A 115,343-nucleotide genomic window follows, 5' to 3' on the forward strand; every position below is an offset into this window, starting at 1 on the left:
TCGGCCCTGCGCCGCACCGGCCACCTGCTGCGCACCGTGCCGCGCGACAAGCCGTCCCTGCGCGCCTTCGCCCGGGCGGTGGCCGGCCTGCCGTGGGTCCTCCGGCAGCGCGCCCCCGTGCCCCCGCGGATCGAGGACCGGCTCGTCGCCCTGGAGAAGGCGCGCCGCCACTCCACGGCCCGCCGCTACGTCGGCTGAGGGACGGGCCCCCGGATCGGCCGTTGTGGAGAGGTGAGCGGGAGAACGGCGTGGGAACTTGGATCACATGACTCCTTCGCAGAAGCCGGACCCCGGTTCCGACCCCCGTCACCCGGATCCGGACCCCGACCCGCGGAACTCCACAGGACTGGAACCCGGCGGGGGCGTGCCGCCGGGAGAGACCCCGCCCGCCGAGAGCAGCATGCCGGGGGCGGGGCCCGAGGAGACGTACAACCCCCCGAAGGGCTGGGGGAAGGGACCGCTGACCCTGATCATCGGCCTCGCGGTGCTGATCGCGGCGTTCTTCCTCGTCTACGCGATCGTGCTGTGGCTCTGACGCGACCATACTGCCGCTGCGACACAGGCGAACGCTCGCCGAGGCGCCCCGCGCTCACGCGGGGCGCCTCGGAGGCCCCTCACCCCACCGCCGCCCCCGCCGTCACCCGAATGTCCAGCGCGTCGTCCGCGACGTCCACCAGGACCCGGCTGCCCGCGGTGAGCTTGCCGTCCAGGAGCAGCCTGGAGAGTCGGTTGTCCACCTCGCGCTGGATCGTGCGGCGCAGCGGGCGCGCACCGTACTCCGGCTGGTGACCCCGCCGGGCGAGCCAGTCCACCGCCTCCGGGGTGAACTCGATGCCGACGTCCTGCGCGCGCAGCCTGCGCCGCGTCTCCTCGAGCAGCAGATCGGTGACCTGCCGCAGCTGCTCGCCCGTCAGCCGCCGGAAGATGACGATCTCGTCGATGCGGTTGAGGAACTCGGGCCTGAAGTGCTCGCGCAGCGGCCGCAGCACCTGCTCGCGCCGCGCCTCCTCGTCGGCCTCCGACCCGTCGGCCCGGAAACCGAGGGTCGCGCCGCGCCCCGTGAGCGCCTCGGAGCCGAGGTTGCTCGTCATCACGATGACGGTGTTGGTGAAGTTCACCGTCCGCCCCTGGGCGTCGGTCAGCCGTCCGTCGTCCAGGACCTGGAGCAGGGTGTTGAAGACGTCGGGATGGGCCTTCTCCACCTCGTCGAGCAGCAGCAGCGAGTACGGGTGACGGCGGACCGCCTCGGTGAGCTGGCCCGCCTCGTCGTGGCCCACGTAACCGGGCGGCGCCCCGACGAGCCTGCTGACGGTGTGCCGCTCCTGGAACTCGCTCATGTCCAGGCGGACCATCCGCTCCTCGCTGCCGAACAGCGCCTCCGCCAGCGCCCTGGCCAGCTCCGTCTTGCCCACACCGGTCGGGCCGAGGAAGAGGAAGCTCCCGATGGGCCGGTCGGGGCTCGACAGGCCGGAGCGCGAGCGGAGCACCGCCTCCGCCACGACGCTGACCGCCTCCTCCTGCCCGACGACCCGTTCGTGCAGGTGCTCCTCCAGGCCGAGCAGCCGGTCGCGCTCCTCCTGCGTCAGGGTGCTGACGGGGATGCCCGTCTGGCGGGACACCACCTCGGCGATGTCCTCGGAGGTCACCTCGATGATCTGCCCGTCACCCGGCTCGCGGTTCCGGCCCGTCCCGATCCTCCGGACCAGGTCGCTGATGCGGTCGCGGAGTTCGGTGGCCCGCTCGTACTGCTCCGCCGCCACCGCCTGGTCCTTGTCCCGGGTGAGCTGCTCCATCTCGCGCTCCAGCGCCCGCACGTCCGTGCCCTTCGTGCTGGCCCGCAGCCGGACCCGGGCCCCCGCCTGGTCCATCAGGTCGATCGCCTTGTCCGGCAGGAAACGCTCGGTCAGATAGCGGTCGGACAGCTCCACGGCGGCGAGCAGCGCCGCGTCGGAGTAGCGCACCTGATGGTGCGCCTCGTACCGGTCGCGCAGACCCCGCAGGATCTCCACCGCGTCCGCCGCCGTCGGCTCCGCCACCAGGATCGGCTGGAAGCGGCGGGCGAGCGCCGCGTCCTTCTCGATGTACCGCCGGTACTCCTCCAGGGTGGTCGCGCCGATGACGTGCAGTTCGCCCCGGGCCAGCGCGGGCTTGAGCATGTTGCCCGCGTCCATCGACCCGCCCTCGGAGCCGCCGCCGCCCGCCCCGACCACGGTGTGCAGCTCGTCGATGAAGACGATCAGCTCGTCGGAGTGGGCGCGCACCTCCTCGATGATGCCGTTGAGGCGCTCCTCGAAGTCACCGCGGTACCGGGTGCCCGCCACCACGCCCGACAGGTCCAGCGCGATGACCCGGCGGTCCGCGAGGGTGTCCGGCACGTCGCCGTCCGCGATCCGCTGGGCCAGGCCCTCCACGACGGCGGTCTTGCCGACGCCCGCGTCACCGATGAGCACCGGGTTGTTCTTGCCGCGCCGGGAGAGCACCTCGATGGTCTGCTCGATCTCCTCCTCACGGCCGATCACCGGATCCACGCCGCCCTGCGCGGCCCGCGCGGTCAGGTCCCGCCCGAACTGGTCGAGGGTCGGCGTCGCCCCGCCGCCGGCGCCGCTCTGCCGCTGCTCGGCGGGGCCCGGCCGGCCCTGCGGCGGCTGCGGCGTCGAACCGGGGTCGAAGCGGGCCGCGTTGAGGATGTGCCCCGCCGCCGAGTCGGGGTTGGCGGCCAGGGCCATGACGATGTGCTCCGGGCCGATGTACCCGGCGCCGACGGCCCGCGCCACCTCGTGCGCGTCGAGCAGCGCCCGCTTGACGGCCGGCGTGAGCGCGACCGCCTGGGTGGGCACGGCGCCCTCGGTCTCCGCCGAGTGCCGGTCGATCTCCTCGGCGATCTGCTCGGGGTCGGCCCCCGAACGCGCGACCAGACCGCGGGTCGGCTCGATGGTCAGCGCCGCCCGCAGCAGATGCTCCGTGTCGAGGTTGCTCTTGCCGTGCTCCGCCGCGTACGCGGCCGCGGCGGCCACCAGCTCCCGCGCCGGGCCGCTCATCAGCCTGCCGATGTCGATCTGCCGTCGCCCGCTGCCGAGGAATCGCGCGAAAAGCTCTCCGAAGGGGTCCTGCCCGAATCCCTCGGGCCCGATGAAACCGCTGCTCATAGCCGTCCGTTCCGGTGTCCCGGCCCGCCGGGACAGCCTCGTGCCTGATCGTGTCGTGCCCGCTCCGGGTGCCCAGTGGTCACCCCCGTCACTCCTCCCCGGCGACCGCCGCGACGTCGCGCCCCGCTCTCCGATCGTCACCCGTGGCGGCCCGGCGTGCCTGCGGCGCACTCCGCCGAACGGGCTGCTCGGAGGTCTGCCACCACACTTTGGGGGCACTCCTGGGACATGGGTGAGAAGCGACGACTGAGGACGAGCCACGTCGACAGACCCGGGATCACCCGCGTCCGTTCGGGACGCGGATTCCGCTATACGGATGCCTCGGGCCGTACCGTCACCGACCCCGCGGAGAAGGAGCGGCTGCGCCGGCTCGTCATCCCGCCGGCCTGGCGGGACGTCTGGATCTGCCCCTGGCCCAACGGCCACCTCCAGGCCGTCGGCACCGACGCCGCGGGCAGGCGCCAGTACCTGTACCACCCGGAGTTCCGCGAGCGGCAGGAGGCGGCGAAGCACGAACACGTCCTGGAGGTCGCCGCCGCGCTCCCCAAGGTGCGCGCGCACGTGGCGGAGGACCTGGAGGGCCGCGGCCTCACCCGCGAACGCGTCCTCGCCTGCGCCGCCCGCCTCCTCGACCTCGGCTTCTTCCGCATCGGCAACGAGTCCTACCGGCGGGACAACGGCACCTACGGCCTGACCACCCTCCTGAAGGAGCACGTCGCCTGCCGCAGCGGCGAGGTCTGCGTCACGTATCCGGCGAAGTACTCCAAGACGCAGACCCGCGCGCTCGTCGACCCGCCCGCCTGCAAGGTCCTGCGCGCCCTGCTGCGCCGGGACACCGCGGGCCCCCGGCTGTTCACCTACCGGCAGGGCAGTGCCTGGCACGAGCTGCGCGCCGCCGAACTCAACGACTACCTGCGGGACCGCGCGGGCACGGACATCACCGCGAAGGACTTCCGCGTCTGGCACGCCACCGTCCTCGCGGCGGTCGCCCTCGCGGTGTCGGCACCGGTCGCCGACGAGTCGAGGACCGCCCGCAAACGCGCCGTCACGCGGGCGGTCCGCGAGGTCAGCGAGTACCTCGGCAACACGCCCGCGGTCTGCCGGGCCTCGTACATCAACCCGCGCGTCGTCGAGCTCTTCGAAGAGGGCCGCACCATCGCCGACGCGCTGGACCGACTGGGTGACGGCGCCACGTTCGGCCGTCCGGCGACGCAGGGTGCCATCGAGGAGGCGGTACTGCGGCTGCTGACGTGAGATGGCGCCGTGACGCGGCGCCGCGAGGCGGCGCGAAGGAGAAGAGCAGTGACAAGGAGAGTGACCCCACGCATGAGCGGTTCGGACGACCTGCCGGTCCTGCACACGCTGAAGGACCTCGCCCGGCTGGTGGAACGCCACCGAGGCCTGTACGTGCGCTGGTCCCGCGGCCCCGCCAAGGACCTGGGCAGGGTGATGAGCCGGGACGACCTGACGGGCGTCAGGATGCCCGGCCTCTCCGCCAACCCGCTCGACATCGAGCCGTGGTGGGAGGACCGCCCCGTCGAGCTGTGGGTGGCCCGCCGGCTGCACGACTACTCGCACCTGCCGCGGGAGAAGGGCCCGGGCGTCCGCCCGTGGGTACTGCTCGGGCACGAGACCGCCCGCGGTCCCGACAACGAGCCGCTGGTCGACGACGTCGAGCCGATGGCCTGGATCGACGCGAAGATGATCGAGGAGGCCCGGGAGACGGTGGCCCGCGAGGCGGGGCCCTGGGGCCCTCTGCGCCGTACGAGCGAGGCGGACGGCTGACCCGTACGGCTCGGCGCGCACGACCGCGCCCCGTGGCAGGTGTGCCACGGGGCGCGATCGCTGTCACGACTCTCCCGTCAGGCTGTCATGACGTTTCCGTCAGTCATGACCTGAGCGGTTCATCGCCCTCCTGCCTTTCCCGCTGCTCCTTCCGTGCGCCGCATCGGACTTGTCTCCCGCCCGGGCGGCCGCGCTGGCGGCCAGGGCGAGGAGGGCGGCCACGGCACCGGTGATGACGTTGCTGACCACGGTCCTCGTGGTCGTGGCGTCACCCGCGATGACCCATGGCGCGACGATCGTCCAGATGCCCAGCGCGCACGCGGCCCACGCCATGCCGTGGGTGCGCTCGTAGGCCCGGCCGAAGCCGCCGCTCATCAGGAGCGCGTAAGCGATGCCGACGATCAGGTTGACGATCGACAGCCGCGTGAACTGGTTGAAACCCGCGATCCAGGGAGAGGCGGCCAGGTAGAGGCCGGTGAGGAAGGCCAGCGCGTCGATGGCCTGCACCTTGGGGGTGCTTGCCGCGCGCTCGGCACTCTCATGACGGGCGCGCATGTCGACGATGTCGGGGTGCGTGTCCATGGAGGACGGTGCCCCGGACATGGGGGCGTGCGCTCCGGACATCGAGGACGGGGCTCCGGACGGCATTCCGGACGGGGACCTGGGGGACGTTGTCACTGCGTCCACCTCCAACTAGGTGGTTCTTTGGTGCGGACGGGACCGCGTGTACCGAGCGGGGTCACGCGGCCGGACCAGGGCCGGGGCGCGTGCCTCAGCCCGAGGGTGCGGCACCGAGGGCGCGCACGGTTTCGGTGACGTCGCCGTACGTCTCGCCCTCGGGCAGCCGACGGACTGCCTCCAGGGCGTGATCCGGCGCGTGCTGGGCTTCCAGCGTGGCCAGCAGTGTCTGCCGGTCGGCCGGGAACGTGGTGCGCTCCAGGTGACGGCTGAGCTCCAGGCGCAGCGCGTCGGCCTCGGCGGCCGCGCGTGCCCGGTCACGGTCCTCACCCGGGGGCGGTACCGGGCCGCCGGAATCCACGACGACATCGTCGTCCGCCGGTGGCTCGGGGTCGTTCGCGTCCTCGACGTGGGTGTGCTGGCCGGAGCGCAGATAGCCCTCCAGTTCGTGTTTCAGTTCGTCGTCCTCGCGCGGACTCACCGGGTTGCTGCCTCGGTCCACGGCGATGCACCTCCCTCTTCGCGGGCTCCTGACTCTCAGGCCGCACTCGGCTCGTACGTCCAGCGCAGCAGGGCGCCGAGTCCTCCTGCCGGAATGTCGTCGTTCACCTCCTCGAACGGAATGATCAGGACGTCGGCGGATGTGGCCGCCGCCGAACGCAGCAGCGCGTCGTCGGCGCGTACGGAGACGGGGGAGCCGTCGCCGAGCGCCTCGGCGTCCGTCCGCCGCACCGCCACCTGGTCCGGGTCGGCGCCCGCCCACATCTCGCGGTGCAGATCGGGCCCGTCCGGGCGGACCAGGAGGGTGTCGATGCGGTGCTCGCGCGCGGCGTCGACCACGGCGGGGACGCCCTCCACGGCGTCGGTGGGCCGGTCGGTGCCGACGCGGCCCGCCCTGAAGCGGTCGAGCGCGTCGTCCACCCGCCGGTGCAGATGCTCCTGGCAGGCGTTCTCGATGGCTTCTTCCAGCGCCGCGGAGCCGGAACCGGCGGCGCGGCCACCGTGCTCCGTCTCGACCGTCACGGCGCGGACGGCCTCCGGCAGCTTGTCGCGCACGGCCGGCCGCTCGCGCGGGTCGCCGACCAGCACCACGAGGTCGGCGCCGGACTCCTCGTACGCCTCGGCCAGCGCCTCGGCGATCTCCGCGGCGTTGTGCTCCCAGGTGTTCTCCACCTTGAGCTGGAAGTGCCGTTCGGACCAGTCGGAGGTGGCGGTGCGGTGCACCGGCCACTGCTCTCCCTCCACGTGCCCGGAGTCCTGCGGCCCCGCCGCGGCCCGCAGCTCGAAGTCGGCGCCGGTGCGGTCGATGTAGGCGACGAGACTCACCGGGTCCTGGCCGCACAGCTCCAGCAGGGGCGTGAGCCGGGGCAGGGGAGCCCAGCAGGCGAACTCGCCCTGGGGGCGCCGGGACAGACGGTGGCTCAGCACGACTTCGCCGCCGGTGGCGAAGACGACGCGCCCCGACGGGTCCTCGGCGGGCGAGAGACCCGCGAGGTTGTCGCGGACCGCCGCGACGGTGGCCTCGTCCGCACCCTCCTGTTCCAGGGTCCGGCATATCTCCCGTACGGACAGCTCGCGGCGCTTGGCGCCCGCCTCGTCCGGCTGACCGGGGTCGTAGTACACCGTCGCCCAGGGCCCGGGCCGGTCCAGGAGTGGTTGCAGAAATGAAAGACGCATGGTGACTCGCTCCTCGCGGGCCGCGTTCGTGACCGGCCCGCGTTCGGTTCGTCGGTTCGTCGGTTCAGTCGTTGTGCTGGTTCCCCGAGCGTTCGCCCTTGGGGCCGCGGCCCCGCTCCGTACGCGGGCCACGGCTCTGCCACGACGGGTCGTCCTGCAGTGTCTCGTTGGCCGTGTCGTTGGCGTCCTGATCGGAGATTCCGGCGTCCTCCGCGTCCTTGCGCAGCCGCGCACGCCGGGTGTCGTACTTCTTGCCGCCGGGTTCAGGCATGGCGATCACCTCTCGGCTCTGCGGGTCCCCTGGCGCAAAAGTGTGCAAACTTCCCTCTTGCTACGGAGTCGGAGATCGGAGTCCGTATGGGGGGCAGGCGTGGTGGGCTCTCGGAAGAGAGACGGGCCCTGGAGGAGAGACGGGCCTCAAGGTGGGGCTTGTCGCCGCGGTCGGCGGCGGAACCGTGCGTTCTCAGCGCGTTCTCGGCGCGTTCTTACGCCACCAGAATACGCGCCGATCCCGCACGGCGCTTCAGGACCGATTCCGCCGCGGGATTCCCGGCGGGACCGGAGCGCCGTGCCGTGGCAGCATGGAACGACCGGACGAACCGCACCGCGCGAGGGGAGCGAAGACGATGTCGAACCCGCAGCAGCCCGAACAACGGCGCAGTGACAAGGGCGGAGCGACCCCCCAGGACAGCGCCGAACTCAAGGCGCGACAGCCGGGCGGATCCCGCCGGGCCGGCGCGCACGCCCACGGGACGGACAAGGGTGACAAGGGCGGCGGCCCCGGTGGCGGCACGCCGCCCGAGGAGCGCCCCGACCACCCGTAACGGCCGCCCGTAACGCTCTGTTCAGCAGCCCCGCGAGGCTCAGCTCAATCGCCTCGCGGGGCAACGCGCTTCAAAGACAGGCTCTCAGTCACTTCGCGGGGCCACGCGCGCCGTCACGGTCAGGATCCCGCCCTCGGGATCGCGGATGGTGATCGCGGGACCGTCCTGGCCGTCGACGCGCCGCACCACGGACCCGCCGTGGTCGAGCGCCGTCCGCACCGTGGCCTCGGGATCGGCCACCGTGAAGTGGACTTCCCAGCGGGGCAGGTCGGCCGGGTCGCGCGCCGCTTCGACGGCTCCTGAGCGGAGCCGGGCGAGCACCGTGCCCTCCTGGCTCAGGACGACCTCGTCGTTCTCGTAGTCCACGTCGCAGGAACCGGGCCGCCCGGAGGCCCAGTCGAGGACCTGGCCGTAGAAGATGGCCGCTTCGAACGCGTCCGGCGAGCGCAGCCGGAGCCAGACGGGCGCGTGCGCGCGCCAGGAGTGCCAGTCGGAGACGATCCGGCCCTCCCAGATGCCGAAGACGGCGCCGTCCCGGTCCGCCGCGAGCGCCCCGCGGCCCACCGGGAACCGGAGCGGTCCGACGGCGACGGTGGCGCAGCGCTCACGGATGCGCGCGGCCGTCTCGTCCGCGTCCTCGACCGCGAAGTAGGGCGTCCACGCGACGGGGACCCGCAGCGCCGAGGCGAGTGAGCCGATGCCGGCGACGGGCCTGCCCTCGTGGACGGCGACGCGGAAGTCCTCGCCGAGAGGGGCCGGACGGAACGTCCAGCCGAAGACCGCGCCGTAGAAGGACTCGGCGGCCGTCAGGTCATGTGTCAGCAGGGTCGCCCAGCAGGGCGCACCGACGACCTCGCGGCTCGTCGTGGCGTGTGCGGTGGAGGTGGTTGATCTGTGTGGGGTCATCGCACTCAACGTCCAGGTGGGAGGGGTGCGGCAGCGGGCCGGCCGGCCCGGCGAGCCGCTCTCGTACGTGCTGCTGTGCCGAGCCACTCAACCGGCGCATACGCCCCGATTCCCGGCGCTTGCCATGCTACTCGGCATGGCCGACGACGACCCAGGTGTGTCCGCCCCGCCCGGCGGGCGCGCGCCGCACGGTGCCGTGTGGGCGGGTGGCATCATGATGCCCAGGGGCAGTGTCTGCGGGAGGTGAGAGCGGTGGGCGACGTTCACCCTCGCGACGCCGATGACGCCGACGACGATGGAGAGCCGGGGGACCTCGCGCGCTTCGCGTCCGCTCTCCGTGCCACCTCGGAACAGCCCGACCCGCTCCGCCGCCCGGCCCTGCTGTCCGAACTCTGCGTCGAGCTCCTGGATCTGAGCGGCGCCTCCATCACCCTCAGCGACGGCTCGGGGAACATCCGGGCCACGTGGTGGTCGAGCGACCCGGTGGCGGGGCAGCTCGCCGAGACCCAGTACGACCTGGGTGACGGACCCTGCCATACGGCTCTCCTCCTCAACGCTCCGGTCCTGGCGGCGGACCTGACGCAGAGCACGGACGCCAGACGCTGGCCGGTCTTCGCGCAGCAGGCCATGGAACTGGGCGTGCGCGCCGTGTTCTCGCTGCCGTTGGGCAGCGAGGCCTCGGTGATCGGGACACTCGACCTCTACAGCAAACGCGCCGGCCTGCTCAGCCGGCGGAACCTGCGCTTCGGTCTGCTCGCCGCCGACGCCATCACGCTGGCCCTGCTCGAAGGCCATGCCCGGAACCAGGGGACGCAGCCCGACGCCACGGTCGGCAGCGGCCCCCACTCATGGCTGGAGAGCGCCGAGACCGACCACACCGAGGTGCACCAGGCCACCGGCATGATCATGTACATCCTCGACCTCGATGCCCAGCAGGCACTGTCCCGCCTCCGTGCCCACGCCTTCTCGCACGACCAGACTCTGAGCCAGGCGGCACGAGACGTGATCCATCGGCGGGTGGTGCTCGATGAATAGAGGAATCGGTGACACTCCGGGTGAGCAGCGTGAGCACAGAGACGGTGAGACAGCCATGACCAGCCATCAGCAGCACATCGCCGAGGCCCTCGTCAGTCTCACCGACACGCTCGCCGACGGGGTCGACCCCACCGTCCTGCTGGACCGCCTGGCGCACCACTGCGTCGCCCTCACCGGCGCCTCGGCCACCGGCATCCTCATGAGCGACATGCGGGGGAACCTGCGCACCATGGCCGTCTCGGACGGCCGCGCCGGGCTGCTGGAGCTCATCCAGCTCCAGAGCGGCCAGGGCCCGTGCGTGGACGCCTGGCGCGGCAGCCGGCACGTCACGGCTCCCCGGCTGGCCGACGAGGCCGAGCGCTGGCCCGCTTTCGTGCCGCTCGCCCTCGCGAGCGGCTTCCACGGCGCCTACGCCCTCCCCATCCGCGCCCACCCAGACCGTCGGCGCGCTCAACCTGCTCCTTCAGGAGCCGGTACGCGAGCTGGGCGCCGACGAGCTGGCGCTGGCGCAGGCGCTGGCGGACGTCACCGCCGTGTCCGTGGTGCGCTGGAGCGCCGAGCCCACCCGCCCGCAGGACATCCTCACCCACGTGCAGGCGGCCGTGTCCGTGAAGGCCGTCGTGGAAACGGCCAAGGGCCTCCTCGCCGCCTACAGCGGCCTGGACATCGCCGACGCGACGCAAGCCCTCCACCGCTACAGCGCCCGCAGCGGGAAACGCCCCAGCGACATCGCGCACGCGCTCATCCGCCGGGCGCTCACCCCCGAGACGGTCTACGGACCCCGCGTCCCGCGCTGACCGCTCGCGCCTCCCGCGCGGGCAGTCCCCCGCACCCTTGCGCCGGATGCTTCCGGTGTAGTCCGCTGGGCCGCATGGGGAAGAGAAGCATTGCCGCAATGACCGCCGCCCTTGTCGCGGGGTCCCTTCTGACGGGCGTACCGCACGCGGGTGCGCACGCCGCGACCGGGCTCGGCGTCGACCTCGACACCGTGACCATCCCGGAGTTACAGACGCGCATGGCGCGCGGCTCGCTGACCTCGTCGGCGCTGACCCGGGCCTATCTGCACCGGATCGAGAAGATCGATCCGAAGATCCACTCGGTGCTGCGCACCAGCCCCACGGCCCTGCGCCAGGCGGCCGCCAGCGACGCCAGGCACCGGCGCGGCGAGACCCGCGGGCCGCTGGACGGCATCCCCGTCCTGATCAAGGACAACGTGAACACCCGCGACATGCCGACGACGGCAGGATCGCTCGCGCTCGCCGGGAGCCCGCCCGGGACGGACGCGGCGCTGGTGACCCGGCTGCGCAGGGCGGGGGCGGTGATCCTCGGCAAGACCAACCTGTCCGAGTGGGCCAACTTCCGCGCCGCCAAGCCGACATCGGGCTGGTCGGCGGTGGGCGGGCAGACCAACAACCCCTACGTCCTCGACCGGAACCCGTGCGGTTCCTCGTCCGGCTCCGCCGCCGCGCTCGCCGCGTCGCTGTCACAGGTGGCGATCGGCACCGAGACGGACGGCTCCATCGTCTGCCCGGCCGGGATGAACGGCGTCGTCGGCCACAAGCCCAGCCTCGGCCTGGTCAGCCAGTCGGGCGTGGTGCCGATCTCCGCCGAGCAGGACACGGCGGGCCCCATGGCGCGCAACGTGATCGACACGGCGCTCACGCTCTCGGTACTGAGCGGCGGCGAGCGGAGCGCTCACCACGGCAAGCCGACCGGACTGCGCGGCAAGCGGATCGGCCTGTGGCGCCTGCCGTCGCTCGGCTCCGACGTGGACGCGGTGATGACCCGTACGGCGAACAAGCTGCGCAAGGCCGGAGCCGTGGTCGTGGAGGTGACGCCTCCCTACCAGGCGCGGCTCGCCGAGCTCGAATTCCCCGCGCTGCTCAGTGAGTTCCACCGGGACATCGACGCCTACCTCGGCACGCGCGAAGGCCCCCGGAACCTCGCCGAGCTGATCGAGTTCAACCGCTCCCACCCCGGGGAGCAGACCTGCTTCGCCGGCCAGGAACTCTTCGAACAGGCCCTCGCGGCGCCGCCCACCACCGACCCCGAGTACCGGGCGATGCGCGCCGAGTTGAAGGACCTCTCCCGGCGGTCCCTCGACGAGACGATGGCCACCCACCGCCTTGACGCCATCGCCGCACCCACGAACCCGCCCGCCTGGACGACGGACTGCGCGCGCGGCGACAACGACGTCATCCCGTCCTCCACCCCCGCGGCCGTCGCCGGATACCCGTCCCTCTCGGTGCCCGCGGGGTCGGTCGGTGAGCTGCCGGTGGGCGTGCTCCTGATGGCCGGCGATCACCAGGACACCGAGCTGCTGGCACTGGGCGCCGCGGTGGAGGACCGCCTGAACGCCTGGCGGGCGCCGCGCTACCTGCCGACGAGCGGGGCCGGCGCGACGCCCGGCGTACAGCCCCGTCGCTAGGTCCTGTCCGGCGTGTGGGCAGCACGGCCGCGCCGGCGTGCGCTTTGATCGGGGTGTCAGCCCCTGCCTGGTGTGGCAGCCCCTGCGCACACCGGACGGGCCCTGCTGACACCGGACGGTCCCGCGCACACCGGCCGGCCGTGCGGCGCCCGCGCGGAGAGGAACACCATGGACCGGCCGGTGCCAGGACCCGCCTCGGGAGAGCCCGAGCAGCCGGCGCTGTTCGCATGGCCGGACGACCCTCCGGCACAGGCGGCGCACGGGACGTTCCGGGACAGTCCGCAGGCGCGCCGGCTGCTCGACGTGCGCGAGGTCTACGCGGAGCCCGCAGCCCTCGATTCGCCGCGCGGCCGGCAGATCATGGCCCAGCTGCCGGGGGTGCGCGTGACCGAGGTGGACAGCCACTGGCGCATCCCCTCCCTGCACGGGAACGACGGCAACGTCACCCGGTGGGTGCGCGTCAAGACCGAGACGCTCGTCCTCGGGGTCAAGCGGCAGCTCGTGACCCGCCCCAACGGCAGATCCGCCGACTGGATCGCGCCGGGGCCCTCCAACGGCTGCGCGATGTCCTGCGCCTACTGCTACGTCCCCCGCCGCAAGGGTTACGCCAACCCCATCACCCTCTACACCAACATCGAGGCGATCGTGGCCCATGTCCGGCGCCACGTGCGGGCCCAGGGCCCCAAGACGACGCCCAATCAGTGCGACCCGCGGGCCTGGGTCTACGACATCGGCGAGAACGGCGACTGCTCCGTCGACGCCCTGGTGTGCGACAACACCGCCGATCTCGTCGCCGCGTTCCGGGGCATGCCGACGGCGAAGGCCTCCTTCGCGACCAAGTTCGTCAATCCCGACCTGCTCGCTCTCGACCCCCAGGGGCGGACCCGCGTGCGCTTCTCGGTCATGCCGGCCGACGACGCCCGGCTGCTGGACATCCGCACCAGCCCGGTCGCCGAGCGGATCGCCGCGGCGGCCGACTTCCTCGACGCCGGGTACGAGGTCCACTTCAACCTCTCGCCGGTCGTCCTGCGCCCGGGGTGGGAGCGGGACTGGGCCGATCTGCTCACCCACCTCGACGACGTACTGCCCGCCCGCGTGAAGGAGCAGGCGGCGGCCGAGGTCATCATGCTGACGCACAACCAGGCGCTCCACGAGGTCAACCTGGGGTGGCACCCCCGTGCCGAGGAGGTGCTGTGGCAGCCGGACATCCAGGAGACCAAGCGTTCACAGAACGGCGCTCTGAACGTGCGCTACTCCCTGGACGTCAAACAGCGCTCCCTGACGCGTCTGCGGGAGCTGCTGGCGACGCACGCCCCGTGGCTGCGCGTCCGGTACGCCTTCTGATCCGATCCGGTATGCCTTCTGCGACGACCCCGGCACCACCACGGAGAAGGGTGACGGAAAATGTGGTCGTCGCACAGACCAACCGACCAGAAGGGAAGTCATGAGTACCGAGACGCTGGAGTTCCAGGCCGAGGCGCGGCAGCTGCTGGAGCTGATGGTCCACTCGATCTACTCGAACAAGGACATCTTCCTTCGCGAACTCATCTCCAACGCCTCTGATGCCCTGGACAAGCGGCGCCTGGCCGGCCTGCAGGACGACAGCCTCAAGACGGACGACCCGCACATCGAGATCGAGGCCGACAACGAGGCCCGCACGCTGACCGTGCGGGACAACGGCATCGGCATGACGCGCGACGAGGTCGTGGGGCTGATCGGCACCATCGCCAAGTCCGGCACGGCCGAGACGCTGCGCCGGCTGAAGGAGAACAAAGAGAACAAGGGGGGTAAAGGGGCCCCGGAAACGGCCGAGCTGATCGGTCAGTTCGGCGTCGGCTTCTACTCCGTGTTCATGGTCGCCGACAAGGTCACCCTGGTCACCCGCAAGGCCGGTGAGCCGACCGGGGTGCGCTGGGAGTCGGACGGCGACGGCACGTACACGATCGAGACCGTCGAGGACGCTCCGGAGGGCACGTCGGTCCATGTGCACCTGCGGCCCGCCGATGAGGAGAACGCGCTCTACGACTACACCGATGAAGGCAAGATCCGGGAGATCGTCAAGCGGTACTCGGACTTCATCTCCTTCCCCGTACGGATGGGGGAGACCACCCTCAACTCGATGAAGGCGCTCTGGGCCCGCCCGCGCTCCGAGGTGAGCGAGGAGGAGTACCGGGAGTTCTACCGGCACATCAGCCACGACTGGACGGACCCGCTCGACATCATCCAGATGCGGGCCGAGGGCACCTTCGAGTACGAGGCCCTGCTGTTCCTGCCGTCGCGGGCCCCGCACGACCTCTACCAGCGCGACGCCCGCCACGGCCTCCAGCTGTACGTCAAGCGGGTGTTCATCCTGGACGACAGCCGTGAGCTGCTCCCCGATCACCTGCGCTTCGTCAAGGGCGTCGTGGACGCCGCCGACCTGTCGCTGAACATCTCCCGCGAGATCCTCCAGCAGGACCGGCACATCCAGCTCATCCGCCGCCGCCTGGCGAAGAAGATCCTGGCGTCCATCAAGGACCTGATGAGCAAGGACGCCGAGAAGTACCGCACGTTCTGGCGTGAGTTCGGGCCCGCCGTCAAGGAGGGTCTCCTCGACCGGGCGGAGGACCACAAGGCGATTCTCGACATCGCGTCCTTCGCCTCCACCGCCGGCGAGGAGCCCACCACACTGGCCGACTACATCGGCCGGATGCCGGAGGGCCAGGACAAGATCTACTTCATGACCGGCGACAACCGCGCGCAGATCGAGAACTCCCCGCACATGGAGGCCTTCCGGGCCAAGGGGTACGAGGTGCTGCTGCTCACCGACGCGGTGGACGAGATCTGGGTCGAGGCGGTCCGCGACCACGACGGCAAGGAGTTCCAGTCCATCGCCCGCGGCGCGGTGGACCTGCCCTCCGAGGAGGAGCCGTCGGCGGAGGAGGCCGGGGAGTACGCGGCGGTGCTGGCCTGGCTCAACGAGACGCTCGACGACGTCAAGGAGGTGCGCCTGACGACCCGGCTCACCAGCTCACCGGCGTGCCTGGTCAGCGACACGGACGGCCTCACGCCGGCGCTGGAGAAGATGTACAAGGCGATGGGCCAGGAGCTCCCGCCGGTCAAGCGCATCCTGGAGCTGAACCCGAAGCACCCGCTGGTCAGCGCGGTCAGGACGGCGCATGAGAAGCGGCCCGACGACCCGGAGCTGACCGGGACGGCCGAGCTGCTGTACGGCACGGCGCTGCTCGCCGAAGGCGGCGACCTGGCCGACCCGGCGCGCTTCGCGGCCCTGCTGGCCGACCGCCTCAGCAAGACGGTCTGAGCCCGGCGCCCGACGTCTTGTGACGACGGCTGCCGCGCGTACGGATGTACGCGCGGCAGTCGGGGCGGAGGATCAGTGCCAGGCCTGGCGCTCCTGGCTGCGAGGGTCGTCCACCTGGGTCCACTCGGCGTCGATGCGCATCGTGGCCCGGCGCTCGGCGTCGTACGGGTCCCAGCCGGGGTCGCCGGTCCTGGCGAATCTGACCCACACCTCGTGCATGCGGGCGGCGAGATCCGCGGGGGGCTTGTCGGGGCCGAGCAGGCCGGTGGGCCCGTGCAGCCCCGGAAGGTGGGCGACGTCGAAGACGAAGGGCAGCTCGACCGCGTGGGTGGCGCCGAGCTCCCCGCCCAGGGCGTGGGAGCGCCAGGCGAACTCGTAGGCGTAGGTGCCTGACCCGGGGTGGGCGGCGTGCGCGCCGGCCAGCGCCCAGCTGCCCGCGCCGAACAGTGCGTCGCCCATGATGGCGGAGCGCAGCTCACCGGAGGACGCCTCGGGCCGTGCCTTCCGGTACGTCTCGACGAGACGCGCCGGTTCCGGGTGTGAGCGCGCGGCCGCGTCGTCGACGTCACCGGTGGTCGAGGTGGCGTACTTGCCCACCGGAACCAGATAGAGGTTTCCTTCCTCGGCGTTGGTCCCGATGAGCAGGTCGACGTCCTTGCCGAGGCCGGCGGCGACGGCTTCGGCGGGCTGCGTGTCGAGTACCAGGCTGAGAGGGCTGAGTCCGAGCAGCGGGTCGTGGTGCGTATCGGTCCGCAGGTCGATGCCCGCGAGCCCGGAGGCGGCTTCGACCAGGCGGTCGTCGGAGATGGTTGCGAAGGCGTCGACGTGGGGCTCGACGCCCAGGATTTCCGCGGCCGCCCGGGTGACGCGGGCGCCTTGCTCGGTGGTGAACGCCCCCAGTCCGCTGCCGCTCTGGATGATCGCCCGGTGGAACAGCCCCGAGGCGTCGGGAGCGGCGAGGACACCGCCGACGACGGTGGCCCCGGCCGACTGGCCGAAGAGGGTGACGTTGTGCGGATCGCCGCCGAAGACGGCGATGTTCTCCTGGACCCAGTGCAGGGCGGCGATGACGTCGAGCAGGCCGCGGTTGGCGGGCGCGCCGGGCAGGTCGAGGAACCCGGCGATGCCGAGCCGGTGGTTGAGGGTGACGAGGACGATGCCGTCGCGGGCGAAGGCGGAGCCGTCGTACAGCGCGGACCGTGTCGATCCGGCGACGAATCCGCCGCCGTGGACGAACACCATGACGGGCAGGTCACCGCTGTGCGCGGAGGGTGTCCAGACGTTGACGGTGAGGTAGTCCTCGCCGCGGCTCCAGCCGGTGCCGAAGTAGGGCGACATGTCGACGTCGCCGAGTTCGCGCCGGGCCTGCGGCGCGTTGGGGCCGGGCACGGTGGCGTCCCGTACGCCGTCCCACGGCTCGTGCGGCCGGGGCGGCGCGAACCGGCCGGCGCCGTGGGGTGGTGCGGCGTAGGGGATGTTGAGGAAAGCGGCTGTGTCGCCCCGGCGCAAGCCGCGGAGGGCTCCCTGCGCCGTGGTGACGACGGGGGCGGATCGGTGGCTCATGTCTCGTGTCCTTCTGATCTGTCCGCTCTTTCCGCGGGGCTCAGACCTGCTGGGTGTACGGGGTGAAGGGCGCCCAGCCCTTGACGGCGAACTTGTCCCCTTCGCGCGCCACTTCAGCCGCGCCGTGGCCGCCCAGATGCGCGGGGATCACGAGTGCGTTGTTGTCCGCCGCCCAGCCGAGCACCTTGCGGCGGGTGGCGCGGGCGCCGGCGGGGTCCTCGCAGAAGCAGCTGTTGGAGTCGGGTTCGAGGATCTGCACGGGGCTGTGCAGCATGTCCCCGACGAACACCGCGCGATCCGTCCCGGAGGTGAGGGTCAGCACGGAGGAGCCGGGGGTGTGCCCGGGAGCCGCGTCGAGCCGGAGGCCGACGTCGATATGGTGGCTGTTCTCCCACAGCAGCGTCTGGCCCGCCCGGTGCACCGGGGCCACGCTGTCCTCGAAGACGTTCTGATTGCCGCGGCCGAGCAGCGGCTTGTGGTTGTTCTCGGGATTCCAGAAGTCGAAATCGTCCTTGGGCATCAGATAGGTGGCATTGGGGAAAGTGGGCACCCACTGCCGGTCGTTGAGATAGGTGTTCCAGCCGACGTGATCGATGTGGAGATGGGTGTTGATCACGATGTCCACGTCCTCGGGCGCGACGCCGGCGCGAGCGAGATTGGCCAGGAAGTCTGTTTCGAGGCGGTTCCAGACCGGCGCGTACGGGCGGTCCTTGTGGTTGCCCACGCCGGTGTCGACGAGGATGGTCCTGCCTCCGCTGCGCAACAGCCAGGTCTGGATCGCGGAGTTGACGATTCTTGTCTCCGGGTCGATGAAATGCGGTGCCAGCCAGGAGGTGTGGTCGTCCCACAATTCCTTCGGAATGTCGGGGAAGAAGGTGTCGGGCGTCATTTCGACGGAACCGAAGTACTCCCACACTCGGGTGATGGTGACGTTGCCGAGCGTTATTTGTTCCATGGGGTGTCCTCGGGCGTTCTCGGGGGACTCGGGAAAGTGGAGGTTTTCCGAGACCGTACGAGCGGCCACGACGCCCGCGGTATCCGTAACGTGACTGCACCTGGGCGCAGGGCCGGCGGGCCGGGCGGCTAGGGTGCGGTCATGGCACCGGAGCTGGACTTGGAATCGGCTCCGGATTCGGGGCAGCTGATCGTCGGCCGGGACGCGGAACTCGCACGCCTCTACCGTGCGGTGGACCCGGCGTCGGCCGACCCGGTGCTGATGCTGGTCGGCGCCATGGGCACGGGCAAGAGCACGCTGCTGGAGCGCGCGGTGTGCCGGGCCGAAGCGGGCGGTGCTCGCGTACTGCGGGCACAGGGCAGCGAGTCGGAGTCGAGCCTGGCGTTCTCCGCACTGCATCAGTTGCTGCGGCCGGTGCCGGCCGAGGTGGACGGACTGCCGGAGAGGCAGCGTGCCGCGATACGGGCCGCCTTCGGCGAGGGGCCGGCCACCTCGGAGCCCGATCTCATGCTCGTCGGGGTCGCCGTCCTGAACCTGCTGTCAGGCCTGGGGGACCGCGAGCCGGTGCTCGTGGTGCTGGACGACGCGCAGTGGTGCGATCGTGCCTCCCTGGACGCACTCTCCTTCGCCGCCAGACGGTTGGCGGGCGAACCGGTCACGATGCTGATCGGGGCCCGTAGCGGCGATCACCTCCCGGGATTCGACCGTCACGTGCCGACGCTGCCCCTCGGACCGCTCGACGACACCGCGGCCAACCGGCTGCTGGACCTGCGGCCGAAGAGTCCCACCGGCCACACCCGGTCGCGCATCCTCGACCAGGCGGGCGGCAACCCACTGGCCCTGGTGGAACTGGCCGGGGCAGCCGCAGCCCACGCCACGGCCGCGGGCCTGCCGTCCGCAGGCCCGCTTCCGCTCACCGATCACCTGGAGCGGATCTTCGCCGCCCGTCTGAACGGCCTCCCCGCCTCGGCCATGCGGGCCCTGCTGCTCCTGGCCGCCATGGACAGCGCGGACTCCACGATCGCGGTCTCCGCGGGACTGCCGCGCGCCGAGGACACCGTCTGGCTGCCGGCCCGGCAGGCAGGGCTGGTCGGGCGGACCGGTCAGGACATCCGGTTCAGCCACCCACTGGTCCGGTCCGCCGTGTACCACGCGGCGTCCGCGGTCGCCCGGCGCGAGGCCCACCTGGCCCTCGCCGAGCTGCTGCGGGGCGAACCGGACCGGCGTGCCTGGCACCTCGCCGCCGCCTGCCCCCACCCGGACGCGGCCGTGGCGGCGGAGCTGGAGCGGACCGCCGGCCGGGCCCGCCGCCGCGGCGGCCACGCGGCGGCGGCCCACGCCCTGCGGCGCGCCGCGGAACTCGCACCGCGGCGCGAGGACAGCGCCCGGCTGCTGGTCGAAGCCGCCGCGGCAGCCGCGTACACCGGGGACATCGCCTGGGTCGAAGAACTGGTGGCTGTGGCACGCACGCGGACGGACGACGCGGCCCTGCTGGCCTCCGCCACCGTGCAGGCCGGCCGGTTGGCGGTCCTGACCGTGCGCCACACCGTGGTCTTCTCCCGGCTGGCCGACGCGGCCGAGGAGCTGATGTCCTCCCGGCCGGCGGACGGTCTCGACCTCGTGGCCGGCGCCGCCGTGGTCCGTTTCTACTCCGGAGAGGACACTCAGCGCCGCCGCATCCAGGACCTCCTGCGGCGCCTTCCCGCGACCGCCTCACACACGGGCTTGCGTACCTGGGTGGAAGCGGTGTCGGACCCCTTCGCGAACCGGCCCCGACTCCTCGCCCTCCTCCCGCAGTTGACCGTCGAGGCGAAAGCCCGGCCGGAGCGGCTCACCGCCGTCGGGATCATGGCGTGGCTCCTGGACGAGACCCCGCAGGCCGTCCGTGTCTTCGACGAGGCCTTCGACCGCTGGGAAGCGCGGGGAACGCTGCCCGAGGGGCTGGGCGGCGCCGTCGCCTGGGCCTATGTGGAGCGAGGGCGGTGGGAGCAGGCCCGTGAGGCTTGCGCCCACATCACCGCGGTCGGCCGGGTGACCGGCCTCGACCACGCCGTGGCGTGCGCGGCCGCCGTGGACGCCACCCTGCTGGCCTTCCAGGGCGAGACATCCGCCGCCCGGACCCGGGCCGAAGACGCGCTCACTCTGATCGACCCGCTGGAAAGCCGCTCGGTCGCCGTCTACGCCCGTCGCGCACTCGGTGCCGCCGCGGCGGCGGAAGGTGCCTACGAGACCGCGTACGGCCAACTCCGCATGGTCTTCACGGCAGCTGGCGCACCCGCGCACTACCACGCCTCCTACCCGGCGCTCGCGGACCTGGCCGCCGCCGCTGTGCGCTGCGGCCGCCACGAGGAGGCCGCAGCGATCGTCGAGCACGCGGCGTCCGCGCTGGCCGACAACGCCTCACCTCGTCTTCGTGCGCTGATCAGCCGCGCCCGTGGCCTGCTGGCGGACCCCGAGGACGCCGAACCGCACTTCCGGGCGGCTCTGGCGGATCCGGTGCTGCGGTACTGGCCCTTCGAACACGCACAGACCCTGCTCGACCTCGCCGAGTGGCTGCGGCGCCGCCGACGCGTCGCCGAGGCACGCGGGCCCCTCACCGAGGCCCTGGAGATCTTCCGCCGCCTGAGCGCGCGCCCGTGGATCGAGCGCGCCCGGGCCGAATCACGCGCCGCCGGCCTCGACGTCACGGACACGGCCCCCGACGCGCTCGCCGAACTCTCCCCGCAACAGCGGCAGATCGTCCGGCTCGCCGCCCGTGGGATGACCAACCGCGAGATCGGCGAAAAGCTCTTTCTCTCCCCGCGCACGGTCAGCTCACACCTCTACCGCACCTTCCCCAAGCTGGGCATCACCGCCCGCTCCCAGCTGCGCGATCTCGTCGGACAAGAGGAACGACGCTCAAGACGAACACCTTAATGAAAGATGAAAGAAAAGACGTGTTCGGAACCTTGACCGGGGTTGGCGGGGCGGGCAGGGTGCCGGGAGAGCGCTCTCCCATTCCTTCTGTGTCGAGGAGCCTGCCATGCCTCAAGCCGCCACACTCTTACCGGAGTCCGTGCGCCGCAGACCCGGCCGCCGCGGCGTCGTCGGCGCGGTGGTCACCGCTCTGACAGCCGCCCTTCTCGCCTTCGCCCCCGCCGAAGAGGCGCACGCCGCGCCCGTGCTGCTGTCGCAGGGCAAGCCGGTCACTGCCTCGAGCGAGGAGAACCACGGCACGCCGGCGACCGCCGCGGTCGACGGCGACACCGGCACCCGGTGGTCGAGCGCCGCCTCCGACCCGCAGTGGATCCGCGTGGACCTCGGGAAGTCGGCCTCCCTGGCCAAGGTCGAGCTCCGATGGGAAGTCGCCCACGCCAAGTCCTACCGCATCGAGACATCTCAGAACGGTTCGGACTGGTCGACCGCCTACTCCACCACTGCGGGCAGTGGTGGCACGGAAACCGTCGAGGTCACCGGCGCCGCTCGCTATGTCCGCATGCTCGGTACGGCCCGCGCGACCCAATACGGCTACTCCCTCTGGGAGTTCAAGGTCTATGGCACCACCGGCGACGACCCCGGCCCGGAGATTCCGGGCGGCGGCGACCTCGGCCCGAACGTGCATGTCTTCGATCCGTCCACGCCGGGCATCCAGGCCAAGCTGGACCAGGTGTTCAAGGAGCAGGAGTCGGCGCAGTTCGGTTCGGGACGGCATGCGTTCCTGTTCAAGCCGGGCACTTACGACAAGCTCAACGCCCAGATCGGCTTCTACACCCAGATCCTCGGCCTGGGCATGCGCCCCGATGACACGACCATCAACGGTGACATCACCGTCGATGCCGGATGGTTCAACGGCAACGCCACCCAGAACTTCTGGCGCGGCGCGGAGAATCTCGCCGTGAACCCCGTCAACGGCACCAATCGGTGGGCTGTTTCGCAAGCCGCGTCGTTCCGCCGGATGCACGTCAAGGGCGGGCTCAACCTAGCGCCCAACGGATACGGCTGGGCCAGCGGCGGCTACATCGCCGACAGCAAGATCGACGGCCAGGTCGGCAACTACTCCCAGCAGCAGTGGTACACCCGCGACAGCTCCATCGGCGGTTGGTCCAACAGCGTCTGGAACCAGGTCTTCTCGGGCGTCGAGGGCGCTCCCGCCACCAGCTTCCCCGAGCCCCGTTACACCACGCTCGCCACGACGCCCGTCTCCCGTGAAAAGCCCTTTCTCTACCTGGACGGCAACGAGTACAAGGTCTTCGCCCCCGCCAAGCGCACCAACGCGCGCGGCACCACGTGGGGGAGTGGCACCCCGCAGGGCGAGTCGATCCCGCTGAACAAGTTCTACGTCGTCAAGCCCGGCGCCACCGCGGCCACGATCAACGCCGCCCTCGACCAGGGGCTGCACCTGCTGTTCACCCCGGGCGTCTACCACGTGGACCAGACCATCAACGTCAACCGGGCCGACACGATCGTGCTGGGCCTCGGCCTCGCCACGATCATCCCGGACAAGGGCGTGACCGCCATGAAGGTCGCCGACGTCGACGGCGTCAAGCTCGCCGGCTTCCTCATCGACGCGGGACCCGTCAACTCCCCGACACTGCTCGAGATCGGTCCGCAGGAAGCGTCCGCCGACCACGCGGCCAACCCCACCACCGTGCAGGACGTCTACATCCGCATCGGCGGCGCGGGCGCCGGCAAGGCGACCACCAGCATGGTGGTCAACAGCCACGACACGATCATCGACCACACCTGGGTCTGGCGGGCCGACCACGGTGAAGGCGTCGGCTGGGAGACCAACCGGGCCGACTACGGCGTCCGCGTCAACGGCGACGACGTCCTGGCCACCGGCCTGTTCGTGGAGCACTTCAACAAATACGACGTCGAGTGGTACGGCGAACGCGGCCGGACGATCTTCTACCAGAACGAGAAGGCGTACGACGCCCCCAACCAGGCAGCCATCCAGAACGGTTCGACCAAGGGGTACGCCGCCTACCGGGTCGACGACTCGGTGGACACCCATGAGGCATGGGGTCTGGGCAGCTACTGCAACTACAACGTCGACCCGAGCATCCGACAGGACCACGGCTTCAAGACACCCGTCAAACCCGGCGTGAAGTTCCACAGCCTCCTCGTGGTATCCCTCGGCGGCATGGGCCACTACAACCACGTCATCAACGACACCGGTGCGTCCACGGAACCCGGCGGCACCTCCACCGTGCCGTCCACCGTCAAGTCCTTTCCCTGATCCGGGCCGCCCTGTCCGTCACACCTCCCTCCGGGCCGGATGTCTTCCCCGCTCTCCCGGCCCGGAGGGGGCGCCAAGGCGCCCTTCCAGGTCTCCGTCCGTCGGCTCTCCCCCCATCCGTCAGGAGCAGATGTGTCCATGGCCCTCTTATCCCGCAGACCCGCCGGCCGCCGTGCCGTCCCGCTGCTCGCCCTCGGCGCGCTGATCGCCTCGTCGCTCGTCCTCATCACTCCGCCACCTGCCCAGGCGGCTGACACCCTGCTGTCCCAGGGCAAGCCCGCCACCGCCTCCTCGCAGGAAGGCGATGGATTCGCCCCCTCGGCGGCGGTCGACGGGAACCTGACCTCCACCCGCTGGGCCAGCCGGTGGAGCGATCCGCAGTGGTTCCAGGTCGACCTCGGGCAGCGGTCCGACCTCAGCCGCGCCGTACTTACCTGGGAGGGCGCGCACGGCAAGAGCTACCAGATCCAGGCGTCCGACAACGGAACGGACTGGCGGACCCTGAAGACCGTCACCGGCGGCGACGGCGGCACCGACGAGATCGCCGTCACCGGCTCCGGCCGCTACGTCCGCATGCTGGGCACCGAACGGTCCGGCGGCTACGGCTACTCCCTGTGGGAGTTCCAGGTGTACGGCGAGAAGGGCGGCGATCCGTCACCCGGCGGCGCGGTCGAGGTCGTCGGCTCACAGGGCGACTGGCAGCTGACCGCCGGTGGCCAGCCCTACACCGTCAAGGGCCTGACGTGGGGGCCGGCCATCGCGGACGCCCCCAAATACATGCCCGACGTGAAATCCATGGGCGTCAACACGATCCGCACCTGGGGCACCGATGGCGGCACCAAGCCGCTGCTCGACAGCGCCGCCGCACACGGCGTCCGCGTCGTCAACGGCTTCTGGCTGCGGCCCGGCGGCGGTCCCGGCTCCGGCGGCTGCGTCAACTACGCCACCGACACCACGTACAAGAACAACATGCTCACCGAGTTCGCCAAGTGGGTCCAGGAGTACAAGAACCACCCGGCGACCCTCATGTGGAACGTCGGCAACGAGTCGGTGCTCGGTCTGCAGAACTGCTACAGCGGGGCCGAGCTGGAGACACAACGCAACGCCTACACGAGTTTCGTCAACGACGTCGCCAAGAAGATCCACAGCATCGACCCCGACCATCCCGTCACCTCGACCGACGCCTGGACGGGCGCCTGGCCGTACTACAAGCGCAACGCCCCCGACCTCGACCTGTACTCGATGAACTCCTACGGCGACATCTGCGGCGTGCGGGAGGACTGGGAGGAGGGCGGCTACACCAAGCCGTACATCATCACCGAAGGCGGCCCCGCCGGTGAGTGGGAGGTGCCGGACGACGCCAACGGTGTGCCCGACGAGCCGACCGACGTGCAGAAGGCCGAGGGCTACACCAAGGCCTGGGACTGCGTCACCGGCCACCGAGGCGTCGCACTGGGCGCCACGCTCTTCCACTACGGCATCGAGCACGACTTCGGCGGCGTCTGGTTCAACCTCCTGCCCGACGGCCTGAAGCGCCTCTCCTACTACGCGGTCAAGCGCGCCTACACCGGATCGACCGCCGGGGACAACACCCCGCCGGTCATCACGAACATGGCCGCCACCCCTGCCGCTTCGGCCCCGGCGGGCGGCGAGTTCACCGTACGCGCGGACGTACGCGATCCCGACGATGACCCGATCACATACAAGATCTTCCTCAGCGGCAACCATGCCAACGGCGACAAGCGGCTCATCGAGGCCAAGTGGCGCTCCACCGGCAATGGAACGTTTGCCGTCACGGCGCCCGAGAAGCTCGGTGTGTGGAAGGTGTACCTCCAGGCAGAGGACGGCCGCGGCAACGCCGGCATCGAGACGAAGTCCGTCAAGGTCGTCGCGCCCCCGGTCAGCGGCACGAACGTCGCACTGAACAAGCCCACCACCGCCTCCTCCCACCAGCAGTCGTACGGCGACTGCCCGTGCGAGCCCGCCAAGGCCACGGACGGCAAGGCCGAGACCCGCTGGGCCAGCGACTGGAGTGATCCGCAGTGGATCCGTGTCGACCTCGGCGCCCGTACCGCGATCCGCAAGCTGCAGTTGGTATGGGACCCGGCGTACGCGAAGTCCTACGAGGCGCAGGTGTCCGACGACGGCACCACCTGGCGCACGGTGCACTCCACGGCGAGCGGCAACGGTGACATCGACACCATCGACGTCACCGAGACCGCGCGGTACGTCCGTCTCCACCTGACGGCCAGAGGGACGGGCTGGGGCTACTCGCTCCACGAATTCGGCGTCTACAGCTGACGCGGCAACGCCACTCCCGGCAAGGGACGTCAACGCGCGGCCCCCTGCCGGGTGACCACCCTGACTCCGATGGGCTTGGAGGCCCTCCATGAGACGGCGTTCGAAACGACTCCCCGCGCTGCTGGTCGGCAGCGCTCTGCTCGCGACGGTCCTCGGTCTCGGCACGGTCGCCACCGCGGCCGGCCCGGACGCCGCGGCCGGTGGCCACAGCGGGCACACCATGGCGGTGTCCACCCGGGCGTCCGGCGACGACCCGGACGGCGACGGATACATCCCGGCCGTTCCCCCGGTCACCGGCGTGACCCCTTCCGAGCGCACCCCGCCGCCGCGCTACCACAAGGAGTTCCAGGCCAACTGCGCCGTCACGCACACCGCGCCGGACGACCCGATCGTGTACCCGGGACAGCCCGGCAAGTCCCACGACCACACCTTCATGGGCAATACGACGACGCACGCCGACAGCACCACGGACAGCCTCTACGGCGGCAACACCACCTGCAAGGCACCGGCCGACGCCTCCGCGTACTGGATGCCGTCGCTGTACAAGGGCAACGAGAAGATCCTGCCGGTCGGACCGCAGGTCATCTACTACAAGTCGGGCATCACCGATTACACGAGTGTGCGGCCCTTCCCCAAGGGACTGCGTTACGTCGTCGGCGACCCGATGCAGAGCGCCCAGGATTTGGGGTGCCGGTAAGAATGCTGTCACCAGCCGCAAACGGTGATGATCTTCCGAGGGTGTCACCCGTGTGGGTGAGTCCGGGCCCGTACGGCTGCGGTGAGTGAAGCTCTGCGAGGACGATTTCGATCGTGGCCCGTACTCCGTTGGACCTGGATGAACTCGTCGAGCACTGGACGCTGCTGAAGGACGAGCAGGCGCTCGTGTCCGGCAAGCGTGGTGCGACGCGACTGGGCTTCGCTGTGCTGCTGAAGTTCTACACGCAGTACGGCCGGTTTCCCCGGAACAGGGCAGAGCTGCCCGGTGAGGCAGTGGAGTTCGTCGCCCGGCAGGTGCAGGTTCCTGCCTCGGAGCTGGGTTTCTACGACTGGACGGGCCGTACGGTCGAGTACCACCGTGCGCAGGTCCGGGAGCACCTCGGCTTCCGTGAATGCAGCGTCGCGGACGCGGAGAAGCTGACGGCGTATCTGGCCGAGCACATCGCACACAAGGAACGCAGGCCCGAGCAGGTCCGGGTGGAACTGCTGGCGCGCTGCCGCACCGAGAGTATCGAGCCGCCCACGTCGGGCCGGTGCGATCGGATCGTGGGGGCTGCCCTGCGGGCGGCCGAGGAGTCGCTGACGGCCCTGATCTCCTCCCGGCTGACCGTGGAGAGCATCGAGCGGATCGTGGCTCTGGTGGTCGGCGCCGACCAGGACGACGCCGGACCCGCGGGCGGCGGTACGGAGGGCGAGGACGCGCCGCCGGTACTGGCGAAGGTCAAGGAAGCGCCGGGCAACGTGAGCCTGGAAACGATGCTCACCGAGATCGACAAGCTCCTGGCGGTGCGGGCGATCGGCCTGCCACCAGAGCTGTTCAGCGACATCGCGCCGAAGGTCGTAGCCGCCTGGCGGGCGCGGGCCGCGGTGGAATCGCCTTCCCACCTGCGGACGCACCCGGTACCGCTGCGGGTGACCTTGCTGGCCGCCTTGCTGCACGAGCGGGAACGGGAGATCACCGACACGCTGGTGGAACTGCTGATCTCCACAGTGCACCGGATCGGGGCGCGGGCGGAGAAGAAGGTCACCGAGCAGCTCATCAACGCGTTCAAGAAGGTGTCGGGCAAGGAGAACATTCTCTTCAAGCTCGCCGAGGCGTCGCTCGGCACCCCGGAGGGGACGGTCCGCCAGGTCGTGTTCCCGGCGGTGTCCGGGGGCGAGGCGACACTGCGGGAGCTGGTGCACGAGTTCAAGACCCGCGGGCCGGTCTACCGGCGCACGGTGCAGACGACGCTGAAGGCGTCCTACACCAACCACTACCGGCGCGGGCTGATCAAGCTGCTGGACGTGCTGGAGTTCCGTTCCTCCAACCATGCCCACCGGCCGGTGATCGAGGCCCTGGCGCTGGTGACGCGGTACGCGAACGCGGGGAACACCACGTACTACCCGCTGGGCGAGACGGTGCCGGTCCACAAGGCGATGGGCGGGGACTGGGCGGAGGTCGTCCACCGCGCCGACAAGCGGGGCCGGCGCCGGGTGGTGCGCATGGTCTACGAGGTCGTGGCCTTTCAGGCCCTGCGCGATCAGCTCAAGTGCAAGGAGATCTGGGTGGTCGGCGCCGACAAGTGGCGCAACCCCGACGAGGACCTGCCGCAGGACTTCGAGGCGAAGCGGGCCGAGAACTACCGGGAGCTGCGCAAGCCGCTGGACGCCGCGGTGTTCGTCGACGAGCTGCGCGAGCAGATGACGGCCGAGCTGACCCTGCTCAACGACCAGATGCCGAAGCTGCCCTGGCTGGACATCGCCGAGCGGAAGTCCGGGGCGATCCGGCTGACGGCGGCCGAGGCCCAGCCCGAGCCGCGCAACCTGCGCAGGGTCAAGGCCGAAGTGCAGAGGCGTTGGGGCATCGTGCCGCTCGTCGACATGCTGAAGGAAGCGGTGCTGCGGACCGGCTGCCTGGACGCGGTCACCTCTGTCTCCGGCGGCGGCAGCCTCTCGGCGGAGGTGCTGGCCGAACGGCTGCTGCTGGTCATCTACGCGTACGGCACGAACACCGGGATCAAGGCCGTGTCGTCCGGCGGCCACGGCCACACCGAGGACGAACTGCGGTACGTGCGCCGCCGCTACCTCTCCGCGGAGTCGGCCCGCGCCATCGCCGTCCAGATCGCGAACGCCACCTTCGCCGCCCGCAGCGCCGAGCTGTGGGGCCAGGGCTCGACCGCGGTCGCCTCCGACTCCACCCACGTGCGCGCCTACGACCAGAACCTGTTCACCGAGTGGCACTCGCGCTACGGCGGCCGTGGGGTGCTCATCTACTGGCATGTGGAGAAGAAGTCGATGGCCATCCACTCCCAGCTGATCAACTGCACCGCGTCCGAGGTCGCCGCGATGATCGAGGGCGCGATGCGGCACGGCACCACCATGGACGTCGAGGCCAACTACACAGACAGTCATGGCCAGTCGGAAATCGGGTTCGGCGTGACGAGGCTGCTGAACTTCGACCTGCTGCCGCGTATCAAGCGGATCAACAAGGTGAAGCTGTACCGGCCGGTGGCCGGCGAACCGGACGCCTACCCGCAGCTGACCCCTGCGCTGACCCGGCCGATCCGCTGGGAACTCATCACCCAGCAGTACGACCAGATGATCAAGTACGCGACCGCGATCCGGACCCGTACCGCGTCCACGGAGGCGATCCTGCGCCGCTTCACCCGCAACGCCTCCCACCCCACCTACGCGGCGATGCTGGAGGTCGGCCGTGCCCAGAAGACCATCTTCGTGGCCCGCTACCTGCGGCTTCGGGACCTTCAGCGGGAGATCGAGGAGGGCCTGAACGTGATGGAGTCCTCCAACGGCGCGAACTCCGTGATCGCCTACGGCAAGGGCGGAGAGATCGCCTCGAACAGGCGCGACGAGCAGGAGATGTTCGTCCTGTCCCTGCGCATTCTGCAATCGGCCCTGGTCTACGTGAACACCCTGATGCTCCAGGCCATCCTCGGCGAACCGGAGTGGGCCGACCTCCTCACTCCCTTCGACCGGCGCGGCCTGACCCCGCTGTTCTGGTCTCACGTCCGGCCCTACGGTGAGGTGAACCTCGACATGGACAGCCGCCTCAGCCTCGCATCGGCGACCGTTCCCGGCCCTCGGGCCTCAGACAGCCACGCCGCGCGACTCACCGTGGAGAGCTCATGAACCTGCGCTGCTACAGGACCGGAGCCAGACCACGTCGGCATCTCGCGCGGTGGGGCACCGAAGCGTGGCTGCCGAAGAGGGAGGGCCCCGGTGGACCGCAATAGTTCCAACGAGCAACCGACCGGACTACGCCGAGGGCTCAACGGAATCGGCCGTATGTTGGTGGCAGCGGCCACAGCTGCCACCCCGTCTCGGGCCGAGCAGGCGAGGCGGGCTGCAGAGAGACAGCAGGAAGCGGAAGAGCGTGAGGCGCTGCGCGTTGCCCGCGCTGCTCAGAATCCGACTGCTCGTGCCGTCTACACACGTAACGCTCTCCTGCACTGGGTGCATCGGCAGTACCACCATGGTGACCGTACTCCAGTCTGTAATGCGTTCATGGGATCTCTCGATGCCTCGTTCGAAGGAATCCCGCTGGAGTTCGAGGACTTGCGCGAGGCAATGGAATACCTAGCCGAACGAAGTCTTATGGAAGTGATCCACAAGGTGAACTGGACGGATCCCGGACATCGGGAAATCTACACCGCGCACAAAATTTCTCTGACTCGTCTCGGACTCGACTGCGCAGAAAGCGGGATGACTGTGTCGGATTTTCTCTACCCCAGGCCCGAAAGCTTTCACTTCGGCGACAAGATCGTCCAGATCGGCGATCAAAATGTGGGCACGTCAACGGGTGACACTACAACACAACGGTCCAAGCCAGACCCCAGGGAACCCAAGTAGGGGGGATGTCAGAACACCGTAAACAATACATGGGGGGCTGGAACCAACTCACTGATGCAATTCGCGAAGGGTGTACTGGCGAATATTCCGGAGCCCGGCCTCGATGACACTGCCGAGGCCGAGCTTACTGAAGAAGCCACAGCGCTACGTGCCGAGGCGTCGACTCAGCAGCCGAACCCGACAGAATTACGCCGCGCGTACGATGCCGTTTTACGCAGGCTGGGTAGGGCTCCAGAGCCAGTGGTTACACGAGGCTGGCACGGCAGCCATCAACAGTGCACTCGGCGGATAGAAGGCCCCCGGAACTCGTCACTACAGTAAGCTATGAATTTGGCTCGTGGCTCCGGGTTCTTCTCCATGCTTTGACAGCAGCCTTGGCCGCGTCAATGGCCACGGCGGCCATCAAAGTCCCAGCCAAGGCGCCTGCTGCCAGCGCAAAGACCGTGGCAGTCTGTTGCACATCTTCGGCGTCGGGTTGGTCGTCCAGAGTTGGTCCAGGCGGCTCGGATTGATCCCGGTTGTCATCGTGATTCACGGAAACCTCCCAGATATATATTGGCGTCAGCATTGGAAAATGGCGGGCGGAGCAGGAAGTCCAGGAGGCGTAGGACTCCGGTGGTCACAGTGCGTTGCCCAGGCGTTCGATCAGTGCGTGGGCCGTCTCCTCGCCGCCGACTGCGGCACCGGCCGTAATGGTGGTGATGGCGATCGGCGCAAGGTACCCCTTGAGGGCCGCCACGGCACGTCGGAGGATGCCGGGGTCCGGCTCGTCTCGGGCTACCTCGGCGCGGATCGTTGTCGCGAGATCCGACGCGTCCTCGCGGACGTCGTCCGGTATACCCGCAGCGGATAGATAGCGCACCGCGTCGGCCACGGCTTCGGCGAGGGCCTCGAAGCCCGGAGCAATCTTATGGAGGGACTGGTTGATATCGCTGTAGGTCACCGCCCCCTGGACCTTGCCCACATTTCGATCACCGGTCTGGACGATCTTGTCGCCGAAGTGAAAGCTTTCGTTCATCGGGTCACCTTGCCCGTGTTGGTGTTTCCAAATTGCTTGATGCTGTCGCCGATATGAAAATTCTCGACCTGGAACTGAAATTCGACCTGCGGATTATCGATCGCTTCCATGATTGAGTGTGAGATCTGGGTTACCAGTTCCTTGTTGGGGCTGGCGAGAACAGCGTACGGTGATCCCGCGGTCTCGATGTTGAGCTGGTATAGGGTGTTTCGGGTGGCCGCCACGAACAAGCGGATGAGGCCGGAGATGAGGAGTGCGGCCAAGAACAGCAGAACCGCTGGCATGATGAGTCCGACCAGGGTGGTTTGGCCTTCGGTCTCATATAGGGCGAAGCCCATCAGTGCGACGTACACTACGAGAACCCAGCGCCCGACGAGTTTCAGAATCTTGGCGAAGCTTGGTTTCAGTGTCTTTGGCGTCACACGGGCGATGTTCTGGAGGGGATATGCCTCGGAATCGACCCAGAGGACCCGTCGACTGACACGGATAATGATCGTATTGCGCTTGTAGAACATCCTGCCCCCGCGCCTGGAATTCTCCGAGAATCGGCTCTCGAAGTGTATCCTCCTGCCGACTGCGAAGGGAGGCAGATTGGCGAACGTGCATCAGCGATCAGATCAGAGCAAGTGGTCGACTCTGCTCTCCGTCTGGTCGTGGTGATACTCCGCTGTCACACCACCGATCGCCAGTCACAAGATCTGAGGATGTCGAACACGGCCTGTCGCAGTAAATGCCGGATTTACTGCGGCAGGACCTCTACGGTGATCATCGCGACCTGCGGCGGGTCATTCCGGCCGCCGGGGTGAGGTGTACGCATTTACTGCGGCGGTGCCGGGAGAGTGGGGCGGGCGTGTCAGTCGAACCAGTGAACGAAATCAAGGGCGGGGGCGCGTCGCGATTGCCGCGCGCCCGCGTCGTGCCCATGTCCGCCCCTCCGGCCACGTACACCGCGGCGGTCGAGCGGTACCTCACCGGCGCGGGCATCGCGAAGTCCTCCGCACGGATCTACCGGATCTCGTTGATGACGTGGGGGTGGATGTTCACAGGCGAACGCGCGCCGACGGGTCCGGCCCGCCGCGGCGCGAAGCCGCCCTTGTTCCCCGTGGCCGCGATCGATGATCCGGTGCTGCCGGAGGTGCTGGCCGACCTGGCGGCGGCGCGGGCGGACGAGATGGACGCCGACACCGTCAACCGGGAGCTGTCCATCGCGCGCAAGGCGATCGGCTGGTGGCAGCGACAGGGCTGGATCGACTGCGATCCGACGATCGGCATCGAGCGGCGGCCGGCGCCGCCCGACCGCACCAAGGCCCTCGCGGAGAACCAGATCGCCGCCCTGTGGCGCCTGGACATCTCGCTGCGGGAGAAGACGTGCTGGAAAATGCTCTACGAATCGGCGGCGAGAGCCGATGAAGTGCTGTGCCTGAACGTGGAGGACCTGCACCCGGGCGACAAGCGCGGCCGAACCCTGGCCAAGGGCGGGGCGACCGAGTGGATTCACTGGCAGTCGGGCACCGCCCAACTGCTGCCCCGCCTCATCGCCGGCCGCGCCCGCGGCCCGCTGTTCCTCACCGGCCGCAAAGCACCGGCCGGAACTCCGACGCTGGACGTGTGCCCCGAGACCGGGCGGGCCCGGCTGTCGTATCGCCGTGCTGAGGAGATCTTCGAGGAGAACACCCGGCTGCTGGCCAACCCGCTCGCCTCGCCCGAGGACATCGAGGACCTGGACGGGTGGACGCTCCACCGGCTACGTCACAGTGCTCTGACACACGACGCCGAGGACGGCACCTCGACCCCGATGCTGCTGGCCCGCTCCCGCCACGCCTCCGTCCGCTCTCTGGAGCGGTACGCCCGCCCCGGCGTCGACTCGGTCGCCCGACACGTCGCCGAACGCGACCCCGCCGCACGTCGCCGCACGTGACCCTCACCGTTTGCGGCTGGTGACAGCATTCTTACCGGCACCCCGATTTCCGCGGCCACAAGGGTTTCGTCGAGGGCTGGGAATGCGGTGACAGCTTCTTCAACACCGACTTCCCGGCCAGTTGCCCCGGCCGGCCCGACGTTCAGCTCAACATCCGCTTCCAGGCGCCCAGTTGCTGGGACGGCAAGTACCTCGACACTCCCGACCACAAGAGCCACATGGCCTACCCGGTCGTCAGACCCGGCACCAACGACAACATGTGCCCGGCCTCCCATCCGGTCGCCCTGCCGATGATCGAGTTCAAGATGGCGTGGCCGGTCAACGGCGACATGAGGGACGTCCGGCTGGCCAGTGGCCGTGGCTACTCCTTCCACTACGACTTCTTCAACGCCTGGGAGGAACGCACTCTCAAAGCGCTGGTCGACCGTTGCATCGTGGGCGGCCTCCAGTGCGACACGCGAGGCTACGACCAGAACCACCCCCACCTCGCCCCGGTATTGAACGAGGATCACCGGCTGCCTACTGCGACAAGCGTTCCCGCAGGGTAGTCCGCCACGCCGGGTCCGGTTCCCGGGGTTCGGCCGCTTCGGGGCGGCCACCTCGGGCGAAGAAGTCGGCCAGCGGCAGGATCGCGGCCCCCACGGTGACCGCGTCGGGCCCGAGGGACCCGAGGCCGATGCGGACGTGGGCCGCGGGGTAGGTCAGGGCGTAGGAGGTGGCGTGGGCCGTCACCAGGTCGAGGAAGCGACGGCCCAGCTGCAGTCCGGCCCAGCCGCCGACCAGGATGCGCTCGGGCTGGAACAGGTTGATCAGGTCGGAGAAGCCCGCACCGAGGTATTCGGCCGTCTCCTCCAGGACGGCCAGTGCGGTGGCATCGGGTTCCGCGTCTGGTCCCGCGGGGGTCGTCTCCGGGTATGCGGCCGCGAGCATCGCGGTGAGGGCGGTCTCCTCGTCCGCACCCTCGGGCGGCTGCCCGCCCGCCTCCGCCCAGCGCTCCAGCAGCGCCTCCGCGCCCGCGTACGCCTCCAGGCAGCCCAGGGCGCCGCAGCGGCAGCGGCGCCCACGCACCCGCACGGTCAGGTGCCCCCACTCCACGGCCCGGCCCGGCCCCATGTCGTCCGCGACGACACAGGCGCCCACGCCGGAGCCGAAGAGCACCACCGCCGCGCTCTGAGCGCCCCGCCCGGCGCCGAACCACATCTCCGCCTGCCCGAGCGTCTTGGCGCCGTTGTCGATGCAGTACGGAACGGTGTCGGGCAGCAGACGCGACTCGCGCAGCAGTCGCTCGAGGGGGACGGCGTCCCATCCGATCGTCTGGCCGTGCACGACGGCTCCGTCCTCGACGGACCGCGCGACGATGCCCGGCACCCCGATCCCGACGCCGAGCATGCGGTCCGCCGCGATGCCCGCCTGTTCCAGCACCTCGGGGATGCCTGTGCGCAGATGTTCCACCACGACACCGACGTCGTATCGGTCGACGCGGCGCGGCCCGCCGGTGGCCAGTGGTTTCTCCACGCGGGCCAGTTCGGTGAGGGCGAGGTCGAAGAGCTCGATGCGTACCCGGGTCTCGCCGATGTCGACGCCGATCAAGTAACCGGCCTGCGCTCTGACGCGCAGCAGCGTCCGGGGCCGGCCGCCGGCCGAGTCGACGCTGCCGGCCTCCTCGACCAGACCTTCGGCGACCAGCTCGGCGACCACGTTGCTCACCGAGCCGGAACTCATGCCGGTGGCGGGGCCGAGCGAGAAGCGGCTCAAGGGCCCGTCGAAATACAACCGTTGCAATACCGCGGTGCGGTTCTCCCGCCGCAGGTCACGCACTGTGCGGCCGTTGCGCACTCTCACCCTGCCCCCCTTGCTCCGAAGTCCTGCTTGCAACCTACAGGTGACAGGGGCCTTGACGCGACCTTCGCTTGAGGTTTAACTCACAGCCTAAATTAAGTCGTGGGGGGCTTGAAGGGGGCGTATGCGGGGCGCTGCTCCGGGCCCGGGCTCCCGCAGGCGACAGCCATCTCCTCCCGGAAGGCCTCTGGAGTCATGCGCAGAATCAGAGCGGCGGCCGTCAGCGCCGTCACCCTCTCGTTCGTTTTCACCGCGGCGGCCTGCGGCGGGGGGACCTCGGGCACTGAAGGTTCCAACGAGAAGCCGAAGACGCTCACCTACTGGGCTTCCAACCAGGGTGCGAACATCCGGGTGGACAAGAAGGTCCTCCAGCCGGAACTCGACAAGTTCGAGGACCGCACCGGCATCAAGGTGAAGCTGGAGGTCGTGCCCTGGGCGGACCTCCTCAACCGCATCCTCACCGCGACGACCTCCGGCCAGGGACCCGACGTCCTCAACATCGGCAACACCTGGAGCGCTTCACTGCAGGCCGGCGGCGCACTGCTGCCCTGGGACGCCAAGAACTTCGAGGCGATCGGCGGCAAGGACCGCTTCGTCGAATCCGCCCTCGGCTCCACCGGTGCTCAGGACCAGGATCCGGCCGCCGTGCCCCTGTACTCCATGGCCTACGCGCTCTACTACAACAAGAAGCTGTTCGCGGAGGCCGGTGTGGACAAGCCGCCGGCGACCTGGGACGAGCTGGTCGAGACCGGCAAGAAGCTGTCCAAGGACGGCAAGTGGGCCCTGGGCGCCGAGGGCTCCAACCTGTCCAACAACATCCACCAGGTGTTCGTCCTCGCCAAGCAGCACGGCGCGGACTTCTTCACCCAGGACGGCAAACCCGACTTCACCTCCGACGGCGCCGTGGCCGCGGTGAAGCAGTACGTCGAGCTCATGGCCAAGGACAAGATCATCGCGCCGGGCAGTGCCGAGTACGCGCAGAACCAGTCCCTGAGCGACTTCGCCAAGGACAAGACGGCCATGGTGCTGTGGCAGACGGCGGCGGCCACCTTCAAGGAACACGGTATGAGCCAAGACGAGTGGGGCGTCGCGCCCGCCCCCGTGCGGTCCGGCAAGCCCGGCCCGGGCGAGGCCACCAACTCCATGGTCGCCGGCATCAACATGGCTGTCTTCAAGAACACCAAGAACATCGACGGCGCCAAGAAGTTCGTGAAGTTCATGACCAGCGACAAGGAGCAGATCATCCTGAACAAGGCTTATGGCTCCATCCCGCCGGTCAAGACCGCCCAGCAGGACCCGGCGTTCAGCGACCCGTCGCTCTCTGTGCTCAGGGACACGCTCGCCACCAGTGCTGCCGCGCTGCCGCAGGTACCGGAGGAGTCTCAGTTCGAGACCGTCGTCGGGACCGCCGTCAAGGAACTCTTCGCCGACGCCGCCGCCGGTCGCGCGGTGACCACCGAATCCGTGCGGGCCAAGCTCGAAAAGGCCCAGCGGCAGATGCCCGCGAAGTGAGTGCGGACACCGCCATGACCGCTACCGCTACCGCTGCCCAGGCGACAGATGAGGGGACGGCACGGAAGAACGACCCCGGGGCGGCTCCGCCCCGGCGCCGCTTCGAGCGGCTCCGCCGCATCGGACTGCCGTACCTGCTGCTGCTCCCCGCCCTCCTGCTCGAACTCCTTGTCCATCTGGTGCCGATGGTGATCGGCATCGTCGTCAGCCTCCGGGAACTCACCCAGTTCTACATCCGCGACTGGAGCACCGCCCCCTGGTCCGGTCTCGACAACTACTCGGTGGTGGTCGACTTCGACGCCCCCATCGGCGAGGCGCTGCTGAAGTCCTTCGTCACCACCTGTCTGTTCACCGTCCTGTCGGTCGGCCTGTGCTGGCTGCTCGGTGCCGCTGCCGCGATCTTCATGCAGGACACGTTCCGCGGCCGGGGGCTCCTGCGCACCCTCTTCCTGGTGCCGTACGCGCTGCCCGTCTACGCCGCCGTCATGACGTGGGCCTTCATGTTCCAGCGGGACAAGGGCCTGATCAACCATGTGCTGCACGACCAGCTGGGACTCACCGACAGCGCTCCGTTCTGGCTGATCGGCGACAACAGCTTCATCGCCCTGCTCGTCGTCTCGGTGTGGAAGGGCTGGCCCTTCGCGTTCCTGATCATGATGGCCGGGCTCCAGAACATCCCCAAGGAGCTCTACGAGGCCGCCGCCCTCGACGGCGCCGGCGTATGGCAGCAGATCCGCCGCATCACCCTGCCGTCGTTGCGCCCCGTCAACCAGGTCCTCGTCCTGGTGCTGTTCCTGTGGACGTTCAACGACTTCAACACCCCCTTCGTGCTGTTCGGCAAGGCGGCACCCGAGGCCGCGAACCTGATATCGATCCACATCTACCAGTCCTCGTTCCAGGCCTGGAACTTCGGTACGGGCTCCGCGATGTCGGTCCTGCTTCTGTTGTTCCTGCTTGTGGTGACGGGGGTCTACCTCTGGTTGACCTCCCGGGAGAAGAAGGCCGCCGATGTCTGAACGTGCCCTCCGGCCGTCCCGCTCACCGATGGCCGCCCCGCGGTCCTTCCTGTGGAGCCGCCGGATCTTCCTGACGCTCCTCACCGTCTTCGTCCTGCTGCCCGTGTACGTGATGGTGTCCAGCTCGCTGAAGCCACTGGAAGACGTGTCGGGCAAGTTCACGTGGATCCCCTCGGCCTTCACCGTTCGCCCGTACTTCGACATCTGGGAAACGGTCCCGCTGGCCGATTACTTCATGAACTCACTGATCGTGGCCGGTGCGGCGACCGTCTGCTCCGTCACCATCGCGGTGTTCGCGGCATACGCGGTCAGCCGCTACTCCTTCCGCGGCAAGCGCGTCTTCACGGTGACGGTCCTGTCGACGCAGATGTTCCCCGGCATCCTGTTCCTGCTGCCCCTGTTCCTCATCTACGTCAACATCGGCGACGCCACCGGCATCGCCCTGTTCGGCTCCCGCGGCGGCCTGATCCTCACCTACCTCACCTTCTCGCTGCCCTTCTCCATCTGGATGCTCATCGGGTACTTCGATTCCGTGCCCAGGGATCTGGACGAAGCGGCCAAAGTCGACGGCTGCGGTGCGCTCGGCGCCCTGTTCCGAGTCATCGTGCCCGCCGCGATCCCCGGCATCGTCGCCGTCACCGTCTACGCCTTCATGACCGCCTGGGGCGAGGTGCTCTTCGCCTCCGTCATGACCAACGACGCCACCCGCACCCTCGCCGTCGGCCTGCAGGGCTACTCCACCCAGAACGATGTGTACTGGAACCAGGTCATGGCCGCCTCTCTCGTCGTCAGCCTGCCCGTCGTCGCCGGCTTCCTGCTCCTCCAGCGTTACCTCGTCGCCGGTCTCACCGCGGGCGCCGTCAAATAACCGGCCTCCGGCGCCCCGCACTCCACTCCCGTCCGCCCATTCAGAGAGGTGTTCTGTGTCCGAATCGCTTGACCTCGCCGCCTTCCCCGCCGACTTCCTGTGGGGTACGGCCACGTCCGCCTATCAGATCGAGGGCGCCGTAACCGAGGACGGCCGGGCCCCGTCGATCTGGGACACCTTCTCCCACACCCCGGGCAAGATCGACAACGGTGATCACGGCGACGTGGCCTGCGACCATTACCACCGATGGCCCGAGGACATCGACCTGATGAAGCGGCTCGGCACCAACGCCTACCGCATGTCGATCGCATGGCCCCGCGTCCTGCCCGGCGGTGACGGACAGGTCAACGCGGCCGGCCTCGGCTTCTACGACCGAATGGTCGATGCCCTGCTGGAGGCGGGGATCGAGCCCAACGTGACTCTGTATCACTGGGACCTGCCCCAGGCGCTGCAGGACCGCGGCGGCTGGACCGAGCGTGACACCGCGGAGCACCTCGCCGCCTATGCCTCCCTGGTCGCTGCCCGGCTCGGTGACAGGGTGTCCCAGTGGGCGACCTTGAACGAACCCCTGTGCTCGGCCTGGATCGGCCACCTCGAAGGGCGTATGGCGCCAGGCCTGACCGACCTGACCGCCGCCGTGAAGGCTTCGTACCATCTGCTGCTCGGCCACGGCCTGGCCACCCAGGCGATCCGCGCGGCAGCGCCCGGCGCTCAGACAGGCCTGGTGACGAACCACTCCACCGTCGCAGCCGCCTCGACCCGCCCGGAGGACATCGCGGCGGCCACCCGTATGGACGGCCACATCAACCGTTGGTGGCTCGACCCGGTCTACGGCCGGGGCTTCCCGGCCGACATGCTCGACGTGTACGGCGTGGAACTCCCGGAACGCCCCGGTGACCTGAACACCATCGCCGCCCCCCTCGACTGGCACGGCGTCAACTACTACTTCCCGGCAACCGTCACCGAGGACCCCGGGGGACCTGTCCCGTATGCCCGTGAGATCCGGCTGCCGGACGTACCCCGAACCGGCCTCGACTGGCAGATCGACGCGGACGGCCTGGAGGCCCTGCTGCTGCGCCTGACCGACGACTACGGAGTTCGCAAGCTGTACGTGACGGAGAACGGCTCCGCATTCCCCGACACGGTCGCCCCCGACGGCACGGTGCACGATCCCGACCGGACCCGCTACCTGGAGCAGCACGTGAACGCATGCACCCGCGCGGCCCGCAAGGGCGCACCCCTCGCGGGCTACTACGTCTGGTCCCTGCTCGACAACTTCGAATGGGCCTACGGCTACGACCAGCGCTTCGGCCTCATCCACGTCGATTACGAAACCCAGGCCCGCACCGTCAAGTCCAGCGGACTGCGCTACGCGGAGATGATCCGCGCTCACCGGGACTCCCGCCTCTGACCTCGGCGCCCCGACGCATGGGCGTTTCAGCGCGCTCGGTGCTTCCCGGGGTGATCGTGTTGCCCTGGCCGCTGAAGACGGTCCGGCCGTGAAGCCGCGCTTCAGACCGCCCTCGACAGCCACTGCGGGACGTGACTTACCTGACGGAACTGTGGGGGCATTGCATGCTTCGTCCAGAGCCTTGACAGGCGTATGACGTAGGCGTATGACTAAAAAAGTGACGTTTCGTCACTATCCGTGCGCGGTCGCCCCAAGGAGGGCACCATGTCACTGGCTACTCCCTACCCCGCTCAACTCCACCTTCAGGGCACACTGAAGATCGCCCGCTGGCGACCGTTCATACAGTGGCTCCTCGCTGTTCCGCACCTGCTGATCGCCTACGCGCTCAGCATGCTGCGTGCGGTGCTGACCTTCATCGCCTTCTTCACCGTGCTGTTCACCCGGCGCATCCCGCGCCCGCTCTTCGACGCGATCGCCATGTCCTTCCGCTACGAGTGGCGCGTCGCCAGCTACGTGCTGTTCCTGCACGAGGACTACCCGCCGTTCGACTTCCAGACGACCGCCGACGATGACAGGGCCGATCCCCACACGATCGTCACCTTCGCCTATCCCGAGCAGATGTCACGGTGGCGCCCCCTGGTCAAATGGCTTCTCGCCGTCCCGCACTACCTGGTGCTGGCTGTCCTGGGCGTCGCGGCGACGGTCGTCGTGATCATGGGGTTCTTCGCCGTGCTGTTCACCGGTACGTATCCGCAGAGGCTCCGAGACATCCTCGTGGGCGTCTACCGATACAACCTGCGAGTGCAGAGTTACGTCGGCCTGCTCACCGACACGTACCCGCCCTTCAGCCTGCAGGGCTGACTGAGGTCCCGTGTCCGCAAGACCTCGCCCGGCTGCGACGGGATGATTCCCCGCCGTACGCCGCGGCCTGAAGGAGTACGCCGATCACTGGGCCGGCCGTCGACGGAAGGCAGTGCCTGGCCCACCCTCCGGCAGGACGAGAGGGGCCGCTGCGTGGCGTGGTGCCGGATCGTGTCGGTGCCAGGGATGCGAAGTGCTGGGGTGCAACTGGCACGGGCTTCGACTGTGTCCCTGCAGACAAGAGCGCCACCGGAGGAGCAGCCGACAGAACGTGACGGCACCTCAGGCGGTGTACTGGCACCCGGTTCGGGGAGGGCGTATGGAACGCAGGGGATACATCCGGATGGCAGGAGCAGCGGTGACGCTGGCCGCAGGAGGTGTCTTGGCCATGGCCCCCGGGGCGGCCGCAGCCTCGCCCACGCCCGCGGCCGCGTACAACAAGGCTTGCGGCACCGGCTACAAGGTCGTCAACCAGGTCAACATCGGGAAGGCGGGGACGACCTACCTGACCTATAACTCGGCGACAGGAAAGAACTGTGCCGTGACGGTCCGCGGCACCCCGGGCCCCGCTGTCCACATGTACGTCTGGGTCCAGCGCGACGACACCAGAGAATACGCCGACGACGACGGCTACTACCGGTCGTACGCGGGGCCCGTCTACCTCACCGCCAAGGGCTACTGCGTCTCCTGGGGCGGGGTGATCGCCGGCGAGTCGGCCGGCAGGAGCGGCACCAACTGCGGTCGGGTCACCGGGTGACATGCGCCGCACTGCGGCCACGGCGCGACCCTGGAGGAGCTGATTTCGGTGCGGTTCTCCTCGGGATGCGGCTGCGGTCGACGGGCAAGATGGCTCCAGGGTGACGGTGATCACGGGGCGCCGTTGGGAGGGCGCTGCGTAGGCTTGCGCAGTCGTCGCGGCGTGGTCAGCGTGAGTCCTGAAAACGTGGGGAACACTGCCCGGACATGCGACTCGTTGTAAGGTAGGGAAACAGCACTTGACCTGCAAAAACGCAGGCAGGGAGCCTATGTCCAGGAGTGCCTCGATGCTTCGTACCATGTTCAAGTCCAAGATCCATCGCGCCACGGTTACCCAGGCCGACCTGCACTACGTGGGGTCCGTGACCATCGACGCGGATCTGCTCGACGCCGCTGACCTGCTGCCCGGTGAGCTCGTGCACATCGTCGATGTCACCAACGGTGCCCGGCTGGAGACGTACACGATCGAGGGTGAGCGGGGCAGCGGGGTCATCGGGATCAATGGCGCGGCCGCCCATCTGGTGCACCCCGGTGACAAGGTGATCATCATCAGCTACGCCCAGGTCGAGGACGCCGAGGCGAGGGCGCTGAAGCCGCGCGTCGTGCACGTCGACGAGGGCAACCGTGTCGTGGCTCTCGGCGATGACGCGGCGGAGCCCGTGCCGGGCGGATCGGACATGGTGCGCAATCCGTTGAGCCGTTCCGTTTCCGCGTGACCCGGCTCATGACACTGGGGCTCCTGCACACGTCGCCCGTTCACGTGCCCGTGTTCGACCGGTTGCGGGAGGCCGAGCATCCGGGGCTCCGGCTGCGCCATCACGTGGCGGAGGAACTTCTGGCGCGGGCGCGTCGGGCAGGGCCGGACGCGGTCGCTGCCGGTGTGCGGGACGCCCTCGTGCGGGCTGCGGAGGGCGGGGGCGCGGAGGGCGGAGTCGCGGCCGTGCTGTGCACCTGCTCCACCATCGGTGGTGTCGCCGAGGCCGTGGGTGCCGAGGCAGGGGTCCCTGTCGTCCGCGTCGACCGGCCCATGGCGGCCGCTGCCGTCGCCGCCGGGTCCCGGATCGTCGTGCTCGCCACGGTCGCGTCCACGGTGGGGCCGACCTCGGCGCTGGTCGAGGAGGAGGCCCGACGGGTCGGGCGTGACGTCTCGGTGCGGGCCGAGGTGGTCGACGGCGCGTGGGCGCGGTTCGAGGCGGGAGACTCCGAGGGGTACGCCGAGGGCGTGGCCCGTGCGGTGCGCGGGGTGCGGGACGCCGATGCGATCGTGCTGGCGCAGGCCTCCATGGCGGCGGCGGAGCGGCTCGTGCCGGAGGTGCGGGCGCGGGTGCCGGTGTTGTCCAGCCCTCGGCTAGGGCTCGCGGCGGCGGTTGCGCTGGCCGCGAGGCAGCGGGTGGTGGGGTAGCGGGTCCGGGGCTGGGTCCGCGGGTCGGTGAGGTTGCCGACCCGGGTGGCGGTCGGCCGCGGGCAGGGTGCCGGGAACCGTGGAAGGCTTGGCTCCGGGGGCGTCGGGTACGCGGGGAGGAGCCGCTGGCGTACCACTGGCTGGAGGAGAGCAATGACTCAACCGTTCCCCGATCCCGCACCGAAGCCGGGGCCGGTCAGGCCCTTCCCGGACCCTGACCCGGTGCCGCCGACGGAGCCGGGACGGCCCTTCCCGAACCCGGACCCCGTACCGAACCCCGAGCCCCGGCCCAGCCCGGAACCGCCGCCGTCCCCGATCCCTCAGCCGCCGGGCCCCGACCCGGCGCCGGAGCCCCAGCCGGGGCCGATGCGCTGAGCGAAGAGGGCGGAAGAGGGCGGGCGCGGGTCGAGAGGCCCGCGCCCGCCCCGCGCTCACAGCCCCTGGCCGGGAATACTCCCTGTCGCCCACCACCACCGCTGGCATAGCGTGAACCCTCCCAGGTCATGACCTCAGGAGGAGTTGCCCGTGCCTCAGTTCGATCTGCCGCTCGATGAACTGCGCCGCTACCGGCCCGACTTGCCCGAGCCCGACGACTTCGACGCCTTCTGGGAGAAGACGTTGGTGGAGGCGCGGGAGCACGAGCTGGATGTGCGGTTCGAGGGGGTGGAGCTGCCGTTGACCGGTGTGCGGGTCTTCGACGTCACCTACGCCGGATTCGGGGGGCATCCCGTCAAGGGGTGGCTGGTGCTGCCCGCCGGTGCCGAGGACAGCGGGCCGCTGCCCGTCGTCGTGGAGTACATCGGGTACGGCGGCGGCCGCGGGCTGCCCCACATGCACCTGCTGTGGGCCGCCGCCGGCTTCGCGCACTTCGTGATGGACACCCGCGGGCAGGGCAGCGCCGGATGGGCGCAGGGCGACACCCCGGACCCGGTGGGGAGCGGGCCCGCGCACCCCGGATTCATGACGCGCGGCATCGAGGACCCGCACGACTACTACTACCGGCGCCTGTACGTCGACGCCGTGCGCGCCGTCGAGGCCGCCCGGTCCCACCCGCTCGTGGACGCCTCCCGCGTCGCCGTGCTCGGCGTCAGCCAGGGCGGCGGCCTCGCCCTGGCCGTCGGCGGACTCGTGCCGGACCTTTCCGCCGTCATGTCCGACGTGCCCTTCCTCTGCGACTTCCCGCGCGCGACGACCCTCACGGACCGGCTCCCTTACAGCGAGATCGCGTCCTACCTGAAGGCGCGCCGGGACGGCCGGGAACGTGTCTTCCAGACCCTGTCGTACTTCGACGGCGTGCACTTCGCCGCCCGGGGCCGGGCGCCCGCCCTCTTCTCCGCCGCCCTGGAGGACCAGACCTGCCCGCCGTCGACGGTGTTTGCCGCCTTCAACGCGTACGCGGGGAGCGGGCGTTCGATGGAGGTGTACGCCTTCAACGATCACGAGGGCGGTGGGCCCTACCAGCAGAGTGTGCAACTCCGGTGGGTGCAGGAGTACTTGAGGGGCTGAGGAGTACCACCGTCCGTTCAACTTCCCCTCGGTCACGCGCCCTTGTCACGGATTGGTCAACCGGCTAACTTGCGGGCTTGTCGTGTGTCCGCTGTGTGCAATCCGTGATGACGTGTGTCCGAGGGGGCTCCCAATGGCCGTACGGGGCCGGCACCGCCGGTATCAGCCGAACCGCATCAACCGCGCGTCGCTGACCGTCACGGCGGGCGGCGCGGGCATGGCGCTCCCGCTGACCGTCACGGGCACCGCGGGCGCCGCCGACGTCGACACCTGGAACAAGGTGGCGGCCTGCGAGTCCAGCAACAACTGGAGCATCAACACCGGCAACGGCTACTACGGCGGCCTCCAGTTCAAGCAGTCCACGTGGGAGGCGTACGGCGGCACGGCCTACGCCTCGCGCGCCGACCGGGCCACCAAGGCGCAGCAGATAGCCGTCGCCGAGAAGGTCCTCGACGCGCAGGGGCCCGGCGCCTGGCCTGTCTGCTCGGCGAAGGCCGGCCTCACCCGGGGCGGCGGCACGCCCGACGTCACCCCCGCCAAGGCACCGGGCAAGAGCGCGGGCAAACCCGACCGGCCCGGGCGCGACGTCAGGGACGTCAAGCCCGAGGTGACCCCGCAGTCCACCGCCGGCAGCGCCGAGATGTACACCGTCGTCCACGGCGACACCCTCTCCGGCATCGCCGACGAGCGCCGGGTACGGGGCGGCTGGCAGCGGCTGTACGACGCCAACCGGCGCGTCATCGGCGCCGACCCCGACCTGATCACGCCGGGACAGCGGCTCTCCGTCCACGGGCAGGGCGGCGGCACCAAGGAGCGCGCCCGGCCGAAGGTGCCGGACAGGAAGGCTGCCGAAAAAGCCGCTGCCGAAAAAGCCGCTGCCGAAAAGGCCGCCGCCGAAAAGGCCGCCGCCGAGAAGAAGCGCGAGAAGCAGCGCACCCCGCAGGCCCCCGCGCCGCGGCCGGAGAAGGCCGCCTCCGGCGCCGTCGCACCCGTCGCCGCCTCGCCCAGCACGCCGTACCGGGCGGCGGGCAGCTCCTGGTCGAAGGGGTACCACACGGGTGTCGACTTCGCTGTGCCCACCGGCACCTCCGTGAAGGCCGTCGCCGCAGGCCGGGTCGTCTCCGCGGGCTGGGGCGGCAGCTACGGCTACCAGGTGGTCATCCGCCACACCGACGGCAAGTACAGCCAGTACGGGCACCTGTCGGCGCTCTCCGTGAAGGCGGGGCAGCAGGTCGGCGCGGGGCAGCGCATCGCCCGGTCCGGGTCCACCGGGAACAGCACGGGCCCGCATCTGCACTTCGAGGTGCGGACGGGGCCCGGCTTCGGTTCCGACGTCGATCCGCTCGCCTACCTGCGGGCACGCGGCGTACGGATCTGAGAAGAGTCCCGACGGGAAATCTGAGAAGGGCTGTCGGGTAAGGGAAAGGTCTCAGGACACCATGCGCTCGCGGCGTCCCGGCTGTCGCGGGCGCGTCCTTCGGTGGGCCACCGCCGGCTGCTGCGAGGGCACCGCGGGCAGCGCGTCAGCGGGACGCGAGGCAGGCGCAGCGGCAGGGGCAGAGGCGGGGTCAGGACCGTCCCCGGGGACAGTGTCGGCACCGGACTCCGGCTGGGTCCCCGCAGGGCCGCCCCGCGCCACCGGACGGCCCTCCGCCACGGTCACGGTCGACGTCGACGTCTCCCGCGCGATCCGCTCGGTCGTCAGCAGGATCAGACCGCACGCGGCCACGACACCGCTGCCGAGCGCCAGGACCGTGCCCGTGGTGCCGTGGCGGAAGGATTCGCCGAAGAGGGTCAGGCCGACCGCCGCCGCGACCACCGGGTTCACGACGGTCACCGTCGACAGCGGAGCCGCGAGCCCCGCGCCCCGGTACGCGGCCTGCGAGAGCAGCAGACCGGCCGCCGCGAGCACCGCGATCGCCCCGAGGGTCGGGAGCTGATCCACGAGCCCCACATTGTGGTCCCAGTCCACCGCGACCGTCTTCGTGAAGACCGAGGCGATGCCGAACGCCGCGCCGGCCGCGCAGGCGAGGAGCACGCTGCGCACCACCGGGTGCCGGTGCGCCGCGTGCGCCGCCAGGGTCAGCGCGAGCACGCCGCCGCCCGTGACCAGCGCGAGCATCACGCGCTCCGCGTCGGCCAGCGTCTGCGAGTCGGACGACGAGGTGAGCGACAGGAGCCCGGCGAGGCCCACCGTCGCCATGACCGCGCCACGCCAGGCGGTGGCCCCGGCCCGGCGGCGTACGAACACGGCCGCCATCGGCAGGGCGAACACGATGGTCAGCGCGCCCAGGGGCTGGACCAGGCTGAGCGGTCCGTAGGCGAGCGCCACCACGTGCAGCAGCGCGCCCAGACCGTTCAGGGCGATCGCGGCCCACCAGGCGCCGCGGCGCAGCGGCGCGTACCGCTGCGTCGGCGTCGTCGCCGCCACGCGCTCCTGCAGGATCGCCCCGCCGGCGTACGCCACGGCTGAGACGAGGGACAGCAGTACGGCAAGCGCCAGAGCACTCATGAGGTGCTCCGCGGGGTGCGGTGCGTCCGGTGATCCCGGTCGGGCGAACGGTCTGCTTCCATACTGACAACGATGACGCGGGAATCCCTTTAAGTCGTCGTACCTGAGCAGGCAATCGGTCCTACTGCCGATGGAGTACGGCCTTTCCCATGTCCTCCCCAGGAGGGGTTAACGCATGGGCGCGGAGAGTGACCTGGAGGGGCCCCAGGAGGCCCCCCAGGGTCGGACGGCGCGGCCGGGCTTGCTGTACTTCTGTCGTGACCACCCACATTGACCTGGCAGAACTCGGCTCCGTCGGCGGATTCTTCGCCTTGCGCGTGAGCCCGGCGCACGACCGTGGCGTACGGCCGCTCGCGGAGGTGTACGCGGTACCGGAACCCGGTGATCCGATCGCTTTCCGCGTCGGCAAGGTCGCGCGGCGGCTCGGCGCCCCGGAGGACCGCATCGCCGTGTCCGTGGCCCAGCTCGGGCTCGCCGCCCGGCTCTGGTCCGTGGCGCTCGGCTCCGCCGCGCTGTACGGCCGGGTGCCCGACCTCGACCCCGCGTTGCTCGGCTGGGACGCCGACGGCACCTCGCCCGACGACCTGTGGCTGACCGGTGTACGCACACTGCCGGGCGACGCCGGGACCGTCCGCGACGTCGTGCAGTACGGCCATCTGGCGCCGCTGTCCGACGCATTGCGCGCCCGGTACCGGATCTCCGCCGGGCTGCTGTGGGGCAACGCGGGATCCGCGCTCGCGGGCGCGGCGCGCGAACTGCACGGCTGGGCGGCCCGGTCGGGGCGCGAGGACGTGGGGGAGCGGGTCCTGCGGCTGGCCACCGAACTCTTCGACCATCCCGACCTGCGCGGCACCGGCACCCTGCGGGGCACGGCGTTCCGGCGCCGCAGCTGCTGCCTCTACTACCGGTGCCCCGGCGGCGGGCTCTGCGGCGACTGCTGCTTCGACCGGCCGCCGCAGCGGTCTTCCCCCGGAGCCGCGTCTGGGTGACCATGAGGTGGCGCGGCCGGCATCGGACGGACGACGGAGGGTGCTACGTGAAGGTGGGCCTGCTCACCCGGGAGTATCCACCGGACGTCTATGGCGGCGCCGGTGTCCATGTCGAGTTCCTCGCACGGGAGTTGCGCTCCCTCGTGGACCTCGACGTCCACTGCTGGGGCGAGGGCGCGTCCGACCGGCTCGTGCGGCACGGCGCGTGGCCCGCGCTCGACGGGGCCAACGACGCGCTGCGCACCTTCTCCGTGGACCTCTCCATGGCGGCGGCGCTCGCCGACCGCGAGCTCATCCACTCCCACACCTGGTACGCGAGCCTCGCGGGCCATCTCGGCAAGCTGCTGCACGGCATCCCGCACGTGATGACCTCGCACTCCCTGGAGCCGCTGCGCCCCTGGAAAGCCGAGCAACTGGGCGGCGGTTACGCCCTGTCGAGCTGGGCGGAGCGCACCGCGGCCGAGGCCGCCGACGCCGTGATCGCGGTGTCCGGCGCGATGCGCGAGGACATCCTCTCCTGCTACCCGGCCATCGACCCGGCGAAGGTCCACGTCGTGCACAACGGCATCGACACCGAGCTGTACCGGCCCGACCCCGGCACCGACGTCCTGGAGCGGCTCGGCATCGACATGACACGGCCGTACGTCCTGTTCGTCGGGCGCATCACCCGGCAGAAGGGGGTGCCTCATCTGCTGCGCGCGGCCCGCAAGCTGGACCCCGGCGTGCAGCTCGTCCTGTGCGCGGGAGCGCCCGACACCCCCGGCATCGACCTGGAGTTCCGCACGCTCTTCGAGGAGTTGAGCGGGACCAGGGCGGGCGTCCAGTGGATCCCCGAAATGCTGCCGCGCCCGCAGATCGTCCAACTCCTCACGCACGCGCGCGTGTTCGTCTGCCCGTCGGTGTACGAGCCGCTGGGCATCGTCAACCTGGAGGCGATGGCGTGCGGCACCGCCGTCGTCGCCTCGCGGGTCGGCGGCATCCCGGAAGTCGTTCGGGACGGCACGACGGGGGTACTCGTCCCGTACGACGAGAGCGATCCCGAAGGTTTCGAGCGTGAACTCGGGCTGCTCCTCGACGGATTGGCCACCGACCCGGGTCGGGCCGCGGCGATGGGTGCGGCCGGGCGCGACCGTGTGCTCGACGCCTTTGGCTGGGACGCGGTCGCCCGGCGCACGGTCGAGGTGTACGAGAAGACCCTGCACGCCGACAGATAGCCGACCAAGTAGGGGGCTGGGATGCGCGGTGGACCTTCGGTGCTCGGAATCGTGCTCGCCGGCGGGGAGGGGAAGCGGCTGATGCCGCTCACCGCCGACCGGGCCAAACCAGCGGTCACGTTCGGCGGCACCTACCGCCTCGTCGACTTCGTGCTCTCCAACCTCGTCAACGGCGACATCCTGCGCGTCTGCGTCCTGACGCAGTACAAGTCGCACTCACTGGACCGGCACGTGACGACGACCTGGCGCATGTCGAGCCTGCTCGGCAACTACGTCACACCCGTGCCCGCCCAGCAGCGCCTGGGCCCGCGCTGGTACTCGGGCAGCGCCGACGCCATCCTGCAGTCCCTCAACCTCGTCCACGACGAACAGCCCGACTACATCGCCGTGTTCGGCGCCGACCACGTCTACCGCATGGACCCGCGGCAGATGCTCCAGCAGCACATCGAGAACGGCGCGGCGGTCACCGTCGCGGGGATCAGGGTGCCGCGCGCCGAGGCGTCGTCGTTCGGCATCATCACGCCCGGGCGCGACGGGACGAAGGTGGAGAGCTTCCTGGAGAAGCCCACCGATCCGCCCGGCCTCCCCGGCACGCCGGACCAGGTCTTCGCGTCGATGGGCAACTACCTCTTCACCACCAAGACCCTCGTGGACGCCCTCCAGCAGGACGCCGAGGACGAGAACTCGGCCCACGACATGGGCGGCTCCATCCTGCCGCTGCTCACCGAGCGCGGCATGGCCCAGGTGTACGACTTCGACGACAACCACGTCCCGGGCGAGACCCCGCGCGACCACGGCTACTGGCGCGACGTCGGCACCCTCGACTCGTACTACGAGGCCCACCTGGACCTGATCTCCGACCAGCCCGTGTTCAACCTGGACAACCGGCGCTGGCCCATCTACACGCACTCCGGTGGCCTGCCGCCCGCCAAGTTCTGCGCGGGCGGCATCGCGGGCGAGTCGATCGTCAGCCCCGGCTGCGTCATCCGCGGCCAGGTCACCCGCTCCGTCCTCTCGCCCGGCGTGACCGTCGAGGAGGGCGCGGTCGTCCAGGGCTCGGTGCTGCACGACAACGTACGGATCGGGCGGGGCGCGGTCGTGCGCGGCGCCGTCCTCGACAAGAACGTCGACGTACCGCCCGGTGCCACGATCGGGGTCAACCCGGAGCGGGACGAGGAGCTGTACACGGTGTCGAAGGGCGGGGTGATCGCGCTCGGGAAGGGACAGACCGTACCGATGTGACGGCCTCGGTCACAGCACCCGCCGCCTGCGCCCCAGCCACGTCTGCGCGATCACCACGACCGCCAGGAAGGCGCCGCTGACCACCTGCTGGTAGGCCGAGTCGAGCGAGCCGATCTGGTTGATCACGTTCTGGATGACCTTGAGGAGCAGCACGCCCACCAGCGACCCGCTGATGAAGCCGAAGCCGCCGGTGAGCAGCGTGCCGCCGATGACGACCGCGGAGATCGCCTCCAGCTCCATGCCGGAGCCGAGGATCGTCACCCCGGAGACCAGCCAGGCCGCGTTGAGCGCCCCGGCGAGCCCCGCGCAGAGCCCGGACACCGTGTAGACGGCGATCTTCGTACGGGCCACGGGCGCGCCCATCAGCGCCGCCGCGTCCTCGTTGCCGCCGACCGCGTACACGTACTGGCCGAACCGGGTGCGGCGCAGCACGACCGCGCCCGCCACGAACAGCGCGACCGTGATCCACACCGGGGCGCCGACGCCGAGCACCTTGCCCTGCCCCAGCGTGGCGAAGAAGGAGTCCTTGTCGACGAGGTAGGTCGTCGATCCCTCGTCGGTGACGGACAGCAGGATGCCGCGGGCCGCCAGCATCGCCGCGAGCGTCACGATGAACGGCGCGAGCCGCGCGCGGGCGATCAGCAGGCCGTTGACCAGGCCGATGAGCCCGCAGACCGCGAGCGGCAGGAGCAGCGCCACGGCCGTGCCGTACCGCGACCCCCAGGCGGCCAGCACTCCGCCGAGGGCGAAGAGCGAGCCGACCGACAGGTCGATGCCGCCGGTGACGATGACGAAGGTCATGCCGAGCGCGACCACGGCGAGGAACGCGGACGACACCGCCATGTTCTGGAGGTTGTCGCCGGTCAGGAAGGTGTCGAAGCTGAGCGACGCGACGAGCACCGCGACGATCAGGGTGACCAGCGCGCCGTGCTGCTGGGCCAGTGCGCTCAGCCGCTCGGCGCGGGAGGGGCCCGCGGCCCGCTCCTCCTGGACGGAGTGGCTCATGGCATCCGCCGGACTCTTCGTGTCGATGGTCATCGCTTGCCCCTCTCGCGTGCCGCCCAGACCGCCAGGACGATCACCACGGCCTGGGCGATCTGTGTCCACGACGGCGGCAGGTCGTGCTTGATGAGCGTGGCCGTGAGCAGCTGGATGAGGACGGCGCCCGCCACGGTGCCGCCGATGCGGATGCGGCCGCCGCTCAGCGGCGTGCCGCCGACGACCACCGCGGTAATCGCGGAGAGCTCCATCAGGTTGCCCAGCGACGTCGGGTCGCTCGCGGACAGGCGGGCGGTCGCGAGGACTCCGGCGAGTGCGGCGAGGGCGCCGCAGACGACGTACACGACGATGAGGACGCGGCGCACCGGCAGGCCCGCGAGGAGCGCGGCCGGGCGGCTGTCGCCGATGGCGAGGAGCTGCCGGCCGAACGTCGTCCGTCGTACGACGAAGGCGACGAGCAGCGCGAGGGCCGCCGCGATCAGGACCAGGTAGGGAACACCGAGCACGGCGCCGGAGCCGAGCGACGCCATGGTCGGGTCGCGCACGTCCTTGAGCTGGGGGAGGAGGACCAGCGCGAGGCCCCGGCCCGCGACCATCAGGGCGAGCGTCGCCACGATGGGCTGGACCCCGATGAACGCGATCAGCGAACCGTTGGCCGCGCCGACCGCCATTCCGCCGAGCAGTGCCACGGCCAGCGCGACCCACATGCCGTACCCGAGGTAGAGCGAGACGAGGGAGGTGGAGAGCGCCATCACCGAGCCGACGGACAGGTCGATGCCCTCGCTGCCGATGGCCAGCGCCATGCCGAGCGCCACGACGATGACGGGGGCGACCTGGACGGCCTGGGTGCGGAAGTTGTCGCCGGACAGGAAGTGCGGGGTGAAGAGGATGTTGACGAGGAGGAGGACGGCGACGCCCGCGTAGACGCCGTAGTTCTGGAGGAGGCGCAGGAGGCGGTCGCGGTCGGTGGCCGTGCGGCCGAGGGCGAGGTCGGTCATGGGGAGCTCCGTGGGTGCGGGGCCTGCCGTTCGTGAGGGTTCATGGGCCCGGCTCCGCGGGGGCCGTCGCCATGGCGCGCAGCAGGTTCTCCTCCGTCACCGAGGCACCGGTCAGTTCCGCCACGGCCGCGCCGTCCTTGAGGACGATCACCCGGTCCGAGCCCTCGATGAGCTCCTCCATGTCCGAGGAGATGAGGAGCACGCCGAGGCCGTCGGACGCCAACTCGTCGACGAGCGCCTGGACTTCGGCCTTCGCACCGATGTCGATGCCGCGCGTGGGCTCGTCGAGCAGCAGCACTTTCGGGTGCATCGCGAGCCAGCGGGCGAGGAGGACCTTCTGCTGGTTGCCGCCGGAGAGCTCGCCCACTTTCTGGAGCGGGCTCGACGCCTTGATGCGGAGGCGCTCGACGAAGGTGTCGACGATCGCGTCGATGCCGCGTTCGTCGACCAGGCCGAAGCGGGAGAGGCGGGGGAGCGCGGCCAGGGCGATGTTGTCGCGCACCGAGAGGCCGGGGACGATGCCCTCCGCCTTGCGGTCCTCCGGGAGGAGGCTGATGCCCGCCCGGATGGCGGCGGGCGTGGAGCCCGTGCGGATGCGGGTGCCGCCGATCGCGACGGTCCCGGAGTCCGTGGGCAGGGCCCCGGCGATGGCCTTCGCCGTCTCGCTGCGGCCCGAGCCGAGGAGCCCGCCGAGGCCCACCACCTCCCCGGGCCGGATGGAGACCGACACCCCGTGGAGCCGGTGCCTCGATCTCAACTCCTGTGCGTACAGAACGGGTTCGGTCGTCGCCTCGTGCGCTCCGGTGAACCGGGTGAGGCCCTCTTCCTGTACGTCCTGGATCTCGCGGCCCAGCATCAGCGCGACCAGGCGGAGCCGGTCGAGGTCGGCGAGAGCGCCCGTGTGCACCACCTTGCCGTCGCGCAGCACGGTGACGGCGTCGCACACCTCGTACAGCTCGTCCAGGCGGTGGCTGACGTAGATCACCGCGATGCCGCGCTCCCGCAGCATCCGGATCACCCCGAACAGGGTCTGCACCTCACGCGGTTCGAGGGAGGACGTCGGCTCGTCCATCACGACGACGCGCGCGTCGACCGCGACCGCGCGGGCCAGCGCCACCATCTGCTGGGCGCCCAGGCCGAGTTCGCGCAGCGGGCGGCGGACGTCGACGCGGACGCCGAGCCCCCGCAGCGCTTCGTCGGCCTCGCGGCGCATCCGTGCGACGTCGATCAGGCCGAGCCGGCCGCGGGGCTCGCGGCCGAGGAAGAGGTTGCGGGCCACGCTCATCAGGGGGACGAGGTTGACCTCCTGGTAGATGGTGGAGATGCCCGCGTGCTGTGCTTCGAGGGGGGTGGCGAAGCGCACCGGGCGGCCGTCGTACGTCACCTCGCCCGCGTCCGGCTCGTACACCCCCGTCAGGACCTTGATGAGGGTCGACTTGCCCGCGCCGTTCTCACCGATCAGCGCGTGCACCTCGCCCGCGCGTGCGGTGAAGTCGACCGCGTCCAGGGCGCGCACGCCCGGGAACGTCTTGGTCAGGCCGGTCACCGACAGCATGTCAGTAAGCCTTGCCGAGGTCGGCCTTGGCGTTGGCCTTCGTGTACGCGTTGTCCTTGATGACGATGTCCTGGGAGACCTTCTCGCCCTTGGTGAACGCGTCGAGCGTCTTGAAGGCGAGCGGGCCGAAGCGGGGGTTGGACTCGATGACGCCGTCGATCCAGCCGTCGACGATGCCCCGCACGGCGCCCTTCGTGCCGTCGATCGTCACGATCTTGACGTCGCCGGCCTTCTTGCCCGCGCCCTTGAGCGCGTTCACGGCGCCGAGCCCCATCTCGTCGTTCTCGGCATAGATCCCGGTGATGTCGGGCTTGGACTGGATCAGCTGCTCGGTGACCTGCTGGCCCTTCTCGCGCGCGAACTCGCCGGTCTGCTTGAAGACGATCTTCAGGTCCGGGGCCTTCTCCTGCAGGCGCTCCTCGAAGCCCCTGGTGCGCTCGGTGGTGACGTTGTTGCCCGCGGCGCCGAGCAGGATCGCGATCTTGCCCTTGCCGCCGGTCGTCTCGATCATCCGGTCCGCCGCGCGCCGTCCCTGCTCGACGAAGTCGGAGCCGATGAAGCTCACGTAGTCCTTGCAGGCGGTCGCGTTGATCTTGCGGTCGATGGTGACGATCGGGATGTGCTTGGCGCCCGCGGCGCGCAGCACCGGCTCCCAGCCGTCGGAGTTGAGCGGTGCGACGACGAGCAGGTCGGCGCCCTTGGCGATGAGGTCCTGGACGTCGCTGATCTGCTTGGAGAACTGCGACTGGGCGTTGGCGGTGAGGAGCTTCACGCCGCGCTTGTCGGCCTCGGCCTTGATGGAGGCCGTCTCGGCGATCCGGAAGGGGTTGGCCTCCTTCTCGGACTGGGAGAAGCCGACGGTGGCCGTCTTGAGGTCCAGCTTCTTTCCGCCGTAGGCCTCGATGGCGCAGGTCTTGCCGTCGCCCGCGTCCGACGACGAGACCTCCTGTCCGGCGTCGCCCTGGTCCTGCGACGCGGCGCTTCCGCCACCGGAATCGTCGTCCTCGGACTTGGCGCAGCCGGCGGCGAACACGAGGCTCGCGGCCAGGCCGGCGGCGGCGAGGGTCCTTGCTGAGGTACGGCTGAGGAGTGTGGTCGGCTTCATTGGAGTCCCCAAACTGCACGGCCCCGGGCCTGAGAGCGCTCACGGGAGAGACGGCACCTGCGGTCAACTCGGCGGTACGGGGAGCTTTTTACATCGTTGAAAGGGGGCTGTAAACCCTCCGCGCAGCGGCCGTGAATTCCTCGGGTCAGCGTCGGCCCAGGGTGCTCTCCCGCTCCACCAGCCGGAATTCCGCGGTGAGTTCGCGACCGCAGGGACGCTCCGGACGGTCCAGGCTGCCCAGCAGCGACTCCACCGCGAGACGTGCGATGGCCTGCTTGTCCGGTGCCACGGTGGTGAGCGTGACCGCCCCGAACTGCCCCTCCGCGATGTCGTCGAAACCGACCACCGCCACGTCCCACGGCACGCGCAGCCCGCGCTCGTGCAGCACCCGCATCGCACCGATCGCCACCAGGTCGTTGTACGCGAACACCGCGTCGGGCCGGACCCCCGCGTCCAGCATCCGCGCCATGGCCTTCGCCCCGTCCCACCGGTCCCAGCCGCCGACCGGCCCCACCAGGCTCTCCGGCGCCGGGATGCCGGCGGCCGTCAACTCCTCGCGCCAGCCCTGCAGTCGCAGATGGGCGGGGCGGTTCGCGGAGTCCGTCCGGGCGCCCAGATAGGCGATGGTGGTGCGGCCGCGCCCGATCAGGTGCCGTACCGCGGCGCGGCTCGCGGCGATGTTGTCGATCGCGATGTGGTCGTGGGGCAGGTCGTACTGGCGCTCGCCGAGCAGCACGAGCGGCACGTCGTCCTCGCGCTCGCGCAGGTCCTCCGCCTCCAGCTCCAGCGGGCTGAGGATCAGACCGTCGATCACCCGGGCCCGGAAGCCCTGGCTGACCAGCACCTCCTGCTCGCGCTCGCCCCGGGTGTGGTCGAGCAGCACCGTGAAGTCGTGCTCGGCCGCCGCGTCGATGACGGCGCCCGCGAGCTCCGCGAAGTACGGATTGCCCAGCTCGGGGACGGCGAGCGCGATGATGCCGGTGCGGCCCTTGCGCAGGTGACGTGCCGTCAAGTTGGGCCGGTAGCCCAGCTCGTCGATGGCTTCCTGGACGCGGGCCCGCATCGCCGGGGTGACGTGCTGGTACTTGTTCACCACGTTCGAGACGGTCTTGATCGAGACGCCCGCGTGCTCCGCGACGTCCTTGAGGCTTACCCGCACTGCGTCTCCTCGCGTCGGTGACGCCCCGGCCGGCCGGGGCGTTTGTCATGACCCTGGACAGCGCCGCCGGGGGCGTGCTGTCATGCCAACTGCCGTTCCTTCCAACGTTGTACAGATTCGTTGTACCGACTGCAGCGACGAGCCGCCACCCTTCCTCACCAAGGAGGATCCGTGCGCATCAGACGACATCCCGGAAGAAGCCCCGGCCGCCCCGCACGCCTCGGCCGACACCTCGCCCTGCTGCTCGCAGGGGCCCTCGGCGTCGCGGGACTCACCGCGGTCCCCACCGCCACCGCCGCCGACGATCCCGTCGAGATCCACGGCCTCAAGGGCGAGTACTACACCCAGTCCGCCCCGGGAGCCTTCGACTTCGACGAGCTCAAGGCCACCGGACTCGACCCGAACATCGACTTCGGCAACCTCGAATCACGCCTCAAGGCCACCACCGGACAGGCCGACGACGTCAGCGTCCGCTGGACCGGCCGGATCGTCCCCGACAAGACCGGTGCCACCACCTTCTCGATGATCGGCGACAACGGCTTCCGCCTCTGGGTCGACGGCAAGATCGCCATCGACCACTGGCAGGACGACTGGGACAAGGAACAGACCTCCGCCCCCGTCGAGCTGACCGCCGGCAAGGCACACGACATCAAGGTCGAGTACTTCGAGCACTACGGCGGCTCCAGCCTGCGCCTGAAGTGGACCCCGCCGGGCGGCGAGAAGAAGCCGGTCCCGCGCTCCGCCCTCCGCGTCCCCGAGGACTTCGACTACGACGGCGCCATCGCCGCCACCGTCCTCGAGGACGGCCGCAGCCTCAGGCTGGAGTTCGCCCAGAAGCTCGCCGCCCCGCCGGCCGGACTCACCGGCCACCTCGACGCCGTCATCGGCGGCGCCAAGTGGCCGCTCGGCACGGTCAAGGCCGACCCCGCCGACGACCGCAGCCTCCTCGTCGGCCTGAAGGAACCCGTCGTCGGCAACAAGGCCGGCAACGCCCCGGGCCTCGCCGACATCCGCTACGACGGCGAGGGCGGCCTCAAGGGCACCGACGGCGACGCCGTCAACCAGTTCTGGACCAGCGGGCCCAACCACTCCGAGCACCAGCTGCGCACCGAGTGGGCCGACGACGTCACGCCCGGCAACGCACACCGCGAGTACCCCCGGCCGCAGCTCAAGCGCGACAACTGGCGGAACCTCAACGGCTCCTGGCAGTTCGCCGCCGCCGACGCGGGCGAGAAACCCCCGGTCGGCAAGAAGCTCAAGGAGAAGATCCTCGTCCCCTACCCCGTGGAGTCCCAGCTCTCCGGCATCGAACGGCACGAGGACCGCATGTGGTACCGCCGCACCTTCACCGTCCCCAAGAATTGGAAGATCGGCGACGGCAAGCGGCTCAACCTGAACTTCGGCGCCGTCGACTGGCACTCCGAGGTGTACGTCAACGGCCGCAAGGTCACCGAACACAAGGGCGGATACGACAAGTTCACCGCCGACATCACCGACGCGCTGAAGCCCGGCCGCACCCAGGAACTCATCGTCGGCGTGTACGACCCGACCGACGCCGACAACGGCGCGAACCCGCCCGTCGGCAAGCAGCGCCTGGACCCCAGCGGCATCTGGTACACCCCGTCCTCCGGCATCTGGCAGACCGTGTGGATGGAGCCGGTGGCCGCCGACCACGCGGACTCCCTCAAGATCACACCGGACGTCGAGGGCGAGCAGGTCACCGTCGAGGCGCGCGGCGTGCGCGACGGTGTGCCGGTCACGGCCGCCGCGTACGAGGGCCGCAAGAAGGTCGCGGAGATCGGCGGACGCACCGGAAAGCCGCTCAAGCTGAAGATCAACGACCCGCGGCTCTGGTCTCCGGACGACCCCTTCCTCTACGACTTGAAGGTGCGGGTCGGCGACGACCGCGTCACCAGCTACTTCGGCATGCGGTCCATCGCCGTCGAAAAGGTGAACGGCACCCCGCGCACCATGCTCAACGGCAAGCCCGTCTTCCTGATGGCCACGCTCGACCAGGGCTTCTGGCCGGACGGCCTGCACACCGCGCCGAGCGACGAGGCGCTCGCGTACGACCTCAAGGCACACAAGGAGATGGGCTTCAACTCCGTCCGCAAGCACATCAAGGTCGAGCCCGACCGCTGGTTCTACTGGGCCGACAAGCTGGGGCTCCTCGTCTGGCAGGACATGCCGTCGATGGAGGCGGGACGCACCCCGGACACGGCGGCCCGCGCCCAGTACGAGCGCGAGATGAAGCAGATGATCGACGAGCACGCGAGCAGCCCCTCGATCGTCATGTGGGTCACCTTCAACGAGGGCTGGGGCCAGTACGACATCGGCCGCATCGCGCGGCAGGCGAAGGCATGGGACCCGACGCGCCTGGTCAACAACCAGTCGGGGCTCAACCTCGGGGCCGACGGAGGCGCCGGCGACATCATGGACGAGCACGGCTACCCGAGCCCGGCGCTCCCACCGCGGCCCGACGGCGAGCGGGCCCTGGTCAGCGGCGAGTACGGCGGCCTCGGTCTCGCGGTGCCCGGCCACGCCTGGTCCGTCCAGCAGAGCTACGTCGACGTCGACCCCGCGACGTACACGGACGACTACCTCGCCAAGCTCGACGAAGTCCGCGCCCTCGCCTGCAAGGGCGACAACGGCGCCGTCTACACGCAGATCGCCGATGTGGAGGGCGAGTTGAACGGCCTGCTCACCTACGACCGCAAGGTGGTCAAGCCCGACGTGAAGCGGGTGAAGGCGGCACACGAAGCGCTGATCCGTGACGCGTCGCGGGACACGGTGCCGGGCTGCGGCGGCTCCTGATTCCGAGGTCTCCGGTGGGTGTCCCTCGTGTGGGGGATGGCGGCTCGCCGAACAGGTCCACAAGCCTTGGCCGACCAAGGCTTGTGGACCTGTATGCGGAAGGTGATCGTGATGAGGAAGAGGCTCTCCATGCCGCTCGTGGCGGTGGCCGCCGCGGTCGCCACCGTGGTGCCGGTCTCCGCGGCGCATGCGGCCGACGGGTACGACCGGTGCCCCGACGGCTACTACTGCATGTTCTCGGGCCTCGACGGGACCGGGGACATGATCGCGCTCAGGGGAAACACCCCGGACCTCGCGGCGCTCGGCATGAACGACCGGGCCAAGTCGGACTGGAACCGCACGGCCTCGACCATCCACCTCTGGTCCGACGCGCAGTACACCGGCTGTACGGCCGTGACCTCCGCAGGACCGACGGGCAAGGGCAACTTCTTCCCCACGTACCAGGACTTCTTCAGTGCGGTGCAGTTCGACGGGCCTGGTGGCCCGAGCTGCGGCACGCCACCGGGTGAAGGCCGCTGAACACGCCGGTTTCTCACCGCATCTGGCGCCGCACCAACTCGTGCAACCGCCCACCCGCATCGGCCAAAAGCTCTGCGGGCGGGCCCTGCTGCACGATGCGGCCCTCCGACATGACGACGACACGGTCGGCGTCCAGGACCGTGGAGAGGCGGTGGGCGATCACGACGCGGGTGGCGTTCAGGGCGCGGGTGCTGTCGATGACCGTGCGCTGCGTCTCGTTGTCCAGGGCGCTTGTCGCCTCGTCGAAGAAGAGGACGCGCGGGCGGCGGATCAGGGCCTGGGCGATCATCAGGCGCTGGCGCTGCCCGCCGGAGACCGCGCCGCCGCCGGAGATCATCGTGTGCAGGCCCATCGGCATGCGCTTGATGTCCTCGGCGAGCCCCGCCATCGCGGCGGCCTCCCACGCCTCCTCCTGCGTGAACGACTCGGCGCCGCAGATGCAGTCCAGGATCGAGCCGGTGAGCGGCTGCGCGTTCTGCAGGACCACACCGCACTGGCGGCGCACCGCCGACTGGTCGAGCGCCGACAGGTCCTGCCCGTCGTAGAGCACGCTGCCCGAGACCGGTTCGTCGAAGCCGATCAGGAGGCGCAGCAGCGTCGACTTGCCGCAGCCGCTCGGGCCGACGACGGCCACGAACTCGCCGGGCCGGATCGTCAGGGACACGTCGTCCAGGACCAGCGGGCCGTCGTCGGTGTAGCGGAAGGACAGTCCGCGCGCCTCGATCGCGCCCTGCAGCTCACCCGGCTGCGTGCTCCCGGCGCGCACCTCGGGGGCCTCGTCGAGCACCGGCTTGATCTGCTCGTACATCGGGAGCACCGCGGCCGCCGAGATCAGCGCGCCGGTGAGCTGGGTGACGGACGTCAGGAGCATCGTCACGGCGGTGCTGAAGGTGAGGAACTCGCCCGCGGTCAGGGTGCCCCGGGCCGGGCCCGCGAGCAGCACGAACATGATGAGCGTGCAGAGCGGCAGATAGACCGAGTTGAGGACGGTCGTGATGTTCTTGATGCGGCCGGCCCGCTGCTGCAGCTCACGGCTGCGCGCGAACTCGCCCGCCCACGCCGCGTACGCGAAGCTCTCCGCCCCGGCCACCCGGAGCTTGGGCAGTCCGCGCAGGCTCTGGAACGCCTGGTTGTTCAGCTTGTTGGCGAGCTCGACCAGACGCCGCTGCCAGCGCAGTTCCCACAGGCCCAGGGTGAGGAACACGGCGGCGATGACGGCGAGCATCGCGAGGGCGGCCAGGGCGAGGGGGACGCTGTAGAGGAGCAGCAGGACCAGGTTCATCGCGCCGACCGAGCCGGCCTGGAGGGCGACGGGGCCGATCCCCGACAGGACCCGGCGGATCGCGCTGACGCCCATCGCCGCGCTCGCCAGTTCACCGGTGGAGCGGGAGGCGAAGAAGCGCGTGGGAAGCCGCAACAGGCGGTCCCACACGGCCGGTTGGAGCGTGCTCTCCATGCGGCCCTCCATCCGCAGGACGGTGAGGTTCTGGAGCAGCATGAAGGCCGCCGAGACGATGCTGGTGATCATGACGGCCAGGGAGACCTGGACGATGAGGCTTTTCTCGCCGTTCGGCACGAAGACGCCGAGCACCTGGCCCGTCGCGACGGGCACCAGCGCCCCGATCACGACCGTCACGAGACCGGCGAGCGCGAGGTTGCGCACGTCGCCGCCGGTGCCGCGCAGGCTGAAGCGGAACAGCCGCCAGGGCGTCAACGGCCGTTCGGGCAGCGGCCGGTAGAACATGACGCCCTGCGGTTCGAACTCGTCGGCGTTGGACGCGTCGACGCGGGTGCGGCGTCCGGACGTGGGGTGCACCGACTCGTACCCGCCGCGCCGCCACAGCAGCGCGACCGGTGTGCCGCTCGCGGCCCGGTGTCCCACCAGCGGGCCCGCGTTCTCGCGCCACCAGCGGCCGTCGAGCCGCACGGCGCGGGTGCGGATGCCCGAGGCCACCGCGACCTGCTCCACCGGATCGATCCGGTCGCTCACCGCACCGCCCTCCGCGGCGCCGGACAGCGTGATGCCCGCAGCCTCGGCGACGAGCCGGCAGGCGGCGTACGTCGCGTCGTGACCGCCGCGGGACTCCGTGCGGCGCGCGCCGCGCCCGCCGGAGCGGCCGATGGCGGCGATCAGTGTGCGGTCGGCCTGCTCGCGGACGCTCTCGCCCGCCTTGATGCCGGCCGCCGTACGGTCCTCGTGGGCCCGCTCCAGGCGCTCGATCCAGCGGTCGAGCGTCGACAGGAGCCGGTACTGCTGGTTGACCATCCGCTGCCACATCGCGGCGTCGACGAGCAGGTCGCCCGCCGCCTCCGCGCTGTACGCGGAGCCGTACTGCACGCTGCCCGGCGCGACCGGCATCCAGAGGATGTCGTCGTCGGCCACCACGTCGTCGCCGACCGTGCGGCCGTCGAGCGGGGCCTCGAACAGGACCCGGTGGCCGCGCCCGATGCCGAGCGCGAAGGCGTGCTCAAGCAGGCTGAGGGCCGCGTCCTGGGTGTCGTACTGGGTGGGGTACTGCTGCTCGTACGACCAGGTGTCGCCGTAGTCGGGGCGGTACAGCTCGCGCAGCGGGATGCGGCGCAGCTCGCAGCCCTGGAGGGGGCGGCCGACGAGGGTGTGCTGGGGTCCTTCGACCGGGCCGAGGAGCAGCGCGCCCGGTTCGAGGCGGCCGAGGTAGTGCCAGTGGCCCTGCTGCACGGCGTCGACCGCGAACAGGTCGAGCGCCCCCGCCACGACGAACCACAGCACCTGCGGACCCTCCAGGTGCACGCTGCGCAGCCCCGCGCAGTCGGCCGGGGTGCCGAGCGCGCCGAAGGCCGCGCCCACCGCGTCGTACGCGTGCTGCTCCGGTGGTGAGGTCACCTCAGTGCTCCTTGACCAGGTCGGCGTAGGGACCGCCGGCGGCGACGAGGTGTTCGTGCCGGCCGCGCTCCACGATCCGGCCGTGGTCGAGCACCACGATCTCGTCGCTGTCGCGCACGGTGCTCAGCCGGTGGGCGATGACCACGCAGGCGCAGCCTCGACGGCGCAGGTTGTCGATGATGACCTGCTCGGTCTCGGCGTCCAGGGCGCTGGTCACCTCGTCGAGCACGAGGATGCTCGGGCGGCGGACCAGGGCCCGCGCGATCTCCAGGCGCTGGCGCTGCCCGCCGGAGAAGTTGCGCCCGTCCTGCTCGACGCGGCCGTGGATGCCGCCGGGCCTGCGGGCCACGACCTCGTACAGGCAGGCGTCCTTCAGCGCGGTGACGACCGCGTCGTCGGGGATCGACGGGTCCCACAGGGCCACGTTGTCGCGGATCGTGCCCTCGAAGAGGAAGACGTCCTGGTCGACGAAGGAGACGGAGGCCGCGAGCGCGCCGCGCGGGATGTCCTCCAGACGCTGCCCGTCGATGCGGATCGTGCCCTCCCACGGGCTGTAGAGCCCCGAGATGAGCCGCGACACGGTCGACTTGCCGCTGCCGGACCCGCCGACGAGCGCCACCTGCTGCCCCGGCCCGACGGAGAGCGAGAAGCCGGTGAGGAGCGGCTTGTCGAGCGGGCTGTAGCCGAAGGTGATGTCGTCGAGGGTGACGTGGCCCTTGAGGCGGCGGGTGCTCGCGGCTGGTTCGGGGCGGGAGTAGAGCGGGTCGACGGGGAAGTTCTCGACGTCTTTGAGGCGGGCGACGTCGGCGGCGAAGTCCTGGATGCGGCCCGCGACTCCGTTGAGGCGGGTGATCGGCGCGGTGAAGCGGGTGACGAGGGCCTGGAAGGCGACGAGCAGCCCGATCGAGAGGTGCCCCTCGACCGCGCGCAGACCGCCGATCCACAGGATCAGCGCGCTGTTGAGGGTCGCGAGCGTCGGCGCGACGACCCCGAGCCAGGCGCTCGGCACGCCGAGGCGCTGCTGCTCCTCCAGGGTGGTGGCGTGCTGTCCCGCCCAGCGCCGGAAGTAGCCGTTCTCGCCCCCGGTGGCCTTCATGGTCTCGATCAACTGCAGGCCGGTGTACGAGGTGTTGGTGAGCCTGGCGCTGTCGGCGCGCAGCTTCTGGGTGCCGGTGGCGCGCAGCCGGATGACGACGCGCATCGCCACGATGTTCAGCAGGGCGATGCCGACGCCGACGAGGGTGAGCTGTGGGTCGTACGTCCACAGCAGGGCCGCGTAGAGGAGTACGACGATGCCGTCGACCCCGGCGGCCGTGAGGTCGCGGGCCAGTGTCTCGGCGACCGCGTCGTTGGAGGCGAGGCGCTGCACGAGGTCGGCGGGGGAGCGCTGGGCGTAGAACGTGACGGGCAGCCGCAGCAGATGGCGCAGGAAGCGGGCACTGCCGAGGGTGGAGGAGATGATGCGGCCGCGCAGCAGGTTGGCCTGCTGCAGCCAAGTCAGCACGACGGTGAGCGCCACCATCGCGCCCATCGAGGCGAACAGCGCGCCCAGCAGCGAGGTCTGATGGCCGATCAGGAAGAGATCGATGTACGTCCGGCTCAGCGCGGGCAGCGCCGCGCCGACCGCGACGAGCAGCAGGCTGGCCAGGAGCGCGGCGAGCATCGTGCCCGTGGTGCCGCGCAGCCGCGCGGGGAGGGCCTTCATGACGCCGGGTCTGCGGCCTCCCGGACGGAAGTTCTCGCCGGGTTCGAGGACCAGGACGACCCCGGTGAAGCTGGTGTCGAAGTCCTCCGACGGCACGAAGCGACGGCCCTTGTCCGGGTCGTTGATGTACACGCCCCGGCGGCCGAGGCGGCGGCCCATGCCGTCGTACACGACGTAGTGGTTGAACTCCCAGAAGAGAATCGCGGGCGCCTTGACCTCGGCGAGCGCGGCCGGCTCCATCTGCATGCCCTTGGCCGTCAGGCCGTAACTGCGCGCCGCCTTCAGGACGTTGCTGGCCCGCGATCCGTCGCGGGAGACACCGCACGCGATGCGCAGCTCCTCCAGGGGCACGTGCCGCCCGTGGTGGGCGAGGACCATGGCGAGGGCGGCGGCGCCGCACTCCACGGCCTCCATCTGCAGGACGGTGGGCGTGCGGACGGTCTTCGGCCGCCTGCCCTTCGACGCGGGGCGCGGTGCCGCACGACGGCGGCCGCGCTGCGGGGGCTCGGGGCGGTGCCTGCGGCGGCCGCCGGGGGGCGGCAGCTGCTGCTGGTGCGCGGGGGAGGGGTGCGGTGCGGTCACGGAAGCAGCCAATCGATCGGGCGCTGCTCGGCGAGGTGGAAGGCGCCGGTGGCCAGGGTCATGGAGTCGGGAGCGAAGGGCGGCCCGGCGGCGGTCGACCAGGCGTAGCCGGACTTGGTGCCGGACGACTTGTCGAGCCGTACGAGGACGGCGACGGGCGGCCCGTCCTTCGTGAACTGCCCGGCCAGCTCCTTGTCGCCGAGGAACCCGGTGATTCGCTGCCGGGTCTGCGCGGCGCGACCGACCGCCTTCACGTGACCGCGCAGCGTTCCGTACTCCTGGGCGGGCACGGACTGGACCGTGAGGTCCACCGAGGCGCCGACGGGGACGGTGGCCGCGCTGTCGGCGGGGACGTAGACCATCGCGAGCAGCGGGTCGTCACTGCCGGCCACCCGCTCCACGGTCGCGACGTCGGCACCCGTGGTGACAACGGTGCCGATCCTGGCGACGAGGGCGGTGACGCGGCCCGCGGCGATCGCGCGCACGATCTTGTCACCCTGCTCCGTACGGACCTTGAGCACCGGAGCCCCCGCGGGGAGGCGCTTGCCCTCCTCGGCGAGGACGCGGGTCACCTGACCGGTGACGGGGCTCTGCAGGACGTAGCTGCCCTGGCCGTGGGTGAGGATGCCCGGCGCGCGAAGTGTGGAGGAGACCGAGCCCGTCACGGCCCAGACGCTCGCGGCGGCCATGACGACGAGGGTGACGGCGAGGACGAGCAGGCCCTGGGGGCGGGCGTAGCGCACCGGAAGGTCGAGTTCCTCGGGCGACTGCAGCTTGGACAGGGCCTGTTGGCGGAACTGCACGGAACGCTTCCCTTACTGTGCCTGGGGCGAAGGTGCCTGTGGCGTCCGTGAGCCCCGGAACCAGAGGCTCCGGGGCTCACGAATCATGGCGTCTCGATGAGCGGAAGGCTCAGAGACCGGCGGTCAGGCCGGAGGCCAGGCCGGTGACGGCGCCGGTGTTGATGCCGGTGGCACCCTCGACCGTGCCGACGACGCCGGCGACGACGCCCGAGACGGGGGCGATGGAGTCAACGGTGCTGGTGACGTTGGACGCGACACCGGCGACGAGGCCACCGGAGACGTTGTCGAGGTCGGCGTCGGAAATCTCGAGGGTCTCGACCTGGGGGACGTTGTTCATGGTGTGAGCTGCCCTTCTCATGAATGGTGCATAGGGGTTTCCAAATCCGCGGAACCTGGGGATTCGAATTCCGCGGCGAGCCAGGATCAAAGCACGTTCGCAGCTCGTACATCCAATCGACGGAGCGGCCGCCGGGCACGGTTGCGGCATCGAATCACCGCTGCGTGCAGGCGGTTTCACCGCGTGGCGGCAGCTCCTTCACAAGATTCACAGAAGGAAATCGAGGGCATGGCGGGACTCCCTTCAACAAATCGGACACGCCCGCGCCGAAAAGCGCGTTCTGTGGCCGGTGCACGAAAATTCATCGGGCGTCACGGCCGAATTGCGTGACGGCGCTGCGCATCCGATGTGCAGGTTTATTGAAGGCGGCGGCCGCTGCTCGTGAACCACACGGGCCCCGCCTGTCTCGCAGGGGCGGGGCCTTAATGCGTTGTTAACTCTGCGTAACTTGATCGTACTTGACCGTAGTTGCTCGGAGCGGTTGACTTCACGTTCGCCATCACCGCACCGTCCTCGACGCGAGAGCGAGTCCGTGACTTCATCGACTGTTCACAGCTCTGACCTGCTCGTACCTCTCGATCTGGCCTTCTGGAACATTGAGACCGCGGAACACCCCATGCATCTGGGCGCGCTCGGCGTCTTCGAGGCCGACGGGGCCGGCGCGGCGGGCCGCGCGGCCGACCTGCTCGCGGCCCGCGCGGCGGACGTACCGGGACTGCGCATGCGCATACGTTCCGTCCTGCTGCCCGTCGGCGGAGCGGTGCGCGTGCCGGTGCCCGCCTTCGACCCGCTGGAGCACGTGCGGCTCGCGGCGCCCGTGGCGGACTTCCACGCCGCGGCGGGGGAGCTGATGCGGCGGCCGGTCGAGCGCGGACGGCCGCCCTGGGAGGCGCACGTGCTGCCGGGCGCGGACGGCGCGACCTTCGCGGTCCTCTTCAAGTTCCACCACGCGCTCGCCGACGGCCTGCGCGCGCTGACACTCGGCGCGGCGCTCCTCGACCCCGTCGACCTCCCCGCCTCCCGCGAGCGGCCGCCGGCCCCCGCGGCCTCCCGCTGGGCCGCCCTGGACCCGCGCACCCTGCCCGACCGCGTCCGCGGCACGGTCGCGGAGGTGGGCCAGGCCATCGGGATCGGCGCGTCCGTCGCGCGCGCCACCTTGGGCGTACGCTCCTGCGCCGCGCTCACCGCGCCCGCCACCGGCACCCGCCGCACCGCCGGAGTCGTCCTCGACCTGGACGACGTGCACCTGGTGCGCAAAGCCGTGGGCGGCACCGTCAACGACGTACTGATCGCGGTGGTCGCCGGCGCCCTGCGCCGCTGGCTCGACGAGCGCGGCGACTGCAGCGAGGGCGTCGAACCGCGCGCCCTCATCCCCGTCTCGCGGCGCCGCCCGCGCTCCGCGCAGCCCCCGGGCAACCGGCTCTCCGGGTATCTGGTCCGGCTCCCCGTCGGCCACGAGGACCCGCTGGACAGGCTGCGTGCCGTGCGCGCCGCCATGGACAGGAACAAGGAGGCGGGCCCGGAGCGGGGCGCAGGGGCCGTGGCGCTGCTCGCCGAGCACGTGCCGTCCCTCGGGCACCGCATCGGCGGCCCCGTCGTCGCGCAGGCCGCGCGGCTGCTCTTCGACATCCTCGTCACGAGCGTCCCGCTGCCCGGCATCGGCCTGCGGCTCGGCGGCTGCAGGCTCGCCGAGGTCTACCCCTTCGCGCCCCTCGCCCGGGGCCAGTCGCTCGCCGTCGCCGTCTCCACGTACCGGGGCAGGGTCCACTACGGACTGGTCGCGGACGCCGCCGCCGTACCCGATCTGGAGCTGCTCGCGCAGAGCCTGCGGGACGAGATCGACGCCCTCGTCGCGGTGTGCGCGCGGGAAGCGGGTTTGGTGACAGGGCCCGCCGCTACGTAAAGTTTCACTTTTGGAGCTTCCGCGGACGACCAGACGCACCGCGGCACGGGATGACATGAGGACAGCGGCGATGACGGTGACAGACGAAAGCCAGGAGGGGACCGCCGAACAGGGCGCATACGGTCCCGGCATCGACCCGGACCGTCTCGCCGTCTGCCTCGGCGTGCTCGACGAACTCGACAAGCTGGACATCGACCACCCGGACGCGATCGCCGTGCGCCGGGCCACGGCCGGGATCTACCGGACGGTGAAGCAGCGCCGCCGCCAGGAGCGCCGCGCCGCCAAGACCGCCCATGACAAGGCCGTCACCGAGGCCACCGCCACCGGCTCCGCGCAGCGCATCGACGACGAGACCGAGGGCCTCCTGCCGTCCTCGCGGACCGAGGAGGGCAGGATCGCGGGGATACTCCAGCGCCCGCGCTCCTGCTACACCTGCAAGACGCGGTACGTGGAAGTCGACTACTTCTACCACCAGCTCTGTCCCGAGTGCGCCCACCTGAACCGGACGAAGCGCGACGCCCGCGCCGACCTCACCGGCAAGCGCGCCCTCCTCACCGGCGGCCGCGCCAAGATCGGCATGTACATCGCGCTGCGGCTGTTGCGTGACGGTGCTCACACCACCATCACGACGCGGTTCCCCAAGGACGCCATCCGCCGCTTCAAGGCGATGGACGACTCGGCGGAGTGGCTGCACCGTCTCGAGGTCGTCGGCATCGACCTGCGCGACCCCGCGCAGTCCGTGGCCCTCGCCGAGCAGGTCGCCGCGGCGGGCCCGCTCGACATCCTGATCAACAACGCGACGCAGACCGTGCGCCGCCTGCCCTCCGCGTACGCCGCCCTGGTCGACGGCGAGAGCGCGCCGCTGCCCGCCGGCGAGCTGCCCGCCCACTCGGTCATCGGCGCCTTCAACTCCGGTGCGGTGGACGGGCTGGCCGCGCTGCCCGTCGGCACCAGCGGCCTGGACGCGCAGCAGGTCGCCGACCTCGCGCTCGTCGCGGGCAACGCCAGCGTCGCCCGGCACCTCGACGGCACCGCCATCGACGCGGGCGGCCTGGTCCCGGACGTCGTCGACAGCAACACCTGGGTGCAGACCATCGAGCAGATCTCCCCCGTGGAGCTCCTCGAGACCCAACTCTGCAACTACACCTCGCCGTTCATCCTGATCAGCGCGCTGCGCTCGGCCATGGCCGACGCCGCGAAGAAGGCGGAGAGCGGCCGTGCCTACGTCGTCAACGTCTCCGCGATGGAGGGCGTCTTCGGCCGCGGCTACAAGGGCGCGGGCCACCCGAACACCAACGCCGCGAAGGCCGCGATGAACATGGTGACGCGGACCAGCGCCCAGGAGATGTTCCAGACCGACGGCATCCTCATGACCTCCGTCGACACCGGCTGGATCACCGACGAGCGCCCCCACTACGACAAGCTGCGCCTCGCCGAGGAGGGCTTCCACGCCCCGCTCGACCTGATCGACGGCGCCGCCCGCGTGTACGACCCGGTCGTGCGCGGCGAGGCGGGCGAGGACCTGTACGGCGTCTTCCTGAAGGACTACGCGCAGGGCAAGTGGTAGCCGAGGGGCCGCAGGCGTCCGATTGACGGGCGCCGACGGCGGATCTGGTCCTCCGTCTCAGATTTTGGACAGCCGGTTCGGGTCCCGCGCGGTGCGCGGCCCGGACCGGCTGTCTGTTTCCCGCCACTCGTGACCGGGCCTCGCGCCCCGGCCCCGACCCACCCCCGGGTGGCCCAACGGCCGCCCCTGTCACGGGCGGTGACCGTGATGCGTCAGGGCGTGGCCGCCACCTGTGGCATCGACGGACCCGCGCCTCTGTCCGCAGCTCGAAGACCCGCGGCCCCCGCCGCCCCGTGCGGCCGCCTGGGCGGCATTGTCCGGAATCTACCCCGACTTCTGTCCCCATCGAGCGCGGCGCCGCTCATTTGGTTAATGTAGTGCGAACGGGCGGCCACGAGAGATCCACAAACATCCCTCGGCCGCTCCGGGGACAGGCCGGCACCACGGCCGCGGTCCCGCCAGAGAACGGCGCCACCGCGACCGAACTGCCCTTGTCCTTCCGTTACGCGACACAAAGGAGTGCGCGGTGACACCAGATCTGACGAAGCACGAAAAGCGACCGGCGGAACGCGGCGGCGAACGGGCCGCCCGGCCCAAGAAGCTCCGCAACCTGGAGGCGTGGGCCAAGGCGGCCCCCATCCGCCTGGCCGGCTACGAGGACGACCTCGCCGAGCCGCACATCCTCCCCGGCATCGACTGAGGCCACCGCCCGAGTCGCCGCCCGGCCCGGTACCGCACCGGTCTGCTTCACCACGTGCCCCCTGTCTTCGACGACCGGGGGCACCGGTGTGTGGTGACCCCGTCATGGCCGTCAGCAGGGCAACGGCGTTGACACGCGGGGGAGCGCGTGGCTGTAATGGTGCCCGTGCCGCGTGGCGCCGACCGAAGAGCAGTGGGCGGGTCGGCGACCGGGCGAGCACCTTCACTCAAGGACGACGCCGATGGATACGTCGTGAGTTCACACCGCGCGTAACGGCAAATGCTCGTACGGCAAATGCTCGTAGCCAATGCTCATGCGGTCTATGGCTATACGGCCACGCAGCCATGCCGTTCGTGACGTTCGCGCCCCAGGGCCCCGCGCGCCTTCGCGCGCCCTCCCCACCTTTTCACCGCGCTCGACGCGGTCCCGAACATTCCGTACGGAGATCTGACACCGTCATGCCCACACCCTTCAACCAGTCCGTCATCGACGAGTTCCGAGCCCACGGGGGCAAGGTCGGCGGCCCCTTCGAAGGCGGCGACCTCCTCCTGCTCACCACCACCGGCGCGAAGTCCGGCAAGGAGCACACCAGCCCGCTCGGCTTCGTCCGCGACGGCGAACTGCTGCTCGTCATCGGGTCGAACCTCGGCGGGCCGCGCCACCCCGACTGGTACCGCAACGTCCTCGCCCACCCCACGGTGACCGTCGAGCTCGGCACCGACACGTTCGAGGCGATCGCCGTCCCGGCGGAGGGCGAGCGGCGCGACCGGCTCTTCGAGCGCGTGGTCGCCGCCGAACCCGGATACGGCGACTACCAGGAGCGCACCAGCCGGATCCTGCCGGTCGTCGTCCTGGAACGGCCCGCGCACGAGGTCGAAATCCCCACGGAGGCGGCGAACTTCGCGGACAAGATGGTCCAGGTCCACCTCTGGCTCCGCGATCAGCTGCGGCACGTGCGCGACGAGACCGACGCGTACTTCGCGGCGCTCGCCGGACACCGCGGGCCGGGAGCGCCGCCGGCGCCGGGCCTCGGCCTGCAGATCCGCCAGCACTGCCTGGCGTTCTGCGACGCCCTGGAGTTCCACCACACCAGCGAGGACGCCCACCTCTTCCCCGCCATGGCCGGCTACCACCCCGAAATGCGCGAGACCTTCGACCGGCTCGCCGAGGAACACCGGACGGTCGCCCGCATCCAGGGCGAGCTGGCCGCGCTCCTCGCGGACGTCGGAGGTGCGGAACCCCAGCGGTTCCGCGCCGAACTCGCCCGCATGACCGAGGAGTTGACGGCGCACCTCGACTACGAGGAGGAGTCGCTGCTGCCGATCCTCGCCGCGCTCCCGTGGCCTCCGGTGCCGCCGGGCGGCGAGTGAGTCAACGCCGGGGCGGCGGGCGTTCCCGGCCGTCGGGGCGCGCCCGCCCCGTGCTCTCCCGCTCGATGAGCCGCGGCAACGGCACCTGCACCGTCGCCGCCGGCCCGTCGTCGAGGAGGGCGAGGAGTTCGCGGGCCGCGGTGCGGCCGAACGACACCGTGTCGCGGGAGAGGGCCGTCAGCCACGGGTGCACCATGCGGCAGAGCGCCGAGTCCTCCCAGGCGACGACCGAGACGTCGGCCGGAACCGCGAAGCCCAGCGAACTCGCGGCGGCGACACCGGCGACGGCCATCACGTCGTTGTCGTACACGAGCGCCGTCGGCGGCTCCGCGGCCTCCAGGACCCGCCGGGTCGCGGCGGCGCCCTCGGCGTCGGAGTAGTCCGTCGTCACCGACCGCACCCCCGACATGCCGCGGCCCGCCGCCTCGACGCGCAGCGTCCGGATGCGGCGCTCGGTGTGCGCGAGCCCCTCCAAGCCCGCGATGTGGACGATGCGGCGGTGCCCGAGGGCGTACAGATGGCCCACGATCGACGCCATCGCGCCCGCGTCGTCCGCCCACACCGTGGACAGGCCCGGATGCCCGGCCTCCGGATCGGGCACGCCGCCCGTCACCACCGCGGGCAGCCCCAGCTCGTCGAGGAGCGCGGGCCGCGGGTCGTCCGTGCGCGGGTCCACCACCAGGACGCCGTCGACCCGGTGCTCGGCCCACCAGCGGCGATAGACCGCGCACTCGGCGGCCACGTCCTCCACCACCTGGAAGAGCAGCCCCAAGTGCCGCTCGGCGAGCACCTCCTGGATGCCCGAGATCAGCTGCAGGAAGAACGAGTCGACGCCCAGCGTCGCCGCCGGGCGCGCCACGACCAGGCCCACCGTCGCCGAGCCCTCGCCGGACAGGGCGCGCGCCGCCGTACTGGGCCGCCAGCCCAGCTGCTCCGCGACCCGGCGCACCCGGTCGCGGGTGATGTCGGAGACGCCGGGCCGGTCGTTGAGCGCGAAGGAGACGGCGCTCTCGGAGACCCCGGCGCGGCGCGCGATGTCCTTCATGGTCGGCCGGCGCGCCGGTGACCGCTTGCCTTGCACCCGTTGCCCCTTTCCTGGCTGCCGGATACTAATGCGCTTGAGCGGTGAGACTCTAAAGCGCATTAGTCCGGGACCGCAAGGCTTTCAACGAACCTGCCTGACCTGGGCAGTTGCGCCGCCGGGCGCCGGTTCGTCCAATTCGGTTCCCCGAATCCATTGACTTTGCGCCACCGTTCCGTGCAGGGTCTGCCTCGGCGTGGATTGCCCGGCTCGGACGGTCGCAGTCACCGCCGTCCCACGCTGGGCCGAGCAAAGGAGCCGTTTCACCGTGCGTATCTTCCGTATCCCCCGCAGAGCGGTCGCCGCAGGCGCCGTCCTCGCCGTCCTGCTGCCGCTGAGCGCCTGTGGCGACGGAGGTGACGGCAGCGGTTCCACGGACGCGTCGGGGAAGATCGAAGGCAAGATCACCTTCCAGACCTGGAACCTGAAGGCCAACTTCAAGCCGTACTTCGAGGGCGTCGTCGACGAGTTCGAGAAGAAGTACCCCGGCACCGAGGTGAACTGGGTCGACCAGCCCGGCGAGGGCTACGCCGACAAGATCAGCGCCGACGCCGCCGCGGGCACGCTCCCCGACGTCGTCAACGTCTCGCCCGACCTGGTCGCCCCGCTCGCCAAGGCCGGCCTCGCCCTCGACCTCGGCAAGGCCGCGGGGAAGTACGAGAAGGAGTACCTCCCCGGCGCCTGGAAGAGCCACCAGATACCGGGCATGGACGGGACGTACGCCTTCCCCTGGTACCTCAACACCGGCCCGCTCTTCTACAACAAGCGCCTCTTCAAGGACGCGGGCCTCGACGAGAACGAGCCCCCGAAGACGTTCGACCAACTCTTCGGCCAGGCGCTCCAGTTGTCCGAGAAGAGCGACGGGAAGGTCGCCACGCTCGCCAACGTCCCCACCATCGAGGACTTCGGGCGGTACGGCGTGCCGCTGATGAACAAGGAGGGCACCGGCTTCACCTTCAACGACGCGAAGGGCGTCGAACTCCTCACGAAGTACAAGAAGTTGTACGACGCCAAGGCGCTCGACGGGCAGGCGCTGACCGCCACGCCGGAGTCGACCGGCAAGAAGTTCCTCACCGAGGCCGTCGCCATGAACCCCGGCAGCGCCCTCGACCTCGAGAAGTTCAAGAAGGACGCGCCGAAGCTCTACAAGAACATCGGCATCACCCCGCAGATCAGCAACACCGGCAAGGACAACATGTACGTGATGGGCGTGATGGTGAACGCCCGCACGAAGCAGACCCCGGCCGCCGTCGCCTTCGCGCACTTCGTCACCGACGCCAAGCACCAGATGGAGTTCGCCAAGAAGGTCGCCATCTTCCCCAGCACCAAGGGCTCCCTCGACGACCCGTACTTCACCGAGCAGGACGGCAAGGAGGAGACCCGGGTCCGCGTCGCCGCCGCGAAGTCCATCAAGACCGCGGTGAACTACACACCCGTGCTGTTCAGCGAGCAGATGAAGGTCGAGCTGCGCAACGCCGTCGCCAGGGCGCTGCAGGGCAAGGAGAGCCCGAAAGAAGCGCTTGACAACGCTGTCAAGAACTGTGACCGGCTGCTGAAGCAGAGCTGAGACCAGCACTGTGCCGAGCCGTCACCAGGGAACGTCAGCCATGAAGAGCACCATCACAAGGACACGCACCACAAGAACGGGCGCCACCCGGATCAGGCGCCAACTGCCCACCAGCCCCTGGCTGTTCGCCGCCCCCGGGCTCGGAATCGTCGCGGTCTTCATCCTCTATCCGTTCGTCAGTACCCTCAACAACTCCTTCACGGACAAGCGCACGCTGATGCCGGGCGAGTACGTCGGCCTCGCCAACTTCCGCGAGCTGCTGCACGACGACATGTTCTGGATCGGCCTGCGCAACAGCACGATCTACGTCCTCGTGGTCGTCCCCGCACTCGTCCTGCTGCCCCTGCTGCTCGCGATGCTCGTCCAGAAACACATCCCCGGCATCACCTTCTTCCGGTCCGCCTTCTACACCCCGGTGGTCGCCTCGATCGTCGTCGTGGGCCTGATCTGGGTGTGGATGCTGGACGAGCGCGGCCTGGTCAACGCCGTCCTTGAAGCGGTCGGCGTCGGCAAGGTCGGCTTCCTCAGCGACCAGTGGCTGCTGCTGTTCAGCGCGATGGCCGTCACGGTCTGGAAGGGCCTCGGCTACTACATGATCATCTATCTCGCGGCGCTCGCCAACGTGCCGCGCGAACTCCACGAGGCGGCGGCGGTCGACGGCGCGGGAGCGTTCCGCCGCTTCCTCACCGTCACCGTGCCCGCCGTGCGCTCCACCATGGTCCTTGTCGGCGCGCTCTCCTCGGTCGCCGCCTTCAAGGTGTTCTCCGAGGTCTACCTGATGGCCGGGCCCACCGGCGGCCCGGCCGGCGAGGACACCACGCTCGTGATGCTGGTGCAGCGCGTCGGCACCGGCCTGACCGGACGGGTCGGCTACGCCTCGGCCATCTCGGTCGTCGTCTTCGTCGTCACCGTCGCGCTGATGCTGCTCGTGCTGCGGGCGGACCGGAAGGAGGACGCGTGAGCACCGCCGAGAAGATCCCCCCGACGACCGCCGGTCCCGCTGCGGCCACTGCGGCCACTGCGGCCCGGAAGCCACGGCGTCGTCGGATCACCGACGAGAACGGCCGCCGGATGCCGGTGTGGGAGATCGTCCTGCGCTACGGACTCCTCCTCGCCGTACTGGCGCTGATGATCGGCCCGTTCCTCTGGCAGCTGTCCACGTCCCTGAAGGGACCGCACGAGGACATCTTCAGCTCACCGCCGAAGTTCCTGCCTTCCGACCCCACCCTCCACAACTACGAGCGGGTCGCCGACACCATCCCCGTCTGGGACTACGCCCTCAACTCCCTGAAGGTGGCCGCCGCCAACGTCGTCACCAACTGCGTGGGCGCGACGCTCGCCGGGTACGCGCTCGCGCGCCTGCGCTACCGCGGCCGCAAAGCGGCGACCGTCGTCTTCATCCTGGCCATGCTGGTCCCCGTCGAAGGCATCATCATCGCCCAGTTCACCACCATGCGTGAGCTCGGCCTGAACAACACCCTCGTCGGCGTGCTGCTGCCCGGCTGCGTCTCCGCGCTCAACGTCCTGCTGATGCGCAACGCCTTCCTGAACGTGCCCTACGAGATCGAGGAAGCCGCGTTCGTCGACGGCGCCAACGTCTGGCAGCGGTTCCTGCGCATCGCGCTGCCCGCGGTCAAGGGCACCCTCGCGGTCGTCGCGATCTTCGCCTTCATGGGTGCCTGGGACGACTTCCTGTGGCCGCTGATCGTGCTCAGCGACCCGGACAGGTTCACCCTCACCATCGGCCTGAACTACCTGCACGGCACCTTCGCCAACGACGAGCGCCTCGTCGCCGCGGGCACGGTCATCGCCGTGCTCCCGCTGATCGTTCTCTTCGCCTGCCTGCAGCGGTACTTCTTCCGCGGGGTGGGGGAGGGTGCGGTCAAGGGCTGACCCCCGCTCCTCCTCGACGGCCTCACCAGAACCAGGATCCGCATTGCCTTCCGCATCGCCTTCGGGCACGCCGCGCTTCGGCGCCAACTACACGCCCTCCCAGGGGTGGTTCCACCACTGGCTCGACTTCGACCTCGACGCCGTACGCGCCGACCTCGACGCGATCGCCTCGCTGGGCCTCGACCACATCCGGGTCTTCCCCATCTGGCCGTACTTCCAGCCCAACCGCACCCTGATCCGTCCGCGCGCCGTCGACCAGCTCGTCCAGCTCGCCGACGCCGCCGCCGAACGCGGACTCGACGTCAACGTCGACGGCCTCCAGGGGCACCTGTCCAGCTTCGACTTCCTGCCCGCCTGGACCCAGACCTGGCACCGGCGGAACATCTTCACCGACCCCGACGTGGTGGCCGGGCAGGCCGCGTACCTGCGCACGCTCGCCGCCGCCCTCGCCGACCGGCCGAACTTCATCGGCATGACCATCGGCAACGAGATCAACCAGTTCTCCGCGGGCCCGCACCCCGACCCCGACCGCATCACCCCGGAGCAGGCGGAGTCCTGGCTGCGCACCGTCCTCGCCGCCTGCGAGGAGGGCGCGCCCGGCAAGCTCCATCTGCACGCCGAGTACGACGCCGCCTGGTACCAGGACGACCAGCCCTTCACCCCGGCGCAGGCCGCCCGGCTCGGGGCGGTCACCGCCGTGCACTCGTGGGTGTTCAACGGCACGGCCCAGCGCCACGGGCGCACCGGCACGGCGACCCGTACCCACGCGGCGTACATGATCGAGCTGTCCAAGGCATGGGCGGACGACCCGCGCCGGCCCGTCTGGCTCCAGGAGGTCGGCGCTCCCGCACCGCTGATCCCCGCCGAGCACGCGGCGTCCTTCACCGAGGACACGATCGCGGCGGCGCTCGACTGCCAGGACGTGTGGGGCGTGACGTGGTGGTGCTCCCACGACGTGTCGCGGGACCTCGCGGACTTCCCCGAACTGGAGTACAGCCTGGGCCTGTTGGCCAATGACGGCGCGGTCAAGCCCGCCGGGGCGGCGATCGCCCGGATCGCCGGGGAGTGGCGCGGGCGTACGTACGCGCCCGCGCCCCGGACGACCGCGGTGGTCGTGGACGACGCCATGTCGCGGCGCTCGGAGTGTGCCCCCGGCGGCGCCGTCTTCGAGGCGTTCGCACGGCTGGTGGCGGACGGGGTGCGCCCCTCGGTCGTCCTCGCCGGACGGGCGGCGGATTCCGGGTACCTCGCTGCGCGGGGCATCAGCGAAGTGCTTCTGCCGGCGGACGTCGGGTAGGCGGCCGCCCCCCGCCCGTCTCGCACGGGGCTCCGCCCCGGACCCCGCTCCTCAAACGCCGGAGGGGCTGAAATTGCCCCCCGGCTCCTCGAACGCCGGAGGGGCTGGAATCCCCACCCTCACTCACTGACCTCCCCAGGAGAACCCTCATGCATGACGACCGCACCCTCGTCGAAGCCCGTCTCAAGCGCGTCCTCGACGAGCGCATCAGGCCCGCCGTGTATCCCGCTTCCGTTCCCCTCGACGTCGCCGTGTGGAACGCGCCCGGTGAGCCGGTCCCCGTCGCCGAAGGGCTCGCCGCCGAGCCGTCACCGGCCTCGGTCGGTGAGAAGTGGGGCGCGCCCTGGGGCACCAGCTGGTTCCGGGTGACCGGCACCGTGCCGAAGGAGTGGGCGGGGAAGACCGTCGAGGCGATCCTCGACCTCGGTTTCGACGAGAACATGCCGGGCTTTCAGTGCGAGGGCCTCGTCTACCGCCCCGACGGCACCCCGGTGAAGGGCCTCAACCCGCGCAACCAGTGGGTGCGTGTCGCCGCGCCCGCCGAGGGCGGCGAAGAGGTGCGGCTGCACATCGAGGCCGCGTCCAACCCCGTCATCCTGGACTACCACCCTTTCCTGCCCACCCAGTTGGGTGACAAGGAGACTGCGGGCAGCGAGCCTCAGTACAAGCTGGAGCGCATGGACCTCGCCGTCTTCGACGAGACGGTGTGGCAGCTCGTCATCGACCTGGAGGTCCTCGGCGAGCTGATGCAGGAGCTGCCCGAGGACTCCGGGCGGCGCTACGCCATCGTGCGCGCGGTCGGCCGCGCGCTCGACGCCGTCGACCTCCAGGACGTGAACGGCTCGGCCGCCGCCGCACGGGCCGAGCTCCAAGGCGTGCTCAGCACCCCCGCCGAGCCCTCCGCCCACCGCATCAGCGCCGTCGGCCACGCCCACATCGACTCCGCGTGGCTGTGGCCACTGCGCGAGACGGTGCGCAAGGTGGCGCGTACGACGTCGAACATGACCGCCCTCATCGAGGACGAGCCCGACTTCGTCTTCGCCATGTCGCAGGCGCAGCAGTGGGCGTGGATCAAGGAGCACCGGCCCGAGGTGTGGGCGAAGGTGAAGAAGGCCGTCGCCGACGGGCGGTTCGTGCCCGCGGGCGGCATGTGGGTGGAGTCGGACACGAACATGCCGGGCTCGGAGGCGATGGCTCGCCAGCTCGTGCACGGCAAGCGGTTCTTCCTCGACGAGTTCGGTGTCGAGAACGACGAGGCGTGGCTGCCCGACACCTTCGGCTTCGCCGCCGGGCTCCCGCAGATCATCAAGGCGGCGGGCTCCAAGTGGCTGCTCACGCAGAAGATCTCCTGGTCCCAGACCAACCGCTTCCCGCACCACACCTTCAACTGGGAAGGCATCGACGGTACCCGCATCTTCACGCACTTCCCGCCCGTCGACACCTACAACTGCTCGATGAAGGGCAGTGAGATCGCGCATGCCGCGAAGAACTTCAAGGACAAGGGCGTGGCGCGGCACTCCCTCGCGCCCACCGGGTGGGGCGACGGCGGTGGCGGCACCACCCGCGAGATGATCGCGAAGGCCGCGCGGATGCGGGACCTGGAGGGCTCGGCGACCGTCCGGTGGGAGACGCCGCAGGAGTTCTTCGAGAAGGCCGAGGCGGAGTACCCGAACGCCCCCGTCTGGGTCGGCGAGCTCTACCTCGAACTGCACCGCGCGACCCTCACCAGCCAGGCCGGCACCAAGCAGGGCAACCGCCGCAGCGAGCACCTGCTGCGCGAGGCGGAGCTGTGGGCCGCGACGGCCGCCGTCCGGTGCGAGGAATTCGCGTACCCCTACGAGCAGTTGGACCGCATCTGGAAGACGGTGCTGCTCCACCAGTTCCACGACATCCTGCCCGGCTCGTCCATCGCCTGGGTGCACCGAGAGGCGCGCGCGACCTATGCGGCCCTCGCCCGGGAGCTCGAGGACATCATCGGCGAGGCGCAGCGCGCGCTCGCCGGCGACGGGACCGGCGCGCTGGTCTTCAACTCCACGCCGCACACCCGCGACGGCGTCCCCGCGGGCGGCGCCCGCACGGCGGTGACCGACGGCGAGGCGACGGTCGCCCCGCGTCCGGAGGGCGGCTTCGTCCTCGACAACGGTCTGCTGCGGGTGGAGATCGACGGGCGCGGCCTGGTCGTCTCCGCGTACGACCTGGTCGCCGGCCGGGAGACCGTCGCGCCCGGGCAGGCGGCGAACCTGCCGCAGATCCACGCCGACTTCCCGAACATGTGGGACGCGTGGGACGTCGACGAGTTCTACCGAAACACCGTCACCGACCTCACGGACGCCGACGAGGTCGTGCCGGGCGAGGGCACGTCAGTCCGTGTCGTGCGCACCTTCGGCGACTCGCGCCTCACCCAGGTGCTCACCCTGGCTCCCGGCTCGCGGCGGCTCGACATCGACACCGAGGTCGACTGGCACGAGACGGAGAAGTTCCTCAAGCTCGCCTTCCCGCTGGACATCCACGCGGAGCGGTACGCGTCGGAGACCCAGTTCGGCCACTTCTACCGCGCCACGCACACCAACACGAGCTGGGAGGCCGCCAAGTTCGAGGCGTGCAACCACCGCTTCGTGCACATCGAGGAGCCGGGCTGGGGCGTCGCGCTGGTCAACGACTCGACGTACGGCCACGACGTGACCCGCACGGTACGCGATGAGGACTCGGGCACGACCACCACGGTCCGCGTCTCCCTGCTCCGGGCGCCCCGCTTCCCCGACCCCGAGACGGACCAGGGCGTGCACCGCTTCCGGCACGCGCTGGTGCCGGGCGCGGGGATCGGCGACGCGGTGCGCGAGGGCTACTGCGTCAACCTGCCCGAGCGCCGGGTGAGCGGTGGCTCCGAGGTGGCGCCGCTGGTCACCGTCGACAACGACGCGGTGGTCGTCACGGCCGTCAAGCTCGCCGACGACGGCAGCGGCGACGTGGTCGTCCGCTTCCACGAGGCCCACGGCGGCCGGGCCCGCGCCACCCTGACGACGGGCTTCCCGGCCGGCTCGGTCACGGTGACCGACCTGCTGGAGCGGCCGCTCGCCGGGGTGGCGGCACCGGAGCTCGCGGGTGACGCGGTGCGGGTGACGCTGCGGCCGTTCGAGCTGGTGACGCTGCGGTTCGGCCGGGCGTGAGGGCCGGGCCCGTACGCGCGTGCGCCTGACGTGCCGACGCGGGTGACGCAACCGCGTGGGTGAGTGCGCGACAACTCACCCACGCGGGGCGTCCGCTCTGGTTACCGTGACTCGTCATGGAACGTCAGCTCAGCGCACGGAGTGTGCAGATCCGTCTCGATGAATCCGGCGCCGGGGGCGGGGAATGCGCCACCCTCGATCTCTACACGTGGCTGAGGCAGACCGCCGATGTACGGGATCATGCGGACATCGGCCTCCGTCCCGCGCGGCAGGACGGCGACGCCGCGACCATGGGCACCGTCGACATCATCGACGTGCTGCTGGGGCACGGCATCGCTGCCCTCAACCTCGCGGTGGCGTACGCCGCTTGGCGCACCGCCCGCCCCTCCGCGCCCGCGGTGACGGTGACGACCGGGCGCGGCTCCGTGACGGTCCACGGCGCTTCCGACGACGAGATCCGCCGCATCACGGCTGTCCTCCAGGACGACGCGTGACGTCGTCCTTCCCCGACCCCGCCAGGACCCGCGCGGTGCTGATCGGGGTGTCGACGTACGAGAAGTTGCCGGACCTGCCCACGGTCGACAACAACGTGAGCAAGCTCAAGGAACTGCTCATGGACGACGACCTGTGGGGCCTGCCCGAGAAGCACTGCATCGACCTGACCGGCGACAAGGCGAGCTCGGTCCCGCAGGTCATGCAGACCTTGCACACGGCCGCCGCGGAGGCCACGGACGCCTTCCTGGTGTACTTCGCCGGACACGGCCTCTCCCCGCTCAAGTTCGGCCTGCACCTGGCCCTGCCCAGCGGAGACCACGAACGGCTTTACAACGCCCTGGACTTCAACCACATCCGGCGCGTCCTGCTGGAGGTGTGCACCGCACGGCAGCGCCTCGTCATCCTGGACTGCTGTTACGGCGGGCGGGCGCTCACGGACCACCTCGGGTCGCCCGACGAGGAGCTGGCCGACCTGGCGGGGATCAAGGGGACCTACCTGCTGGCTGCGGCGTCGGCGACGGTCCGGGCGCTGGCTCCGCAGGACGAGACCTACACGGCGTTCACCGGCGAGGTCATCGAGGCGCTCGACCGGGGTATTCCGGACGGCCCCGACCTGCTCGACACGGACTCGCTCTTCGTCCACGTCCGCCGCGAGCTGATCGCCAAGGGCCGCCCGGAACCCCAGCAGCGTGCGGACGGCTTCGGCCACCGCATCGTCCTCGCCCACAACCGGTGGGATCAGGCGGTGAGCCCGGAAGCCGTCGCCTACGCGGGCGCCCTGAGCGCGACCGTGGGGTCCGGTCTCGGCACGGCAGACCTCGGTGAGGCCCTCGGCCTGCCCCCGGCCCAGGTCAAGCGCTACCTCCGGGGCGGCCGCATCGCTCCCAAGGCGGTGCTCGACGCTGTCACGGACCTCCTCGGCACCCGCGGCAGGCCGCTCCCGCCGGAGAAGAGGAACCGGCTGCACGAGTTGCGACGCCTCGCCCAGCGCGCGAGCGAGGACGCGGACACGCAACTGCTGTACTGGCGGGAGGAGGCGGACCGGCTCAGGGCCGAACTGGAGGAGCTCGCCCGGGAACTGAACGGATCCGCGCTCGTCGCGGAACGCGACAGGCTGCTGAGCCGGCTCGCACACGCACAGCAGTACATCAAGGTCACCGACGGCGAGCTGGCCGAGGCACGTGAGGACATCGACCGGCTGCGGCGCGAGGTCGATGTGCTGCGTCTGCAGGCGCGCAGGCTGCTGGCTCCGGACTCCGACGCGGAGAGGGAGGAGCCGTCGGGGCACGAGTCCGCCGCCGTGGCGAAGGTGTCGGCCGTGGCGCGGCAGGAGGGGCATGTCGAGGGCGACGAGAGGGCCACCGCCCCCACCTCGGGACCGGACGTGTCCGCTACGCCCACCCGCTCCAGCCGTGCCCCGGACCCGCCTCCCTCCGCTTCGGTGGGCGCCGGCTGCGCCTTCGCCGTGCTGGTCGCGGCGGTGCTGGGCTATCTGCTCATCGGTCTCGCCGTCAGCGGGGGCACCGTCGCTCTCGAGCCGTCCGGCGGACGGCGGCCCACGGTCTCGGGCGAGGCGTACATCTGGGATGTGGCGGGCAGTGTGAGCAGTACCTTCGCGGTGGACGACGATGCCCCGACAGACCGGCTGGAGGGCACGCTGCGCCTGGAGGCGGGACGGGAATGCGGGAGCAAGCCCGTCGAAGCCGTCTGGGAGATCACCGTCGACGGCCGCTCCTTCAAGAAGGGAACCGCCGAGATCGCCGGGCGGGGGACGAGCCAGGAGATCGCGACCGACTTCCCGCTGCGGTCCCCCGCGGAGAAGGTCACGATGCGCGTCGGCGCGACCGGGGCGGCCGGGACGTGCGACACGTTCGGGCTGGTGTGGGAGAGGCCGCGTCTGGCCAAGAGCTTCGATGTGGCCTATGCCTTCTGACGGGGCGGGAGGTGCAGGGAAACGGAAGGCTCCCGGGGACGCCGCCTCGGCGGGCTGCCTGATCTCCGTCCTCCTCGCGGGCGTGCTCATCGTCGCCGGCTTGGCCGTCTGGAACTTCGTGACGCACGACCTCCACCTGACCTACGCCGGCCGGGGATCAACCCCCGTCTCTCGTGCGGAGGTCAGCGGTGGAAAGTTCTCCGTCACGAGGCGCTACCTCACCTGGGACGTACGCCGGCGTGCCGAGAGCGGCTTCCGTGTCGAAGGGCCCGCCCGCGATTCCGGTTTCGAGGGCAATGAACTGCACGGCGTCCTCAGCCTCTCCGTGCCCCGTGGCTGCGTGGACCGGCGCATCCGCTGGGAGGTCCGCGTCGACGGCGCCCGGGCCGGTGGCGGCAGCCTCAGATGGCTGCGCGCGTACACGGTGCAGACGGACTTCGCCCTGCACCGCACTCCCGACGCGGTCGCGATCACCATGTCCTGGGACGGCGGTGACGCGGCCTGCCCGTCCTTCAGTGCCGAGTGGGAGGACCCGCGGGTGGAGCGGCTGCCGATCGGCTAGGACGTCCGCAGCCACACGCGCAGCGGGCCGACGGGTGTGAAGCCGTGGCGGACGGCGGCCGCCAGGTCGTCCCCGTGCTCGTAGCCGACGACCGGCACCCCGGGCCAGAGCCGGGCCGTGGCGTCCAGGCAGGAGCGCCAGGCGGTGTCCAGGTCGTCGTCGGCGGTGAAGAGGTTGGAGATGCCGATGACGGACGCGGCGGGGTGGGCGACGGCGCCCGCCGTGACGCCTCCTCCGGTGCCGGTGGCCGCGAGGAAGACGGATCCGTCGTCGAGCAGCGGCGGCCGGAATAGTTCGCCGCCCTGTCCGTCGCCGCTCCAGGCGGCTTCCCACTCGGAGAGCCCGTCAGCGTCTTCGACGGGCCTCCAGCCCTCCTGCCCGCGCGCGGGTTCCGCCGCGGGCCGGTGGATCCACCGCGCCTCGAACAGCACCTCGAAGCCGGCCCCGGACAGGTCCAGCGTGCCGAAGCTGTCCTTGACGGAGGCGCCGGGGGAGGTGAGGTCGATGCGGGTCAGAACGTCGTCGGGCGTCGCGTCGGGGGAGAGCGTCACGGCGTCGGGGTAGAGCGGGGGAGTGCGTCGGGGACTGGCCCAGACGCGCGGGGCGAAGACGCCGGGCACGCCGTGGGAACGGCAGACGGCGTCGCACCAGTCGGCGTTGTTGCGTATGGCCGCGTGCGCGTACGAGGTGGTGCGTGGGTCGGTGATCACCCGGGGATGGTGTCAGGGCCGCCCGGCGCGCGCCGCCCATTTAACGCATCCGTATAACGCGTCCGTGCGGCCGCTGGTTCACCCCTCCAGCTGCGACCGCAGCCACTCCTCCACCTCGCCCACGTGCGCCGCCGCGGCGGCCCGTGCCGCCTCGGGGTCCCGCGCCACGAGTGCCCGGTGGATGCGGGCGTGTTCGCGGCGGGTGCGTTCGAAGGCGTCCTCCTCCTGGTAGCCGCGCCACACCCGCGCGCGGAACGTGCGCGACGACAGGCCCTCCAGTATCGCGGCCATCGTCTCGTTGCCCGCGGCGAAGGCGATCGTGCGGTGGAACGCCAGATCGTGGGAGAGGATCTCCTCCGGGTCATCGGTGGCGTTCATCGCCTCCAAGTGCTTGCCCACGTCAGCCAGTTGGGTTTCCGTGATCCGGGCCGCCGCGAGTGCGGTCGCCGTGGACTCCAGGACCCGGCGTACTTCGAGGAGTTCGACGAGTTGCGGGCCGCGGGAGAGGTCCGCCACGACTCCGAAGGTCTCCAGGAGGTCCCCGGCCTCCAGCTGGGTGACGTAGATGCCGGAGCCGTGCCGCGCTTCGAGGACGCCGAGGACCGTCAGCGCGCGGATGGCCTCCCGCATCGAGCTGCGCGATATGCCCAGCTGGACCGCCAAATCCCGCTCGGTCGGCAGCCGTTGGCCCGGTTCGAGGCGGCCCTCGCCGATCATCGCCTTGATCTGCTCGATGGCCCGCTGCGTCACGGTGCCCTTCTGCGGGGCGGACTGCTCTGGCTGGTCCACGTAACGCTCCCTTGCTGGCCGAGTGCGCCGCAGTCTAGTCAGAGATGTGGTCGGACCACTACGGCCGGAAAGTGCGGGAAGTTGACGACGAGGGGTGTTGTGGGCGGCAAGTGGTCTGATAAATATCGCCCGACCACGCTCGTTCCCTAGCGATCCCGCTCGATGAGGAGCCGTCAGATGGCCGACAGGAAAGCGCGCAACAGGTCCAGCAGGGCGGGAAGTTCACGGGCGGTGCGCGCCGCGGCGGCGGCCGCCTGCGCGTCCCTCGTCCTCGCCGCGTGCGGCAGTACGAAGGACGCCGCGTCGCCCGGCGGCGGAGGCGGCGGCGAGGGCAGGGTCGGGGTGATCCTGCCCCTGCTGACCTCACCGTTCTGGCAGTCGTATAACGACTACGTCCCGAAGATGGCGAAGTCCGAGGACGTCGACGCGATGAAGACCGTCAACTCCAACAGCGACCCGTCGCAGCAGATCACCGACATCAACAACCAGCTGAACCAGGGCGTGAAGGGAATCGTCGTCGCGCCGCTCGACAGCGCCGCGATCGCCGCGGGCCTCGACCAGGCCGAGCGCAAAGGCGTGCCCGTCGTCGCCGTGGACGTGGCGCCCGAGAAGGGGAAGGTCGCGATGGTGGTGCGGGCCAACAACGTCGCGTACGGCGAGAAGGCCTGTGACTACCTCGGCGGCCGGGTCAGGACCGGCAAGGTCGTGCAGATCATGGGGGACCTCGCGTCGGTCAACGGCCGCGAGCGTTCCAAGGCCTTCCGCGACTGCGTGAAGAAGAAGCATCCGAAGCTGAAGGTCCTGGAGATCCCCGCCGAGTGGAAGTCCGACACGGCCGCAGCCAAGCTGGACACGCTGCTCAACTCCGACCCCGACATCAAGGGCATCTATCTCCAGGCGGGCGGCGTCTACCTCGCACCCACCCTCCAGACCCTCAAGTCCAAGGGGATGCTGAAGAAGGCGGGGCAGAAGGGCCACATCACCGTCATCTCCAACGACGGCATCCCGCAGGAGTTCGACGCGATCCGCAAGGGCCAGATCGACGCCACCGTCTCGCAGCCCGCCGACGCGTACGCCAAGTACGGCATGCACTACATCAAGGCCGCGATGAACGGCGAGAAGTTCAAGCCGGGCCCGACCGACCACGGTTCGACGATCGTCGAGCTGCCCAGCGGCATCCTCGAGGACCAACTGCCCGCCCCGCTCGTCACCGAGAAGAACGTCGACGACGCCGAGCTGTGGGGCAACACGGTCCAATGAGCGCCCACACGATGAACGTCCCGCTCGTCGAGGCGTCCGGCATCGTCAAACGGTACGGACCCACCGTCGCACTGCGGGACGGCCGCCTGACCGTCCTGCCGGGCGAGTCGCACGCCGTCGTCGGCCGCAACGGCGCGGGCAAGTCCACCCTCGTCTCCGTCCTCACCGGGCTCCAGGCGCCCGACGCGGGCACCGTCCGCTTCGACGGCGAACCCGCCCCGCCGCTCACCGACCGCGACGCCTGGCGCCGCAAGGTGGCCTGCGTCTACCAGAAGCCCACCGTCGTCCCCGAACTGACCGTCGCCGAGAACCTCTTCATCAACCGGCAGCCTGCGGGCCGCGGCGGCTTCATCAGCTGGCGGCGGCTGCGCACCGAGGCGGCACGGGTCCTCGACACCTGGGACGTGCGCGTCGACCCCGATGCCCGCACCGCCGACCTCCAGGTCGAGGACCGCCAAATGGTGGAGATCGCACGGGCGTTGAGCTTCGGCGCGCGCTTCATCGTCCTCGACGAGCCGACCGCGCAGCTCGACAACCGCGAGATCGAGCGCCTCTTCACCCGCATGCGCGCCCTCCAGGACTCCGGCGTCACGTTCCTGTTCATCTCGCACCACCTCCAGGAGGTGTATGAGGTGTGCCAGACCGTCACCGTGCTGCGCGACGCCCGCTGGATCACCAGCGCACCCGTCGCCGAACTGCCGCACGCCGCACTGGTGGAGGCGATGGCCGGCGAGGTCATCGACCGGCAGGCCGACGCCGAGCTGGCCGTGGCCCGCGCCGGGGTCCCCGTGGACGCCCCCGTGCTGCTCGACGTCAAGGGCCTGACGAGCGAGTCGTACACCGACATCGACCTGACCGTGCGCGAGGGCGAGGTCGTCGGCCTCGCGGGCTCCAGCGCCAGCGGCAAGACCAGCCTCGCGGAGAGCTTCGCCGGACTCCACACCCCGGCCGCGGGGACCGCCCAACTGGGCGGCGAGAGGCTGCCGTTCGGTGATGTGACCGCCGCCCTGCGTGCCGGAGTGGGCTGCGTCCCGCGCGACCGCCACGGCCAGGGCCTCGTCTTCGGCATGACCATCGGCGACAACGCCACGATGAGCGTCCTCGACCGGCTCGGCCGCCACGGATTCGTCGGCATCGGTGCGAAGCGCCGCTTCGCCGACGACCTCATCGAACGTCTCGACATCCACGCGGAGGGCCCCGGCCAGCCCGTCTCCGACCTGTCCGGAGGCAACGCCCAGAAGGTCGTGATGGCCCGCGCCCTCGCCTCCGACCCGCGCCTGCTGGTCCTCATCAACCCGACCGCGGGCGTCGACGTGAAATCCAAGGAGTCCCTGCTCGCCCGCGTGGACAGCGCCCGCGACGACGGCACCGCCGTGCTCGTCGTCTCCGACGAACTGGACGACCTGCGCCGCTGCGACCGCGTGCTCGTCCTCTTCCACGGCCGGATCGTCGCGGAGCACGCGGCGGGCTTCAACGAACACGACCTGATCGCGTCGATCGAGGGGGTGGGACGGACCAGCCCCGTCAGGGGCGCGGGGAACTGCGCGAACGACCCCCACCGGCCCGCGGTCGACACTCAAGGAGGAGACCATGGCTGATCTCAAGGCCCCGGCCGTGAAGGCCGACACCGCCGCACGGCTCCGCCCCGGCGGGCCCCGCGCAGCGAAGAGCATCGCCCTGCGAAGGGCGCGCGAACTCGCCCTCGTCCCCGCACTCGCCCTGCTCACCCTCCTCGGCGCACTCCTCAACGACTCGTTCCTGACCGAACGGAACCTCATCTCCGTCCTCGGCGCGTCCGCCGCGCTCGCGATGGTCGTCCTCGCCGAGTCGCTCGTCCTCATCACCGGCAAGTTCGACCTGTCCCTGGAGTCGGTCGTCGGCATCGCGCCCGCCGTCGGCGCGCTCCTCGTACTGCCCGCCGCCCAGGCCGGATTCGGCACGGAGCTGCCCGCCGCCGTCGGCATCCTCGCCATCCTGCTCGTCGGCGCGGTCATCGGCGCCTTCAACGGCATCCTCGTCGTCAAGCTCGGACTCAACGCGTTCATCGTGACGCTCGCGATGCTGATCGTGCTGCGCGGCCTGCTCGTCGGCGCCACCGAGGGCAAGACCCTCTTCGGCATGCCCGAGTCCTTCTACACCCTCGCCACCTCCACCTTCCTGCACATTCCCCTGTCGGTGTGGCTCGCGGCGGCCGCCTTCGGCATCGCGGGCTTCCTCCTCAAGTACCACCGCGTGGGCCGTGCCCTGTACGCGATCGGCGGCAACGCGGAAGCGGCGCGGGCCGCCGGCATCCGCGTCGAACGCGTCATGCTCGGCGTGTTCGTCGTCGCGGGCGCCCTCGCCGTGACCGGTGGACTCATGCAGACCGGATACGTGGGCGCCATCAACGCCAACCAGGGCCAGAACATGATCTTCACGGTGTTCGCCGCCGCGGTCATCGGCGGCATCAGCCTCGACGGCGGCAAGGGCACCATGTCCGGCGCCCTCACCGGCGTCCTGCTCCTCGGCGTCGTACAGAACCTGCTCACCCTCGCCCAGGTGCCGTCCTTCTGGATCCAGGCCATCTACGGCGGAATCATCCTGGTCGCCCTGATGATCGCGCGCGTCACCACGGGCCGCGCACAGGACTGACCCGCCGTCCGCCGCCACCCCGCCCCATTCCGGAAAGGCCTCCCGTGTCCCCGACCCCCTCCCGCATCACCGCGGTCGACACCTACGACATCCGGTTCCCGACCTCACGGGAACTGGACGGGTCCGACGCGATGAACCCGGACCCCGACTACTCCGCCGCCTACGTCGTGCTCCGCACCGACGCCGGCGACGGCCTGGCGGGGCACGGCTTCGCCTTCACCATCGGCCGCGGCAACGACGTGCAGGTCGCAGCGATCCGCTCCCTGCGCCACCACGTGATCGGCCGCCCCGTCGACGAGCTCTGCGCCGACCCCGGCACGCTCAACCGCGACCTCGTCGGCGACAGCCAGCTGCGCTGGCTCGGCCCCGAGAAGGGCGTGATGCACATGGCCATCGGCGCCGTCGTCAACGCCGTCTGGGACCTCGCGGCCAAGCGTGCCCGCAAGCCGCTCTGGCAGCTGCTCGCCGACGCCCCGCCCGAATGGCTCGTCTCCCAGGTCGACTTCCGCTACATCGCCGACGCCCTCACACCGGAGGAGGCCCTGGAGCTGCTGCGATCCGGCCGTACGGGCGCGGCGGACCGCACGGCCAGGCTCAAGGAGCACGGCTTCCCCGGCTACACCACCTCTCCCGGCTGGCTCGGCTACAGCGACGAGAAGCTCACCCGGCTCGCCCGGCAGGCCGTCGCCGACGGCTTCACGCAGATCAAGCTGAAGGTCGGCGCCGACCTCGACGACGACATCCGCCGCTGCCGCACCGCCCGCGAGGCCATCGGCCCCGACATCCGCATGGCCGTCGACGCCAACCAGCGCTGGAACGTCGACGAGGCCGTCCGGTGGACCCGCGCCCTCGCCGAGTTCGACCCCTACTGGGTCGAGGAGCCCACCAGCCCCGACGACGTCCTCGGCCACGCCGCGATCCGCACGGCCGTCGCCCCCGTCAAAATCGCCACCGGCGAACACGTGCAGAACCGCATCGTCTTCAAACAGCTCCTCCAGGCCGGCGCCATCGACATCCTCCAGATCGACGCGGCGCGGGTCGGCGGAGTCAACGAAAACCTGGCGATCCTGCTCCTTGCCGCGAAGTTCGGCGTCCCTGTCTGCCCGCACGCGGGTGGCGTCGGCCTGTGCGAACTCGTCCAGCACCTGTCGATGTTCGACTACGTGGCACTCGCCGGTACCACCGAGAACCGCGTCATCGAGTACGTCGATCACCTCCACGAGCACTTCACCGACCCGGTGGTCATCCGCGCGGGCCACTACACGGCACCGACCGCACCCGGCTTCTCGGCGACCATGCGGGCCGAGTCCATCGCCGAATTCACCTATCCGGGCGGCAGGTTCTGGGCCGCCGACCTCGCACGGGACAAGGGAGCAGCAACATGACCGACTTCCAGGGGCTCAAGGCCCTGGTCACCGGCGGGGCCTCCGGCATCGGCCGCGCCACCGCCGAACTCCTCGCCGCGCGCGGAGCGGAGGTGGCCGTCCTCGACCTCGACCCGGGCAGCGTGCGGAAACCCCTGCACGCGTACACCGCCGACGTCGGCGACGACGCGTCCGTACGGGACGCCGTCGCCTCGGCCGCCGCCGACCTCGGCGGGCTCGACGTGCTGGTCAACAACGCGGGCATCGGCGCCCAGGGCACCGTCGAGGACAACGACGACACCCAGTGGCACACCGTCCTGGACGTCAACGTCCTCGGGGTCGTCCGCACCACCCGCGCCGCCCTGCCCCACCTGCGCGTCTCCACCCACGCGGCGATCGTCAACACCTGCTCCATTGCCGCCACCGCGGGCCTCCCGCGGCGCGCCCTGTACGCGGCGTCCAAGGGGGCGGTGCTCTCCCTCACGCTCGCCATGGCCGCCGACTATGTACGCGAAGGGATCCGCGTCAACTGCGTCAACCCCGGCACCGTTGACACCCCGTGGATCGGCCGCCTGCTGGACGCGGCCTCCGACCCGGCCGCCGAACGGGCCGCGCTGGCTGCCCGCCAGCCCACCGGACGCCTCGTCACGGCGGACGAAGTGGCGGGCGCCATCGCCTACTTGGCGAGCCCCCTGTCCGGCGCCACCACCGGGACCGCGCTCGCCGTCGACGGCGGCATGCAGGGCCTGCGACTCCGGCCGGTGGACCGGTGAGGGGCCTGGCGCGGCGCGCCCTCGGAACCAGCGGCGTCGAGGTGACCGCCCTGTCCTTCGGCGCCGCCGGCATCGGCAACCTCTACGCGCCCGTCACCGACGAACAGGCCGCCACCGCCCTCGACCACGCCTGGCACGCGGGCATCCGCTACTTCGACACCGCCCCGCACTACGGCCTCGGCCTCTCCGAGCGCAGACTGGGCGAGGCACTGCGCGGCCGGGACCGCTCCTCGTACGTCATCTCGACGAAGGTCGGCAGGCTCCTGGAGCCGGCCGACGGGATCACGGGTGACGACCTCGCCGACGGCGGCTTCGCCGTGCCGCGCACGCACCGCAGGGTGTGGGACTTCAGCGCGGACGGCGTGCGCCGCTCGCTCGAGTCGAGCCTCGTCCGCCTCGGCGTCGACCGCGTCGACGTCGTCTTCCTCCACGACCCCGACCACCACGCCGAAGAAGCCTTCCGCGAGGGCTACCCCGCCCTGGAGCAGCTGCGGTCCGAGGGTGTCGTCGGCGCGATCGGCGCGGGCATGAACCAGGCCGAGATGCTCACCCGCTTCGTCCGCGACACGGACGTCGACGCCGTGCTCTGCGCCGGCCGCTACACGCTCCTCGACCACCGGGCCCTCACCGAGCTGCTGCCCGCGGCGAGCGAGCGCGGCACCTCGGTCGTCATCGGCGGGGTCTTCAACTCCGGGCTGCTCGCGGACCCCCGGCCGGGGGCACGGTTCGACTACACCGAGGCGCCACCCGAACTACTGGCCCGCGCCCGCGCCCTGCGGTCGCTCGCCGAACGCCACGGCACCACGCTCCGGGCCGCCGCACTCGCCTTCCCCTTCGCCCACCCGGCCGTCGCCAGCATCCTGGTCGGCATCCGCGCACCCGAACAAGTCCTGGACGCGGCACGCGAGTTCGCCGCAGTGGTGCCCCCCGGCTTCTGGCGTGAGGCGAAGGAGGCGGGGCTGCTGCCGACGGAGGTGCCGGTCCCCGGCGAGGGGCACGGGGATACGCCGGAGGGCGTACGGGGAAGGGGCCATCTGTGAAAGTCACCCCGCACACCAAGACCCGCACCGCCCGCACTGGGCGCGCCGTCCGCACTGGGCGTGCCGTCCGCGCTGGGCGTGCCGTCCGCGCTGGGCGTGCCGTCCGCGCTTGCTGTGCCGTCCGCGCCGTGCGCGCCGTGCGCGCCGTGCGCGCCGTGCGCGCCGTCCGCGCCGACCGCGCCGGCTGCACCGTCCGCACTGGGCGTGCCGTCCGCGCCGACCGCGCTTGCTGTGCCGTCCGCGCCGTCCGTGCTTGCCGCGCCGTCCGTGCTTGCCGCGCTTGCCGCGCCGTCCGCTCCGTCCGCTCCGTCCGCTCCGTCCGGGTCGTCCGCGCTGGCTGTGCCAGCCGCGCCGACCGTGCCAACCGGGCCGACCGCACCGGCCGTGTCGTCCGCGCTGGCTGTGCCGGCAGCACCGACCATACCGACCACACCGGCGGCACCGACCACACCGGCGGCACCGGCCGCACCGGCCGTGCCGTCCCTGCTGGCTATGGCCACCGTGCTGGCTGTGCCGACCATGCCAACCGAGTCGTCCGCGCTGGCTGTGTGGTCCACGCCGTCCGTGCCGTCCGTGTCGTCCGCGCCGACTGCGCTGTCCGTGCCGTCCGTGCCGTCCGTGTCGTCCGCGCTGGCCGCGTCGCCCGCGCCCCCCGCGCCGACGCCTTCGACGCCCCGCACCGCGAGGCCCCCGCCGGACTCACCGCCGCGTTCCGTGCCGCAGGCGTCCCATCGCTGGAGCGGCTGCCGGTCGGCGTCGCCCGGCAGGCCCGGTCGTCGGCCGAGCTCCTTGACGTCGTCCATGAGTGCTCCGCCGAGGGCACCCACGCGGGGCTTGCCGGCGTCCGGGGGCTGTCGTGACCGTGCGCCCTTCCGGTCCTGTCGTCGACGCCCACCACCACGTGTGGGACCTGTCCGTGCGCGACCAGGACTGGATCACCGGGGACGCCCTCGCGCCGATCCGCAGGGACTTCTCCTTCGCCGACCTTGCGCCCGAGGCCCGCGCGGCCGGCGTCGGGGCCACCGTCCTCGTCCAGACCGTCGCCGTCGCGGGCGAGACGCCGGAGCTGCTCGCCCTCGCGGCGGACAGTGACCTCGTCGCGGGGGTCGTCGGCTGGACGGACCTCACGAGACCGGACGTGGGCGACACGCTGGCCGCGCTCCGTGAACTCCCGGGCGGGCGGCACCTGGTGGGTGTTCGCCATCAAGTGCAGGGCGAACCGGAGCCCGAATGGCTGCTGCGGCCTGACGTCCGCAGGGGACTGGCCGCGGTCGCCGAGGCCGGGCTCGTCTACGATCTGCTCGTCCTGCCTCATCAGCTGCCCGCCTGCGCCAAGGCGGCGGCCGACCTGCCCGAGCTCACCTTCGTCCTCGACCATGCGGGCAAGCCGCCCGTCCTGTCGGGGGCCCTCGAACCCTGGGCGTCGGCGGTCCGCGCGCTCGCCGCCCGCCCCAACACGGTGTGCAAGCTCTCGGGCCTGGTCACCGAGGCCGATCACGCGACGTGGACCGTGGATGACCTGCGGCCCTTCGCGGACACCGTGGTCGAGGCGTTCGGGCCCCGCCGGCTGATGTTCGGCTCCGACTGGCCCGTCAGCACGCTCGCGGCGTCGTACGTCGAAGTCCTGGACACCGCGCGGCTGTTGACCGGGTCCCTGGACGCGGTTGAGCGCGCCGAGGTGTTCGGCGGTACGGCCCGGCGCGTCTACCGCTTCTGAGCGGGCGGGGCGAGCCGGGTCGGCGACAGGAACTCACGGACGTACGTACGCTCCCAGCAGGCGCCCGTCTCGCGCCGCTCGCGCCAGGTCGTGTACCGGTAGCGGTAGAGCCGGGCGCGGATGTACGCGGGCGGCGCGTCGGGCGGGAACGGCGAGCTCCGCAGCAGCCGCAGCGTGTCCCGGTCGCCGTCCAGGAGGCGCTCCACCAGCGGGCCGAACCACGACCGCGCGTACGCGGGGGAGAGCCCGGCGAACCACATCATCCAGTCGAGCCGCAGATGGTACGGCGCGAACTGGCGCGGCCAGCGGCGTACGTCACCGGGCTTCCCCTTGAACTCGTACGCCCGCCAGTCCCCGTCCTCGCGCGGCGCCTCGTCCGCCGTGCCCTCGATGACGACCTCCTGGCGGACACGGCTGACGCTGCCGAACGCGCCGTACGCGTTGACGAGGTGCAGCGGGTCGAACGAGCGGTTCATGACCTGCCGCCGGGACAGCAGATTGCGCACCGGACGGTAGCTCAGCGCCAGGAGCAGCACGGAGACGGCGGTCACCACCACCACGTACCAGAGGGGCGCCTGCGCGACAGCGGGTGCCGTGTGCCAGGCGGACAGGTCGAGCGCGGATGCCGCGACCACGATGGTGAGCCAGTTCAGCCAGGCGAAGTTGCCGGACAGGACCAGCCACAGCTGGGTCGCGATCATCAGACAGGCCGCGCCCGTCGCCACCGGCTGCGGTGTGAACAGGAGGAACGGTACGGCCAGTTGGATGACATGGTTGGCCGCGACCTCCACCCGGTGCGCGGGCTTCGGCAGGCGGTGGAAGAACCAGCTCAGCGGGCCGGGCATCGGCTGCGTCTCGTGGTGGAAGTACAGGCAGGTGAGCTCGCGCCAGCACGCGTCGCCGCGCATCTTGATCAGCCCGGCGCCGAACTCCACGCGGAAGAGCACCCACCGCAGGAGGAAGAGCACGAGAACGGGCGGCGCCACCCGGTCGTTGCCGAGGAAGACCGCGAGGAAGCCCACCTCCAGGAGCAGCGACTCCCAGCCGAAGCCGTACCAGGTCTGCCCCACGTTCACGATGGAGAGATACAGCGCCCAGGGCACCAGCCACAGCAGCATCGCGCCCCACAGCGGCAGCAGACCGTCCGCCCCGGCCAGCAGCGCCAGCGAGACCGCGCACCCCGCCCACGCGCAGAGCGCGAAGAACCGGTCCGAGAAGTGGAACTGGAACAGGCTCGGCGCCCGCCGGAACGGCACCTGTGCCACGTACCGCGGCACCGGCAGCATTCCGCGCTCCCCGATGAGCGCCCGGAACTGCAGGGCGGCCCCCAGGAAGGCCACGAGATACAGCGCGGCCAGGGCCCGCTGGAAGATCAGCCGGCTCAACCAGTACGCGTCCGCGGTGAACCACTCCACGAGTCCATTGTGCCGTCGGCCGGCGGGCGCCCGCCGTCGAGCCGAACCGGTCAGACGGCGGTCGGGAGGGCCATGCGGAACGGGCCAATCGTTCCCCGGCCCTCTCGTCGCTGCCGTCCCATTCGCCACGACCGTCTTTTCACGCGGTACGCGACCGCGTTCCGTATTTTCCCCGAGTTCAGTCATCAGGCAAATACGCAAGAGTTTCCGAATGATATGGAGTGGGCGCGTCCGATTGCCTGGGATGTGGCGCATTCATGACGGTAATGGCGCGGCATTGAGTCAAATAGCGCTGGTAGTTGATTTTCAGATATGGCAGAGTCGTCCGTCGGGTGGCCGGTCTAGTCGATGGAATTGATCCAGCTGGTCTTACGGCCGCTCCAGGATCAGCCGTCAGCCGCGGGGGAGAAGTCGGCTCATGAACTTGGTGGAACGCGGTGAAGAACTTTCGATCATGGAACACATGCTCGGCTCAAGCGCGGGCGGGCATGGCGGAGTCGTTCTGGTCAGTGGCGCGGTGGCCAGTGGCAAGACCGCGCTGCTGCGCGCTTTCGAGACGCGCGTCAACGCCTCGGGCACACTGCATCTGCAGGCCACAGCGTCGGACGCGGAGAGCGATCTGCCCCTCGGGGTGATGGGGCAGCTGCTCCTCGGCGCCGATCTGCCCGCCGCGGACGCCCGGCGCGCGGCGCGGCTCGTGGAGTTGATCGCCGGCTCGGCCCAGTCGCGGCGGGCGGCGGGGGAACTGCCCGCCGTGGCCATGAACGAGATTCCCGAGCTCTGCGGGATTCTACTTGAAAAGGCCAGGGAAAGGCCCCTGGTGCTGAGTATCGACGACGCGCACCATGCCGACGAACACTCCCTTGAATGCCTCCTCTACCTGGCCCGCCGGCTGGCCGTCAGCCGCATTCTGGTCGTGCTGGGTGAGAACAGTGGCTTCCTGGCCGGTCACGCGAGATTGCGCGTTGATTTGCTGCGTCTGCCGGGCTGCCGAAATATCAGGCTCGGCCCGCTCCAGCGCTCCGGAGTCGCAGAAATGATCTCCGTATTCGGTGAGCCGGGGTGGCGGACGCGCAAGCTGGTCTCGGAGATCCACCACATGGGTGGCGGCAGCCCGCTGCTGACCCGCGCGCTCATCGAGGACCACCGCGCCGCGGGCGCCGGAACCACACCGTCCGCAGGTCTGGTGCCGGGCGAGTCGTTCGTACGGGCCGTCGCGACCTGTCTGTACCGCAGCGATCTCGCCACCCGGCGCACCGCCTGGGCCCTGGCGGTGGCGGGCCCCGACATGTCGCTCGCCGAACTGGTGGAGGTCCTCGGGGCCAGCAGGGAGTCGCTCCTGCGCAGCCTGCGCGCGCTGAACGAGGCGGGCCTCCTCGACGCCGGCTGGTTCCGCCACGACGCCGGGCGCGCCGCGGTGCTCAGGAGCCTGGAGCCCGCCGACCGCGCCCGCGTCGAGGCCCGCTGCGCCCAGGTGCTGCACGAGCACGGCGCGGCCGCGGCCGCCGTCGTACGCCACCTCATCGCGGCCGAGACGGCCGACGCGCCCTGGGCCCGGCGCACGCTGATCGAGGCGGCCGAGCGCGCCCTCGCCGACGACGAGGTCGACCTCGCCCTCACCTGCCTGCGGATCGCCCGCGACAGCGGCACCGACCCGCACCAGGCCCTGGAGATCCGGGCCGCGCTCACCCGGGCGGGCTGGCGCGTCAACCCGGCCGGTGTCGCCCAGCACCTGCCCGAGCTCACCGCCGCGGCGCTGGACGGGCGCCTCGGCGCCCGGCACGCCGACGAACTCGTCGGGCACCTGCTCTGGTTCGGCCGGGCGGAGCGCGCCCTCGACGTGCTGCGCGCCGTCGAGCGGCCGGACCCGGCGCGGCAGGGACGGCCCGGCCCCGGCGCCCGTTACCGGCACGACTGCCCGCGCCGCTGGATGACGTACGCCTATCCGGGCCTCCCCGCGTCCGCCCGTGCCTGCCTCGGCCGGTCGCCGGAGCACACGACGGCGCAGGACACGAGTCCGCAGCACGCGGCGCTGGCGCGCAGCCCGCACCAGCGGGCGGCGACCCTCGTCAAGGCTCTCCTCGACGGCCCCGGCGACGACGTGGTGGTCCGGGCCGAACAGATCCTGCAGAGCACCCGCCTCGACGACGGCACGCTGACGCCGCTCCTGGTGGCGCTCAACTCGCTGGTCCTCGCCGACCGTCCGGCGACGGCGGCCTTCTGGTGCGAGACCTTGCTGAAGGAGGCCGTCGAGCGGCGCGCCCCCATGTGGCAGGCGCTGCTCGCCGCGGCCAAGGGGCGCATCGAGCTCAGGACGGGCGCACTCGTCGCCGCGCAGGAGTCGGCGCGCGCGGCGCTCGCCCTGGTCCCCGCCGACGGCTGGGGGGTGGCCGTCGCCTCGCCCGTCGCCACCGCCGTGTCCACCGGAACCGTCATGGGCCGGCTCGACGAGGCCGCCGCCCATCTCGGCGTGCCCGTGCCGGACGCCGCGTTCCAGACCGCCGACGGGCTGCTCTACCTGCGGGCCCGCGGCCACTACTACCTCGCCGCCGGACGCCCCTACGCCGCGCTCGACGACTTCCTCACCGTCGGAGACCTCATGCGGCGCTGGGACTTCGACCTGCCCGCGCTGGTGCCGTGGCGCACCGACGCGGCCGAGGCCCACCTGTCCCTGGGCGACCGCGACCGCGCCCGGGCCCTGGCCGAGGAGCAGCTGGCCCTGAGCGACCGGGGGAACGGCTGCGCGCGAGCCGTCTCGCTGCGGGTGCTCGCCGGCACGCTGGCCGCCGCGCACCGGCCGCCGCTGCTCGGCGAGGCCATCGAGATCCTGCGGGACCGTGGCCACCGCCTCGAACTGGTCCGCGCCCTCGACGAGTCGGCCCGTACGCAGCGCGAGCTCGGCAAGGTCGGCCAGGCGCGGGCCCTGGCCCGCAAGGCGCAGCGGCTCGCGGGGGAGTGCGGGGTGCCCGTGCCCAGCATGCCGTCCGCGGCCGACGCGGGCAGCCCGCACCCCGCCGAACAGCCGTGGTCGTCCGGGAACCGCCGACATCCCGACGAACTCAGCAACGCCGAACTGCGGGTGGCCACACTCGCCGTCCGCGGCCACACCAACCGGCAGATCGCCGACAAGCTCTGCATCACGATCAGCACCGTCGAGCAGCACCTGACGCGTGCGTACCGCAAGCTCGCCGTCCAGCGGCGCGCGGACCTCGCGGCCAAACTCAGCCCCCTCGCGGGACCGGGGGAGGACCGCGAGGGGGCCGCGACGCACGACGCCTGCGACCGGCTGCACGTGGGCTGACGGCCGGACATCGGTCATGTCCGTCTCCCCGTTGGTGGGCACGGCATGTTTCTACGCGGCGGGCGGTCACACCGCGGTCCGAAGATCTGTGACCGGCTCACAGGAAGGCCGGGCGCAGCCGGGGACACCCGGCTGTGACCGGTGCGTGACGACGGTTCGGGCACCGTGGACTTCATGATCAGCTCCCCGATGAGGGCCCCACGGTGAGGGTCCTGGTGGTCGAGGACCACGTCGAGCTCGCGCACTCCGTGGCGCGGGTGCTGCGCCGCGAAGGCATGGCGGTCGACGTCGTCCTCGACGGCGCGGACGCCGTCGAACGCACCTCCGTGGTCGACTACGACGTGGTCGTGCTCGACCGTGACCTGCCCGGCGTGCCCGGCGACGAGGTGTGCCGCACCCTGACCGAACAGCCCGCGCACGCCCGGGTGCTGATGCTGACCGCGTCCGGCACGATCGCCCACCGGGTGGCGGGCTTCAGCCTCGGCGCGGACGACTACCTCCCCAAACCGTTCGCCTACGCCGAGCTGGTGGCCCGCATCCGGGCGCTCGGCCGCCGCTCGCGGGCGGCGCTGCCCCCGGTCCTCGTACGCGGTGACCTCAGACTCGACCCGGCGCAGCGAATCGCGTCGCGCGCCGGGGAGCGACTGGCCCTCACGCCCAAGGAGTTCGCGGTCCTGGAGTACCTGCTCGCGGCCCGCGGCCGGCCCGTGTCGGCCGAAGAGCTCCTGGAACGGGTGTGGGACGAGGCGACGGACCCGTTCACCACCACGGTCAAGGCGACGATCAACCGCCTGCGGCCGAAGCTCGGCACCCCGCCCGTCATCGAGACGATCCCTCGGTGCGGCTACCGGATTTGAGGGGCCCATGCGCCTGCCCTCGCTCACCGCCTCCACCCCCGTTCCCCGCTTCCCGCTGCCCCGCCGGGTGGGCGCACGCCTCACGCTGCTGTACGGCGCGCTGTTCCTCGTCTCGGGGGCGGTCCTGCTCGCGATCACGTATCTGCTCGTCGCCCGGTTCCCGGCGGACCGCTTCGTCGACGGGACCGGAACCGGAACCGGAATCGCGGCCGAGGCCGGCGCCGGCCCGGCAGCCGGACCCGGCGTGCACACCGCCGCCCGGCCCGGCGACGACACGATCGGGCGGCTGCACGAACAGGCCCTCCGCCAACACGCGGACCAACTGCGGGAGTTCGTCGTACAGTCGGGGATCGCCCTGGCCGTCATGGTGGTGGTGTCCGCGGTCCTCGGCCGGCTGGTCGCCCGGCGTGCGCTGCGCCCGCTGCGCACGATGACCGGCGCCATCCGGCGCGTCTCGGCGCACACCCTCCACGAGCGGCTGGCCGTCCAGGGGCCCGCCGACGAGATCAAGGAGCTCGCCGACACCGTCGACGGGCTCCTCGGCCGCCTGGAGACGGCGCTCGACTCGCACCGGCGCTTCGTCGCCAACGCCGCCCACGAGCTGCGCACCCCGCTCACCCTGGAACACGCGCTGCTGGAGGAGGCGCTCATCGACAGGGACGCCACGACGGAGTCGTTCCGCGCCAACTTCGAGCGGCTGCTGGAGATCAGCGAGCAGCAGGCCCGGCTCCTGGAGTCGCTCCTTACGCTCGCGGGCAGCCAGCGCGGCCTCGGCCACCGGGAGCGGCTCGACCTCGCCCGCGTCGCCGAGCGGGTCCTGGACGTCGCGCGCCCGGAGATCGAGGGGCGCGGGCTGCGAGTGGAGGCCGCCATCGGTTCCGCGGCCGTGCTGGGCGACCCGGCCCTCGTCCAGCGCCTGGTGTCCGATCTCGTGGACAACGCGGTGGGCCACAACACCCCCGGCGGATGGCTGGAGGTCACCACCGGCGGCCGGGGCGGGCGGGCCGTCGTCTCCGTGGCCAACACCGGTACCCGGGTGCCGCCGGACCAGGTGGAGCGGCTCTTCGAACCCTTCCAGCGCCTCGGCCGCACGGCGGGCGACGGCCACCACGGACTCGGCCTCTCCCTCGTGCACGCCATCGCCCTCGCCCACGACGCCGCGATCAGCGCACGGGCACGGCCGGGCGGCGGACTCGCGGTGGAGGTCGCCTTTCCGCTCTGCCCCGGCGCGCCGGACGAACCGGCCGGGAACACCGTCGGCATTGCGCAGTTGGACAAGGGCGCCGGTCTTCGTTGAGTAAATGTCCCGGCACTTCTACCGTGGTCGCCCGACGTATTTCCCCGACGGCTCCCCGGATTTCCCGGAGAACGAACGGATTTCGTTCCCGTCGGTGAATATCACGTATTCGCGATCAGTCCCGCCCCGCCGGGACACCGTTCACGGGAGGAACCCCTTGGTTGTCGTGATGGCCCCGGAGGCCATGCAGGAAGATGTGGACGCGGTCGTCGAACTGGTCCGCACCGCGGGCGGGGACGCGTTCGTCAGCCGAGGCGTCACCCGGACGATCGTCGGCCTGGTGGGAGACGTGGCGGCGTTCGGCGCCCTCAACCTCTCCCACCTGCGCGGCGTCCTGGACGTCGTGCGCATCTCGGTGCCGTACAAGCTGGTCAGCAGGGAGCACCACCTCGACCGCTCCGTCGTGACCGTGGCGGGCGTACCCATCGGTCCCGACACGCTGACCGTGATCGCGGGCCCCTGCGCGGTGGAGACCCACTCACAGACCCTCGCCGCCGCGCGGATGGCGCAGGCGGCCGGGGCCGCGCTGCTGCGGGGCGGGGCCTTCAAACCGCGCACGTCGCCGTACGCGTACCAGGGGCTCGGCGAGACCGGACTGCGCATCCTCGCCGACGTGCGGGAGGAGACGGGGCTCCCGGTCGTCACCGAGGTCATCGACCCGGCCAGCGTCGAACTGGTCGCCCCCTACGCGGACATGCTGCAGATCGGCACCCGCAACATGCACAACTTCGCCCTGCTCCAGGAGGTGGGCGCGGCCGGCCGGCCCGTGCTCCTCAAGCGCGGCTTCGGGGCCACGATCGAGGAGTGGCTGATGGCCGCCGAGTACATCGCGCAGCGCGGCAACCTCGACATCGTGCTGTGCGAGCGCGGTATCCGCACCTTCGAGACCGCCACCCGCAACACCCTGGACATCAGCGCCGTCCCCGTCGTCCAGCGCCTCTCCCACCTCCCCGTGATCGTGGACCCCTCGCACTCGGGCGGCCGCCGGGACCTCGTTCTGCCGCTCACCCGGGCCGCCCTCGCGGTCGGCGCGGACGGCGTCATGATCGACGTGCACCCCGAGCCGGGGACGGCCCTCTGCGACGGCGACCAGGCCCTGACCCGGACGGAGATCGCCTCCGTGGCGAGCGCCGTCGACGAACTGACGCCGCTCATGGGCCGCACCCTCGCGCGGCCCGTCACCGGTGCGCGGGCCGGTAGGGGTGAATAGGGGTGGCGGAGCCCGTGGCGCGCTGTTAGTGAGGGGTACCAGGGCCGAAAGCGCGTTGTTAGGGTGAAAGTGCTCGGCCGGGGAAATACTCCCGCGGCCGGGCGCGCGGGTTCCCGCCGAAGGGACCGGGGCACCGAGCGCGGGTGAATTCTGAAATCCGGGAGAACACACCCGCCGGGCACGCGACGCATTCACTTCAGGGGCCCTCGACCAAGGGCGGAAGCGTACGTGCCGCACACCGGGGCGGACCGACGGCGGCAGCGGGACTCGGCGCTGAGGCGCGGCCGGGCGGTGTGCCGGGGCGCGCGCACGGGGGACAACAGAGCTTGAGGGGGAAGTTGAGTTGGCAACACCTGGGCACGCAGAGATCGACCGGCTCATGGTCGTCGAAGTCGAGATCGGCTCGCTGTCGACGACGGGTTCACCACGGACGTCCGGAGTCGATCCGGAGCACGTTCAGGCGCTGGCGGTCGTACAGACGCCGCTGCCGCCGATCACGGTCCACCGTCCGACGATGCGGGTCATCGACGGCCTGCACCGCCTGCGCGCCGCCGAACTCCAGGGGCGCGGCAAGATAGCGGTGAGGTACTTCGACGGCGCGGAGGACGACGCCTTCGTGCTCGCCGTCGAGTCGAACGTCACGCACGGCCTGCCGCTGACCACGGCGGACCGCAAGCGCGCGGCCGCGCGCATCATCGCCTCGCACCCGCAGTGGTCGGACCGGATGATCGCGTCGGTCAGCGGCATCGCGCCGGGCACCGTCGCGGACCTCCGCAGGCGCGCCCCGGGCGGCCGGCAGGGCGAGGAGAGCCGGATCGGCCACGACGGCCGCGTCCGTCCCATCAACGGCGCCGAGGGCCGCAGGCTCGCCGGTGAGCTGATCGCGCAGAACCCCGGCCTGTCGCTGCGCCAGGTGGCCCGGGTGGCGGCCATCTCGCCGGAGACGGTGCGCGACGTGCGCAACCGCATGATGCGGGGCGAGGACCCCGTGCCGCAGCGCGGGAAAGCGGCGCACCGCGACGACCGCGCCACCGCCCCGCGGGTCGGCCGCCCCTCGGCCGTGCCCGACCGGAACGCGGCCCAGGACCGGGCCGACGCCGTCAAGCGCCTCAAGGCCGACCCGGCGCTGCGCTTCAGCGAGATCGGCCGCACCCTGCTGCGGCTGCTCAACATCCACACGATCAGCATGGAGGAGTGGGACCAGATCATCGACAAGGTGCCGCCGCACTGCCGCGGCATCGTGGCCTACCTCGCGGGCGAGAGCGCCGAGATGTGGACGGAGGTCGCGGTACGGGTGCAGAGCAAGGTCGCCGAGTCGGCGTAGCGGGGAGCGGCGGCGCCCTCTCCCACATGCGCGCACCGGGGCCTCCGCCTAGCGTGGGCCCATGGAGCTCGACCCGGCGGGGCAGTGCCGCTGTGGACAGCCGGCCGGGGAGCCGGCCGGCTGTTTCCTCGCGCTGTACGGGGCAGCGCTGCGCATGGGCCGCTTCGACTGGGACCTCGACACGGGGCTCATGAAGATGGACGCCACCGCCCACGAGGTCTTCGACGTACGCCCCGAGGAGTACGACAACCGGCCCGAGACCCTCGCCTTCCGCGTCCCGACGGTCGAGGGCCACCGCCTGGACCAGATCGTCTCGCACGCCTTGAAGGACGGCAGCGACACGTACGGGGCGTACTTCCGGATCCGCTGCCGCACGGGCGCGCTGCGCTGGACCCACACACAGGGCTGCATCCAGCGGGACCCCACCGGCCGCCCCCGCCGCATCCTGGGCATCGTCAGGGACGCCACCCGGGAACTGGGCGACAGCCCCGCCGCGCTGCGCGAGCGGGCCGACGAGGAGGCCGAGCGGCGCCGCACCACCAGCCTCGTCCAGGGCACCACGGCGGCCCTCGCGCACGCCCGCACGGTCCGGGACGTCATCGACGTGCTCCGCGACACCCACGGCCTCGCCCACCTCGGCGCGTCGAACCTGGTCATGGGCCTCGTCGAGGGGGGCCGCATCCGCCTCGTCGCCGAGGGCCCCGCGGGCAGTTTCGTGCCCGGCACCCGCCTCACCGGCATCGACGAGGACTACCCCATGAGCGAGGTCGTCCGCACCCTCGCGCCGCGCTACATCGAGACGGCCGACGACTTCGCGGAGTCCTACCCCCTGCTCTGGCCGCACATCGACGAACTCGGCATCACCGCCGCCGCGTACCTCCCCCTGATCGCGCAGGCCCGCCCCATCGGCGCACTCGGCCTGCTCTACCAGGCGAAGACCGGCTTCACCGAGGAGGAACGCAACGTCCTGGTCGCGCTGGGCAGCAGCATCGCGCAGAGCCTGCAGCGCGCCATGTTCTACGAGCAGGAGAAAGACCTCGCCCAAGGGCTCCAGCAGGCCATGCTGCCGCGCACCATCCCCGGCGTACCGGGCGCGGAGATCGCCGTACGGTACCGCGCCGCGGCGCTCGGCCGGGACATCGGCGGTGACTGGTACGACGTGATCCCGCTGCCCGGCGGCGCCCCTTCCGGAGGAGGCCGCGTCGGCGCCGTCATCGGCGACGTCCAGGGCCACGACACGCACGCGGCCGCCGTCATGGGCCAGCTCCGCATCGTCCTTCGCGCGTACGCCGCCGAAGGGCACACCCCCGCCACCGTCATGGCCCGCGCCTCCGGCTTCCTGCACGAACTGGACACCGACCGCTTCGCGACCTGCCTGTATGCGGAGGCCGACCTGTCGACCGGCGTGGTGCAGCTCGTCCGGGCGGGACACCTCGACCCGCTCGTCCAGCTCACCGACGGATCCTTCCGGCGGGTGCCGGTCGACGGCGGCCTGCCGCTCGGCCTGTCCGCCGAGTTCGGACGGCTCGACTATCCGGTCACCACACTCGAACTCGACGCGGGGCAGACCCTGTTGCTCTGCACCGACGGCCTCGTGGAGGTGCCGGGCGCCGACCTCGACGACGGCATGCGGGCCCTCTCGGAGCTCGCCGCCGTCGGCCCCCGAGATCTGCAGCGGCTCGCCGACCGGCTCTGCGGCATCGTCGACGGCCGCGGCGGTGACGACGACGCCGCGCTCCTCCTGATGCGCCGCCGCCCGGTCGACGCGCCCCGCTCGGGCGGCCGCCTCCAGCAGCACGTCGCGCCGAGCGACCCGGAGGCGCTCGCCGAGGCCCGGCACATGATCAGGGCCGCGGTGCGGGCCTGGGGCGCGGGCGACCGGGCCGACGAGGTCGAGCTGGTCGCCGACGAGATGATCACCAACGCGCTGATGCACACCGACGGCGCCGCGGTCGTGACCGTACGCGTCCTGAGCGGCACCGACCGGCGGCTGCGCGTCGACGTCGAGGACTCGTCGAGCGCTCTGCCGCGCCGCCGCGACGCCGGCGAGTCCGGCGTGTCGGGCCGCGGCCTGCTCCTGGTGGACCGGCTCGCGGACGGGTGGGGCGTGGAGGCGCGCGGCAGCGGCAAGTGCGTGTGGTGCGAGTTCGTCGTGCCCGTCGCGGAAGTCCGAAGGTGAGGGGAAGCGATGCCCGAACTGCCGGAAGTGGAAGCCCTGCGCGAGTTCCTGACGGACCATCTGGTCGGCCGGGAGATCGTACGCGTCCTGCCCACCGCGGTCAGCGTCCTCAAGACGTACGACCCACCGCTCACCGCCCTGGAAGGCCGCACCGTCACCGCCGTGGAGCGGCACGGCAAGTTCCTGGACATCGACGCCGACGGGACGCACCTCGTCACCCACCTCGCCCGGGCGGGCTGGCTGCGCTGGCACGACCGGCTCCCCGACGGCGTCCCGCGCCCCGGCAAGGGCCCGCTGGCACTGCGGGTGGCCCTGGAGACGGGCGAGGGCTTCGACCTCACGGAGGCGGGCACCCAGAAGCGCCTCGCGGTGTACGTCACCCGGACGCCGGGGGAGCTCCCCGGCATCGCGCGCCTCGGCCCCGACCCGCTGGCCGCCGACTTCGACGAGAAGCGGTTCGCGGGGCTGCTGGCGGGCGAACGGCGGCAGATCAAGGGGGCGTTGCGCGACCAGAGCCTGATCGCGGGCGTCGGGAACGCGTACAGCGACGAGATCCTGCACGCGGCCCGCATGTCCCCGTTCCGGCTCACGTCGAGCCTCACCGAGGAGGAAGTCCATGGGCTGCATGTGGCGCTGCTGGCCACGCTGACGGAGGCGGTGGAGCGCTCGCGCGGCGTCGCGGCGGGGCGCCTCAAGGCGGAGAAGAAGAGCGGTCTGCGCGTGCACGGCCGCACCGGCGAGCCGTGCCCGGTGTGCGGCGACACGATCCGCGAGGTGTCCTTCGCCGACTCCTCGCTGCAGTACTGCCCGACGTGCCAGACGGGCGGGAAACTCCTCGCGGACCGGCGGATGTCGCGGCTGCTGAAGTAGTGGCTTTTGCAGTCGCAGCGCCGGTCACGGGTTACGCAGCGTCAGGAGCGGTTCTCCGTCGGCGCTGCGCACCTCGTACCGCTCCGTCTGCGCGGTGCGCAGGGCCGCGGCGCCCCGGGTCCGCACGGTCGGCGCGGGGGCCCGCCACGTCGTGACGGTCTGCTCGGAGCCGTCGGCGCCGACGGCGACCAGTTCGCAGACCCGCCCGTCGGCCGCCGCGTCCCGCACCGTGAGCCCGATCTCCGTCCCCCAGGCCCGGTCCCTGGCCGTCAGCGTGGCCGACACACCGCTGCGGGCGTCCCGCGCGCTGAGCCGCACCGGGGACGGCCCTGTCGCCGTCACGACGGTCACGGCGGGGGCGCCGACGGCCAGCGCGACGCCGACGGCGACCGCGCAAAGCCGCCACCTGCGCCGCGCGCCGTGCAGCTGCCCCGCCTCCCGCAGGATGCGGTCCAGAAGGCCGGGAGAGGGTGCGGCGGCCGGCTCCACGGGGGAGGGCGTCACCCGTCCGTACAGTGCCAACTGGCGGGCCGCCGCGTGCAGTCCGTCGAGCGAGAGCAGGCAGTCGGGGCAGCCCATGAGGTGATCCTCGAAGCGGAAGGCGTCCGCCCTGTCCAGTACGCCGAGCGCGTAGGCGCCCGCGTCACGGTGCCGCTCCAGGGGCCTCATGGCGATCCTTGCCGTTCGATGTCGCTGCCGGGTGCTGTTCGCCCTCCGGTACGCAGCGGACCGCCGAATCATTCAAGGCCGGACCCCGCTCGGAACAGCCGGACCCGCTCAGGGCAGCCGGCTCCGCTCAGAACAGATGGATCGCCAGATGCCCCAGCGGCAGCCCGAGCCGCCACGCGGGCGTCCACACCTTCGGCCCGTCCTCCTCGCCCTGCCCGGCACGGCCGGGCACCGCGTCCAGGTCGGGGGCGAGCAGCTCGGTCTCCTGCAGCCAGCGCCAGGCCCGGTCGGCGAGCTCCAGATCGGGCCCGGGGCCGCCCGCGGCGCCGGCGTCCGCCGTGAGCAGCGCCATCCGCTCCCGGACCCAGTCCTGCCACGGCTGGCCGTAGGCGGTCAGGGTCAGCCACGTCTCCAACTGCGTGACCACCCGGATTCCGGACAGCTCGCCGTCGCTGTCCGACAGGAAGATCGTCAGCGCGAGGGCGTCGCGCCCCGCCCGGTACTCGAAGGACGTGGGCGGCATCAGATCGCCGGTGCGCAGCAGCTCGTCGGCGATGTACTCGGCGTACAACCACGCCATCGGGACAGCCAGTCCGCCGTCCTGGGGACCGCCCGCATTCCCTCTGCTCTCGTACCGCATCCGTTCCGCCTTCCTCCGGTCCGCGCGCGCTCCGGCTCTGGCCCCCCAATCCGGCACACGGTGAGGACAGCCGATTACCCGCGGGGGGTGCGGAGCAAGGCGCTTTACGGAGCCTTGACCCGGCCTCCGGTTTCACCGCAGGTGAACCGCCCTGTGTTGTTCGCGTCACAGGTGGAACCGTTTGACTCCATTTCAGGGACTGTGACGGCATTGGCCCCTGATTAACTGATAATCCGGGATATGGATTCGTCTGGCCGAATATCGCCCCCGTCCATGGAGCCCGAGCTATGCGGCAGCGCGCACGGATCACACGGCACACACGAACCACCGCCACCTCGAGAAACGGGCCGCGGACCAGGTGTCCGCGGCCCGCCACGACCGCGGCGGCGGCCCTCCTGATCGCGGGCGCCACGGCCTGCTCCTCGGGTCCGGCCCCGGCCCACTCCCCGGCCGGCGTGGCCGCGGCCGAGCGGCGGAGCTTCACCCTCGCCGCCTCCGGGGACGTCCTGCCGCACGCCTCGATCATCCGCCAGGCCAGAGCCGACGCGGACGGCGACGGCTACGACTTCGCGCCGATGCTCGCGGGCGCCAAACCAGTCATCAGGAAGGCCGACCTGGCCATCTGCCACATGGAGACCGTCTACGGAGCCGACGGCGACTACAGCGGCTACCCCGCCTTCCAGTCCCCGCCCGAGGTGGCCCGCGCCCTCAGGGCGACCGGGTACGACTCGTGCTCCACCGCCTCCAACCACACGCTCGACGCCGGAGCGGCAGGCGTACGCCGCACCCTGGACGCCCTCGACAAGGCGGGCGTCAAGCATGCCGGTTCGGCCCGCTCCGCCGCCGAGGACAAGACCCCGGCGTGGCTGCGCGCGGGTGGCGCCAGGGTCGCCCAACTCGCGTACACCTATGGCACGAACGGCTACCCGCTCCCCAAGCGCAAGCCGTGGACGGTGGACCTCATCGACCGCGCCAAGATCGTCGCGGACGCCCGCGCGGCACGGAAGGTCGGCGCCGACGTCGTGGTCGTCAGCCTGCACTGGGGTACGGAGTGGCAGGACGAGCCCGACCGGCGGCAACTGCGGCTCGGCAAGCGGCTCACGGCGTCACGGACGGGCGGCCGCCCCGACATCGACCTCATCATCGGAACCCACGCCCACGTCCCGCAGGCCTACGAGAAGGTGAACGGCACCTGGGTCGTCTACGGCATGGGCGACCAGATCGCCGGCGACATGATCAACCACGAGGGCGCGCGGGACCCGCGCGGCAACCAGGGCACCATCGGCCGCTTCACCTTCGCTCCGCCCGTGCGGACCGGGGCCCGGTGGAAGGTGACGAAGGCGGAGTTCGTGCCGATGTGGTTCGACACGCGCCCTGGCCGCGTCGTCAACCTCAACCGGGCGCTGGACCGCGGCGCCGACGTACGCGGCGTACGTGACCGCGTCCGCCGCGTCGTCCTCAGCCGCGGCGCGGGCAAGCACGGCCTGGTCATGGGGAAGTAGACCGCTTCACGCCTTGGTGCCGCGCTCCGCCTTCGCCAGCTCCGACTTGCGGTACGAGTACCCGAAGTACACGACGAGGCCGAGCGCGAACCACACGGCGAACCGCGCCCACGTCTGCCACTGCAGGAACGTGATCAGCCAGATGGAGAAGACCACCCCGATCGCGGGCACCACCGGCATCCCGGGACAGCGGAAGGTGCGCGGGAGATCGGGACGCTTGTAGCGCAGCACGATCACCGCGACGCACACCACGACGAACGCCAGGAGGATGCCGATATTGGTGAGCTCGGCCGCCTCGCCGATCGGCAGGAACCCGGCGATGGCGGCCGACGCGACCCCGACGATCCAGGTCACGCGCGTCGGCACGTGCCGGGTCGGGTGCGTCTTGGCGAACCACTTGGGGAGGAGACCGTCGCGCGACATGCTGAACCACACCCGGGTGCAGCCCAGCATGAACGTGAACATCACCGTGAGGATGCCGATGATCGCGCCCACCGCGATGACGTCCGCCAGCCCGCCGAGCCCCACCGACTTGAACGCCGTGGAGAAGCCGCTCTCCGGATCGACGTCCTTATAGCTCTGCATGCCCGTCAGGACCAGGCAGGCGAGCACGTACAGCACCATCGAGATGGCGAGGGAGTAGAGGATCGCCTTCGGCATGTGCCGCTGTGCGTCCTTGGACTCCTCCGCCGCCGTGCTCATCGCGTCGTAACCGAAGACGGCGAAGAAGACGGTCGCCGCACCCGTGAACGCGCCGCTGACGCCGTAGGGGAAGAACGGCTCGTAGTTGCCGGTCTCGATGTGGAAGAAGCCGACCGCGATCACGACGAGCACCACGATCACCTTCAGCACCACCACGATCATCTCGAAGCGCGCGGCGTTCTTGATGCCGAGGGTCAGCAGATACGCGATGAACAGGCACAGCACCGCGGCGAAGAGGTCGACCTTGTGCCCGTCGCCGGTGCCCGGGGCGCCCATCATCCAGCTCGGCAGCTCGGCCCCGAACTCCTCGACAAGGAAGCCGAAGTAGCCGGAGATGCCGATGGCGACGACGGCGACGATCGCGGTGTACTCCAGGAGCAGGTCCCAGCCGATGAACCAGCCGGTCAGCTCGCCGAGCACCACATAGCCGTAGGTGTAGGCGGAGCCGGCCTTCGGGATCATGCCCGCGAACTCGGCGTACGAGAAGGCGGCGGCCGCGCTCGCGACCCCCGCGATCAGGAAGGAGATCAGCACCGCGGGGCCCGCCGTGCCGTTCGCCACGGCGCCGGCGAGGCTGAAGATGCCGGCACCGATGATGCCGCCGACGCCGATCGCGGTGAGCTGCCAGAGCCCGAGGGACTTGGCGAGTCCGCCGCCCGCCCCCGTCTCCGTCTCGTCGATGTGGTCGATGGGCTTGCGGCGCAGCACGCCCTGCCCCATCCGGAGTCCCGACATGATCTCCACCTCTTCGCAGACGGCAGTCGGCTGATGGCGGATCATGATGGCCCAGCGCGGGGCGCGACGGAAGACGCCACACCCCGGGCGTCCGGAGGGGCGTCGCGGCCGGGGCCATTCAGGTGCGTGGGCCCACGGGACCGCGGATACGTGGGTCTACGGGACCACGGTGACCGGCCACCGGCCGGCCTTCACCAGCCGGACGGCGACCGAACCGACGATGCGGTGGCCCGCCTGCTCGGAGGCGCCGACGACGACGGCGTCGGCCTTCAGGTCGTCCGCGGCGGTGACCAGGCCGGTGTAGGGGTCGCCGCGGAACGTGTGGAACTCCCACCGGACGTCGAATATGTCCTTCACGCGCTCCGTCGCGTCCCGGATCTCCGCGATCAGCCCCTCGGCGATCTCGTCGGTCGTCTCGGCGACCGGCACACCGAACGCGGCGCCCGCGGCGAGCACCGGCTGGATGTACACGACGGCGAGCAGCGCGTGCTGCCGTCGGGCCAGGCCGCCGGCGTACGCCGCCGCGCGGAGCGATGAATCGGAACCATCGACTCCGACGACGATCACCTTGGGCCCGTCGGTGCCGCGTTCGAACTGGTGGGACTGGTCTGCGCTCACGCCGAGAGGTTAGCGGAGGCACTCCTACCGCCTGCGTTCCGGGCGGCCCTGCCCCGTCCCGCCCCGCTCGGCGCGCGCCGTGCCGCACCTCTTCCTAGAGTCGTGACCATGACTGTCAGCACGGAGGAGCCCGAGCCCCGCGGGCGGATACGCTCCCGAGACGGTTTCCTCGGCCGCGTCCCGGAGGGGTTCGCCACCTTCTTCGGGGCCCTCGGCGTCTTCTGCGCGGTCCTCGCGGTCATCGCCCCGCTGCGCCGCCTCCTCATGCCCGTCATCCGCTTCCTGGACCTCGTGACGGTCCCGGTCAGCGCGAACCTCGCGTACGCCGTCTTCCTCTTCCTGCTCGCCGCCGCCACCGCCGCCCGCAAGAAGATCACCTGGTGGCTCGTCGTCACCTATCTGGGCCTGCTCCTCGCCTTCGACGTGCTCGGCGCGGCCCTCGGCTACTGGGCCGAGTCCCTGCCCTCCTTCGTCGTCTGCGGCGCCGCCTTCGTCCTGCTGATCCTGGCCCGCGAGGAGTTCTCCGCGGACTCCCGGCGCGGCGCCGTCCGGCGGGCCCTCGCGGTGCTCGTCGCGGGCCTCGGCCTCGCGATCCTGGTCGGCTGGGGCCTGGTGGAGCTGTTCCCCGGCACGCTGGTGCGGGGCGAGCGCCTGCTGTGGGCGGCGAACCGGGTCTGCGGCGGGCTGATCCACGGCCACGACTACTTCGACGGCACCCCGTCGCGCGCCCTGTACTTCTGGCTCGGCCTCTTCGGCGCCCTCGCCCTGCTGAGCGCCGCCGTCACGCTCTTCCGCTCCCAGCGCATGGAAGCGGCCCTGCACGGCGACGAGGAACCCCGCATCCGCGCCCTCCTCGGCGCCTACGGCGACCAGGACTCCCTCGGCTACTTCGCCACCCGCCGCGACAAGGCCGTCGTCTTCTCGCCCAGCGGCAAGGCCGCCGTCACCTACCGCGTCGAGGCCGGCGTCTGCCTCGCCAGCGGCGACCCCGTAGGCGACCGCGAGGCCTGGCCGCACGCCATCGGCGCCTGGCTGGACGTCGCCCGCCGGTACGCCTGGGCCCCCGCGGTCATGGGCGCATCCGAGGACGGCGCGACCGCGTACGCCCGCGCCGGGCTCGGCGCGCTGCAACTCGGCGACGAGGCGATCCTGCACGTCGCCGACTTCGACCTGGACGGCCGCGACATGCGCGTCACCCGCCAGGCCGTGAACCGCGTCCGCCGCACCGGCGCCACCGCCCGCATCCGCCGCCACTCCACGCTCACCGACGAGGAGATGGAGGAGATCGTCGACAAGGCCGACGCCTGGCGGGACACCGAGACCGAGCGCGGCTTCTCCATGGCCCTCGACCGGCTCGGCGACCCCGAGGACGGCGACTGTCTCCTCGTCGAGGCCCTGGACGCCGACGGCAGGCTCCTCGCGCTGCTCTCCCTCGTCCCGTGGGGCAGGGACGGCATCTCCCTGGACCTGATGCGCCGCGACCGCGCCGCACCCAACGGCGTCATGGAGTTCATGGTCGCCGAACTGTGCGCGGCCGCGCCGAGGACCGGCGTGCGGCGCATCTCCCTGAACTTCGCCGTCTTCCGCTCGGTCTTCGAGGAGGGCGGCCGCATCGGTGCGGGCCCGGTGCTGCGGCTGTGGCGCAGGCTGCTCCTGTTCCTCTCCAAGTGGTGGCAGCTCGAAGCGCTCTACCGCTCGAACGCCAAATACCACCCCGAGTGGTACCCGCGCTTCATCTGCTACGGCGACAGCGGCGCCCTCGCCCGCATCAGCCTGGCCTCCGGCATCGCCGAGGGCTTCGTCTCCGTGCCGTCCCTGCGCAAACTCTGGGGCAACGGCCACAAGCCCCGGGGCGTCAACCGGCCCGCCACCACCGAGGGCCTCCCGTCGATCGCCGCCCTCGGCCTCGCGGACCGGGACGCCGCCGACGCCGCCGACCCCACGTCGAAGCTCCCGGAACAGATCCACATCCGCCACCGCAAACTCGACCGGCTGCGCTCCGAGGGCATCGACCCCTACCCGGCGGGCCCGGCCCCACGCACCCACGAACTTGCCGACGTCGACCAGGGCATGACGGGTACTCAGGTAACCGTCGCCGGACGCGTCATGCTCGTACGCGACTTCGGCGGCGTCGTCTTCGCCGTGCTGCGCGACTGGTCCGGCGACCGCCAGCTCGCCCTCACCCGCGACACCGCGGGCCCCGAGACCCTGAACCGCTTCACCACCGGCACCGACATCGGCGACCACATCACCGCCACCGGCACCGTCGGCACCAGCGACCGCGGCGAGCTCACCGTCTTCGTCACCGACTGGCGGCTCACCGGCAAGTGCCTGCGCCCGCTGCCCGACAAACGCCGCGGCCTGACGGACCCCGAGGCCAAGGTGCGCCGCCGCTACCTCGACCTGGTCGCGAGCCCCGCCGCACGCGACGTGGTCCGGGCCCGCTCCGCCGCCGTCCAGGCCCTGCGCCAGGGCCTCCTCGACCGCGGCTACCTGGAGGTCGAGACACCGATGCTCCAGCAGATCCACGGCGGCGCCAACGCCCGCCCCTTCACCACCCACATCAACGCCTACGACCTCGACCTGTACCTGCGCATCGCCCCCGAGCTGTACCTGAAGCGGCTCTGCGTCGGCGGCATGGAGAGGGTCTTCGAGATGGGCCGCACCTTCCGCAACGAAGGCGTCTCCTACAAACACAACCCCGAGTTCACGATGCTGGAGGCCTACCAGGCCCTCGCCGACTACGACGTGATGCTCGACCTCACCCGCGAACTGATCCAGGGCGCCGCGACCGCCGCCTTCGGCAGACCCGTGGCGTACAAGGACGGCACCGAGTACGACATCTCCGGGCCCTGGCCGGTCAAGACCGTCTACGGCGCGCTCTCCGAGGCGCTCGGCGAGGAGATCGACGCCGACACCCCGGAACAGGCCCTGCGCCGGCTCTGCGACCGGGCCGCCGTCCCGCACACGGCGGACGACGGCCGCGGCGACATCGTCCTCGAAATGTACGAGCGGCTCGTCGAGGAGCGGACGACGCTGCCCACCTTCTACAAGGACTTCCCGACCGACGTCTCCCCGCTCACCCGCCCCCACCGCACCGACCCGCGCCTCGCCGAACGCTGGGACCTCGTCGCCTTCGGCACCGAACTGGGCACCGCCTACTCGGAGTTGACCGACCCGGTGGAACAGCGCCGCCGCCTCACCGCGCAGTCACTGCTGGCCGCCGGGGGAGACCCCGAGGCCATGGAGCTCGACGAGGACTTCCTCGACGCGCTGGAGTACGCGATGCCGCCCACCGGCGGCCTCGGCATCGGCGTCGACCGGCTCGTCATGTTCCTCACCGGCCTGACCATCCGGGAGACCCTGCCCTTCCCCCTCGTCCGCCGCGCCTGACCGGTCCGCCGCGTCTGATCGGGTGCTTTCGGGGCCCGCCGCGGTGTTGATGTTCCGCCGGGGCCTTCGGCCATGCGACGGATTACTCATGAAAGACGATCAGCTGACGCCAGGGCGTCGGGTGCTGCTCCGCGCCGCCGCGATGCTCGTGCCGGCCGCGATCGCGGGGTGCGCGGGCACGGACCGCCCGGCCGCCCCGGGGCCGTCCGCCACCGGCGGCGCGCCCGCCGGGGGCCCGCAGGCCGCACGCGCCCGCAAGCCCTCCGCGTACCGCCTGCGGCCCATCGCGGGGTCCGGCCCGCAACGCTTCACGCGGGCCCTGCCGCACGTGCGCAAGGCGCCGATCCTGCGCATGCCGGACCACGACCGATCGATGGTGCTGACGTTCGACGACGGACCCGATCCGCGCTACACCCCCGCCATCCTGCGGACGCTGCGCCGGTACGACGTCCGCGCGATGTTCTTCGTGTGCGGCGAGATGGCCGTCGAGAATCCGGACCTGCTGCGCGAGATGGCCGACGACGGGCATCTGATCGGCAACCACACCTGGAGCCACCCGCTGCTGACCCGCCTCGGCCGGGCCACGATGCGTGAGGAGATCGAGCGCACCTGCTACGTCATCGAGGAAGTGACCGGCCGGCCACCGGCCTGGTTCCGGGCCCCGTACGGCGCGTGGAACCGCAACGCCTTCCAGCTGGGCGCCCAACTCGGCATGGAGCCGCTCGCCTGGACCGTCGACACCCTCGACTGGACCGAACCCGGCGCGAGGACCATCGCGCGACGCGTCCGCAAGGGCGCGGGACCGGGCGTCGTGGTGCTCTCGCACGACGCGGGGGGCGACCGCTCGGGCAGTGTCGAGGCGCTGCGCGACTACCTCCCGCAGCTCCTGGATTCCGGGTACCGCATCACGGTGCCGAGTTCCTATC

General features: G+C 71.0%; 90 protein-coding genes and 2 pseudogenes (2 of these 92 running past the window's edge). 63 read left to right on the top strand and 29 right to left on the bottom strand.

Going from position 1 to position 115,343, the window contains the following annotated elements; all coding sequences use genetic code 11:
• Positions 1–198: the final stretch of a glycosyltransferase family 2 protein gene (locus ACI2L3_RS30740; protein WP_404755656.1), read on the top strand. 756 nt of this gene lie to the left of the window's left edge; the window shows 198 of its 954 coding nt (coding positions 757–954); the start codon falls outside the window, past its left edge; it ends in the stop codon at positions 196–198.
• A 67-nt stretch (positions 199–265) separates the two neighbouring features.
• Positions 266–535 carry a DUF6480 family protein gene (locus tag ACI2L3_RS30745; RefSeq protein ID WP_404755657.1) on the top strand — a complete coding sequence of 90 codons (270 nt, stop codon included), beginning with the start codon at positions 266–268 and terminating at the stop codon, positions 533–535.
• Positions 536–614: 79 nt separating this feature from the next.
• Here the strand turns inward: ACI2L3_RS30745 and ACI2L3_RS30750 are convergent, their stop codons facing one another.
• On the bottom strand, positions 615–3,146 hold the full coding sequence (locus ACI2L3_RS30750; protein WP_404755658.1) for an ATP-dependent Clp protease ATP-binding subunit: 2,532 nt from the start codon (positions 3,144–3,146) through the stop codon (positions 615–617).
• Positions 3,147–3,374: 228 nt separating this feature from the next.
• Between ACI2L3_RS30750 and ACI2L3_RS30755 the strand changes: the two genes are divergently transcribed.
• Both ACI2L3_RS30755 and ACI2L3_RS30760 read left to right on the top strand, forming a co-directional pair.
• Positions 3,375–4,400 carry a DNA topoisomerase IB gene (locus ACI2L3_RS30755; RefSeq protein ID WP_404755659.1) on the top strand — a complete coding sequence of 342 codons (1,026 nt, stop codon included), beginning with the start codon at positions 3,375–3,377 and terminating at the stop codon, positions 4,398–4,400.
• A 72-nt stretch (positions 4,401–4,472) separates the two neighbouring features.
• Positions 4,473–4,931: a DUF6098 family protein gene (locus ACI2L3_RS30760; RefSeq protein WP_404755660.1), complete on the top strand. Its 459-nt coding sequence runs from the start codon at positions 4,473–4,475 to the stop codon at positions 4,929–4,931.
• Between the two features lie 99 nt (positions 4,932–5,030).
• On the opposite strand, the gene ACI2L3_RS30765 is transcribed toward ACI2L3_RS30760, so the two are convergent.
• From ACI2L3_RS30765 to ACI2L3_RS30780, 4 genes are all read right to left on the bottom strand, one after another.
• Positions 5,031–5,513, bottom strand: a complete 483-nt coding sequence (locus ACI2L3_RS30765; protein ID WP_404755661.1) for an SPW repeat protein — start codon at positions 5,511–5,513, stop codon at positions 5,031–5,033.
• 190 nt (positions 5,514–5,703) lie between these two features.
• A complete protein-coding gene (locus ACI2L3_RS30770; protein ID WP_404755662.1) occupies positions 5,704–6,111 on the bottom strand; it encodes a DUF2795 domain-containing protein in 408 nt (135 codons plus the stop codon).
• Between the two features lie 35 nt (positions 6,112–6,146).
• Entirely contained in the window at positions 6,147–7,286 is a 1,140-nt protein-coding gene (locus ACI2L3_RS30775; RefSeq protein WP_404755663.1) for a Vms1/Ankzf1 family peptidyl-tRNA hydrolase, read from the bottom strand.
• Positions 7,287–7,350: 64 nt separating this feature from the next.
• Positions 7,351–7,557, bottom strand: coding sequence for a hypothetical protein (locus ACI2L3_RS30780; RefSeq protein WP_404755664.1), 207 nt, complete (start codon positions 7,555–7,557; stop codon positions 7,351–7,353).
• A 310-nt stretch (positions 7,558–7,867) separates the two neighbouring features.
• Between ACI2L3_RS30780 and ACI2L3_RS30785 the strand changes: the two genes are divergently transcribed.
• Positions 7,868–8,110, top strand: a complete 243-nt coding sequence (locus tag ACI2L3_RS30785; RefSeq protein ID WP_404755665.1) for a hypothetical protein — start codon at positions 7,868–7,870, stop codon at positions 8,108–8,110.
• Between the two features lie 84 nt (positions 8,111–8,194).
• On the opposite strand, the gene ACI2L3_RS30790 is transcribed toward ACI2L3_RS30785, so the two are convergent.
• Positions 8,195–9,016: a VOC family protein gene (locus ACI2L3_RS30790; RefSeq protein ID WP_404755666.1), complete on the bottom strand. Its 822-nt coding sequence runs from the start codon at positions 9,014–9,016 to the stop codon at positions 8,195–8,197.
• A 252-nt stretch (positions 9,017–9,268) separates the two neighbouring features.
• Between ACI2L3_RS30790 and ACI2L3_RS30795 the strand changes: the two genes are divergently transcribed.
• The 5 genes from ACI2L3_RS30795 (at position 9,269) to htpG (ending at position 15,780) form a co-directional block, all read left to right on the top strand.
• The gene (locus ACI2L3_RS30795) at positions 9,269–10,051 is read left to right on the top strand and encodes a GAF and ANTAR domain-containing protein (RefSeq protein ID WP_404755667.1); all 783 of its coding nucleotides are present in this window, start codon (positions 9,269–9,271) and stop codon (positions 10,049–10,051) included.
• A gap of 533 nt (positions 10,052–10,584) precedes the next feature.
• Positions 10,585–10,848 (top strand): ANTAR domain-containing protein, encoded by a 264-nt coding sequence (locus ACI2L3_RS30800; RefSeq protein WP_404755668.1) that lies wholly within the window; start codon positions 10,585–10,587, stop codon positions 10,846–10,848.
• Between the two features lie 74 nt (positions 10,849–10,922).
• Complete coding sequence (locus tag ACI2L3_RS30805) at positions 10,923–12,479, top strand: amidase family protein (protein ID WP_404755669.1); 1,557 nt, start codon at positions 10,923–10,925, stop codon at positions 12,477–12,479.
• Positions 12,480–12,647: 168 nt separating this feature from the next.
• Positions 12,648–13,823 (top strand): spore photoproduct lyase family protein, encoded by a 1,176-nt coding sequence (locus ACI2L3_RS30810; RefSeq protein WP_404755670.1) that lies wholly within the window; start codon positions 12,648–12,650, stop codon positions 13,821–13,823.
• 100 nt (positions 13,824–13,923) lie between these two features.
• On the top strand, positions 13,924–15,780 hold the full coding sequence (htpG, locus tag ACI2L3_RS30815; RefSeq protein WP_404755671.1) for a molecular chaperone HtpG: 1,857 nt from the start codon (positions 13,924–13,926) through the stop codon (positions 15,778–15,780).
• 72 nt (positions 15,781–15,852) lie between these two features.
• Here the strand turns inward: htpG and ACI2L3_RS30820 are convergent, their stop codons facing one another.
• Together ACI2L3_RS30820 and ACI2L3_RS30825 are read right to left on the bottom strand one after the other, a co-directional pair.
• The gene (locus ACI2L3_RS30820) at positions 15,853–17,343 is read right to left on the bottom strand and encodes a carboxylesterase/lipase family protein (protein ID WP_404755672.1); all 1,491 of its coding nucleotides are present in this window, start codon (positions 17,341–17,343) and stop codon (positions 15,853–15,855) included.
• A gap of 40 nt (positions 17,344–17,383) precedes the next feature.
• Entirely contained in the window at positions 17,384–18,298 is a 915-nt protein-coding gene (locus ACI2L3_RS30825) for an MBL fold metallo-hydrolase (protein ID WP_404755673.1), read from the bottom strand.
• A 141-nt stretch (positions 18,299–18,439) separates the two neighbouring features.
• Between ACI2L3_RS30825 and ACI2L3_RS30830 the strand changes: the two genes are divergently transcribed.
• From ACI2L3_RS30830 to ACI2L3_RS30855, 6 genes and pseudogenes are all read left to right on the top strand, one after another.
• Entirely contained in the window at positions 18,440–21,214 is a 2,775-nt protein-coding gene (locus ACI2L3_RS30830; protein WP_404755674.1) for an AAA family ATPase, read from the top strand.
• A gap of 106 nt (positions 21,215–21,320) precedes the next feature.
• Positions 21,321–23,516, top strand: a complete 2,196-nt coding sequence (locus ACI2L3_RS30835) for a discoidin domain-containing protein (RefSeq protein WP_404755675.1) — start codon at positions 21,321–21,323, stop codon at positions 23,514–23,516.
• A 138-nt stretch (positions 23,517–23,654) separates the two neighbouring features.
• Positions 23,655–25,817 carry a discoidin domain-containing protein gene (locus ACI2L3_RS30840; protein ID WP_404755676.1) on the top strand — a complete coding sequence of 721 codons (2,163 nt, stop codon included), beginning with the start codon at positions 23,655–23,657 and terminating at the stop codon, positions 25,815–25,817.
• A gap of 88 nt (positions 25,818–25,905) precedes the next feature.
• Positions 25,906–26,499: pseudogene (locus ACI2L3_RS30845) on the top strand (DUF1996 domain-containing protein); the annotation flags it as partial.
• Positions 26,500–26,627: 128 nt separating this feature from the next.
• The gene (locus tag ACI2L3_RS30850) at positions 26,628–29,663 is read left to right on the top strand and encodes a Tn3 family transposase (RefSeq protein ID WP_404755677.1); all 3,036 of its coding nucleotides are present in this window, start codon (positions 26,628–26,630) and stop codon (positions 29,661–29,663) included.
• A gap of 90 nt (positions 29,664–29,753) precedes the next feature.
• Positions 29,754–30,383 (top strand): hypothetical protein, encoded by a 630-nt coding sequence (locus tag ACI2L3_RS30855; protein WP_404755678.1) that lies wholly within the window; start codon positions 29,754–29,756, stop codon positions 30,381–30,383.
• 619 nt (positions 30,384–31,002) lie between these two features.
• Here ACI2L3_RS30855 and ACI2L3_RS30860 read toward each other — a convergent pair.
• Positions 31,003–31,401, bottom strand: coding sequence for a hypothetical protein (locus ACI2L3_RS30860; RefSeq protein WP_404755679.1), 399 nt, complete (start codon positions 31,399–31,401; stop codon positions 31,003–31,005).
• Entirely contained in the window at positions 31,398–31,916 is a 519-nt protein-coding gene (locus ACI2L3_RS30865; RefSeq protein WP_404755680.1) for a DUF6232 family protein, read from the bottom strand. Before ACI2L3_RS30865 ends, ACI2L3_RS30860 begins: the two co-directional genes overlap by 4 nt.
• A 407-nt stretch (positions 31,917–32,323) precedes the next feature.
• On the opposite strand from ACI2L3_RS30865, the gene ACI2L3_RS30870 reads away from it, so the two are divergent.
• Positions 32,324–33,319, top strand: a complete 996-nt coding sequence (locus ACI2L3_RS30870; RefSeq protein ID WP_404755681.1) for a tyrosine-type recombinase/integrase — start codon at positions 32,324–32,326, stop codon at positions 33,317–33,319.
• A 44-nt stretch (positions 33,320–33,363) separates the two neighbouring features.
• Positions 33,364–33,867 (top strand): annotated as a pseudogene (locus ACI2L3_RS30875) (DUF1996 domain-containing protein); the annotation flags it as partial.
• On the opposite strand, the gene ACI2L3_RS30880 reads toward ACI2L3_RS30875, so the two are convergent.
• Positions 33,839–35,161 carry an ROK family protein gene (locus ACI2L3_RS30880; RefSeq protein ID WP_404755682.1) on the bottom strand — a complete coding sequence of 441 codons (1,323 nt, stop codon included), beginning with the start codon at positions 35,159–35,161 and terminating at the stop codon, positions 33,839–33,841. The pseudogene ACI2L3_RS30875 and the gene ACI2L3_RS30880 overlap by 29 nt on opposite strands.
• Positions 35,162–35,353: 192 nt before the next feature.
• Between ACI2L3_RS30880 and ACI2L3_RS30885 the strand changes: the two genes are divergently transcribed.
• From ACI2L3_RS30885 to ACI2L3_RS30930, 10 genes are all read left to right on the top strand, one after another.
• Complete coding sequence (locus ACI2L3_RS30885) at positions 35,354–36,670, top strand: ABC transporter substrate-binding protein (RefSeq protein WP_404755683.1); 1,317 nt, start codon at positions 35,354–35,356, stop codon at positions 36,668–36,670.
• 14 nt (positions 36,671–36,684) lie between these two features.
• Entirely contained in the window at positions 36,685–37,686 is a 1,002-nt protein-coding gene (locus ACI2L3_RS30890) for a carbohydrate ABC transporter permease (protein WP_404755684.1), read from the top strand.
• Positions 37,687–37,714: 28 nt separating this feature from the next.
• A complete protein-coding gene (locus ACI2L3_RS30895) occupies positions 37,715–38,554 on the top strand; it encodes a carbohydrate ABC transporter permease (protein WP_404755752.1) in 840 nt (279 codons plus the stop codon).
• A gap of 55 nt (positions 38,555–38,609) precedes the next feature.
• Complete coding sequence (locus tag ACI2L3_RS30900) at positions 38,610–39,965, top strand: GH1 family beta-glucosidase (RefSeq protein ID WP_404755685.1); 1,356 nt, start codon at positions 38,610–38,612, stop codon at positions 39,963–39,965.
• 264 nt (positions 39,966–40,229) lie between these two features.
• A complete protein-coding gene (locus ACI2L3_RS30905) occupies positions 40,230–40,826 on the top strand; it encodes a DUF4389 domain-containing protein (RefSeq protein ID WP_404755686.1) in 597 nt (198 codons plus the stop codon).
• Positions 40,827–41,163: 337 nt separating this feature from the next.
• On the top strand, positions 41,164–41,583 hold the full coding sequence (locus ACI2L3_RS30910) for a spore-associated protein A (RefSeq protein ID WP_404755753.1): 420 nt from the start codon (positions 41,164–41,166) through the stop codon (positions 41,581–41,583).
• Between the two features lie 286 nt (positions 41,584–41,869).
• The gene (panD, locus tag ACI2L3_RS30915; protein ID WP_404755687.1) at positions 41,870–42,298 is read left to right on the top strand and encodes an aspartate 1-decarboxylase; all 429 of its coding nucleotides are present in this window, start codon (positions 41,870–41,872) and stop codon (positions 42,296–42,298) included.
• A gap of 8 nt (positions 42,299–42,306) precedes the next feature.
• Complete coding sequence (locus ACI2L3_RS30920; protein WP_404755754.1) at positions 42,307–42,984, top strand: aspartate/glutamate racemase family protein; 678 nt, start codon at positions 42,307–42,309, stop codon at positions 42,982–42,984.
• A gap of 525 nt (positions 42,985–43,509) precedes the next feature.
• Positions 43,510–44,490 carry an acetylxylan esterase gene (locus ACI2L3_RS30925; protein ID WP_404755688.1) on the top strand — a complete coding sequence of 327 codons (981 nt, stop codon included), beginning with the start codon at positions 43,510–43,512 and terminating at the stop codon, positions 44,488–44,490.
• A 133-nt stretch (positions 44,491–44,623) separates the two neighbouring features.
• Positions 44,624–45,868: a transglycosylase family protein gene (locus ACI2L3_RS30930; RefSeq protein WP_404755689.1), complete on the top strand. Its 1,245-nt coding sequence runs from the start codon at positions 44,624–44,626 to the stop codon at positions 45,866–45,868.
• Positions 45,869–45,919: 51 nt separating this feature from the next.
• Here ACI2L3_RS30930 and ACI2L3_RS30935 read toward each other — a convergent pair whose 3' ends face one another.
• The gene (locus tag ACI2L3_RS30935; RefSeq protein ID WP_404755690.1) at positions 45,920–47,002 is read right to left on the bottom strand and encodes a DMT family transporter; all 1,083 of its coding nucleotides are present in this window, start codon (positions 47,000–47,002) and stop codon (positions 45,920–45,922) included.
• 257 nt (positions 47,003–47,259) lie between these two features.
• On the opposite strand from ACI2L3_RS30935, the gene ACI2L3_RS30940 reads away from it, so the two are divergent.
• From ACI2L3_RS30940 to glgC, 3 genes are read left to right on the top strand one after another with little or no spacing between them, the layout of a single operon-like run.
• On the top strand, positions 47,260–47,991 hold the full coding sequence (locus tag ACI2L3_RS30940; RefSeq protein ID WP_404755691.1) for a (2Fe-2S)-binding protein: 732 nt from the start codon (positions 47,260–47,262) through the stop codon (positions 47,989–47,991).
• 47 nt (positions 47,992–48,038) lie between these two features.
• Positions 48,039–49,205 carry a glycogen synthase gene (gene glgA, locus ACI2L3_RS30945; RefSeq protein ID WP_404755692.1) on the top strand — a complete coding sequence of 389 codons (1,167 nt, stop codon included), beginning with the start codon at positions 48,039–48,041 and terminating at the stop codon, positions 49,203–49,205.
• A gap of 21 nt (positions 49,206–49,226) precedes the next feature.
• Complete coding sequence (glgC, locus tag ACI2L3_RS30950; RefSeq protein WP_404755693.1) at positions 49,227–50,447, top strand: glucose-1-phosphate adenylyltransferase; 1,221 nt, start codon at positions 49,227–49,229, stop codon at positions 50,445–50,447.
• Between the two features lie 9 nt (positions 50,448–50,456).
• Here the strand turns inward: glgC and ACI2L3_RS30955 are convergent, their stop codons facing one another.
• The 5 genes from ACI2L3_RS30955 to ACI2L3_RS30975 form a co-directional block, all read right to left on the bottom strand.
• On the bottom strand, positions 50,457–51,485 hold the full coding sequence (locus ACI2L3_RS30955) for an ABC transporter permease (RefSeq protein ID WP_404755694.1): 1,029 nt from the start codon (positions 51,483–51,485) through the stop codon (positions 50,457–50,459).
• Positions 51,482–52,444, bottom strand: coding sequence for an ABC transporter permease (locus ACI2L3_RS30960; protein ID WP_404755695.1), 963 nt, complete (start codon positions 52,442–52,444; stop codon positions 51,482–51,484). The genes ACI2L3_RS30955 and ACI2L3_RS30960 overlap by 4 nt, the downstream gene beginning before the upstream one ends.
• Positions 52,445–52,484: 40 nt before the next feature.
• Positions 52,485–53,999, bottom strand: a complete 1,515-nt coding sequence (locus tag ACI2L3_RS30965; RefSeq protein WP_404755696.1) for a sugar ABC transporter ATP-binding protein — start codon at positions 53,997–53,999, stop codon at positions 52,485–52,487.
• Position 54,000: 1 nt separating this feature from the next.
• Complete coding sequence (locus tag ACI2L3_RS30970; protein ID WP_404755697.1) at positions 54,001–55,104, bottom strand: ABC transporter substrate-binding protein; 1,104 nt, start codon at positions 55,102–55,104, stop codon at positions 54,001–54,003.
• Between the two features lie 145 nt (positions 55,105–55,249).
• A complete protein-coding gene (locus ACI2L3_RS30975) occupies positions 55,250–56,263 on the bottom strand; it encodes a LacI family DNA-binding transcriptional regulator (protein ID WP_404755698.1) in 1,014 nt (337 codons plus the stop codon).
• A gap of 177 nt (positions 56,264–56,440) precedes the next feature.
• On the opposite strand from ACI2L3_RS30975, the gene ACI2L3_RS30980 reads away from it, so the two are divergent.
• Together ACI2L3_RS30980 and ACI2L3_RS30985 are read left to right on the top strand one after the other, a co-directional pair.
• Complete coding sequence (locus ACI2L3_RS30980) at positions 56,441–59,077, top strand: PA14 domain-containing protein (RefSeq protein WP_404755755.1); 2,637 nt, start codon at positions 56,441–56,443, stop codon at positions 59,075–59,077.
• 111 nt (positions 59,078–59,188) lie between these two features.
• Positions 59,189–59,596 (top strand): peptidase inhibitor family I36 protein, encoded by a 408-nt coding sequence (locus ACI2L3_RS30985; protein ID WP_404755699.1) that lies wholly within the window; start codon positions 59,189–59,191, stop codon positions 59,594–59,596.
• 13 nt (positions 59,597–59,609) lie between these two features.
• On the opposite strand, the gene ACI2L3_RS30990 is transcribed toward ACI2L3_RS30985, so the two are convergent.
• The 4 genes from ACI2L3_RS30990 to ACI2L3_RS31005 form a co-directional block, all read right to left on the bottom strand.
• Positions 59,610–62,459, bottom strand: coding sequence for an NHLP bacteriocin export ABC transporter permease/ATPase subunit (locus tag ACI2L3_RS30990; protein ID WP_404755700.1), 2,850 nt, complete (start codon positions 62,457–62,459; stop codon positions 59,610–59,612).
• Between the two features lies 1 nt (position 62,460).
• A complete protein-coding gene (locus ACI2L3_RS30995; RefSeq protein WP_404755701.1) occupies positions 62,461–64,746 on the bottom strand; it encodes an NHLP family bacteriocin export ABC transporter peptidase/permease/ATPase subunit in 2,286 nt (761 codons plus the stop codon).
• The gene (locus ACI2L3_RS31000) at positions 64,743–65,549 is read right to left on the bottom strand and encodes an HlyD family efflux transporter periplasmic adaptor subunit (protein ID WP_404755702.1); all 807 of its coding nucleotides are present in this window, start codon (positions 65,547–65,549) and stop codon (positions 64,743–64,745) included. The genes ACI2L3_RS30995 and ACI2L3_RS31000 overlap by 4 nt, the downstream gene beginning before the upstream one ends.
• A 109-nt stretch (positions 65,550–65,658) precedes the next feature.
• Positions 65,659–65,886 (bottom strand): type A2 lantipeptide, encoded by a 228-nt coding sequence (locus ACI2L3_RS31005; RefSeq protein WP_404755756.1) that lies wholly within the window; start codon positions 65,884–65,886, stop codon positions 65,659–65,661.
• Positions 65,887–66,418: 532 nt separating this feature from the next.
• Between ACI2L3_RS31005 and ACI2L3_RS31010 the strand changes: the two genes are divergently transcribed.
• The 4 genes from ACI2L3_RS31010 (at position 66,419) to ACI2L3_RS31025 (ending at position 71,426) form a co-directional block, all read left to right on the top strand.
• The gene (locus tag ACI2L3_RS31010) at positions 66,419–67,789 is read left to right on the top strand and encodes a wax ester/triacylglycerol synthase family O-acyltransferase (RefSeq protein ID WP_404755703.1); all 1,371 of its coding nucleotides are present in this window, start codon (positions 66,419–66,421) and stop codon (positions 67,787–67,789) included.
• 70 nt (positions 67,790–67,859) lie between these two features.
• Positions 67,860–69,356, top strand: coding sequence for an SDR family NAD(P)-dependent oxidoreductase (locus ACI2L3_RS31015; protein ID WP_404755704.1), 1,497 nt, complete (start codon positions 67,860–67,862; stop codon positions 69,354–69,356).
• 526 nt (positions 69,357–69,882) lie between these two features.
• Positions 69,883–70,056, top strand: a complete 174-nt coding sequence (locus ACI2L3_RS31020; RefSeq protein ID WP_404755705.1) for a hypothetical protein — start codon at positions 69,883–69,885, stop codon at positions 70,054–70,056.
• A gap of 458 nt (positions 70,057–70,514) precedes the next feature.
• On the top strand, positions 70,515–71,426 hold the full coding sequence (locus tag ACI2L3_RS31025) for a nitroreductase/quinone reductase family protein (RefSeq protein WP_404755706.1): 912 nt from the start codon (positions 70,515–70,517) through the stop codon (positions 71,424–71,426).
• A 1-nt stretch (position 71,427) separates the two neighbouring features.
• Here the strand turns inward: ACI2L3_RS31025 and ACI2L3_RS31030 are convergent, their stop codons facing one another.
• Positions 71,428–72,471: a LacI family DNA-binding transcriptional regulator gene (locus tag ACI2L3_RS31030; protein WP_404755757.1), complete on the bottom strand. Its 1,044-nt coding sequence runs from the start codon at positions 72,469–72,471 to the stop codon at positions 71,428–71,430.
• 304 nt (positions 72,472–72,775) lie between these two features.
• On the opposite strand from ACI2L3_RS31030, the gene ACI2L3_RS31035 reads away from it, so the two are divergent.
• The 8 genes from ACI2L3_RS31035 (at position 72,776) to ACI2L3_RS31070 (ending at position 83,421) form a co-directional block, all read left to right on the top strand.
• Positions 72,776–74,074 carry an extracellular solute-binding protein gene (locus ACI2L3_RS31035; RefSeq protein WP_404755707.1) on the top strand — a complete coding sequence of 433 codons (1,299 nt, stop codon included), beginning with the start codon at positions 72,776–72,778 and terminating at the stop codon, positions 74,072–74,074.
• Between the two features lie 40 nt (positions 74,075–74,114).
• Positions 74,115–75,035, top strand: a complete 921-nt coding sequence (locus ACI2L3_RS31040) for a carbohydrate ABC transporter permease (RefSeq protein ID WP_404755708.1) — start codon at positions 74,115–74,117, stop codon at positions 75,033–75,035.
• The gene (locus ACI2L3_RS31045; RefSeq protein WP_404755709.1) at positions 75,032–75,967 is read left to right on the top strand and encodes a carbohydrate ABC transporter permease; all 936 of its coding nucleotides are present in this window, start codon (positions 75,032–75,034) and stop codon (positions 75,965–75,967) included. The genes ACI2L3_RS31040 and ACI2L3_RS31045 overlap by 4 nt, the downstream gene beginning before the upstream one ends.
• Positions 75,968–76,010: 43 nt before the next feature.
• Positions 76,011–77,264, top strand: coding sequence for a glycosyl hydrolase (locus tag ACI2L3_RS31050; protein ID WP_404755710.1), 1,254 nt, complete (start codon positions 76,011–76,013; stop codon positions 77,262–77,264).
• Between the two features lie 149 nt (positions 77,265–77,413).
• Positions 77,414–80,431 carry an alpha-mannosidase gene (locus ACI2L3_RS31055; RefSeq protein ID WP_404755711.1) on the top strand — a complete coding sequence of 1,006 codons (3,018 nt, stop codon included), beginning with the start codon at positions 77,414–77,416 and terminating at the stop codon, positions 80,429–80,431.
• A 116-nt stretch (positions 80,432–80,547) separates the two neighbouring features.
• Entirely contained in the window at positions 80,548–80,925 is a 378-nt protein-coding gene (locus ACI2L3_RS31060; RefSeq protein WP_404755712.1) for a hypothetical protein, read from the top strand.
• Entirely contained in the window at positions 80,922–82,859 is a 1,938-nt protein-coding gene (locus ACI2L3_RS31065; protein ID WP_404755713.1) for a caspase family protein, read from the top strand. Before ACI2L3_RS31060 ends, ACI2L3_RS31065 begins: the two co-directional genes overlap by 4 nt.
• The gene (locus ACI2L3_RS31070) at positions 82,849–83,421 is read left to right on the top strand and encodes a hypothetical protein (protein ID WP_404755714.1); all 573 of its coding nucleotides are present in this window, start codon (positions 82,849–82,851) and stop codon (positions 83,419–83,421) included. Before ACI2L3_RS31065 ends, ACI2L3_RS31070 begins: the two co-directional genes overlap by 11 nt.
• Here ACI2L3_RS31070 and ACI2L3_RS31075 read toward each other — a convergent pair.
• Together ACI2L3_RS31075 and ACI2L3_RS31080 are read right to left on the bottom strand one after the other, a co-directional pair.
• The gene (locus tag ACI2L3_RS31075) at positions 83,418–84,131 is read right to left on the bottom strand and encodes a hypothetical protein (protein WP_404755715.1); all 714 of its coding nucleotides are present in this window, start codon (positions 84,129–84,131) and stop codon (positions 83,418–83,420) included. The genes ACI2L3_RS31070 and ACI2L3_RS31075 overlap by 4 nt on opposite strands.
• 78 nt (positions 84,132–84,209) lie before the next feature.
• On the bottom strand, positions 84,210–84,920 hold the full coding sequence (locus ACI2L3_RS31080) for a FadR/GntR family transcriptional regulator (protein ID WP_404755716.1): 711 nt from the start codon (positions 84,918–84,920) through the stop codon (positions 84,210–84,212).
• Between the two features lie 177 nt (positions 84,921–85,097).
• Here ACI2L3_RS31080 and ACI2L3_RS31085 point away from each other — a divergent pair, with 177 nt between their 5' ends.
• From ACI2L3_RS31085 to ACI2L3_RS31120, 8 genes are all read left to right on the top strand, one after another.
• The gene (locus ACI2L3_RS31085) at positions 85,098–86,180 is read left to right on the top strand and encodes a sugar ABC transporter substrate-binding protein (protein ID WP_404755717.1); all 1,083 of its coding nucleotides are present in this window, start codon (positions 85,098–85,100) and stop codon (positions 86,178–86,180) included.
• Positions 86,181–86,191: 11 nt separating this feature from the next.
• The gene (locus tag ACI2L3_RS31090) at positions 86,192–87,778 is read left to right on the top strand and encodes a sugar ABC transporter ATP-binding protein (protein ID WP_404755758.1); all 1,587 of its coding nucleotides are present in this window, start codon (positions 86,192–86,194) and stop codon (positions 87,776–87,778) included.
• Positions 87,771–88,811 (top strand): ABC transporter permease, encoded by a 1,041-nt coding sequence (locus tag ACI2L3_RS31095; RefSeq protein WP_404755718.1) that lies wholly within the window; start codon positions 87,771–87,773, stop codon positions 88,809–88,811. The genes ACI2L3_RS31090 and ACI2L3_RS31095 overlap by 8 nt, the downstream gene beginning before the upstream one ends.
• A gap of 44 nt (positions 88,812–88,855) precedes the next feature.
• A complete protein-coding gene (locus tag ACI2L3_RS31100; RefSeq protein WP_404755719.1) occupies positions 88,856–90,196 on the top strand; it encodes an L-fuconate dehydratase in 1,341 nt (446 codons plus the stop codon).
• Positions 90,193–90,948, top strand: coding sequence for an SDR family NAD(P)-dependent oxidoreductase (locus tag ACI2L3_RS31105; RefSeq protein ID WP_404755720.1), 756 nt, complete (start codon positions 90,193–90,195; stop codon positions 90,946–90,948). The genes ACI2L3_RS31100 and ACI2L3_RS31105 overlap by 4 nt, the downstream gene beginning before the upstream one ends.
• 5 nt (positions 90,949–90,953) lie before the next feature.
• Positions 90,954–91,988, top strand: a complete 1,035-nt coding sequence (locus ACI2L3_RS31110; protein ID WP_404755759.1) for an aldo/keto reductase — start codon at positions 90,954–90,956, stop codon at positions 91,986–91,988.
• A gap of 548 nt (positions 91,989–92,536) precedes the next feature.
• Complete coding sequence (locus tag ACI2L3_RS31115) at positions 92,537–92,848, top strand: hypothetical protein (protein WP_404755721.1); 312 nt, start codon at positions 92,537–92,539, stop codon at positions 92,846–92,848.
• A 2-nt stretch (positions 92,849–92,850) separates the two neighbouring features.
• Entirely contained in the window at positions 92,851–93,705 is an 855-nt protein-coding gene (locus ACI2L3_RS31120; RefSeq protein WP_404755760.1) for an amidohydrolase family protein, read from the top strand.
• On the opposite strand, the gene ACI2L3_RS31125 is transcribed toward ACI2L3_RS31120, so the two are convergent.
• Entirely contained in the window at positions 93,693–95,120 is a 1,428-nt protein-coding gene (locus ACI2L3_RS31125; protein WP_404755722.1) for a lipase maturation factor family protein, read from the bottom strand. The two genes, ACI2L3_RS31120 and ACI2L3_RS31125, sit on opposite strands and share 13 nt — an antisense overlap.
• A gap of 418 nt (positions 95,121–95,538) precedes the next feature.
• Here ACI2L3_RS31125 and ACI2L3_RS31130 point away from each other — a divergent pair, with 418 nt between their 5' ends.
• The 7 genes from ACI2L3_RS31130 to ACI2L3_RS31160 all read left to right on the top strand — a co-directional run bounded on the left by ACI2L3_RS31130 (position 95,539) and on the right by ACI2L3_RS31160 (position 106,158).
• Positions 95,539–98,421, top strand: a complete 2,883-nt coding sequence (locus ACI2L3_RS31130) for an ATP-binding protein (protein ID WP_404755723.1) — start codon at positions 95,539–95,541, stop codon at positions 98,419–98,421.
• Between the two features lie 203 nt (positions 98,422–98,624).
• Entirely contained in the window at positions 98,625–99,278 is a 654-nt protein-coding gene (locus ACI2L3_RS31135; protein ID WP_404755724.1) for a response regulator transcription factor, read from the top strand.
• A 7-nt stretch (positions 99,279–99,285) separates the two neighbouring features.
• On the top strand, positions 99,286–100,575 hold the full coding sequence (locus ACI2L3_RS31140) for a sensor histidine kinase (protein ID WP_404755725.1): 1,290 nt from the start codon (positions 99,286–99,288) through the stop codon (positions 100,573–100,575).
• Positions 100,576–100,744: 169 nt separating this feature from the next.
• On the top strand, positions 100,745–101,785 hold the full coding sequence (aroF, locus tag ACI2L3_RS31145; RefSeq protein WP_404755761.1) for a 3-deoxy-7-phosphoheptulonate synthase: 1,041 nt from the start codon (positions 100,745–100,747) through the stop codon (positions 101,783–101,785).
• Between the two features lie 343 nt (positions 101,786–102,128).
• Positions 102,129–103,109 (top strand): streptomycin biosynthesis protein, encoded by a 981-nt coding sequence (locus tag ACI2L3_RS31150; protein WP_404755726.1) that lies wholly within the window; start codon positions 102,129–102,131, stop codon positions 103,107–103,109.
• Between the two features lie 61 nt (positions 103,110–103,170).
• Complete coding sequence (locus ACI2L3_RS31155) at positions 103,171–105,288, top strand: SpoIIE family protein phosphatase (protein ID WP_404755727.1); 2,118 nt, start codon at positions 103,171–103,173, stop codon at positions 105,286–105,288.
• A gap of 9 nt (positions 105,289–105,297) precedes the next feature.
• Positions 105,298–106,158, top strand: coding sequence for an Fpg/Nei family DNA glycosylase (locus ACI2L3_RS31160; RefSeq protein WP_404755728.1), 861 nt, complete (start codon positions 105,298–105,300; stop codon positions 106,156–106,158).
• A gap of 24 nt (positions 106,159–106,182) precedes the next feature.
• Here the strand turns inward: ACI2L3_RS31160 and ACI2L3_RS31165 are convergent, their stop codons facing one another.
• Together ACI2L3_RS31165 and ACI2L3_RS31170 are read right to left on the bottom strand one after the other, a co-directional pair.
• Positions 106,183–106,827, bottom strand: coding sequence for a zf-HC2 domain-containing protein (locus ACI2L3_RS31165; RefSeq protein WP_404755729.1), 645 nt, complete (start codon positions 106,825–106,827; stop codon positions 106,183–106,185).
• Positions 106,828–106,954: 127 nt separating this feature from the next.
• Entirely contained in the window at positions 106,955–107,467 is a 513-nt protein-coding gene (locus tag ACI2L3_RS31170; RefSeq protein ID WP_404755730.1) for a hypothetical protein, read from the bottom strand.
• Between the two features lie 287 nt (positions 107,468–107,754).
• Here ACI2L3_RS31170 and ACI2L3_RS31175 point away from each other — a divergent pair, with 287 nt between their 5' ends.
• Positions 107,755–108,969: a CapA family protein gene (locus tag ACI2L3_RS31175; RefSeq protein WP_404755731.1), complete on the top strand. Its 1,215-nt coding sequence runs from the start codon at positions 107,755–107,757 to the stop codon at positions 108,967–108,969.
• Positions 108,970–108,975: 6 nt separating this feature from the next.
• On the opposite strand, the gene ACI2L3_RS31180 is transcribed toward ACI2L3_RS31175, so the two are convergent.
• The gene (locus ACI2L3_RS31180; protein WP_404755732.1) at positions 108,976–110,406 is read right to left on the bottom strand and encodes an amino acid permease; all 1,431 of its coding nucleotides are present in this window, start codon (positions 110,404–110,406) and stop codon (positions 108,976–108,978) included.
• A 156-nt stretch (positions 110,407–110,562) separates the two neighbouring features.
• Complete coding sequence (locus ACI2L3_RS31185) at positions 110,563–111,024, bottom strand: universal stress protein (RefSeq protein ID WP_404755733.1); 462 nt, start codon at positions 111,022–111,024, stop codon at positions 110,563–110,565.
• Between the two features lie 108 nt (positions 111,025–111,132).
• Between ACI2L3_RS31185 and lysX the strand changes: the two genes are divergently transcribed.
• Together lysX and ACI2L3_RS31195 are read left to right on the top strand one after the other, a co-directional pair.
• Positions 111,133–114,417, top strand: coding sequence for a bifunctional lysylphosphatidylglycerol synthetase/lysine--tRNA ligase LysX (lysX, locus tag ACI2L3_RS31190; RefSeq protein ID WP_404755734.1), 3,285 nt, complete (start codon positions 111,133–111,135; stop codon positions 114,415–114,417).
• Positions 114,418–114,505: 88 nt separating this feature from the next.
• On the top strand, positions 114,506–115,343 hold the 5' portion of the coding sequence (locus tag ACI2L3_RS31195; protein WP_404755735.1) for a polysaccharide deacetylase family protein. Its footprint extends 8 nt past the window's final position; the window shows 838 of its 846 coding nt (coding positions 1–838); it begins with the start codon at positions 114,506–114,508; its stop codon lies beyond the right edge, outside the window.

It is taken from the genome of Streptomyces sp. NPDC029674, assembly GCF_044903205.1.
Lineage (GTDB): Bacteria > Actinomycetota > Actinomycetes > Streptomycetales > Streptomycetaceae > Streptomyces.

Bases quoted from the DNA above. Each gene is read 5' to 3' on its own strand.
- ACI2L3_RS30745 (WP_404755657.1), top strand. From the start codon at position 266: ATGACTCCTTCGCAGAAGCCGGACCCCGGTTCCGACCCCCGTCACCCG.
- ACI2L3_RS30750 (WP_404755658.1), bottom strand. From the start codon at position 3,146: ATGAGCAGCGGTTTCATCGGGCCCGAGGGATTCGGGCAGGACCCCTTC.
- ACI2L3_RS30755 (WP_404755659.1), top strand. From the start codon at position 3,375: ATGGGTGAGAAGCGACGACTGAGGACGAGCCACGTCGACAGACCCGGG.
- ACI2L3_RS30760 (WP_404755660.1), top strand. From the start codon at position 4,473: ATGAGCGGTTCGGACGACCTGCCGGTCCTGCACACGCTGAAGGACCTC.
- ACI2L3_RS30765 (WP_404755661.1), bottom strand. From the start codon at position 5,513: ATGGACACGCACCCCGACATCGTCGACATGCGCGCCCGTCATGAGAGT.
- ACI2L3_RS30775 (WP_404755663.1), bottom strand. From the start codon at position 7,286: ATGCGTCTTTCATTTCTGCAACCACTCCTGGACCGGCCCGGGCCCTGG.
- ACI2L3_RS30780 (WP_404755664.1), bottom strand. From the start codon at position 7,557: ATGCCTGAACCCGGCGGCAAGAAGTACGACACCCGGCGTGCGCGGCTG.
- ACI2L3_RS30785 (WP_404755665.1), top strand. From the start codon at position 7,868: ATGGAACGACCGGACGAACCGCACCGCGCGAGGGGAGCGAAGACGATG.
- ACI2L3_RS30790 (WP_404755666.1), bottom strand. From the start codon at position 9,016: ATGACCCCACACAGATCAACCACCTCCACCGCACACGCCACGACGAGC.
- ACI2L3_RS30805 (WP_404755669.1), top strand. From the start codon at position 10,923: ATGGGGAAGAGAAGCATTGCCGCAATGACCGCCGCCCTTGTCGCGGGG.
- ACI2L3_RS30810 (WP_404755670.1), top strand. From the start codon at position 12,648: ATGGACCGGCCGGTGCCAGGACCCGCCTCGGGAGAGCCCGAGCAGCCG.
- htpG (WP_404755671.1), top strand. From the start codon at position 13,924: ATGAGTACCGAGACGCTGGAGTTCCAGGCCGAGGCGCGGCAGCTGCTG.
- ACI2L3_RS30820 (WP_404755672.1), bottom strand. From the start codon at position 17,343: ATGAGCCACCGATCCGCCCCCGTCGTCACCACGGCGCAGGGAGCCCTC.
- ACI2L3_RS30825 (WP_404755673.1), bottom strand. From the start codon at position 18,298: ATGGAACAAATAACGCTCGGCAACGTCACCATCACCCGAGTGTGGGAG.
- ACI2L3_RS30830 (WP_404755674.1), top strand. From the start codon at position 18,440: ATGGCACCGGAGCTGGACTTGGAATCGGCTCCGGATTCGGGGCAGCTG.
- ACI2L3_RS30835 (WP_404755675.1), top strand. From the start codon at position 21,321: ATGCCTCAAGCCGCCACACTCTTACCGGAGTCCGTGCGCCGCAGACCC.
- ACI2L3_RS30840 (WP_404755676.1), top strand. From the start codon at position 23,655: ATGGCCCTCTTATCCCGCAGACCCGCCGGCCGCCGTGCCGTCCCGCTG.
- ACI2L3_RS30860 (WP_404755679.1), bottom strand. From the start codon at position 31,401: ATGAACGAAAGCTTTCACTTCGGCGACAAGATCGTCCAGACCGGTGAT.
- ACI2L3_RS30865 (WP_404755680.1), bottom strand. From the start codon at position 31,916: ATGTTCTACAAGCGCAATACGATCATTATCCGTGTCAGTCGACGGGTC.
- ACI2L3_RS30870 (WP_404755681.1), top strand. From the start codon at position 32,324: ATGTCCGCCCCTCCGGCCACGTACACCGCGGCGGTCGAGCGGTACCTC.
- ACI2L3_RS30885 (WP_404755683.1), top strand. From the start codon at position 35,354: ATGCGCAGAATCAGAGCGGCGGCCGTCAGCGCCGTCACCCTCTCGTTC.
- ACI2L3_RS30890 (WP_404755684.1), top strand. From the start codon at position 36,685: ATGACCGCTACCGCTACCGCTGCCCAGGCGACAGATGAGGGGACGGCA.
- ACI2L3_RS30895 (WP_404755752.1), top strand. From the start codon at position 37,715: ATGGCCGCCCCGCGGTCCTTCCTGTGGAGCCGCCGGATCTTCCTGACG.
- ACI2L3_RS30905 (WP_404755686.1), top strand. From the start codon at position 40,230: ATGTCACTGGCTACTCCCTACCCCGCTCAACTCCACCTTCAGGGCACA.
- panD (WP_404755687.1), top strand. From the start codon at position 41,870: ATGCTTCGTACCATGTTCAAGTCCAAGATCCATCGCGCCACGGTTACC.
- ACI2L3_RS30920 (WP_404755754.1), top strand. From the start codon at position 42,307: ATGACACTGGGGCTCCTGCACACGTCGCCCGTTCACGTGCCCGTGTTC.
- ACI2L3_RS30930 (WP_404755689.1), top strand. From the start codon at position 44,624: ATGGCCGTACGGGGCCGGCACCGCCGGTATCAGCCGAACCGCATCAAC.
- ACI2L3_RS30935 (WP_404755690.1), bottom strand. From the start codon at position 47,002: ATGAGTGCTCTGGCGCTTGCCGTACTGCTGTCCCTCGTCTCAGCCGTG.
- glgC (WP_404755693.1), top strand. From the start codon at position 49,227: ATGCGCGGTGGACCTTCGGTGCTCGGAATCGTGCTCGCCGGCGGGGAG.
- ACI2L3_RS30955 (WP_404755694.1), bottom strand. From the start codon at position 51,485: ATGACCATCGACACGAAGAGTCCGGCGGATGCCATGAGCCACTCCGTC.
- ACI2L3_RS30960 (WP_404755695.1), bottom strand. From the start codon at position 52,444: ATGACCGACCTCGCCCTCGGCCGCACGGCCACCGACCGCGACCGCCTC.
- ACI2L3_RS30965 (WP_404755696.1), bottom strand. From the start codon at position 53,999: ATGCTGTCGGTGACCGGCCTGACCAAGACGTTCCCGGGCGTGCGCGCC.
- ACI2L3_RS30970 (WP_404755697.1), bottom strand. From the start codon at position 55,104: ATGAAGCCGACCACACTCCTCAGCCGTACCTCAGCAAGGACCCTCGCC.
- ACI2L3_RS30985 (WP_404755699.1), top strand. From the start codon at position 59,189: ATGAGGAAGAGGCTCTCCATGCCGCTCGTGGCGGTGGCCGCCGCGGTC.
- ACI2L3_RS31005 (WP_404755756.1), bottom strand. From the start codon at position 65,886: ATGAACAACGTCCCCCAGGTCGAGACCCTCGAGATTTCCGACGCCGAC.
- ACI2L3_RS31015 (WP_404755704.1), top strand. From the start codon at position 67,860: ATGACGGTGACAGACGAAAGCCAGGAGGGGACCGCCGAACAGGGCGCA.
- ACI2L3_RS31025 (WP_404755706.1), top strand. From the start codon at position 70,515: ATGCCCACACCCTTCAACCAGTCCGTCATCGACGAGTTCCGAGCCCAC.
- ACI2L3_RS31030 (WP_404755757.1), bottom strand. From the start codon at position 72,471: ATGAAGGACATCGCGCGCCGCGCCGGGGTCTCCGAGAGCGCCGTCTCC.
- ACI2L3_RS31040 (WP_404755708.1), top strand. From the start codon at position 74,115: ATGAAGAGCACCATCACAAGGACACGCACCACAAGAACGGGCGCCACC.
- ACI2L3_RS31055 (WP_404755711.1), top strand. From the start codon at position 77,414: ATGCATGACGACCGCACCCTCGTCGAAGCCCGTCTCAAGCGCGTCCTC.
- ACI2L3_RS31060 (WP_404755712.1), top strand. From the start codon at position 80,548: ATGGAACGTCAGCTCAGCGCACGGAGTGTGCAGATCCGTCTCGATGAA.
- ACI2L3_RS31070 (WP_404755714.1), top strand. From the start codon at position 82,849: ATGCCTTCTGACGGGGCGGGAGGTGCAGGGAAACGGAAGGCTCCCGGG.
- ACI2L3_RS31085 (WP_404755717.1), top strand. From the start codon at position 85,098: ATGGCCGACAGGAAAGCGCGCAACAGGTCCAGCAGGGCGGGAAGTTCA.
- ACI2L3_RS31090 (WP_404755758.1), top strand. From the start codon at position 86,192: ATGAACGTCCCGCTCGTCGAGGCGTCCGGCATCGTCAAACGGTACGGA.
- ACI2L3_RS31095 (WP_404755718.1), top strand. From the start codon at position 87,771: ATGGCTGATCTCAAGGCCCCGGCCGTGAAGGCCGACACCGCCGCACGG.
- ACI2L3_RS31105 (WP_404755720.1), top strand. From the start codon at position 90,193: ATGACCGACTTCCAGGGGCTCAAGGCCCTGGTCACCGGCGGGGCCTCC.
- ACI2L3_RS31130 (WP_404755723.1), top strand. From the start codon at position 95,539: ATGAACTTGGTGGAACGCGGTGAAGAACTTTCGATCATGGAACACATG.
- ACI2L3_RS31140 (WP_404755725.1), top strand. From the start codon at position 99,286: ATGCGCCTGCCCTCGCTCACCGCCTCCACCCCCGTTCCCCGCTTCCCG.
- aroF (WP_404755761.1), top strand. From the start codon at position 100,745: ATGGCCCCGGAGGCCATGCAGGAAGATGTGGACGCGGTCGTCGAACTG.
- ACI2L3_RS31155 (WP_404755727.1), top strand. From the start codon at position 103,171: ATGGAGCTCGACCCGGCGGGGCAGTGCCGCTGTGGACAGCCGGCCGGG.
- ACI2L3_RS31160 (WP_404755728.1), top strand. From the start codon at position 105,298: ATGCCCGAACTGCCGGAAGTGGAAGCCCTGCGCGAGTTCCTGACGGAC.
- ACI2L3_RS31165 (WP_404755729.1), bottom strand. From the start codon at position 106,827: ATGAGGCCCCTGGAGCGGCACCGTGACGCGGGCGCCTACGCGCTCGGC.
- ACI2L3_RS31170 (WP_404755730.1), bottom strand. From the start codon at position 107,467: ATGCGGTACGAGAGCAGAGGGAATGCGGGCGGTCCCCAGGACGGCGGA.
- ACI2L3_RS31175 (WP_404755731.1), top strand. From the start codon at position 107,755: ATGCGGCAGCGCGCACGGATCACACGGCACACACGAACCACCGCCACC.
- ACI2L3_RS31180 (WP_404755732.1), bottom strand. From the start codon at position 110,406: ATGTCGGGACTCCGGATGGGGCAGGGCGTGCTGCGCCGCAAGCCCATC.
- lysX (WP_404755734.1), top strand. From the start codon at position 111,133: ATGACTGTCAGCACGGAGGAGCCCGAGCCCCGCGGGCGGATACGCTCC.